Origin of the sequence: Brevundimonas sp. DS20, assembly GCF_001310255.1 — a bacterium.
GTDB classification, from domain to species: domain Bacteria; phylum Pseudomonadota; class Alphaproteobacteria; order Caulobacterales; family Caulobacteraceae; genus Brevundimonas; species Brevundimonas aurantiaca.
In genome coordinates, this window is sequence record NZ_CP012897.1 from 2,890,205 (window position 1) to 2,999,217 (window position 109,013).

The 109,013-nt window shown below is 67.8% G+C and carries 119 protein-coding genes, 1 pseudogene and 3 riboswitches (2 of these 123 running past the window's edge); of the genes and pseudogenes, 70 read left to right on the top strand and 50 right to left on the bottom strand.

The genetic code is table 11. The features are described from left to right. The 3 genes from gltX to JL11_RS14155 all read right to left on the bottom strand — a co-directional run. Window positions 1-517, bottom strand: the 5' end (the start) of a protein-coding gene (gene gltX, locus JL11_RS14145; protein WP_054766212.1) for a glutamate--tRNA ligase. It extends 818 nt beyond the left edge of the window; the window shows 517 of its 1,335 coding nt (coding positions 1-517); it begins with the start codon at window positions 515-517; its stop codon lies off the left edge, out of view. 77 nt (window positions 518-594) lie between these two features. Beyond that, on the bottom strand, window positions 595-1,029 hold the full coding sequence (gene dksA, locus JL11_RS14150; protein WP_054766213.1) for an RNA polymerase-binding protein DksA: 435 nt from the start codon (window positions 1,027-1,029) through the stop codon (window positions 595-597). A 174-nt stretch (window positions 1,030-1,203) separates the two neighbouring features. Continuing rightward, window positions 1,204-1,629 (bottom strand): flagellar assembly protein FliX, encoded by a 426-nt coding sequence (locus JL11_RS14155; RefSeq protein WP_054766214.1) that lies wholly within the window; start codon window positions 1,627-1,629, stop codon window positions 1,204-1,206. Window positions 1,630-1,812: 183 nt separating this feature from the next. On the opposite strand from JL11_RS14155, the gene JL11_RS14160 reads away from it, so the two are divergent. From JL11_RS14160 to JL11_RS14175, 4 genes are all read left to right on the top strand, one after another. Continuing rightward, window positions 1,813-2,925 (top strand): flagellar basal body P-ring protein FlgI, encoded by a 1,113-nt coding sequence (locus JL11_RS14160; RefSeq protein ID WP_054766215.1) that lies wholly within the window; start codon window positions 1,813-1,815, stop codon window positions 2,923-2,925. Window positions 2,926-2,927: 2 nt separating this feature from the next. After that, window positions 2,928-3,239, top strand: coding sequence for a rod-binding protein (locus tag JL11_RS14165; RefSeq protein ID WP_054766216.1), 312 nt, complete (start codon window positions 2,928-2,930; stop codon window positions 3,237-3,239). Further along, a complete protein-coding gene (locus tag JL11_RS14170) occupies window positions 3,236-3,673 on the top strand; it encodes a hypothetical protein (RefSeq protein WP_054766217.1) in 438 nt (145 codons plus the stop codon). Before JL11_RS14165 ends, JL11_RS14170 begins: the two co-directional genes overlap by 4 nt. A gap of 78 nt (window positions 3,674-3,751) precedes the next feature. Next, window positions 3,752-5,326, top strand: coding sequence for an EAL domain-containing protein (locus JL11_RS14175; RefSeq protein ID WP_054766218.1), 1,575 nt, complete (start codon window positions 3,752-3,754; stop codon window positions 5,324-5,326). A 4-nt stretch (window positions 5,327-5,330) separates the two neighbouring features. On the opposite strand, the gene JL11_RS14180 is transcribed toward JL11_RS14175, so the two are convergent. Then, window positions 5,331-6,575 carry a dipeptidase gene (locus tag JL11_RS14180; RefSeq protein ID WP_054766219.1) on the bottom strand — a complete coding sequence of 415 codons (1,245 nt, stop codon included), beginning with the start codon at window positions 6,573-6,575 and terminating at the stop codon, window positions 5,331-5,333. Between the two features lie 217 nt (window positions 6,576-6,792). On the opposite strand from JL11_RS14180, the gene hemF reads away from it, so the two are divergent. Together hemF and JL11_RS14190 are read left to right on the top strand one after the other, a co-directional pair. Beyond that, complete coding sequence (gene hemF / locus JL11_RS14185) at window positions 6,793-7,674, top strand: oxygen-dependent coproporphyrinogen oxidase (protein WP_054766220.1); 882 nt, start codon at window positions 6,793-6,795, stop codon at window positions 7,672-7,674. Continuing rightward, on the top strand, window positions 7,671-7,862 hold the full coding sequence (locus tag JL11_RS14190; protein WP_152950686.1) for a hypothetical protein: 192 nt from the start codon (window positions 7,671-7,673) through the stop codon (window positions 7,860-7,862). Before hemF ends, JL11_RS14190 begins: the two co-directional genes overlap by 4 nt. Before the next feature lie 174 nt (window positions 7,863-8,036). Here JL11_RS14190 and JL11_RS14195 read toward each other — a convergent pair whose 3' ends face one another. Then, complete coding sequence (locus JL11_RS14195; protein ID WP_054767000.1) at window positions 8,037-8,912, bottom strand: LysR family transcriptional regulator; 876 nt, start codon at window positions 8,910-8,912, stop codon at window positions 8,037-8,039. Window positions 8,913-8,991: 79 nt separating this feature from the next. Between JL11_RS14195 and JL11_RS14200 the strand changes: the two genes are divergently transcribed. Next, window positions 8,992-10,068 carry a YeiH family protein gene (locus JL11_RS14200; RefSeq protein WP_156314204.1) on the top strand — a complete coding sequence of 359 codons (1,077 nt, stop codon included), beginning with the start codon at window positions 8,992-8,994 and terminating at the stop codon, window positions 10,066-10,068. Between the two features lie 190 nt (window positions 10,069-10,258). On the opposite strand, the gene JL11_RS14205 is transcribed toward JL11_RS14200, so the two are convergent. After that, window positions 10,259-10,990: a type 1 glutamine amidotransferase gene (locus tag JL11_RS14205; RefSeq protein ID WP_054766222.1), complete on the bottom strand. Its 732-nt coding sequence runs from the start codon at window positions 10,988-10,990 to the stop codon at window positions 10,259-10,261. A 29-nt stretch (window positions 10,991-11,019) separates the two neighbouring features. Continuing rightward, on the bottom strand, window positions 11,020-11,835 hold the full coding sequence (rlmJ, locus tag JL11_RS14210) for a 23S rRNA (adenine(2030)-N(6))-methyltransferase RlmJ (protein ID WP_054766223.1): 816 nt from the start codon (window positions 11,833-11,835) through the stop codon (window positions 11,020-11,022). Window positions 11,836-11,950: 115 nt separating this feature from the next. Between rlmJ and JL11_RS14215 the strand changes: the two genes are divergently transcribed. Together JL11_RS14215 and JL11_RS14220 are read left to right on the top strand one after the other, a co-directional pair. Further along, on the top strand, window positions 11,951-12,973 hold the full coding sequence (locus JL11_RS14215; RefSeq protein WP_054766224.1) for a DNA topoisomerase IB: 1,023 nt from the start codon (window positions 11,951-11,953) through the stop codon (window positions 12,971-12,973). Window positions 12,974-13,073: 100 nt separating this feature from the next. Beyond that, complete coding sequence (locus JL11_RS14220) at window positions 13,074-15,464, top strand: TonB-dependent receptor (RefSeq protein ID WP_082382724.1); 2,391 nt, start codon at window positions 13,074-13,076, stop codon at window positions 15,462-15,464. A gap of 159 nt (window positions 15,465-15,623) precedes the next feature. On the opposite strand, the gene cysS is transcribed toward JL11_RS14220, so the two are convergent. Then, the gene (cysS, locus tag JL11_RS14225) at window positions 15,624-17,075 is read right to left on the bottom strand and encodes a cysteine--tRNA ligase (protein WP_054766225.1); all 1,452 of its coding nucleotides are present in this window, start codon (window positions 17,073-17,075) and stop codon (window positions 15,624-15,626) included. A gap of 105 nt (window positions 17,076-17,180) precedes the next feature. Between cysS and folE the strand changes: the two genes are divergently transcribed. The 14 genes from folE to JL11_RS14295 all read left to right on the top strand — a co-directional run bounded on the left by folE (window position 17,181) and on the right by JL11_RS14295 (window position 30,597). Continuing rightward, window positions 17,181-17,795, top strand: coding sequence for a GTP cyclohydrolase I FolE (gene folE / locus JL11_RS14230; RefSeq protein WP_054766226.1), 615 nt, complete (start codon window positions 17,181-17,183; stop codon window positions 17,793-17,795). A 172-nt stretch (window positions 17,796-17,967) separates the two neighbouring features. Continuing rightward, entirely contained in the window at window positions 17,968-18,402 is a 435-nt protein-coding gene (locus tag JL11_RS14235; protein WP_054766227.1) for a biopolymer transporter ExbD, read from the top strand. A gap of 125 nt (window positions 18,403-18,527) precedes the next feature. Then, complete coding sequence (locus JL11_RS14240) at window positions 18,528-20,354, top strand: gamma-glutamyltransferase family protein (protein ID WP_054766228.1); 1,827 nt, start codon at window positions 18,528-18,530, stop codon at window positions 20,352-20,354. 30 nt (window positions 20,355-20,384) lie between these two features. After that, window positions 20,385-20,726 (top strand): MmcQ/YjbR family DNA-binding protein, encoded by a 342-nt coding sequence (locus tag JL11_RS14245; protein ID WP_054766229.1) that lies wholly within the window; start codon window positions 20,385-20,387, stop codon window positions 20,724-20,726. A gap of 57 nt (window positions 20,727-20,783) precedes the next feature. Continuing rightward, window positions 20,784-21,668 carry an alpha/beta hydrolase family protein gene (locus JL11_RS14250; RefSeq protein ID WP_054766230.1) on the top strand — a complete coding sequence of 295 codons (885 nt, stop codon included), beginning with the start codon at window positions 20,784-20,786 and terminating at the stop codon, window positions 21,666-21,668. Between the two features lie 34 nt (window positions 21,669-21,702). Further along, entirely contained in the window at window positions 21,703-22,545 is an 843-nt protein-coding gene (locus JL11_RS14255; RefSeq protein ID WP_054766231.1) for an aldo/keto reductase, read from the top strand. Window positions 22,546-22,560: 15 nt separating this feature from the next. Next, entirely contained in the window at window positions 22,561-23,223 is a 663-nt protein-coding gene (locus tag JL11_RS14260) for a Pr6Pr family membrane protein (protein ID WP_054766232.1), read from the top strand. 8 nt (window positions 23,224-23,231) lie between these two features. Then, entirely contained in the window at window positions 23,232-24,761 is a 1,530-nt protein-coding gene (locus JL11_RS14265) for a UbiD family decarboxylase (RefSeq protein ID WP_054766233.1), read from the top strand. Window positions 24,762-24,794: 33 nt separating this feature from the next. Next, complete coding sequence (locus tag JL11_RS14270; RefSeq protein WP_054766234.1) at window positions 24,795-25,409, top strand: hypothetical protein; 615 nt, start codon at window positions 24,795-24,797, stop codon at window positions 25,407-25,409. Window positions 25,410-25,498: 89 nt separating this feature from the next. Then, window positions 25,499-26,107, top strand: a complete 609-nt coding sequence (locus JL11_RS14275) for a hypothetical protein (RefSeq protein ID WP_054766235.1) — start codon at window positions 25,499-25,501, stop codon at window positions 26,105-26,107. A 47-nt stretch (window positions 26,108-26,154) separates the two neighbouring features. Beyond that, entirely contained in the window at window positions 26,155-27,996 is a 1,842-nt protein-coding gene (locus JL11_RS14280) for a M14 family metallopeptidase (protein WP_054766236.1), read from the top strand. 3 nt (window positions 27,997-27,999) lie between these two features. Then, window positions 28,000-28,407, top strand: coding sequence for an MAPEG family protein (locus tag JL11_RS14285; protein ID WP_054766237.1), 408 nt, complete (start codon window positions 28,000-28,002; stop codon window positions 28,405-28,407). Window positions 28,408-28,450: 43 nt separating this feature from the next. Beyond that, the gene (locus JL11_RS14290; protein ID WP_054766238.1) at window positions 28,451-29,806 is read left to right on the top strand and encodes a TldD/PmbA family protein; all 1,356 of its coding nucleotides are present in this window, start codon (window positions 28,451-28,453) and stop codon (window positions 29,804-29,806) included. After that, the gene (locus tag JL11_RS14295; protein WP_054766239.1) at window positions 29,803-30,597 is read left to right on the top strand and encodes a 3'(2'),5'-bisphosphate nucleotidase CysQ; all 795 of its coding nucleotides are present in this window, start codon (window positions 29,803-29,805) and stop codon (window positions 30,595-30,597) included. The genes JL11_RS14290 and JL11_RS14295 overlap by 4 nt, the downstream gene beginning before the upstream one ends. Before the next feature lie 3 nt (window positions 30,598-30,600). On the opposite strand, the gene JL11_RS14300 is transcribed toward JL11_RS14295, so the two are convergent. Beyond that, the gene (locus JL11_RS14300) at window positions 30,601-30,855 is read right to left on the bottom strand and encodes a hypothetical protein (protein ID WP_054766240.1); all 255 of its coding nucleotides are present in this window, start codon (window positions 30,853-30,855) and stop codon (window positions 30,601-30,603) included. Between the two features lie 94 nt (window positions 30,856-30,949). Between JL11_RS14300 and JL11_RS14310 the strand changes: the two genes are divergently transcribed. The 3 genes from JL11_RS14310 to JL11_RS14320 all read left to right on the top strand — a co-directional run bounded on the left by JL11_RS14310 (window position 30,950) and on the right by JL11_RS14320 (window position 32,813). Beyond that, window positions 30,950-32,139 (top strand): IS3 family transposase gene (locus JL11_RS14310; protein WP_156314186.1). Its coding sequence is split into 2 segments (ribosomal slippage): window positions 30,950-31,202 and window positions 31,202-32,139, totalling 1,191 coding nucleotides; the frame shifts between segments, so codons are not numbered across the junction. Window positions 32,140-32,299: 160 nt separating this feature from the next. Next, window positions 32,300-32,545: a DUF4170 domain-containing protein gene (locus JL11_RS14315; RefSeq protein WP_054766241.1), complete on the top strand. Its 246-nt coding sequence runs from the start codon at window positions 32,300-32,302 to the stop codon at window positions 32,543-32,545. Between the two features lie 52 nt (window positions 32,546-32,597). Continuing rightward, entirely contained in the window at window positions 32,598-32,813 is a 216-nt protein-coding gene (locus tag JL11_RS14320) for a hypothetical protein (protein WP_054766242.1), read from the top strand. Window positions 32,814-32,825: 12 nt separating this feature from the next. On the opposite strand, the gene JL11_RS14325 is transcribed toward JL11_RS14320, so the two are convergent. Then, a complete protein-coding gene (locus tag JL11_RS14325) occupies window positions 32,826-33,491 on the bottom strand; it encodes a fused DSP-PTPase phosphatase/NAD kinase-like protein (protein ID WP_054767003.1) in 666 nt (221 codons plus the stop codon). A 31-nt stretch (window positions 33,492-33,522) separates the two neighbouring features. Beyond that, window positions 33,523-34,494, bottom strand: a complete 972-nt coding sequence (locus tag JL11_RS14330; protein ID WP_054766243.1) for a DMT family transporter — start codon at window positions 34,492-34,494, stop codon at window positions 33,523-33,525. Between the two features lie 98 nt (window positions 34,495-34,592). Beyond that, window positions 34,593-34,736, bottom strand: a riboswitch (FMN riboswitch). Window positions 34,737-34,839: 103 nt separating this feature from the next. Between JL11_RS14330 and JL11_RS14335 the strand changes: the two genes are divergently transcribed. Genes JL11_RS14335 through lpxK form a run of 5 tightly spaced genes read left to right on the top strand, consistent with a single transcriptional unit; the run spans window position 34,840 to window position 40,190 of the window. Then, a complete protein-coding gene (locus JL11_RS14335) occupies window positions 34,840-35,352 on the top strand; it encodes a hypothetical protein (protein ID WP_054766244.1) in 513 nt (170 codons plus the stop codon). 32 nt (window positions 35,353-35,384) lie between these two features. Next, complete coding sequence (locus tag JL11_RS14340; protein ID WP_054766245.1) at window positions 35,385-37,208, top strand: ABC transporter ATP-binding protein; 1,824 nt, start codon at window positions 35,385-35,387, stop codon at window positions 37,206-37,208. Continuing rightward, on the top strand, window positions 37,205-37,888 hold the full coding sequence (locus tag JL11_RS14345; RefSeq protein WP_054766246.1) for a lysophospholipid acyltransferase family protein: 684 nt from the start codon (window positions 37,205-37,207) through the stop codon (window positions 37,886-37,888). The genes JL11_RS14340 and JL11_RS14345 overlap by 4 nt, the downstream gene beginning before the upstream one ends. Then, the gene (locus tag JL11_RS14350) at window positions 37,885-39,177 is read left to right on the top strand and encodes a 3-deoxy-D-manno-octulosonic acid transferase (protein WP_054766247.1); all 1,293 of its coding nucleotides are present in this window, start codon (window positions 37,885-37,887) and stop codon (window positions 39,175-39,177) included. Before JL11_RS14345 ends, JL11_RS14350 begins: the two co-directional genes overlap by 4 nt. Further along, window positions 39,174-40,190, top strand: a complete 1,017-nt coding sequence (gene lpxK / locus JL11_RS14355) for a tetraacyldisaccharide 4'-kinase (protein ID WP_054766248.1) — start codon at window positions 39,174-39,176, stop codon at window positions 40,188-40,190. Before JL11_RS14350 ends, lpxK begins: the two co-directional genes overlap by 4 nt. On the opposite strand, the gene JL11_RS14360 is transcribed toward lpxK, so the two are convergent. Continuing rightward, a complete protein-coding gene (locus tag JL11_RS14360) occupies window positions 40,175-41,500 on the bottom strand; it encodes a metal-dependent hydrolase family protein (protein ID WP_054766249.1) in 1,326 nt (441 codons plus the stop codon). The two genes, lpxK and JL11_RS14360, sit on opposite strands and share 16 nt — an antisense overlap. A gap of 114 nt (window positions 41,501-41,614) precedes the next feature. Between JL11_RS14360 and JL11_RS14365 the strand changes: the two genes are divergently transcribed. Continuing rightward, window positions 41,615-42,301 (top strand): murein L,D-transpeptidase catalytic domain family protein, encoded by a 687-nt coding sequence (locus JL11_RS14365; protein WP_054766250.1) that lies wholly within the window; start codon window positions 41,615-41,617, stop codon window positions 42,299-42,301. Between the two features lie 3 nt (window positions 42,302-42,304). On the opposite strand, the gene JL11_RS14370 is transcribed toward JL11_RS14365, so the two are convergent. Genes JL11_RS14370 through purD form a run of 3 tightly spaced genes read right to left on the bottom strand, consistent with a single transcriptional unit; the run spans window position 42,305 to window position 44,074 of the window. Continuing rightward, the gene (locus JL11_RS14370) at window positions 42,305-42,580 is read right to left on the bottom strand and encodes a type II toxin-antitoxin system RelE/ParE family toxin (protein ID WP_007442402.1); all 276 of its coding nucleotides are present in this window, start codon (window positions 42,578-42,580) and stop codon (window positions 42,305-42,307) included. Next, window positions 42,568-42,768: a hypothetical protein gene (locus JL11_RS14375; RefSeq protein ID WP_054766251.1), complete on the bottom strand. Its 201-nt coding sequence runs from the start codon at window positions 42,766-42,768 to the stop codon at window positions 42,568-42,570. The genes JL11_RS14370 and JL11_RS14375 overlap by 13 nt, the downstream gene beginning before the upstream one ends. A gap of 31 nt (window positions 42,769-42,799) precedes the next feature. Next, the gene (purD, locus tag JL11_RS14380) at window positions 42,800-44,074 is read right to left on the bottom strand and encodes a phosphoribosylamine--glycine ligase (RefSeq protein WP_054766252.1); all 1,275 of its coding nucleotides are present in this window, start codon (window positions 44,072-44,074) and stop codon (window positions 42,800-42,802) included. A 112-nt stretch (window positions 44,075-44,186) separates the two neighbouring features. Between purD and xseA the strand changes: the two genes are divergently transcribed. From xseA to JL11_RS14425, 9 genes are all read left to right on the top strand, one after another. Then, window positions 44,187-45,824, top strand: coding sequence for an exodeoxyribonuclease VII large subunit (gene xseA / locus JL11_RS14385; protein WP_054766253.1), 1,638 nt, complete (start codon window positions 44,187-44,189; stop codon window positions 45,822-45,824). Between the two features lie 57 nt (window positions 45,825-45,881). Next, window positions 45,882-46,388 carry a signal peptidase II gene (gene lspA / locus JL11_RS14390; protein ID WP_054766254.1) on the top strand — a complete coding sequence of 169 codons (507 nt, stop codon included), beginning with the start codon at window positions 45,882-45,884 and terminating at the stop codon, window positions 46,386-46,388. 111 nt (window positions 46,389-46,499) lie between these two features. Continuing rightward, on the top strand, window positions 46,500-47,066 hold the full coding sequence (locus tag JL11_RS14395) for a DUF3035 domain-containing protein (protein ID WP_054767004.1): 567 nt from the start codon (window positions 46,500-46,502) through the stop codon (window positions 47,064-47,066). 64 nt (window positions 47,067-47,130) lie between these two features. Beyond that, window positions 47,131-47,799 carry a hypothetical protein gene (locus tag JL11_RS14400; RefSeq protein WP_054766255.1) on the top strand — a complete coding sequence of 223 codons (669 nt, stop codon included), beginning with the start codon at window positions 47,131-47,133 and terminating at the stop codon, window positions 47,797-47,799. Beyond that, window positions 47,799-49,601 (top strand): arginine--tRNA ligase, encoded by a 1,803-nt coding sequence (gene argS, locus JL11_RS14405; RefSeq protein ID WP_054766256.1) that lies wholly within the window; start codon window positions 47,799-47,801, stop codon window positions 49,599-49,601. The genes JL11_RS14400 and argS overlap by 1 nt, the downstream gene beginning before the upstream one ends. A gap of 145 nt (window positions 49,602-49,746) precedes the next feature. Continuing rightward, window positions 49,747-50,508, top strand: a complete 762-nt coding sequence (locus JL11_RS14410; RefSeq protein WP_054766257.1) for an NYN domain-containing protein — start codon at window positions 49,747-49,749, stop codon at window positions 50,506-50,508. Window positions 50,509-50,532: 24 nt separating this feature from the next. Further along, the gene (locus JL11_RS14415) at window positions 50,533-50,772 is read left to right on the top strand and encodes a FitA-like ribbon-helix-helix domain-containing protein (RefSeq protein ID WP_054766258.1); all 240 of its coding nucleotides are present in this window, start codon (window positions 50,533-50,535) and stop codon (window positions 50,770-50,772) included. After that, complete coding sequence (locus JL11_RS14420; protein ID WP_054766259.1) at window positions 50,769-51,200, top strand: type II toxin-antitoxin system VapC family toxin; 432 nt, start codon at window positions 50,769-50,771, stop codon at window positions 51,198-51,200. Before JL11_RS14415 ends, JL11_RS14420 begins: the two co-directional genes overlap by 4 nt. Further along, on the top strand, window positions 51,190-52,206 hold the full coding sequence (locus JL11_RS14425; RefSeq protein WP_054766260.1) for an adenosine deaminase: 1,017 nt from the start codon (window positions 51,190-51,192) through the stop codon (window positions 52,204-52,206). The genes JL11_RS14420 and JL11_RS14425 overlap by 11 nt, the downstream gene beginning before the upstream one ends. Before the next feature lie 190 nt (window positions 52,207-52,396). Here JL11_RS14425 and pncA read toward each other — a convergent pair whose 3' ends face one another. Next, a complete protein-coding gene (gene pncA / locus JL11_RS14430) occupies window positions 52,397-53,032 on the bottom strand; it encodes a bifunctional nicotinamidase/pyrazinamidase (RefSeq protein WP_231681313.1) in 636 nt (211 codons plus the stop codon). Further along, on the bottom strand, window positions 53,029-54,000 hold the full coding sequence (locus tag JL11_RS14435; protein ID WP_054766261.1) for a class 1 fructose-bisphosphatase: 972 nt from the start codon (window positions 53,998-54,000) through the stop codon (window positions 53,029-53,031). Before JL11_RS14435 ends, pncA begins: the two co-directional genes overlap by 4 nt. 157 nt (window positions 54,001-54,157) lie before the next feature. Next, window positions 54,158-54,253: riboswitch (glycine riboswitch) on the top strand. A gap of 3 nt (window positions 54,254-54,256) precedes the next feature. After that, window positions 54,257-54,342: riboswitch (glycine riboswitch) on the top strand. 55 nt (window positions 54,343-54,397) lie between these two features. On the opposite strand from JL11_RS14435, the gene gcvT reads away from it, so the two are divergent. The 4 genes from gcvT to gcvPB all read left to right on the top strand — a co-directional run bounded on the left by gcvT (window position 54,398) and on the right by gcvPB (window position 59,082). Further along, window positions 54,398-55,513, top strand: coding sequence for a glycine cleavage system aminomethyltransferase GcvT (gcvT, locus tag JL11_RS14440; RefSeq protein WP_054766262.1), 1,116 nt, complete (start codon window positions 54,398-54,400; stop codon window positions 55,511-55,513). A gap of 138 nt (window positions 55,514-55,651) precedes the next feature. Then, window positions 55,652-56,017, top strand: coding sequence for a glycine cleavage system protein GcvH (gene gcvH / locus JL11_RS14445; RefSeq protein ID WP_054766263.1), 366 nt, complete (start codon window positions 55,652-55,654; stop codon window positions 56,015-56,017). Between the two features lie 135 nt (window positions 56,018-56,152). Further along, the gene (gcvPA, locus tag JL11_RS14450) at window positions 56,153-57,499 is read left to right on the top strand and encodes an aminomethyl-transferring glycine dehydrogenase subunit GcvPA (RefSeq protein WP_054766264.1); all 1,347 of its coding nucleotides are present in this window, start codon (window positions 56,153-56,155) and stop codon (window positions 57,497-57,499) included. 14 nt (window positions 57,500-57,513) lie between these two features. Beyond that, window positions 57,514-59,082 (top strand): aminomethyl-transferring glycine dehydrogenase subunit GcvPB, encoded by a 1,569-nt coding sequence (gene gcvPB / locus JL11_RS14455; RefSeq protein WP_054766265.1) that lies wholly within the window; start codon window positions 57,514-57,516, stop codon window positions 59,080-59,082. Window positions 59,083-59,109: 27 nt separating this feature from the next. Here gcvPB and JL11_RS17760 read toward each other — a convergent pair whose 3' ends face one another. Together JL11_RS17760 and JL11_RS17765 are read right to left on the bottom strand one after the other, a co-directional pair. Continuing rightward, the gene (locus JL11_RS17760; RefSeq protein ID WP_054766266.1) at window positions 59,110-59,391 is read right to left on the bottom strand and encodes an acyl-CoA-like ligand-binding transcription factor; all 282 of its coding nucleotides are present in this window, start codon (window positions 59,389-59,391) and stop codon (window positions 59,110-59,112) included. Next, window positions 59,379-59,720, bottom strand: coding sequence for a TetR family transcriptional regulator (locus JL11_RS17765; protein ID WP_197273314.1), 342 nt, complete (start codon window positions 59,718-59,720; stop codon window positions 59,379-59,381). Before JL11_RS17765 ends, JL11_RS17760 begins: the two co-directional genes overlap by 13 nt. A 77-nt stretch (window positions 59,721-59,797) precedes the next feature. Between JL11_RS17765 and JL11_RS17770 the strand changes: the two genes are divergently transcribed. From JL11_RS17770 to JL11_RS17580, 6 genes are all read left to right on the top strand, one after another. Then, the gene (locus JL11_RS17770) at window positions 59,798-60,328 is read left to right on the top strand and encodes an SDR family NAD(P)-dependent oxidoreductase (RefSeq protein WP_197273315.1); all 531 of its coding nucleotides are present in this window, start codon (window positions 59,798-59,800) and stop codon (window positions 60,326-60,328) included. Window positions 60,329-60,340: 12 nt separating this feature from the next. Next, complete coding sequence (locus JL11_RS17775; RefSeq protein WP_197273316.1) at window positions 60,341-60,721, top strand: hypothetical protein; 381 nt, start codon at window positions 60,341-60,343, stop codon at window positions 60,719-60,721. Between the two features lie 216 nt (window positions 60,722-60,937). Then, on the top strand, window positions 60,938-61,342 hold the full coding sequence (locus JL11_RS14475; protein WP_224764434.1) for a hypothetical protein: 405 nt from the start codon (window positions 60,938-60,940) through the stop codon (window positions 61,340-61,342). Between the two features lie 142 nt (window positions 61,343-61,484). Continuing rightward, window positions 61,485-61,955 carry a DUF6789 family protein gene (locus JL11_RS14480; protein ID WP_054766268.1) on the top strand — a complete coding sequence of 157 codons (471 nt, stop codon included), beginning with the start codon at window positions 61,485-61,487 and terminating at the stop codon, window positions 61,953-61,955. Window positions 61,956-62,049: 94 nt separating this feature from the next. Then, complete coding sequence (locus JL11_RS14485; protein WP_054766269.1) at window positions 62,050-62,379, top strand: hypothetical protein; 330 nt, start codon at window positions 62,050-62,052, stop codon at window positions 62,377-62,379. Beyond that, the gene (locus JL11_RS17580) at window positions 62,372-62,515 is read left to right on the top strand and encodes a hypothetical protein (RefSeq protein ID WP_152950726.1); all 144 of its coding nucleotides are present in this window, start codon (window positions 62,372-62,374) and stop codon (window positions 62,513-62,515) included. Before JL11_RS14485 ends, JL11_RS17580 begins: the two co-directional genes overlap by 8 nt. An 88-nt stretch (window positions 62,516-62,603) precedes the next feature. On the opposite strand, the gene JL11_RS14490 is transcribed toward JL11_RS17580, so the two are convergent. From JL11_RS14490 to JL11_RS14510, 5 genes are all read right to left on the bottom strand, one after another. Then, entirely contained in the window at window positions 62,604-63,119 is a 516-nt protein-coding gene (locus JL11_RS14490; RefSeq protein ID WP_054766270.1) for a F0F1 ATP synthase subunit B, read from the bottom strand. Next, on the bottom strand, window positions 63,119-63,661 hold the full coding sequence (locus JL11_RS14495; RefSeq protein WP_054766271.1) for a F0F1 ATP synthase subunit B family protein: 543 nt from the start codon (window positions 63,659-63,661) through the stop codon (window positions 63,119-63,121). Before JL11_RS14495 ends, JL11_RS14490 begins: the two co-directional genes overlap by 1 nt. 78 nt (window positions 63,662-63,739) lie before the next feature. Next, window positions 63,740-63,964 (bottom strand): F0F1 ATP synthase subunit C, encoded by a 225-nt coding sequence (locus tag JL11_RS14500; RefSeq protein ID WP_054766272.1) that lies wholly within the window; start codon window positions 63,962-63,964, stop codon window positions 63,740-63,742. Between the two features lie 63 nt (window positions 63,965-64,027). Continuing rightward, complete coding sequence (locus tag JL11_RS14505; RefSeq protein ID WP_054766273.1) at window positions 64,028-64,816, bottom strand: F0F1 ATP synthase subunit A; 789 nt, start codon at window positions 64,814-64,816, stop codon at window positions 64,028-64,030. A 4-nt stretch (window positions 64,817-64,820) separates the two neighbouring features. After that, window positions 64,821-65,123, bottom strand: coding sequence for an AtpZ/AtpI family protein (locus JL11_RS14510; protein ID WP_231681315.1), 303 nt, complete (start codon window positions 65,121-65,123; stop codon window positions 64,821-64,823). Between the two features lie 292 nt (window positions 65,124-65,415). Between JL11_RS14510 and ispH the strand changes: the two genes are divergently transcribed. Beyond that, window positions 65,416-66,387: a 4-hydroxy-3-methylbut-2-enyl diphosphate reductase gene (gene ispH / locus JL11_RS14515; protein ID WP_054766275.1), complete on the top strand. Its 972-nt coding sequence runs from the start codon at window positions 65,416-65,418 to the stop codon at window positions 66,385-66,387. Between the two features lie 16 nt (window positions 66,388-66,403). Here ispH and scpB read toward each other — a convergent pair whose 3' ends face one another. From scpB to JL11_RS14540, 5 genes are all read right to left on the bottom strand, one after another. Then, window positions 66,404-67,072 carry an SMC-Scp complex subunit ScpB gene (scpB, locus tag JL11_RS14520; RefSeq protein WP_054766276.1) on the bottom strand — a complete coding sequence of 223 codons (669 nt, stop codon included), beginning with the start codon at window positions 67,070-67,072 and terminating at the stop codon, window positions 66,404-66,406. A gap of 180 nt (window positions 67,073-67,252) precedes the next feature. Continuing rightward, window positions 67,253-68,071: a segregation and condensation protein A gene (locus tag JL11_RS14525; RefSeq protein WP_054766277.1), complete on the bottom strand. Its 819-nt coding sequence runs from the start codon at window positions 68,069-68,071 to the stop codon at window positions 67,253-67,255. Continuing rightward, window positions 68,068-69,117: a beta-N-acetylhexosaminidase gene (gene nagZ, locus JL11_RS14530; RefSeq protein WP_054766278.1), complete on the bottom strand. Its 1,050-nt coding sequence runs from the start codon at window positions 69,115-69,117 to the stop codon at window positions 68,068-68,070. The genes JL11_RS14525 and nagZ overlap by 4 nt, the downstream gene beginning before the upstream one ends. Next, complete coding sequence (locus tag JL11_RS14535) at window positions 69,114-69,890, bottom strand: SPOR domain-containing protein (protein WP_054766279.1); 777 nt, start codon at window positions 69,888-69,890, stop codon at window positions 69,114-69,116. The genes nagZ and JL11_RS14535 overlap by 4 nt, the downstream gene beginning before the upstream one ends. Window positions 69,891-69,970: 80 nt before the next feature. After that, window positions 69,971-71,152 (bottom strand): deoxyguanosinetriphosphate triphosphohydrolase, encoded by a 1,182-nt coding sequence (locus tag JL11_RS14540; RefSeq protein WP_082382725.1) that lies wholly within the window; start codon window positions 71,150-71,152, stop codon window positions 69,971-69,973. Between the two features lie 151 nt (window positions 71,153-71,303). On the opposite strand from JL11_RS14540, the gene erpA reads away from it, so the two are divergent. Next, complete coding sequence (gene erpA, locus JL11_RS14545) at window positions 71,304-71,621, top strand: iron-sulfur cluster insertion protein ErpA (protein ID WP_054767007.1); 318 nt, start codon at window positions 71,304-71,306, stop codon at window positions 71,619-71,621. Between the two features lie 6 nt (window positions 71,622-71,627). Here the strand turns inward: erpA and JL11_RS14550 are convergent, their stop codons facing one another. The 3 genes and pseudogenes from JL11_RS14550 to JL11_RS14560 form a co-directional block, all read right to left on the bottom strand. After that, a complete protein-coding gene (locus JL11_RS14550; protein WP_054766281.1) occupies window positions 71,628-71,810 on the bottom strand; it encodes a hypothetical protein in 183 nt (60 codons plus the stop codon). Further along, window positions 71,807-72,993 (bottom strand): annotated as a pseudogene (locus JL11_RS14555) (PepSY-associated TM helix domain-containing protein). The gene JL11_RS14550 and the pseudogene JL11_RS14555 overlap by 4 nt, the downstream one beginning before the upstream one ends. After that, a complete protein-coding gene (locus JL11_RS14560; protein WP_054767008.1) occupies window positions 72,903-75,071 on the bottom strand; it encodes a TonB-dependent receptor in 2,169 nt (722 codons plus the stop codon). The pseudogene JL11_RS14555 and the gene JL11_RS14560 overlap by 91 nt, the downstream one beginning before the upstream one ends. Window positions 75,072-75,244: 173 nt before the next feature. On the opposite strand from JL11_RS14560, the gene JL11_RS14565 reads away from it, so the two are divergent. Next, entirely contained in the window at window positions 75,245-76,171 is a 927-nt protein-coding gene (locus JL11_RS14565; RefSeq protein WP_054766283.1) for an alpha/beta hydrolase, read from the top strand. Between the two features lie 53 nt (window positions 76,172-76,224). On the opposite strand, the gene JL11_RS14570 is transcribed toward JL11_RS14565, so the two are convergent. From JL11_RS14570 to JL11_RS14585, 4 genes are all read right to left on the bottom strand, one after another. Then, entirely contained in the window at window positions 76,225-77,490 is a 1,266-nt protein-coding gene (locus tag JL11_RS14570) for a DUF4238 domain-containing protein (protein ID WP_054766284.1), read from the bottom strand. A 305-nt stretch (window positions 77,491-77,795) separates the two neighbouring features. Further along, on the bottom strand, window positions 77,796-78,524 hold the full coding sequence (locus JL11_RS14575) for a prephenate dehydrogenase (RefSeq protein ID WP_054766285.1): 729 nt from the start codon (window positions 78,522-78,524) through the stop codon (window positions 77,796-77,798). Further along, complete coding sequence (locus JL11_RS14580) at window positions 78,521-79,852, bottom strand: dihydroorotase (RefSeq protein ID WP_054766286.1); 1,332 nt, start codon at window positions 79,850-79,852, stop codon at window positions 78,521-78,523. The genes JL11_RS14575 and JL11_RS14580 overlap by 4 nt, the downstream gene beginning before the upstream one ends. A 183-nt stretch (window positions 79,853-80,035) precedes the next feature. Next, window positions 80,036-81,001 (bottom strand): glycosyltransferase family 9 protein, encoded by a 966-nt coding sequence (locus JL11_RS14585; RefSeq protein WP_054766287.1) that lies wholly within the window; start codon window positions 80,999-81,001, stop codon window positions 80,036-80,038. Window positions 81,002-81,112: 111 nt separating this feature from the next. Between JL11_RS14585 and JL11_RS14590 the strand changes: the two genes are divergently transcribed. The 6 genes from JL11_RS14590 (at window position 81,113) to JL11_RS14615 (ending at window position 84,958) form a co-directional block, all read left to right on the top strand. Then, window positions 81,113-81,331 carry a hypothetical protein gene (locus tag JL11_RS14590; RefSeq protein WP_054766288.1) on the top strand — a complete coding sequence of 73 codons (219 nt, stop codon included), beginning with the start codon at window positions 81,113-81,115 and terminating at the stop codon, window positions 81,329-81,331. Continuing rightward, the gene (locus JL11_RS14595) at window positions 81,328-81,873 is read left to right on the top strand and encodes a hypothetical protein (RefSeq protein WP_054766289.1); all 546 of its coding nucleotides are present in this window, start codon (window positions 81,328-81,330) and stop codon (window positions 81,871-81,873) included. The genes JL11_RS14590 and JL11_RS14595 overlap by 4 nt, the downstream gene beginning before the upstream one ends. A 60-nt stretch (window positions 81,874-81,933) precedes the next feature. Continuing rightward, entirely contained in the window at window positions 81,934-82,737 is an 804-nt protein-coding gene (gene ygfZ / locus JL11_RS14600) for a CAF17-like 4Fe-4S cluster assembly/insertion protein YgfZ (protein ID WP_054766290.1), read from the top strand. Window positions 82,738-82,746: 9 nt separating this feature from the next. After that, window positions 82,747-83,505: a 3-oxoacyl-ACP reductase gene (locus JL11_RS14605; RefSeq protein ID WP_054766291.1), complete on the top strand. Its 759-nt coding sequence runs from the start codon at window positions 82,747-82,749 to the stop codon at window positions 83,503-83,505. A 219-nt stretch (window positions 83,506-83,724) separates the two neighbouring features. Continuing rightward, window positions 83,725-84,324, top strand: coding sequence for a DNA-3-methyladenine glycosylase I (locus tag JL11_RS14610; RefSeq protein ID WP_054766292.1), 600 nt, complete (start codon window positions 83,725-83,727; stop codon window positions 84,322-84,324). Further along, window positions 84,317-84,958 carry a ribonuclease HII gene (locus tag JL11_RS14615; RefSeq protein WP_054766293.1) on the top strand — a complete coding sequence of 214 codons (642 nt, stop codon included), beginning with the start codon at window positions 84,317-84,319 and terminating at the stop codon, window positions 84,956-84,958. The genes JL11_RS14610 and JL11_RS14615 overlap by 8 nt, the downstream gene beginning before the upstream one ends. Before the next feature lie 2 nt (window positions 84,959-84,960). On the opposite strand, the gene JL11_RS14620 is transcribed toward JL11_RS14615, so the two are convergent. The 10 genes from JL11_RS14620 to JL11_RS14665 form a co-directional block, all read right to left on the bottom strand. Then, window positions 84,961-85,269 carry a hypothetical protein gene (locus JL11_RS14620; protein WP_152950749.1) on the bottom strand — a complete coding sequence of 103 codons (309 nt, stop codon included), beginning with the start codon at window positions 85,267-85,269 and terminating at the stop codon, window positions 84,961-84,963. A 41-nt stretch (window positions 85,270-85,310) separates the two neighbouring features. Continuing rightward, entirely contained in the window at window positions 85,311-86,453 is a 1,143-nt protein-coding gene (locus tag JL11_RS14625) for a DNA adenine methylase (RefSeq protein ID WP_231681317.1), read from the bottom strand. Window positions 86,454-86,774: 321 nt separating this feature from the next. Then, a complete protein-coding gene (pyk, locus tag JL11_RS14630) occupies window positions 86,775-88,217 on the bottom strand; it encodes a pyruvate kinase (protein WP_054766295.1) in 1,443 nt (480 codons plus the stop codon). A 149-nt stretch (window positions 88,218-88,366) separates the two neighbouring features. Beyond that, complete coding sequence (locus JL11_RS14635) at window positions 88,367-90,067, bottom strand: alkaline phosphatase family protein (protein ID WP_054766296.1); 1,701 nt, start codon at window positions 90,065-90,067, stop codon at window positions 88,367-88,369. A gap of 67 nt (window positions 90,068-90,134) precedes the next feature. Next, on the bottom strand, window positions 90,135-91,079 hold the full coding sequence (locus JL11_RS14640; RefSeq protein WP_054766297.1) for a DUF808 domain-containing protein: 945 nt from the start codon (window positions 91,077-91,079) through the stop codon (window positions 90,135-90,137). Window positions 91,080-91,231: 152 nt separating this feature from the next. Continuing rightward, window positions 91,232-91,894 carry an OmpW/AlkL family protein gene (locus tag JL11_RS14645; protein ID WP_152950753.1) on the bottom strand — a complete coding sequence of 221 codons (663 nt, stop codon included), beginning with the start codon at window positions 91,892-91,894 and terminating at the stop codon, window positions 91,232-91,234. 123 nt (window positions 91,895-92,017) lie between these two features. Further along, a complete protein-coding gene (hemN, locus tag JL11_RS14650) occupies window positions 92,018-93,415 on the bottom strand; it encodes an oxygen-independent coproporphyrinogen III oxidase (RefSeq protein WP_054766298.1) in 1,398 nt (465 codons plus the stop codon). Further along, complete coding sequence (gene cydX / locus JL11_RS14655; RefSeq protein WP_054766299.1) at window positions 93,402-93,548, bottom strand: cytochrome bd-I oxidase subunit CydX; 147 nt, start codon at window positions 93,546-93,548, stop codon at window positions 93,402-93,404. Before cydX ends, hemN begins: the two co-directional genes overlap by 14 nt. Before the next feature lie 19 nt (window positions 93,549-93,567). Then, window positions 93,568-94,716 carry a cytochrome d ubiquinol oxidase subunit II gene (gene cydB, locus JL11_RS14660; RefSeq protein ID WP_054766300.1) on the bottom strand — a complete coding sequence of 383 codons (1,149 nt, stop codon included), beginning with the start codon at window positions 94,714-94,716 and terminating at the stop codon, window positions 93,568-93,570. A gap of 26 nt (window positions 94,717-94,742) precedes the next feature. Beyond that, window positions 94,743-96,323 (bottom strand): cytochrome ubiquinol oxidase subunit I, encoded by a 1,581-nt coding sequence (locus tag JL11_RS14665; RefSeq protein ID WP_054767011.1) that lies wholly within the window; start codon window positions 96,321-96,323, stop codon window positions 94,743-94,745. Window positions 96,324-96,521: 198 nt separating this feature from the next. On the opposite strand from JL11_RS14665, the gene cydD reads away from it, so the two are divergent. Together cydD and JL11_RS14675 are read left to right on the top strand one after the other, a co-directional pair. Next, window positions 96,522-98,138: a thiol reductant ABC exporter subunit CydD gene (gene cydD / locus JL11_RS14670; protein WP_054766301.1), complete on the top strand. Its 1,617-nt coding sequence runs from the start codon at window positions 96,522-96,524 to the stop codon at window positions 98,136-98,138. Next, complete coding sequence (locus JL11_RS14675; RefSeq protein ID WP_054766302.1) at window positions 98,138-99,790, top strand: amino acid ABC transporter ATP-binding/permease protein; 1,653 nt, start codon at window positions 98,138-98,140, stop codon at window positions 99,788-99,790. Before cydD ends, JL11_RS14675 begins: the two co-directional genes overlap by 1 nt. 25 nt (window positions 99,791-99,815) lie before the next feature. On the opposite strand, the gene JL11_RS14680 is transcribed toward JL11_RS14675, so the two are convergent. After that, window positions 99,816-100,553, bottom strand: a complete 738-nt coding sequence (locus JL11_RS14680) for a helix-turn-helix domain-containing protein (protein WP_231681319.1) — start codon at window positions 100,551-100,553, stop codon at window positions 99,816-99,818. Between the two features lie 91 nt (window positions 100,554-100,644). On the opposite strand from JL11_RS14680, the gene JL11_RS14685 reads away from it, so the two are divergent. Then, window positions 100,645-101,055, top strand: coding sequence for a hypothetical protein (locus JL11_RS14685; protein ID WP_054766303.1), 411 nt, complete (start codon window positions 100,645-100,647; stop codon window positions 101,053-101,055). Window positions 101,056-101,279: 224 nt separating this feature from the next. On the opposite strand, the gene JL11_RS14690 is transcribed toward JL11_RS14685, so the two are convergent. Together JL11_RS14690 and JL11_RS14695 are read right to left on the bottom strand one after the other, a co-directional pair. Continuing rightward, entirely contained in the window at window positions 101,280-101,828 is a 549-nt protein-coding gene (locus JL11_RS14690) for a hypothetical protein (protein ID WP_054766304.1), read from the bottom strand. Next, window positions 101,821-102,297 (bottom strand): hypothetical protein, encoded by a 477-nt coding sequence (locus tag JL11_RS14695; protein WP_156314206.1) that lies wholly within the window; start codon window positions 102,295-102,297, stop codon window positions 101,821-101,823. Before JL11_RS14695 ends, JL11_RS14690 begins: the two co-directional genes overlap by 8 nt. Window positions 102,298-102,550: 253 nt before the next feature. Between JL11_RS14695 and JL11_RS14700 the strand changes: the two genes are divergently transcribed. The 5 genes from JL11_RS14700 (at window position 102,551) to dmeF (ending at window position 106,566) form a co-directional block, all read left to right on the top strand. After that, the gene (locus JL11_RS14700) at window positions 102,551-103,525 is read left to right on the top strand and encodes a hypothetical protein (protein WP_197273318.1); all 975 of its coding nucleotides are present in this window, start codon (window positions 102,551-102,553) and stop codon (window positions 103,523-103,525) included. 77 nt (window positions 103,526-103,602) lie between these two features. Then, entirely contained in the window at window positions 103,603-104,967 is a 1,365-nt protein-coding gene (locus JL11_RS14705; protein WP_054766307.1) for a hypothetical protein, read from the top strand. Between the two features lie 163 nt (window positions 104,968-105,130). Beyond that, window positions 105,131-105,316, top strand: a complete 186-nt coding sequence (locus JL11_RS17300) for a DUF1289 domain-containing protein (protein WP_082382803.1) — start codon at window positions 105,131-105,133, stop codon at window positions 105,314-105,316. A 36-nt stretch (window positions 105,317-105,352) separates the two neighbouring features. After that, window positions 105,353-105,625 carry a metal/formaldehyde-sensitive transcriptional repressor gene (locus JL11_RS14710; protein WP_054766308.1) on the top strand — a complete coding sequence of 91 codons (273 nt, stop codon included), beginning with the start codon at window positions 105,353-105,355 and terminating at the stop codon, window positions 105,623-105,625. Beyond that, window positions 105,622-106,566: a CDF family Co(II)/Ni(II) efflux transporter DmeF gene (dmeF, locus tag JL11_RS14715; RefSeq protein ID WP_054766309.1), complete on the top strand. Its 945-nt coding sequence runs from the start codon at window positions 105,622-105,624 to the stop codon at window positions 106,564-106,566. Before JL11_RS14710 ends, dmeF begins: the two co-directional genes overlap by 4 nt. 27 nt (window positions 106,567-106,593) lie before the next feature. On the opposite strand, the gene JL11_RS14720 is transcribed toward dmeF, so the two are convergent. Continuing rightward, window positions 106,594-106,929, bottom strand: coding sequence for a hypothetical protein (locus tag JL11_RS14720; protein ID WP_054766310.1), 336 nt, complete (start codon window positions 106,927-106,929; stop codon window positions 106,594-106,596). 232 nt (window positions 106,930-107,161) lie between these two features. Here JL11_RS14720 and JL11_RS14725 point away from each other — a divergent pair, with 232 nt between their 5' ends. Further along, window positions 107,162-108,445, top strand: coding sequence for a TolC family protein (locus JL11_RS14725; protein WP_224760994.1), 1,284 nt, complete (start codon window positions 107,162-107,164; stop codon window positions 108,443-108,445). Beyond that, window positions 108,442-109,013: the beginning of an efflux RND transporter periplasmic adaptor subunit gene (locus tag JL11_RS14730; RefSeq protein WP_054766311.1), read on the top strand. It continues 694 nt past the right edge of the window; the window shows 572 of its 1,266 coding nt (coding positions 1-572); the start codon lies at window positions 108,442-108,444; the stop codon falls past the right edge of the window. Before JL11_RS14725 ends, JL11_RS14730 begins: the two co-directional genes overlap by 4 nt.

Genomic DNA, 109,013 nt, shown 5'->3' on the forward strand with positions numbered 1-109,013 from the left:
GGTCGGACATGGAGGAGGTATCGACCTCGGCGTGGCCGCGCGCCAGGTCTTCCCAGGCGACCCGCTTGCCCTCCAGCTTGAACCGCCAGTGAGGACGACGCCCCTCGGCCTCATAGGCCGCCTTCTGTGCGTCCGTAAGGTCCAGCGCGGCGCGGTCGTAGATGGGCGGCAGGCCGCGCGACAGCTGCACCTTGCGACGGCGGTCGAGTTCGTCGGCCGTCTCATAGGCGGGATAGAGCCGGCCCGACGCCTTGAGCCTGGCGGCGGCCTCCTCATAGCGGTCGAAGCGCTTGGATTGATTATAGCGCTCGTCCCAGGTCAGCCCCAGCCAGGTCAGATCGTCCTCGATCCCCTGCTCGAACTCCGGCGTGGAGCGCGCCAGGTCGGTGTCGTCGATCCGCAGCACGAAGGATCCGCCCTGCCCCTTCGCGAACAGCCAGTTCACCAGGGCGGTGCGGACATTGCCGACGTGCAGCTTACCCGTCGGCGACGGGGCGAAACGAACCTTGACGGACATGAAGACCTAGACCTCAAAAGCGAGGCGGCTAGGTCGCGCCGCAACCCCGCGAAGTCAAGGCTTGGGTCCCTCGAACTTCAGTCGTCCCGGTGAACCCGCTCGCGGCGTTCGTGGCGCTCCTGCGCCTCGACCGACAGGGTCGCGGTGGGGCGAGCCTCCAGACGACCCAAGCCAATGGGTTCGCCGGTGTCCTCGCAATAGCCGTAGGAGCCGTCCTCGATCCGCCGCAGGGCGTCGTCGATCTTGGAGATCAGCTTGCGCTGCCGATCGCGGGTCCGCAATTCCAGGGCGCGATCCGACTCCGAAGAGGCGCGATCGACCAGATCGGGATGGTTTTCCGTCTCCGCCTTCAGGTTGACGACCGTCCCCTTGGACTCGCGAAGGATTTCATCCTTCCAGTCCAGCAGCTTCTTTTTGAAGTAAGCCAGTTGCCGCTCATTCATGAACGGCTCGTCGTCCGACGGGCGGTAAGGACCGGTTTCGTCGGACACAACGGACGCCAAGGCGCTCATCCCACTCACGCTCTCTAATCACGCCCCCCTGTGGCGTAGGGGCCGTATAGTCAGCCCGACGAGTCGCGGCAACGGCGTTCGCGATTCCGTGATCATGATTCCGTGAGCGCCTTGATGAAATAGGAACCCAGCTAAGGCCCCGTCCTCGATCTTGAAAAGCCGAAGCTTTTACGATCAAGCCTCGCCGCGACGCAGTTCGGCCTTGGCCAGTTCCACAGCGGCGCGCAGGTCGATCTGATCCAGCACGGCGTTCAACCCCGCATCCCCGCCATCGGGGCGCTCTTCGCGCAGATTGCGGGCCAGCCGTTCCAACAAGGCGGGATCGCCCTCGCCGGACAACAGAGCCAGTTTCATCTCGTCGAGCCGGTCCAAAAGCCCTGCGCCCCGCTTGATGGCGCGCCGACGTTTTTCCAGCGGCCCCTCCACGCCTTGGAGAGCCATCAGGGCCGAGACGTCGGCGACGCTCGTCGGTGCGGCGGCGGCTGAAGCGGCGGTGGGCGCCGACGCCCCGCCGGCTTGACCGAGCGAAAAGCCGCTGGCCGAGCGAGCGGACTTGCCGCTGGTCGGGGCTTGGGGGCCCGTGGTCCCTGTGACCTTCATCCGCGCATGCTCCGGCTCATGATCATATCCTTGAGGAACGGAGTGACCGTTTGGTTAACAGCTGGGCAGAATTTGCCCTCACCATCCACCCACAAGCCGCCACACCACCATACTTTCAACAGCTTAGATCACGGCACGATCCTGGCATAAGGCATCAGAAGAAGCCTCAGAGACGTCCGACCCATGCAGAATCTGCTCGCCCGCCTCGTCACGCCCTTGGCCGTCCTGGCCCTGGGCGTCAGCGCGTCCGCGGCCGCAGCCCAGTCGCGGATCAAGGACATCGCCGCCGTCGAAGGCGTTCGCGGCAACCAACTGGTCGGCTACGGCATGGTCATGGGTTTGAACGGCACCGGCGATTCGCTGCGCAACTGTCCCTTCACCCGGCAGTCGCTGGAAGGCATGACCGAGCGGCTCGGGGTCAATATCCGCGGCGCAAACGCCAACACCAAGAATATGGCCGCAGTCATGGTCACGGCCGAACTGCCGGCCTTCGCCACGCCGGGTTCGCGCATTGACGTCAACGTCTCCTCCATGTGCGACGCCAAGAGCCTGCTGGGCGGATCTCTGGTCGTGACCAGCCTTCAGGGCGCGGACGGTCAGGTCTATGCGGTGGCCCAGGGCTCGGTCCAGACCGGCGCCGTCTCGGCCTCCGGAGGATCAGGTTCTTCGGTGACGCGGGGGGTGCCGACAGCCGGCCGCATCGCCTCGGGCGCCTCTGTCGAGCGCGAGACAGGCTTCGAAATGGCCAACATGAACGAGGTCCGGCTGAATCTGCGCAATCCGGATTTCACCACCGCCCAGCGCGTCGCCGCCGCCGTCAACGCCGCCTTCCCCGGAACCGCCCTGGCTGAGAACGGAACGGTCGTGGCCCTGCGGGCGCCCGGACAAATGGGTATGGCCGGCTTCATCAGCCGTGTGGAAAACCTGCCCGTCACCGTCGATTCACCCGCCAAGGTCATCATCGACGAGGTGAACGGCGTCATCGTCATGGGCGATGCGGTGCGGATCTCGCGGGTGGCCATCGCCCAGGGCAATCTGACCATCTCGGTCGATGAACAGCCCTTTGTCAGCCAGCCCGCCCCCTTCAGCCAGGGACAGACGGCGGTCGTGCCCAGCACCCAGGTCAATGTCGAAGAAGATCTGGGCACCCAGATGCGGCTCGTTGGCGGCGGAACCAGCCTGTCCACCCTGGTGAACGGCCTGAACGCCCTGGGGGTCAGCCCCAGGGACATGATCAGCATCCTGCAGGCGATCAAGGCGTCCGGCGCCTTGCAGGCCGAGATCGAGGTGATGTGAGCATGACGGACCTGTCCGCCCCCGCCGAACTGATCCGGCCCCTGCCCGCCGCTGCGACGGCCGCAGCCGGCGCGAGCCGTGAGAAGATCAAGGCCACGGCGGAAGCCTTCGAGGCCAGCTTCCTGTCTCAGATGCTGAAACCGATGTTCGAAGGCCTGTCGACCGACGGCCTGTTCGGCGGCGGTCAGGGCGAGGCGACCTGGCGCAGTTTTCTGCTGGACGAAATGGCCAAGAAGACCGTGGCAGCCGGCGGGATCGGCCTGGCCGGGCCGGTGATGAACGAAATGCTGAAGATGCAGGAGGCGCGGCCATGAGCGACGCTGAACTGGCCGGGGCGCGCGTGCGCCAACTGCTGGAACTGACGCGGCGCCTGACCGAGCGTTTGGCGGCCGAGACGCGCGCCTTCCAAGAGGGGCGCCCCCAGGAGGTCGCCAAGGGATTGGCCGAAACCCAGGAGATGGCCAACCTCTATCGCCGCGACTCCGCCCATGTGAAGGCCAACCCCGCCCTTCTGGCCGACGCGCCTTCGGCTGATCGGTCCGCTCTGATCGAGGCCACCCGCGCCTTCGACGCCGTCCTGGCCCGTCACGCCGGCGCTGTTGAGGCCGCCCGCCGTATTTCCGAGGGCCTGGTGCGGGCCATCGCCCATGAGGTCGCAGCCGCCCGAACGCCGGCCGCCGCCTATGCCGCCGATGGGCGGGCGGCCATGGGCGACGGACGCGCGGTGGCGTTCAACCGCAAGGCTTAAGCGACATTTTTTGATTTCTGCGGGCCTCGTTCCCGCCGTGTTGCGGGTTTTTTAAGCGACGGGGATCATAGTCGCCCCATGCCGATCACCACGCGCCTTTTGGGACTTGCCTTTGCGTCCGCCGACGCCCTGGTGGAAATCGACGCCCAAGGGCGCGTCGGCTTCGCCCTGGGCGCGGGCCCCGCTGCGGGACAGGACGTCGGAGCCCTGTGGACCGGCAAACCCCTGACCGAACTGCTTCATCAGGGCGATCATGTCGTTCAGACGCTGATGAACAGCAAGACGGGCGCCCGCAGCGCGCCCCTGCAGATCCTTCTGACCGTCGGCGCCGACCGAGTGCGACGCGCTTCGATCCGCGCCTTCGTCCTGCCCCAGCTGGCGCCCGCCATATCCTGCGCCATCGCCTATGAGGGTCCGGCCATCCCGCTGGGCGAACTGGACGTTCCGCCGCTGATCGACGCCGAACGCTTCCTGATCGACGCGCCCCGGATCATCGACAATTCGCGCGATCTGGCGTTCGGCTTCCTGGACGTTCACGGCCTGGAGCAGCTGCCGGAGGCGCTGGCGGACCGGGTTCAACGCCGGATCGAGGCCACGCTTCAGTCGGCCGCCGTTCACGGATCCTCCGCCGCCCAGATCACCCAGGAGCGTTTCGCCCTCTTGCGGCCGGAAACCGACAAACGCGACCTGGCGGCGGAAGTGGTCGAGGCCGGACGAGCGGAGGGCGCCGAACTGGCCGCCGAGAGTTTCACCGCCCCCGTTCCCCAGGGCGCGGACAGCCTGTGCGTGCTGCGCGCCATGCGTTTCGCCATTGAGGGATGTCTGAAGGACGGCGGCCTGGCCAATCCTCAGATCGCCTTCACCGAGTCCCTGAAGCGGACCTTCCGCGACGCCGAGGCGTTCCGCGGCGTGGTCAAGGCTCGAGACTTCCAGGTCCACTACCAACCGATCGTCCGACTGGACTCGCGGGCGGTGCACCATTTCGAGGCCCTGGCGCGGTTCAATACCCCCAACGGCCCGGCCGAAGCCATCCGCATGGCTGAAGAGCTGAAAATGATCGAGGCCTTCGACCTAGCCGTCGCCGAGAAGGTGCTGAAGCGGATGCGGGCGCCCGGCGCCGGCCTGCTCAAGATGGCGATCAATGTCTCCGGCGCGTCGCTTGGCGACGACACCTATGTCGAGAACCTGCTGAAGATGACCTCCGGTTCGACGGAAGAGCGCAAACGTCTGATCGTGGAAGTGACCGAAACCTCGGCCCTGGCCGATCTGGAGGCGGCGAACCGGCGGCTGACCGCCCTGCGTGAGACCGGCATCAAGGTCTGCATCGACGACTTCGGCGCCGGCGCCACCTCCTATGACTATGTCCGCAAACTGCCTGTGGATGCGGTCAAGATCGACGGGGATCTGGTGCGCGGTCTGAGCGATCCCCTGACCGAGGGTTTGATCCGGGGCGTGGTCGAACTGTGCCGGTCGATGAAGCTGGAAACCATCGCCGAGATGATCGAGACGGACCCGGTCGCCGATCAGTTGAAGAGCCTGGGGGTCGAATACGGCCAAGGCTGGCTGTTTGGCCGCGCCGAGGCCGAGCCGCGCACCCAACTGGCCAGCGCGGCGCCGATCCGACGCCGGGGCGCGGTCGAAGCCTGGGGCTGACCGCCTATCCGGCAGTCGGCTTGGCCAGCGACGGTCGCTCGCCGGCCTTGGCGGCGGCGGTCGCTTCGACGGCGCGCATGACGCGCAGCAGGTTCTCGCCGGCGATCTTGCGGATATCGGCCTCGGTCCAGCCGGCGTCCATCAGGGCGGCCAGGATGCGGGGATAGGCGTCCACCCCGGTCATGCCCTCGGGCAGGCTGCCGATGCCGTCGAAGTCGGCGCCCAGGCCGACGTGATCGATCCCGGCGACCTGACGCACATGCTGGATATGGGCGACGACGTCGGCCAGGGTCGCCTCCGGCGTCGGATGGGCGGCGGTCCAGGCGGCCAGTCCGGCCTCCACGGCGGCCGGATCGCCGGGGTTGAGAGTCTTCAGCCGCGCCTCCTCGCCCGCGCGGTCGGCGTTCCAGGCGCGGACCCGTTCGGAGACGAAGCCGGGCGCCAGGTTGATCATCACGATCCCGCCGTCCTCGGGCATCATCCGCAGCACCCGGTCGGGCACGTTGCGGGGATGGGCCGTGATGGCCCGGGCGGAAGAGTGGGAGAAGATGACCGGGGCGTCGGACACCCGCATGGCGTCCAGCATGGTGTCCTCGGACACGTGGCTGAGGTCCACCATCATGCCCAGGCGATTCATCTCGCGGACCACATCCTCGCCGAAGGGGCTGAGGCCGCCCCATTTGGGGGCGTCGGTCGCGCTGTCGGCCCAGGTGGTGGTCTTGGAATGGGTCAGGGTCATGTAGCGAGCGCCGGCGCGATAGAATTCGCGCAGCAGGGCCAGGGAATCGTCGATGGAATAGCCGCCCTCCATGCCGATCAGGCTGGCGATCCGACCCGAGGCGAAGACGGCGTCGACCTGGTCCGCCGTGGTCGCCAGACCGAAGACCTCGGGATGGGCGGCGATGATCCGCTTGGCCGTGTCGATCTGCTCGAAGGTCTCCTCGACCGCCTCGAGCGGGGTCAGGCTGGCGGGGACGTAGACCGACCAGAACTGGCCGCCGACGCCGCCGGCGCGCAGGCGGGCGATGTCGGTGTGGAGCCGGGTCGTCGCTTCGAGATCGGTCGTCAGATCAACGGCGTAGACGTCATTGCCGTACTGCTGGCGCAGGGCCCAGGGCAGGTCGTTGTGGCCGTCGATCAGGGGTGTGGTCTTCAGGATCTCCATCACCCTGGCCTCATTGGCCGAATGAGCGTGGGCGACGGTGGCGATGGCGGCGACGGCGACGCCGGCCAGAAGACGACGGATCATGATGCGACTCCCTTGTTGCGACGCACACTGACAGACCGACCTCGAGAAAAGAACCCTCTCCCGCTTGCGGGAGAGGTGTCGCGTCGATCGGCAAAGCCGATCCAGCGACGGAGAGGGAAGTCTCGCCCATAAGAAGACCTCCCCCATCGTCAGGCGTGTCGCTGCGCGCCACGACCTGACACTTCCCCCCCAAGCGGGGGAAGGTCTAAGAGACGGCATGAGCGACGCCGCCTTCTCCGATCCGCTCGACCTGAAGAAGGTCGAGACCCGCGCCTGGTTCGAGCATCTGCGCGACCGCATCCATGCGGCCTTCGAGGCGCTGGAGGATGCGGCGCCCGATGATCTGTTTCCGGGGAAGCCGGGGCGGTTCGTGCGGACCGCCTGGGACCGCAAGGACGGCGGCGGGGGCGTCATGGGGATGATGCACGGCCGGCTGTTCGAAAAGGTCGGGGTCCATGTCTCGACCGTCCACGGCTCCTTTCCGGCCGACTACGCCAAGACGGTGCCGGGCGCGGCGGAGGACCCCCGGTTCTTCGCCACCGGGATCAGCCTGATCTGCCATCCGGTCAGCCCCAGGATTCCGGCCGTGCATATGAACACCCGCTTCATCGCCACGACCCAGAGCTGGTTCGGCGGCGGGGGCGATCTGACGCCGGTGCTGGACGCGGATCGGCGCCAGGACCACCCGGACACCCTGGCCTTCCACGCCGCGATGAAGGCGGCCTGCGACGCGCACGATCCCGACTGGCACGCCAAGTACAAGGCCTGGTGCGACGAGTATTTCTTCCTGCCGCATCGGCAGGAGCCGCGCGGGACGGGGGGGATCTTCTATGACCACCACGACAGCGGCGACCACGACAGGGACTTCGCCTTCACCCGCGACGTGGGCCTGGCCTTCCTGGACGTCTATCCGAAGATCGTCGCCGGGCGGATGGGCGAGGCCTGGACGCCGGAGGAGCGCGAGGAGCAGCTGGTGCGGCGCGGGCGCTATGTGGAGTTCAACCTGCTGTATGACCGTGGCACCATGTTCGGCCTCAAGACCGGCGGCAACGTCGATTCGATCCTCAGCTCCATGCCCCCGGTGGTGAAATGGCCGTGAAATCCCCCCTCGCGAAGATCCTGCTGCGGCCCCTGGCCACCTCGGTGCTGTTCGCCGTGCTGTACGGGATCTATCTGGTCCTGGCGAAGCAGCCGGATATTCCGCTGACCCTGTTTGTGGTGATCGGCTTCTACTTCGCGGCCTCGCTGCTGCTGGAGCGGTTCGTGTTTCCCCGGTTCGGGCTGTAAGCCGCCGCACCCCACACTCCCGTCATCCTCGGGCTTGACCCGAGGACCGGATGCGGATCGGGCTGTGCGCCCGCCGCTGACGCAATGCGGCGGACAGCCCGGTCCTCGGGTCAAGCCCGAGGATGACGGGAGTGTGTGGCCCAGAGCGGAATGAGGAGCCCAGGGCCCGTCCGCTCACCCCATCGCCGCCGTGAAGGCGTCGCCCGCGCGGCTGCGGTAGCGTTCGGCGTGGCGCAGCAGGCGGAAGGGGCGTTCCGGCAGGGAAAAGGCGGCGGTGACCAGGCGGCCGGCGGCGACGGAGGCGTAGGCGACGCTTTCGGACAGGGCGGTGGCGCCGGCCCCGGCCTCGGCGGCGGCCAGGACGGCCTCGTTCGACGGCAGGGTCATGGCGACGGGCAGATCGGCGGGATCGATCCCGGCCTGGCGCACCGCCTCCTCCAGGGTCGAACGGGTGCCCGAGCCGGCTTCGCGCAGCACCCAGGGGGATGTGGTCAGATCCTGAGCCGACAGACGGCGCAGGCCCGCCCAGGGGTGGTCCGGCGCCACCACGACGGCCAGCCGGTCCGAGCCGATCCGGGTCTGTTCCAGCGCGGATTCGTCGACCGCGCCCTCGACCAGGCCGATCTCGGCCTCGCCTCCCAGAACGGCGGCGGCGGCCTGGCGCGTATTGCCGATCTGGACGTCCAGTTCGATGCCCGGATGGGCGGCGTGGAAGGCGACCAGGCGACGGGGCAGCCAGTAGGAGGCGATGGTCTGGCTGGCGAAGACGGTCAGGCGGCCGCGCCGCAGGGCGCTGAGATCCGCCAGCGCCGCTTCGGCCGCCGCCGCCCGGGCCAGAACGGCCTTGGCCTCGGGCAGGAAGGCCTGGCCGGTCTGGTTCAGCACCACGCCCCGCCCCACCCTGTCGAACAGGTGGACGTCGTGCTCGGCCTCGAGCGCCGCGATGGCGTTGGAGACGGCCGACTGGGTCAGGTTCAACGCCCGCGCCGCCGCCGTCACATGCTGACGCTCGGCCACGGCGACGAAGATGCGCAGGCGCTCCAAAGTCACAATCAATCTCCAAATCGGATTGAAACGACCATAACAATCCGTTGGACCGAGGTCGAGCGGGCGCGCATCAAGCGGAACCATGAAGTCCGCCGCCTCTGCCGCCGTCGCGACCCCGTCCCTGCCCCGCCCCGTCGGCCTGGCGGCGCGGCTCGGCGCGTTTGCCCGTTCGGTCTGGCCCGGCCTGATGATGAGCCTGGTGGTCGCCCTGGCGGCGGTGGGCCTGGGCGGCCTGGAACGCGAGGCGGTCGGCAAGGTCTGGCTGGAGCCGCTGGTCCTGGCCATTCTGCTGGGAGCCGGGGTGCGGGCGGCCTGGACGCCGGATGAGCGGTTCAGGGTCGGGATCGATTTCAGCGCCAAAATTCTGCTGGAGGTCGCCGTGGTCCTGCTGGGCGCCTCGGTCAGCGCGGCGACCCTGTCCTCGCTGGGCCTGGGGTTTGTGGCGGGGGTCTTCGCCCTGGTGGCCGCCGCCATCCTGGTCGGGTTCGGGATCGGCCGTCTGCTGGGACTGACGCCGCGCATGGCCCTGCTGGTGGCGTGCGGCAACGCCATCTGCGGCAACTCGGCCATCGCCGCCGTGGCCCCGGTGATCGACGCCGACGGCGAAGAGGTGGCCGCCTCCATCGCCTTTACCGCCGTGCTGGGGGTGGTTGTGGTTCTGACCCTGCCGCTGCTGGGCGGGCTGATGTCCATGAGCGGCCTGCAGTACGGCGCCCTGGCCGGGCTGACCGTCTACGCCGTGCCCCAGGTGCTGGCGGCGGCCGCCCCGTTCGGCGCGGTCGCGACCCAGACGGGGACGGTGGTCAAGCTGGCGCGGGTGCTGATGCTGGGGCCGGTGATCCTGGTGCTGTCGCTGATCTTCCGGGACCGGGCGGCGGGCAAGACGGGGCCGGGTCTGCACCGGCTGCTGCCGTGGTTCATCGTCGGTTTCCTGGCGATGATCGCGCTGCGGAACCTGGACCTGATCCCGCAGGCGGTGCTTGAGCCGATGGCGGCGGCGTCCGGCCTGCTGACCGTGGCGGCCATGGCGGCCCTGGGGCTGCAGACCAACATCCGGGCCGTGGCGCGGGCCGGCGGGCGAGTGGCGGCGGCCGTTGTGCTATCGCTGGCGGCGCTGGTGGGGCTGAGCCTGGGGTTGATTGCGGTGTTGGGAGTTTAGCGCCCTTACCTTCGTCATCCTCCGGCAAGCCGCGCCTTCGCGGCGCAGACCGGGGGACCCAGCGGCGCCGGCAGGCGAAATCCATCCGCCGCTCCTTGTTTGAAGCCAGTGTCCGCGACAGGTTCGCGCTCACGCGCGCCGCTGGGTCCCCCGGTCTCGCTGCGCTCGCCGGAGGATGACGAAGGAATGATCAGATCCCGCTGCCCTGGTCCTCCACCGGCGGCGGGGTCAGCAGCAGGAAGGCGCGGATCCAGGCGGTGAGCACGGCGCGGTCGTTGGGGCGTTTCAGGCTTTCGAGGGCGGCGTCGGCCAGGGGTTCGGGGATACGCGACCCACGCCGGGTCTCGACCAGGGCGGCGGCGTAGTCGGGCTGGAACTCCGGGTGGCACTGGAAGGAGATGGCGTCCTCCCCCCAGGCCAGGCCGGCGTAGGGGGTGAAGCCGCTGGAGGCGATGACGCGGGCGTCGGGCGAAATGGCCACGACCTGATCCTGGTGCGAGACCGGAATCGCGATGGTGCGGGCGCGGGGGTGCATCCAGGGCTCGTCGCTGAGGATGTCGTAACGGTGCAGGCCGACGCCCCAGCCCTTGTCCGATTTCACGACCTCGCCGCCGAAGGCGTGGGCCAGGACCTGGTGGCCGAAGCAGATGCCGACGATCCGGGTCCGCCCCCGCGCCGCGCGCAGCCAGTCGACCAGCTGAGGGATCCACGGCAGGTCGTCATAGACCCCGGCGGCCGAGCCGGTGACGATCACCCCCTGAAAGGCGGCGGGGTCGGACGGCAGATGCCCGGACTGGACGTCGAACCGGGTGGTGGGGACGTTTTCGCCCAGCAGGGCGCGAAACCGGGCCGGATAGTCGTCGAAACTGTCCTTCAGGGCGTCGGGCGGATGGCCGGTTTCCAGGATGGCGATGTGGGTCATGACCCGACCATAGACAAGGGGCGCGCCGATCAGAAGAACCAGATTTCAGCCCGGCCGCCCGCATCGCCCAGACGCTCGGCCGCCCAGCCGCAGACCTGGCGCGCCGCATCCTCGGCGCCCGGCGGCGGATTGACGATCACCAGGGCGCAGCCGTTCATCTTCATCGGATTGGTCAGGGGACGCAGGCGGGCCTCGGCCACCAGGGTCGGGCCGGCCTTGGTCTGGAGCCGGCGGATGAAGCCGTCGAAGGTCTCCAGATCCTTCAGCGGGGTCCAGATAGCCACGGTCGCGGTCGGGTCGCGGCGGATCACCGCCAGGGCGGTTTCGGCCGAACGGATATAGTCGTCGGGCTTTTCGAACGGCGGGTCGATCAGGATCAGGGGCGCCTTGGCCCGCGCCGCCTCGGCCGTGGCCAGGGTGTAGCCGTCGCCCTCGCGCACCCCGGCGTTGGGGCGCTCCGCCAGGGCCTGGTCCAGCAGGGCGAGGACGGGCGGGTTCAGTTCATAGCCGACATAACGGCCCTCGCTGCCGAGCGCGTCGGCGATCAGCACCGGCGAGCCGGGATAGAAGCGGGCGCCGCCGTCGGGGTTCAGCGCCGCCACCCGATCCGCCAGGGCCTGCATCAGGGGCGGCAGATCAGCGTCCGTCATCAGACGCGCGACCCCGACCTCGGCCTCCTTAGACCGGGCGGCGTCGCCGGACAGGTCATAGAGGCCGGCGCCGGCGTGGGTGTCGAGCACCGTCAGCGGTCCCGCCGCCGCGCGGGCCTTCACCAGCCACAGCACCAGGGCGTGTTTGACCAGGTCGGCGAAGTTTCCAGCGTGGAAGCTGTGGCGATAGTTCATGCCGCCTCGTGTCGCGCCGGGCGCGCAGGGTCAAGGGGAACTCGCCAAGGCGGCGCCGCGTTCGTCGCAGGTCTGAGGCAAGCCGCTGAAAGACCGCTGGAAAGGAAACGCCGGGATGGCGGACGGATCGCATGGCTTCGACCCGGTGGTCGAGGTTCCGCAGGGGCTGAGCTGGTGCAGCGACGACAACCCCGGCCTGACCCGCCGCCGCGCCGGCAAGGGCTGGTCCTATCGCGACGCCGAGGGGCGGCCGGTCAAGGACCCCAAGGTTCTGGACCGGATCCGCGCCCTGGCCATTCCGCCCGCCTGGACCGACGTCTGGATCTGCCCCAAGGCCAACGGCCATATCCAGGCCACGGGCCGGGACCTGAAGGGCCGCAAACAGTACCGTTATCACAACGATTGGAGCACGGCCCGGTCGGAGAACAAGTTCGACAAGCTGCCGGCCTTCTCACGCGCCCTGCCCCGGCTGCGCGCCCAGGTGGAGCATGATCTGGGGCTGCGGGGACCGGTGAAGGAGAAGGTGCTGGCGACCGCCGTGCGTCTGCTGGAGATCACCCTGATCCGGGTCGGCAATGCGACCTACGCCCGTCAGAACCGCAGCTATGGACTGACCACCCTGAACAAGCGGCATCTGGAGGTGGACGGCGCCGCCCTGACGTTCGAGTTCCGCGGCAAGAGCGGCAAGGACCACCGGGTCAGCGTCCGCGACCGGCGGCTGGCGCGGGTGGTCCGGACCCTGGAGGAGCTGCCGGGGCGCCAATTGTTCAAATACCGCGACGCCGAGGGCCATCTGTGCCCCGTCACCTCGGACGATGTGAACGCCTATATCCGCGCGGCCATGGGTGAGCAGTTCTCGGCCAAGGACTTCCGCACCTGGGCGGGCACGGTCTCGGCGGCGCGGGCCCTGCGCGAGATGGAGCCCCCGACATCGCCCACCGACGCGAAACGCAAGATCACCGTCTGCGTCAAGGCGGTGGCGGGCCTGTTGGGCAATACGCCGACGGTGTGCCGGACCGCCTATGTCCATCCGAAGGTGATGGCCCTGTTCGAGAGCGGCGCGTTGAAGACCGCCCTGCCGGGACCGGACGCCAAGGGGTTCGAGACCGCGCTGATCCGGCTGCTGAAGACGAGTTGAGGAGCGCGCCTCCAGCGGCGCTATACACCGGTGTTAGAAATTCCTAGTTGATTGGTAGATTTAATTAGGGCGCATTCCCTTCGGATCACAGGAGGGGAACATGTCTGTCGTCACCAGGGCGTCCGCCCGCACTCTGGCTTCGGTTGCGGCCTTGACGGCTTGCCTCAGCGTACCCGCCGTCGCCCTGGCGGAGGCGGAGGGCGCCGCTGCGGATTCGACGCAGGCGCGACAGTCCGCCACCCCGCCGACCGCCAGCCTGGGCGACATCGTCGTCACCGCACGTCGGCGGGACGAACGGGCGCAGGACGTGCCCATCGCCCTGACGGTGGTGAACGAGGAATTGCTGGACAGGACCGGCGCCTACAACGTCGGCCAGGTCACCCAGCTGGCCCCCAGCGTGCAGTTGCTGACCTCGAACCCGCGCAACACCGCCATCACCATCCGGGGCCTGGGGGCCAGCTACGGCCTGGCGAACGACGGGCTGGAACAGGGCGTCGGGATCTATGTGGACCAGGTCTATTACGGCCGCCCCGCCACGGCGACGCTGGACTTCGTCGATCTGGACCGGATCGAGATCCTGCGCGGACCGCAGGGGACGCTGTTCGGCAAGAACACCACCGCCGGCGCCCTGAACATCACCACCCGCGACCCGTCCTTCACGCCCGAGGGCCAGGCCGAGCTGAGCTTCGGCGACTATGGCTTCCTGCAGGCCAAGGCCAGCGTCTCAGGCCCCATCGTGGACGACAAGGTCGCCGGGCGGTTCTCGGTGGTCTCGACCCGGCGCGACGGGGTGCTGGACAATGTCACGACCGGAACCAAGCAGAATTCCCAGGACTCGATCAGCCTGCGCGGCCAGTTGCTGTTCCAGCCGACCGACCAACTGAGGGTGCGGCTGTTCGCCGACTACGCCGACCTGACGCCGGAATGCTGCACCCAGGTCTATGTGACGGCAGGCCAGACGCTGAAACCCGCCGCCCAGCAGTTCGCCGCCCTGGCGACCGGGCGCGGCTACGCCCCCGCGAGCACCAATCCCTATGACCGGTTGGCGGACGTCGACAGCGACATTCAGGCCGATCAGATCCATCGCGGCGTCTCGGCCATCGTCGATTACGACTTCGGCTGGGCCACCCTGACCTCGGTCTCGGCCTGGCGCGCCTGGGACTGGGGACCGAAGAACGACCGCGACTATACGGCGCTGGACATCGTTCGGCAGTCGGCCAACCCCTCCTGGCAGGATCAGTGGAGCCAGGAGCTGCGGCTGTCCTCGAACAGAAACAACCGCATCGACTGGACCGCCGGCCTGTACGCCTTCCACCAGGCTGTCGAGACCCACGGGGTCACCGAATACGGGGCTGACGCCACCTACTGGCTGCTGAGCCCCAGCCTGCCGAACGCCCTGCTGGACGGTTACACGGTCTATAATGACAGCCGAATCGAGACGGACTCCTACGCCGTCTTCGGCCAGCTGACCTGGGACATCACCGACCGGCTGCACCTGACCCCGGGCTTGCGCTACACCTACGAGGACAAGGCCGGCGCCTATACGGCCACCACCACCGGGGGGCTGGCGACGGCGGACGCCACACTGATTTCACGCCGCCTGGGCGTGGCTCGGCCACAGGCCTATGCCGCCGACCTGTCGGACGACGACCTGTCCGGTCAGCTGTCGCTGTCCTATGACGTCCGCACCGACGTTTTGGCCTACGGCAGCGCGGCGCGGGGCTACAAGTCGGCGGGCATCAACATGGCCGGCATTCCCAATCTGCCGAACGGCCAGCCCTCGCTGGCCAATGCGGTGGTCAAGCCCGAGGTGGTGACCACCTATGAGCTGGGGCTGAAGACGCAAGGCTTCGATCGACGGGCGACGGCCAATCTGGCCGCCTATCGCACCGATGTGGAGGACTATCAGGCCAATGTGGTCGACAGCGGTCCCGGCGCCCTGCGGGGCTATCTGGCCAATGCGGAGAAGGTGGTGATCCAGGGGATCGAACTGGACGCCGTGGCGCGGCCGAACCAGAACCTGGACCTTTACGCCAACGTCGCCTGGACCGATGCGAAGTACGATTCCTTCGCCAACGGCCCCTGCCCGCTGGAGCGGATCGGAACCTCGACCGTGGCCTGCGATCTGTCAGGCAAGGACCTGCCGGGTGTGTCGCCCTGGGCGGCGTCGGCGGGCGGCGAAGTGCACGGGAACGGGGGCTTCCTGGGCCTGCCGGGTCAGTTCTACGGCGGGGCGGACGCCAGCTTCCGCTCGACCTACAACTCCGACGCCTCGGTCTCTCGCTATACCGAGATCGAGGGCTATACGATCCTGAACCTGCGGGCGGGCTTCCGCGCCGATAACGGCTGGGAGGCGTCGCTTTGGGTCAAGAATGCGCTGGATGAGGACTATCTGCAGTTCGTCAGCGTCCAGTCCGGCAACTCGGGCCTGGTGATCGGCAACCCCGGCGATCCGCGCACGGTGGGGATCACGCTGCGGGCGCGGTATTGATCCAGCACTCCGCCACCCTCGGGCTTGTCCTGAGGGGCTACGGATCGAGCTGATTCAAAATGTATGAGGGGCGCACAGATCGTGCGACCCTCTTCTGTTTCGAACGGTATCGAGGTGGACCCTCGGGACAAGCCCGAGGGTGACGGGAGGGAGGACGGTTTACCCCTTCACGCGCCAGGTGGCGCCGTCGGGGCCGTCCATGACGACGACGTTGAGGGCGTTCAGGCGGTCGCGGATGCGGTCGGCCTCAGGCCAGTCCTTGGCGGCGCGGGCGGCGGCGCGTTGTTCGAGCAGGGCCTCGACCTCGGCCTTCAGGGCGGGATCGCCGCCCTCGAACCAGGCGTCCGGCGTCAGCGACAGCACGCCGAGCAGGCCGGCGGCTTCTTTCAGGCTCCAGCGAGCCATGGCGACGTCATTGATGTCGGTCTCGGCGTCATTGAGCAGATCGCGCAAGGCGTTCGCCAGCCCGAAGAGCTGAGCTATTGCGCCGGGCGTGTTGAGATCGTCCTCAAGCGCGTCCAGCACTGGATCGAGCGCGTTCTCGGCCAGTTCCAGCTCGGCCTCGTCCAGCGTGGCCTCATCGAAGTCAGCCAGGGCCGAGTCGGCGTCGCGCAGGACGCCGTAGAGTCGGTCCAGATTCTTGCGGCTCTGTTCCAACAGTCCCTGGTTCCAGTCCAGCGGCTGGCGATAGTGGGCTGACAGAAGGGCCCAGCGGACGACCTCGCCCGGCATGGACTGGACCAGGTCGTGCAGCAAGAGGACGTTGCCGATCGACTTGGACATCTTCTCGGCGTCCACGGTCAGGAAGCCGTTGTGCATCCAGTAGCGGGCGTAGTGGTCGTGGGCGTTCTCGGCGTGGGCGCAGCCGTGGGCGCAGACGCCCTGGGCGATTTCGTTCTCGTGGTGGGGGAAGGCCAGATCGACGCCGCCGCCGTGGATATCGATCGGCAGGCCCAGGGTCTGTTCGATCATGGCCGAGCATTCGATATGCCAGCCTGGACGCCCCTCGCCCCAGGGGGAGGGCCAGGCCGGTTCGTCCGGCTTGGACGGCTTCCACAGGACGAAGTCGTGCGGATTCTTCTTATAGGGCGCGACCTCGACCCGGGCGCCGGCGATCATGTCGTCCAGGTTCCGGCCCGACAGGGCGCCGTAGGACGGATAGGCCGAGACGTCGAACAGGACATGCCCCTCGGCCGCATAGGCGCAGCCGGCGTCGATGATGGCCTGAATCTGATCGACAATGGCCGGTATATAGTCGGTGACATGGGGGGCCAGGTCGGGCGGCGAGACGTTCAGCAGGGCCATGTCAGCGAGATAGGCGGCCTCGTACCGGGCCGTGACCTCGCCGATCGGCACGCCTTCACGGGCGGCCTTCTGGTTGATCTTGTCGTCCACGTCGGTGACGTTGCGGGCGTAGAGCACCTTGTCCGCCCCGTACTGCCTTCGCAGCAGCCTTGCCAGGACGTCGAACACCACCGGCGGGCGCGCATTGCCGATATGGGCGTAGTCATAGACCGTCGGGCCGCAGACATAGAGGGTCACCCGGTTCGGATCGCGCGGTTCGAACAGGCGCTTTTCACGGCGCAGGGTGTCGTGGATGTGCAGCGGCATGGAGCGGTCTTCGGCAGGTTTTCTTGCAGGACGGAGGGTCCGTCCCATATAGCGGCCTGAGATACAACCGGGCGCCCTCGCCCGCGCCGGCCGGAAATCCAGTCCATGAGCGTCACCCCCGCCAAACCCGTCCTCGTCAGCGATGCGGCTGTGCAGCGCCCCAGCCGCGAACAGGCGCTGGAGGCGGTGCGGACCCTGATCGCCTGGGCCGGCGACAATCCCGACCGGCCGGGCCTGATCGACACGCCCAAGCGGGTGGTTGACGCCTATGGGGAGTGGTTCGACGGCTATGAGGCCGACGCGGCCAAGGAGCTGAGCCGCACCTTCGAGGACGTGACCGGCTATGACGACATGGTCATCCTGCGCGAGATCGAGGTGGAGAGCCACTGCGAGCACCACCTGGCCCCCTTCCTGGGCAAGGCCTATGTCGCCTATCTGCCCGGCGAGAAGGTGGTGGGCATCTCCAAGCTGGCGCGGGTGGTCGAGATCTTCGCCCGGCGGCTGCAGAATCAGGAAACCCTGACCAACGACATCATCGAAGCGATCGAATCGCAGCTTCAGCCCAAGGGCGTCGCGGTCATGATCGACGCTGCCCACCAGTGCATGACCACCCGCGGCGTGCATCACCGGCACGTCTCGACCGTCACGACCCGCTTCACCGGCGCCTTCAAGTCCGATCCCGCCCTGGCGGAGCGTTTCCTGAAGCTGGCGAAGGGCTGAGCCGGCGACCCTGTCGCATATGGCTGTCGCATATAATTGACGTGCAGGAAGGCGCGATCGTTTAGAAGCGCTTTACAAGCGGCGATCGGAACGCCAAGAACCGATCAAGCTTTCGGGCGATCCATAGGGAATGTCGGCGCATATGACGGCCGGCGAGTAACGGAGACGGTGCATGGCTGCGAAGATCGGTGGTTCCGGCGGGGACAAGCACACCATCGAACAGACGGCGGATATCAACATCACGCCGTTCATCGACATTCTGCTGGTGCTGATGATCATCTTCATGGTCGCCGCGCCGATGGCGACGGTCTCGATCCGCCTGGACCTGCCGCCGGCGCAGCCGCCCACCAATCCGACCGAAGAGAAGGAACCGGTGTACATCACCATCCAGGAAAACGGTCAGCTGTTCATCGCCGACCAACAATCCTCGATCGACAATCTGGCCGCCGACGTCTGCACCGCCCTGGGCGGCGGCGCCTGCCAGGAAGAGCGCGTCTTCGTCCGCGCCCAGCCGGAAGTGAAATATTCGCAGTTCATGGAAGTCATGAACAAGATGCAGGAGAACGGCTTCTTCAAGGTCGGCCTGCTGAACGAAGACATCGAATAGGACCTGGGTCTATCCAGGATCAGGGCCGCGTTCCGAAAGGGGCGCGGCCTTTTTCTTTGCGGTGAAGCTTGTCGGACGCGCCAGAGGCAGACTTGATAAGCCCCGGCCGTTCGAGGAGTCCGCCCATGCGCCGTCGCACCTTCCTATCCGCCCTGCCCGCAGGAACCCTGGCCGCCGGCGCCCTGGCCGCGACCGGGACCGAGGCGAGACAGGCGGCGGGTGCTGCCCCCTCCCCCGCCCGTCCGGCTGATCCCTATGCGGGGATCGGCATCGGAGATCGGGTCACGGGACCCAGGTTCACGGGCCGCTCAACCGTCTGGGGCATGAACGGGGCGGCGGCGACGGCCCATCCGACCGCCAGCCTGATCGGAATCGACACCCTGAGACGCGGCGGATCGGCCATAGACGCCGCCATCGCCATCAATGCGGCCCTGGGCTTTCTGGAGCCGGTGGCCAACGGCATCGGCGGCGACGCCTATTGCATGCTGTGGGACCCGAAGCAGAAGAAGGTGATCGGGCTGAACGGGTCCGGCCCCAGCCCGCAGGGCCTGAGTCTGGAGACCGCGCGGTCCAGGGCCATCGACGGCTATCTGCCCCGCTACGGCGCGGTGACGGTGAACGTGCCGGGCACGGTGGACGCCTGGTGGAGCGCGCACCAGCGGTATGGGAAACTGCCGTGGAAGGAGGTCCTGCTGCCGGTCGCCGAACTGTGCGAACAGGGCGCGCCCGTGCCCCAGGTCATCGCCTACTACCTGGAACGCAATATGGCGGCCTTCGACCGGGGCCGGATCCCGATCGAGGAAAACGACAACAGGAAGCGCATCTGGGCCACGGGCGGGGCGACGCCCAAGGTGGGCGAGGTCTTCGCCAATCCCTTCCTGGGCAAGACGCTGCGGATGATCGCCGAGGGCGGACGCGACGCCTTCTATGACGGCCCCATCGCCGACCAGATCGAGGCCTATTTCAAGCGGATCGGCGGCTGGATGACCCGCGCCGACATGGCGGCCCACCACACCGAATGGGTCGAGCCGATCCAGACCAACTATCGCGGGGTGGACGTCTTCGGCCTGGGGCCGAACACCCAGGGCCTGTCGACCAACCAGATCCTGAACATCTGCGAACAGTTCGACCTGAAATCCATGGGCTTCCAGTCCGCCGCCTCTCTGCACGTCCAGGCCGAGGCCAAGCGGCTGGCGTTCGAGGACCGGGCGCGCTGGTTCGCCGACGACCGATTCTCCAAGACGCCGGTCGAATGGCTGAACTCCAAGGCCTATGCGGCCGAGCGGGCCAAGCTGATCCGGCCCGATCGGGTCATGGACCGCGTCATGCCGGGCGACGCCCCGCACCACGGCGACACCACCTATTTCAGCGTCGCCGACGCTGACGGGATGATGGTCAGCTGGATTCAGTCCAACTATCGCGGCATGGGTTCGGGCCTGGCGCCCGACAACGGCTCCGAACCGCTGGGCTTCATGTTCCAGGACCGGGGCGAACTGTTCGCCCTGACCGACGGCCACCCCAACATCTATGCGCCGGGCAAGCGGCCGTTCCAGACCATCATTCCCGGTTTCGCGGTCAAGGACGGAGAGCCCTGGATGGCGTTCGGCGTCATGGGCGGCGCCATGCAGCCTCAGGGCCAAGCCCAGATCATCATCAACATGGTCGACTATGGGCTGGAGCCCCAGGCGGCGGGGGATGCCCCGCGCTGGCAGCACTATGGCTCGTCGGAACCGACCGGCCAGCCGCAGGAAGGAACCGGAGTGTTGCACCTTGAGAGCGGCGTGCCCGAGGCGACCAAGGCGCAGCTGCGGGCCATGGGCTGGACCTTGGGCGAGCCGGACGGCGGCTTCGGCGGCTATCAGAACGTGATGAAGCAGATGAACCCGGGCGGGCGCTGGACCTATGGCGCGGCGACCGAAATGCGCAAGGACGGGATCGCCCTGGCCTATTGAGGTTGGGCCTATTGAGATTGGCGTTCGGAAATGACCCACGAAGAGGTGCGTGCTCTGCTGCTGTCCTTTCCCGGCGTCGAGGACGGCGTCTCCTATGGGGAACCGTCGTTCAAGGTGGCGGGGAAGTTCTTCACCTGGCTGCGTCCGAAGCTGGACGACAGTATCGTGGTGCACCTGGATAATCTGGACGAGCGGGATTTGCTGATCGAGATGGACCCCGACGCCTTTCATTTCACGGACCACTACCGCGACTATCCGATCGTGTTGGCCCGCATCGCCCATGTCGATCCCGTCTGGCTGAAGGCGGCGCTGTGGAAACGGTGGCGCAAGGTCGCGCCGAAGCGCTTGGTGAAGGCCCATGACGCGGCTTGACCTGACGTCGGGGAAATCAGTCAGGGTCCGTTGAAAATAGCAACGGACGGAAACGACATGGGGCTGACGGTCGAAGACCGGTCGATCAAGGCCGAGGACGGCTGGCCGCTGGAAGCGACCCTGTTTCGGGGCGACAGGCCGCGAATGGCGGTGCTGGTCTCGGCCGGAACGGGATTTCCGCGCGGCTTTTACGCCCGGTTCGCGCGGTGGATGGCCGAACGGGGCGGCGTGGTTCTGACCTATGACTATCGCGGCATCGGCGGGTCGCGGCCCCAGGATCTGGCGGCCATGGAGATGGACTATCCGGACTGGGGTCGGCTGGACATGCCGGCGGCGCTGAAGGCTCTGAAGAAGGCGGCGCCGGGCCTGCCGATCTTCCATATCGGACACAGCGTCGGGGGTCATTTCGTCGGCTTCATGCCCAACCAGAGCGAGATCGCCCGCCACGCCTTCGTCTCGGTCGGGACCGGATGGTGGGGCGGACACCACCGAACCTATAATCCGATGGAGCTGTTCTTCTGGTTCGGTTTCGGGCCGCACCAGCTGCGCCGCCACGGCTATATCCGCGCGGGCCGGCTGTGGCGGGGGACCGACCTGCCGCGCGGGGTGTTCGAGACGTGGAGGCGGTGGTGCCTGAAGCCCGCCTATTTCCTGGACGAGCTGAGGTCCGGCGCTCTTGAGCCCCAGGGGTTCGACAAGGTTCGGGCGCCGATCCGGTCCTGGATCTTTCCCGACGACCCCATCGCCACACCGGGCACAGGCGCGGCCCTGCTGAAGGCCTATCCCAACGCCTCGTCCCAGATCGTGGTGCGACGCTCCCAAGACTACGGCGCCCGACGGATCGGCCACGAGGGCGCCTTCCGCAAGGGACTGGAGCCGCTGTGGCAGGAAATTCTGGATTGGTTCAACGCAGGGGTTTCGAAGGCTGGACCCGGCGCCTAACTGTTCGGCTCCCCCAGTGAGAAGGTGTTCCCCCATGGCCTATGGCGATCAGCCCACCCTCAGCGTCGACGGCGTCGAGATTCCCCTGCTCGGCTTCGGCACATGGCAGCTGGAGCCGGCGGACGCGCGCCGGATGGTCGCCGAGGCCCTGCGGATCGGTTATCGCCACATCGACACGGCCTGGATCTACAAGAACGAGAAGGCGGTGGGCGAAGGCATCCGGGATTCGGGCGTGCCGCGTGAGGACATCTTCCTGACCACCAAGATCTGGGTCGAGCATTTCACCCATGACGCCCTGCTGAAACAGGCCGAGGAATCGGCCGAGAGCCTGGGGACCACGCCGGACCTGCTGCTGCTGCATTGGCCCAAGCCGACGCCGACCTTCGAAGAGACCCTTGGCGCGCTGAACCAAGCCAAGGACCGGGGACTGACGCGCAACATCGGCCTGTCCAACTTCCCGTCCAATGAATTCCGGCAGGCCCAGGCCCTGTCCAAGGCGCGGCTGATCACCAATCAGGTCGAACACCATCCCTATCTGGGCGTTGACGCCCTGGTCGCGACGGCTGCCGAGCTGGGGTCGTCGATCACGGCCTGGTCGCCCCTGGCCCAAGGCAAGATCGCAGACGACGCCACGATTTCCGAGATCGCCCAGGCCCATGGCAAGACCAATGGCCAGGCCACCCTGCGCTGGCTGATCCAGAACCGGATCATCGCCATTCCGCGCACGACGAAGGAAAGCCGGGCGCGCGAGAATTTCGACATCTTCGACTTTGAACTGTCGGGCGAGGAGATGCAGCGGATGGACGCCCTGGACCGGGGCGAACGGCTGGGCGACTGGCTGGACCCCGCCTACGACTGGGACAAGTCCGCCGCCTGATCAGAGGAGGCGCGCATGTTGCGGGAAAGAGATCGGCCCCGTCTGTGGCGCGCCGCCTTCGCCGTCATCGGCTGGGCGGCGCTGGCGTTGCAGTATCTGCTGATGGCGGGGCCGGCGGACGGCTGGGCGGTGGCGACGCGGACCGTCCAGTACTTCAGCTTCTTCACGATTCTGACCAATATACTGGTCGCCCTGGCCCTGACGGGGCCTTTGCTGAAACCGACATGGCCCCTGGCCCGCTGGACGGCGTCGCCGACCTTTCGCGCCGCCGTGACGACCTACATTCTGATCGTCGGGCTGGTGTATCATTTCATGATCGCCCCCTACTGGCGGCCGGAGGGGCTGACCTTGGCCGTCAATCTGGTGCTGCACTACGTCATGCCGGCCGCCTTCCTGCTGGACTGGCTGTGGTTCACGCCCAGGGGCGCGTTGCGGTGGATCGACCCGGTGAAGGCCCTCGGATTTCCGCTGATCTTCGGCGCATGGACCCTGGGTCATGGGCTCGCCACCCATTGGTGGCCCTATGGGTTCGTCAATGTTGATGCGCTGGGGCTCGGCCGGGTGCTGGCGACTTTCGGCGGACTGCTGGTCTTTTTCCTGCTGGTCGGATCGGCGCTGGTCGGGATGGACCGGGTCTTAAGCCGAACGAGGCGTGACAGTTCGGCCCCGGCGCTTTAGGCGGAGCCATGGCCTATAAATCCCTGCGTGACTTCATCGACCAGCTGGAAGCCGACGGCGAGCTGGTGCGGGTGTCCGAACCCGTCTCCACCGTGCTGGAGATGACCGAAATCCAGACCCGGCTGCTGCGCAACGGCGGCCCGGCGGTGCTGTTCGAAAAGCCGGTCATGCCGGACGGGACGATCAGCCCCATCCCCTGCCTGGCCAATCTGTTCGGCACGGTGAAACGGGTCGCCATGGGGGTGACGCTGGAGGGCAAGAACCGCACGACGGCGGGCGAGCTGCGCGAGGTCGGGGAACTGCTGGCCTTCCTGAGAAATCCGACGCCGCCGCGGGGCTTAAGCGACGCCATGGAGATGCTGCCCCTGGCGCAGACCGTCATGTCGATGCGACCCAAGACGGTGAAGAAGGCGCCGGTGCAGGAGGTGGTGCTGAAGGGCGACCAGATCGACCTGACCGCCCTGCCCGTCCAGACATGCTGGCCCGGCGAGCCGGCCCCCCTGATCACCTGGGGCCTGGTCGTGACCAAGGGGCCCAGCGAGGATCGCGAGGACGACTTCAACCTGGGCATCTATCGGATGCAGGTCCTGGGCAAGGACAGGGCCATCATGCGCTGGCTGGCCCATCGCGGCGGGGCGCAGCACTACGCCCGGCACAAGAAGGCGCGGCCCAAGGAGCCCCTGCCCTGCGCCGTCGTCCTGGGCGCCGATCCGGGGACCATCCTGGCGGCGGTGACGCCGGTGCCGGACACCCTGTCGGAATATCAGTTCGCGGGCCTGATGCGCGGCGCCAAGGCCGAGCTGGTCCCGTGCAAGACCGTGCCGCTGATGGTCCCCGCCCAGGCCGAAATCGTGCTGGAGGGCCACGTCCTGCTGGACGCGTTCGAGGACGAAGGCCCCTATGGCGACCATACCGGCTATTACAACTCGGTCGAGAAGTTCCCGGTCTTCCAGGTCAGCGCCGTCACCATGCGGCGTGACCCCATCTATCTGACCACCTTCACCGGACGGCCGCCGGACGAGCCCAGCGTGCTGGGCGAGGCGCTGAACGAGGTCTTCATCCCCCTGCTGCGCCAGCAGTTCCCCGAGATCGTCGACTTCTGGCTGCCGCCCGAGGGGTGCAGCTACCGGATCGCGGTGGTGTCGATGAAGAAGGCCTATCCGGGCCACGCCAAGCGAGTGATGCTGGGCGTCTGGAGCTATCTTCGCCAGTTCATGTACACCAAATGGGTCATCGTCGTGGACCACGACATCGACGCCCGCGACTGGAAGGACGTCATGTGGGCCATCTCGACCAAGATGGACCCGGCGCGCGACATCACCGTGATCGAGAACACCCCGATCGACTATCTGGATTTCGCCAGCCCCGAGAGCGGCCTGGGCTCCAAGATCGGCCTGGACGCGACGGACAAATGGCCGCCCGAGACCAAGCGCGAATGGGGCGAGGAGATCCGGATGGACCAGGCGGTGGTCGAAAGGATCGACGCCATCTGGGACACGCTCGGCCTGCCCGGCGACAAGACGTCGATCTGGAAATAGGGAGGAAGCCTTGATTCACGCCGAGGGGGCGATGTGAGCGCGTTCGAATTCTTCTTCAGCTTCTATGGGCTGATCCTGGGCCTGTCGGTGGCGGAACTACTGGGCGGGTTCGCGCGGACGCTGAACCGTAATCCAAGGCCGCGCTTCGGCCTGTTGACGCCGCTGCTGGTGGTGTTCGCCGCATTGGATGTGACCACCTTCTGGTTCCAGGCCTGGATCATCTTCCGCCCCGCCCCGTTCAATCTGGCCCTTCTGATGCTGGGCCTGGTGATCGCAGGCCTGTTCTACATCTCGGCCACCCTGGTCTTTCCGCGTGACGAAGATCAGGTCGAGGATCTGGACGCCCATTTCTGGCGCAACAAGCGCACCATCCTTCTGCTTCTGCTGAGCGCCAATGTCATTGTCGCCAGCCTGATCGTCGGCGTCGCGGCCGCCCAGGGCGAACTGCATCTGGTGGCCAAGAGCTGGTTCTTCTGGTTCGGCGTGAGTCTGTTCACCGGTCTGACCCTGATCTCCGCCCTGGCGCGCCGCCCCTGGATCGTGAAGGCGGCGCTGATCGCGCTCTTGGCCTATTACGGCCTGAACATCAGCCGGGCTGCGGCGCCCCTGGTTGAAAAGGGCGGCTGGTCCCTGGTGGCGAAGGAATAGTCCGTCGATCCGGATCGGCCGCCGAGGCGCGCTTGCCAAGACAAGCGCGATAACTCCATATCTGGGCGTGGCGTCAGATCGGGGGACAGGTGAGCGCGTTCGAATTCTATTTCAGTTTCTATGGCTTGGCGCTCGGGTTGTCGGTGGCGGTGATCGCCACGGGCCTGGCCACGGCGATACAGCATCGCAAGACCCTGCGCATCGGCTGGCTGACGTCCCTGTTGGCCCTGTTCGTCGGCCTGGACATCGCCACCTTCTGGGACGCCGCCTGGCACACCTTCCGCGACGCCCCGTTCAGCTACGGCATGCTGGTGATCGGCCTGGCGATCGCCATGGTCTATTTCATCGCGGCTTCCCTGGTCTTTCCGCACCAGATCGAAGACGGGATGGACCTGGACGACCATTTCTGGGGCAACAAGAGGATCGTGCTGATCCTGACCACCGTGGCCAATACGCTGATGGTGGCGGTCTCGATCTCTCAAATACTCGGCAAGCCGGGTGCGGCGATGCTGCTGATCAACTATGCGATCGCCTATCCCCTGTATCTGGTGCTGGTCGTTCCGGCGGCCCTGACCCGCAGCAGGCGGACCTTCGCCATCCTGCTGGGCCTGCACGTCGCCATCTATTTGATCTTGGCCTGCATGCCGGCGACCCTCGCCGTCCCCACCCCGGCCACGCCCGCCGCCGTCGCCGGCTGAGGCCCGCAGGCTTGCCATAAGGACCGGATCGGTCGAGGACTTCATCCATGCGTCACGCGCTTCTGTTCGCCGCCGTCGCGGCCCTAGTCTCGAGTCCCGCCATGTCCCAATCGCCGGGCCGTCCGCCCGTTCTTTCCAATATCGCGCCCTGGGACCAGCCCTTCCTGCCGCCCGCGCCGGCCTGGGACGGGGCGTCGAAGGCCCTGCTGCGCGATGCGAGCGATCCCTGGGTGACGCCGTTCGAGGCCGATCGGGGCCATGACTTTTCGCCGAACTATGTCGATACCCGCGCCTGGTTCGACCGACTGGACGCCGCCAGCGACCTGATCCGGATCGAACAGTTCGGCGTCTCGCCCGAGGGGCGGCCCATCTATGCGGTGATCGCCTCCAAGGACGGGGCGGCCTTCGATCCGGCCAAGCCGGTGCTGATGATCCAGGCGGGCATTCACCCCGGCGAGATCGACGGCAAGGACGCGGGCATGATGGTGCTGCGCGACATCGCCTTCTACGGCAAGGACGCCCTGCTGGACCGGGTCAATCTGATCCTGATCCCGATCCTGAGCGTGGACGGGCATGAGCGCGCCGGCCCCTATTCCCGCCCGAACCAGCGCGGGCCGCGCATCCAGGGCTGGCGCAATACGGCGACCAACCAGAACCTGAACCGCGACTATCTGAAACTGGACCAGGCAGAGATGCGGGCGGTGCGGGGCCTGATCCTGAAGTACCGGCCGGACCTCTATGTCGACGTCCACGTCACCGACGGCATGGATTATCAGTACGACGTCACCTACGGCTTCAACGGCGAGGACGGGACCTTCAGCCGCTCGCCCAACAGCTCGGCCTGGCTGGATACGGTGTTCAAACCGGCGATGAACGCGGCCCTGGAGCGCGAGGGCCATATCCCCGGCGAACTGGTGTTCGGCATCGACGACGACGAACCGAAGAAGGGCCTGTCGGACGGCGGCCTGGGCGAACGCTACTCCAACGGCTGGGGCGCGGCCGCCCATGTGCCGACCATTCTGATCGAAAACCACAGTCTGAAACCGCATGAGCAGCGGGTGCTGGGGACCTATGTCTTCATCGAGGAGGCGATGCGGCTGCTGGCCGATCAGGGCGCGGCGCTGAAGGCGGCGACCGATCAGGACCGGGCCCTGCGACCGGCGCAGATCCTGGCGAATTTCCAGGCGGAAGAGACCCCCTCCTCCACCCGTTCGTTCAAGGGGATGCTGTACGAGATGTATCACAGCCCCGCCTCGGGTCGCGACGAGGTCCGCTGGCTGGGCCGGCCCGATCCCGAGCTGTGGCAGATGCCCTTCTACGGATCCAAGCCGACGCTGACCCTGAACCGCCCCACCGCCTATTGGGTGCCGAGCTATCGCACCGACATCATCGAGCGGCTGAAAATCCACGGCGTCGAGATGGAGACGCTGGCGGCGCCGCGCACGGTGAACCTGTCGATGCTGCGCCTGGTCGAGCCGAAACTGGCGACGCGGGCCAACGAGGGCCACGTCCAGGCCTCGGTGAAGACGGTCGAGGTGGAACGCCGCGACTGGACCTTCCCCACCGGCTCGGTGCGCGTGCCCACTGACCAGCCGCTGGGCGACGTCGTCGTCCTGCTGCTGGAGCCGCAGTCCAGCGAGAGCTTCTTCGCCTGGGGCCTGTTCCCCGAAGTCATGAGCCGGGTCGAATATATCGAGGCCTACGCCATCGCGCCCCTGGCCGAGAAGATGATGGCGGCCGATCCGGCGCTGAAGGCCGAGTTCGAGGCCAAGCTGGCGGCCGAACCGGCGTTCGCGGCCGATCCCCAGGCGCGGCTGGCCTGGTTCTATGAGCGGACGCCCTTCTATGACGACCGCTATCTGCTCTATCCCGTCGGGCGCGAGGACTGATCCATGACCACCCCCATGATGTACGCCGTCCAGGCCGCCGCCCTGTGGAGCGGCCTGCTGATCCTGCTGCTCCTGGTTCTGTCGGGCATTGTGGTCAGCGGCCGCCGCAAACATATGGTGTCGCTGGGGGACGGCGGTATCGCGGACCTCGCGGCCGCCACCCGCGCCTTCGGCAATTGCGCCGAATACGCCGCGCCCGGCATGATCGCCATGCTGCTTCTGGCCGCCGTCGGAGCGCCCGCCTGGATGGTGCATGGCGTGGGGGCGACCCTGTTCGTGGGGCGCTCGGCCCATGCCCTGGGCCTTCTGTTCCAGACGGGGCCCTCGCTGGGTCGGGTGATCGGCATGCTGCTGACCTGGGTCGCCCTGCTGACGGCGGCGGTCGGATTGATCGCCTTCGCCGTGGTGTGAGGCGCGAGGTTGCGACGCAGCAAAGGGTCCGCCATATCGGGGCATGACTGAAGCCCGCGACGCCTCCGCCTCCACCGATCTTTTGCATGACATCGTCCAGGCCGCGCTGAAAGCCGGCGCGGACGCCGCCGAGGCGGTCAGCGCCGACCGAAGCGCCCTGTCGGTCGGCGTGCGTAACGGAAGGCTGGAGGACGTCGAACGCGAAGAGTCGCGCGATCTGGGCCTGCGGGTCTTCGTCGGACAGCGGCAGGCCTCGGTTTCCGCCTCGGACCTGTCGCCGGCGACTCGCACACGTTTGGTCGAACGCGCGGTCGCCATGGCGCGGCTGGCGCCGGAAGACCCCCACGCCGGTCTGGCGCCGCAGGATCGGCTGGCGCAGGCGCCCTTCGCCGAACTGGACCTGTTCGATCCCAGCGAACGCAGTGCGGAAGCGCTGGAGCAGGCCGCCGCCGAGGCAGAGGCCGCGGCTTTGGCCGTGAAGGGCGTCGCCCGGTCCGAGGGCGGGCATGCGTCCTGGTCGTCCAGCCGCTGGCGACTGGTGACCTCGCATGGATTCGACGGGGACTATCAGGGTTCGGCCTTCTCGCTGGGCGTCGGAGTGATCGCCGAGAAGGACGGAGCGATGGAGCGCGGCGGCGAGAGCCGCTCGACCCGGCATCTGTCGGACCTGCCGGGCGCCGAAATCATCGGGCGAACGGCCGGCGAACGCGCCGCAGCCCGGACCGGGGCGCGCAAGATCGCCTCGACCACCGCCCCCGTCATCTTCGACAACCGCATGGCCGGCCAGATCGTCTCGCCGGCGATCGGCGCGATTTCGGGGCCGTCGATCGCGCGCGGCACCTCCTTCCTGAAGGACCGGATGGGCCAGAGGGTGTTCGCCGAAGGCGTGACCCTGATCGACGATCCATTCCGGCCGCGCGGCCTGGGATCGACCCCGTTCGACGATGAAGGGGTCGTGGTCGAACGGCGCGCCCTGTTCGACGACGGTGTGCTGACCACCTGGCTGCTGAACAGCGCCTCGGCCCGGCAGTTGGGGCTGGAGTCCACCGGCCACGCCTCGCGCGGCCTGGCGGGATCGGCGGGGGTTTCGACCCACAATCTGCACATGGAGCCGGGCGAGCGCGATCTGGCCGGGCTGATGGCCGACGCCGGGACCGGGCTTCTGGTCACCTCCATGTTCGGGCCGTCGCTGAACGGAAACACCGGCGACTGGTCCGCCGGGGTGTCGGGCTTCTGGTTCGAGAACGGCGCGATCGTCTATCCGGTCAATGAGGTGACGGTGGCGGGCAAGCTGCCTGACCTCTATCTGCGGCTGGTTCGGGGCTCGGACCTGGAGTTCCGAGGCAGTTTCAACGTGCCGAGCCTGATGTTCGACGCGGTGGCCATTGCCGGAAAATGACGGACCTGGACGCCGACCTCGAACTGATCCGCCAGGCCGCGCTCGACGCCGGCGCCTTGGCGCTCGCCGAACGTGAGGCGGGGCTGAAGGTCGAGGCGAAGGTCGGCGGTTCGCCCGTGACCAGCGGCGACCTGGCGGTGGACGCCATGCTGAAGGACCGTCTGCTGGCCGCCCGCCCCGACTATGGCTGGCTGTCGGAGGAGACGGCGGATTCGTCCGAGCGCCTGTCCAAACGCCGGATTTTCGTGGTGGATCCGGTGGACGGCACGGTGGCCTATATGAAGCGCCAACCCTGGTGGTGCACCCCTATCGCCGTGGTCGAGGACGGCCAGGTGGTCGCCGCCGTCATCCATGCGCCGGAGGTTCAGGAAACCTATGCGGCGGTTCGGAACGGCGGGGCCTGGCGCAACGGCGCCCGGGTGCGGGCCTCGGACGTGGACACGCTGGACGACGCCTCGGTGCTGGGCGACGCGCGGATGATCGAGGGGCCGCACTGGGACGAGCCCTGGCCGCCCCTGCGGTTCTCAAAGCGCAACGCCCTGGCCTATCGGATGGCCCTGGTCGCCGCCGGCGCCTTCGACGCGGCCCTGGCCCTGACGCCGAAATGGGATTGGGACGTGGCGGCGGGCAGTCTGATCGCCGAAGAGGCTGGGGCCCGGGTCAGCGATCACCACGGCCGCCCCTGGCGGTTCAACCGGGCCGATCCACGCCAGGCCAGCCTGGTCTGCGCCGCCCCGGCCCTGCACCCGCTGATCATACGGCGCTGTAAAAACGTGCCGCTGTCGACCTGAAACCTAGGCAGCCGGCTCTTCATGCAGGTCGAGCCGACGCTGAATACGGCCCACATCGTCCCGCATTCGGTCCAGAGACACCTGGAGGCGAGCGTCAGTCTCCGCCAACCCGGCGATGTCGCGCCGCACGGACGTCAGCCCGATTTCGACGCCGGAGACCCGTTCCTTCAACTCACGCAGATCAAGCGCCAGCGTATCGATCTTGGCGTCGATCCGCCGCAGGAACACCAGCGTCAGATTTTCCGGATCACTGCTCATGACCGCATAATGCCCCAAGCTGCGATGACGGTGACGTGATCCCCTGAAACTCCGCCAGGAATAGCTAGAGTCCGCCCAACGAAGGACGGACAGAATGAAGCGATCAAGGTTCACAGAAGAGCAGATCATCGGGATCCTGCGGGAGCAGGAGGCCGGTGTGGCGACGGCGGAGGTGTGCCGGCGGCACGGGGTCAGCTCTGCGACCTTTTACAAGTGGAAGGCCAAGTTCGGCGGGCTCGACGTGTCGGAGGCTCGGCGGCTGAAGGCGCTCGAGGATGAGAATGCCCGGCTGAAGCGGATGCTGGCGGACGCGATGCTGGACAACGTGGCGCTGAAGGACCTGCTGGGAAAAAAGTGGTGACGCCCGCCGGTTGGCGCGAGGCGGCTGGTCATCTGCAGGCTGCCTACGAGATGAGCGAACGGCGGGCGTGCCGTGTCCTGGGCGTCGATCGGACGAGCGTGCGCTATCAGGCGACGCGCCCGGACGACGGCGCCCTGCGCGACCGGCTGAAGGCCCTCGCCCAGGAGCGTCGCCGGTTCGGCTATCGCCGCCTGCACGTCCTGCTGCGACGCGAAGGCCATGCGGTCAACAGGAAGAGGGTTCAGCGGATCTATCGCGAGGAGCGACTGACGGTGCGCCGGCGCGGCGGTCGGAAGCGAGCGATGGGCATGCGGCGACCACTGGACCTGCCGCTGGTGGCCAACCAGCGCTGGTCGCTGGACTTCGTCGCCGACCAGATGACGGACGGGCGGCGCTTCCGCATCCTGACGGTGATCGATAACTGCACCCGCGAATGCCTGGCGCTGGTGGCCGACACCTCGCTGTCGGGCGCGCGGGTCGTGCGGGAGTTGGACGCCGTCATTCGGCAGCGGGGCCGGCCCGACACCATCGTCAGCGACAACGGGACGGAATACACCTCGAACGCGGTCCTGGCCTGGGCCGACGACACCGGCGTCGGCTGGCATTACATCGCGCCCGGCAAGCCCCAGCAGAACGGCTTCAACGAGAGCTTCAACGGACGCCTGCGTGACGAGCTGCTGAACGAGACGCTGTTCCGATCCCTGCCGCACGCCCGCGCGGTGCTGGAAGCCTGGCGGCGCGACTACAACGAGCGGCGTCCGCACTCGAAGCTCGGGTGGCTGACGCCGCAGGCTTATGCAGAAGCGCTCAGTGGACAGATCGGCCGGTCCGCTGCGCTGGTTGGGGGCTGCGCTGACCGGCCTCTTGCAAACCCCGACAACCCCAGCTCAGATCAACCCAGGACTCTCGTTATGGCTGGATGAGAAACGGGGGTCACGTCAACGGGCAAACGGGAGCGCGGCTGTAAAAACGTGCCGCTTTCGACGTAAGGCAGGGTCTGAAAACCCCGTCATACATTGATCCTTAGCCGTTCTCGGCCTATGCCCCGGCCAGAGCCCCACCCGAGCCTTTCAAGGACATCCGATGGTCGACCAATCCTCCGTCCCCACGCAACTGCTGCACCTGGTCATCGGCGGCGAACTGCGCCACCCGAAGGAGCCCGTCTTCCGCGACCTGTCGCAGGTCGAGTTCGTCGGCGCCTACGGCAGCTATGACGAAGCCAAACAGGCCTGGAAGGCGCGCGCCCAGGCGACCGTGGACAACGCCCATATGCGCTATTTCATCCTGCACGCCCACAAGCTGATCGACCCGCGCGGCGACGCGGCCTGAGTGCGACGTCAGGGAGCGGGAACCCGTTCCCTGACACGGACGCTGAACGACCGTGATCAACCTGGAACCCCAACAGATCTTTCAACTGGTCAGCCTGCTGGCTGTCCTGGCCCTGTTCAGCTTTTCGCTGCGAGGCCACATCGGCTATGCGCGCTGGTTCAAGCGGTGGGAGGCCGAACGCAAGGCGCGACGGGACGCCGAACTGGCCGCCGAGGCGCGCCAGGCCGGCGAAGACGACGAAAGACCGAAGACCGGCCCCTGGGGCTGACGGTGTCGGCCCCTACTCCCGCCTCAGCAGCTTTTCGGTCAGCAGCGTGCCCCACCAGCCGGCCTTGAACTCCGCGCGGATGGCCTTGGGGTCGTAGTCGGGACTGTCGACCCAGTCGATGAAGCTGACGCCCTGCGGCTCGACCTCGTTCACGTACTTCTCCAGCGTATAGTCCAGGACGCCGGTCAGCCCTTCGCGCGAGTGAAGATATTTCTTCGACAACTGCTTCATGGCGACCGATATGGGCTCGCCCAGATGGAAGTGGCGATAGAAGACCGCCATCATCCCCGCACGATCGGCGCCGGACTTGCAGTGGATCAGGACCGGATAGTCGATGGTCTTGAACAGGTCGCGCGCCCGGTGAATGCGATCCCTCTGCGGCGGGTCGCGCGAGTCAAGCGGCGCGTCGATCAAGGTCAGACCCAACCGCCGGCAGGCCTCCTTCTCCAGCCAGTAATAGCCCTCGTCCCGCTCGCCCCGCAGATTGATGACGGTCTTGACCCCCTTGGACTTCCAATAGGCCAGTTGGCGCGGCGACGGCTGGTTGGTGCGGACAAGGTCCGGCCCCAGCCAGTGGGCGTTGGAGAAGACCAGGCGCAGAAAGGCGTGATCCGCCCAGAAATAATGCCAATGGGCCCGGAAACGGCCCATTGCGGTCGAAAGGTCAAAGCGCGCCATGGCCGCCAGATAGCGATCCGGGGCCGCCGCGTCATCCTCCGCTTGCAACCGGGGCCGTCGCCGCCCCGTCTTGCGGCGCCCGACCCTCGATCCAGAAGATGAAGATCGAGGCTCCGACGATCAGGGCGGCGCCCGGCCAGAACCAGATCGAGGGCGTCTGTCCCAGCAGAAGCCAGCCGACCAGGCCGGCCAGCGGCGCCTTCAGATCGGCGAAGGGCTGCAGATAGGCCGCGTCGGCCAGCCGGTAGGCGAAGGCCAGCAGATATTGCGCCGCCGCCGTCAGGCCGCCCAGGGCCAGCAACAGAAGCAGGCCCGCACCCTGAGGCAGGGCGAAGGGCAGGTCCGTCGCCACCCCGGCCGGCAAGGCGAAGGCGAAGGCGTTCGCCAGCAACAGAAGCGCCAGATGGTTGGGCGTGATCAGGACCAGCAGGGAGAGGGTCAGGGTCTCGGGCGTCTCCTCCCTCGCCAGCCAGCGGGTCATCACATCGGTGACGGCCCACAGGGCGGCGGCCAGGACCGGGGTCAGGGCGGCCCACCCCAGGCTTTCGGACCCGACCCCCGAAACGATCACGGCGCCGAGGAAGCCGACCATGGCCGCGACGATCCGGGGGCTCGACACCCGCTCGCCCAGACACAGGGTCGAGCCGATGATGACGAACAGGGGGCCGGTCGCCAGCAGGGTCACCATCTGCCAGATCGGCACGCCCGAGGCGAAGCCGTAGACGAAGACATGGACGCCCAGGGCCGAGGCGAAGGCGCGGATCAGATGGGCCAGAGGACGGCGCGTCCTCAGCCTGTTCAGGCCGATCCGCAGAACGATGGGCAGCATCAGGACCGAGGCGATCAGATACTGCCAGAAGGCCATTCCGGTCGAACTCATGCCGAACCGTTGGGGCAAAAGGGATTGCAGGATATTGCCGCAGGCGAAGACGAGACTGGCCGACAGCATCAACAGCGCCCCCAAGGCGGGGGCGCGAAGCGAAGACGAGGAAATCTGGTTCAATTGGTCGTCCTTTCCGTAACCAGTTTTCCAGGGTTACGGGCGACGACGCGCCGCGCCCGCCGCTCAAGCAAGAGCGACGCACGCCGCGAGGCGTTGGGTCCCGTTCTCTTTCATCCGGACTATACCGTCGGCCCCGGAATCGCACCGGATCTGCTGACCTCCCCAAGCGGGGGGAGCGCTCGCGGGCTTGGCGTCGCCGCCTTACCGCCGGTGGGGAATCGCACCCCGCCCTGAGAACACCGCAGGCGAACCTGCCCGCCCTACTTAGAAAGGGGCCGCTTGATCTTCAACCACCTGGGCGTTCAGGCGTTCAGACATCCAAGCTCCTCACCCCGAAAGGCCGCCATGAAGATCTTCGCCGCCGTCATCGCCGTCGCCTTGCCGGGCGGCGCCGTCGCCCAGAGCACGCCGCCTGAAGACCCGTCCCTGATCGCCTATCTGCAACAGCGCGCCGGCGAGGCGGCGGACACGACCCGCTACACCGCCGCCCTCACCCCCGACGGCAAGACGGCTTTGGTCTATCTGACCGGACCGGCCTGGTGCGGATCGGGCGGATGCCGCCTGCTGGTTCTGGACCGCGACGGGTCCTCCTATCGCTCGGTCGGCGAGATCAGCGTGGCCCGCGCGCCCATTCGTCTTCTGGAACGCGAGGATCACGGCCGGCGCGCTCTGGGCGTGCAGGTGGCGGGCGGCGGGATCATCCAGGGCTATGAGGCCGCCGTGCCGTTCGACGGGCGACGCTACGCCTCCAATCCGACCGTCCCCCCGGCGATGAGGATCGATGATGCCCCGGGCGAAACCCTGATCCGGGCCGACGAGGCGGGGCGTCCGCTGACGCCGGCGCCTGACAAGCCTTGACTTGAGGGGCGGCTCAGACGACCGAAGGGCCGATGAGCGAGCCCGCCCCCTCCATGCCCCTGCGCGCCCTGCTGGCGCGGATCTGGCGTGACTATCTGAGCAGCCGCAAGGGATCTTTGATCCTGTCGATCCTGTGCGCCGCCACGACAGGTCTGCTGACGGCGGCCCTGCTGAAGCTGCTGGAGCCGGCGGTGAACGGCCTGTTCCTCGGCGGCGACCAGCCGATCGTCCTGTTCGGCCGTTTCCGCTTCCCGGCGGACGAGGCCCTGATCGTCATCCCCGCCGCCATTCTGACGGTGGCGGTGGTGCGGACCCTGGCGGCCCTGGGGCAGGCCGCCCTGGTCAATCGACTGGGCCATACGATCGTCGGCGACATCCAGATCCGCCTGTTCGGCGCCATGATCCGCGCCGATCTGGCCCGACTGCGCAGCCAGCATTCGGGCGGCTTCGTCTCCTCGGTCCTGTTCGACGCCAATCTGGTGCGCGAGGCCTTCACCTCGGGCGTGGTCAACTACACCCAGAACCTGCTGACCCTGATCGCGGTGCTGATCTATATGGGGATCATTGATTGGCAGCTGACCATGGTGGTCCTGCTGGGCGTGCCCCTGGTGGCCCTGGTGCTGCGCCGGTTCGGGCGAAGGACGCGCAAGGCCGCCGTCGGCGCCATGGCCGAGACCGAGAACCTGTCCACCGCCCTGATGGAGAATCTGGACGGGGTTCGCCTGATCAAGATCGAGAACCGCGAGGCGGCCGAGCAGGATCGCGTGGCCGAGGTGGTGGCCCGTCGCCAGCGCCACGTCATCAAGGGCGCCAACGCCCGCGCCTTCGCCGGCCCGTCCAGCGATCTGGTCGCCTATGTCGTCGTCGCCGCCGTCATGGCCTATGCCGGATGGCGGGCCCAGTCGGGCGAGATGACGGTGGGCGGGTTCGCCGCCTTCATCGGCCTGTTGCTGGCGGCCGGCCAGTCGCTGCGCCAGGTCACGAACCTGGCCACGGTGATGAGCGAAGGCTTCACCGCCGCGCGTCGCCTGTTCGCCGCCCTGGACATCGAGCCGGAAATCCGTGAGGCGGCCGACGCCGAGACCCTGCCGTCCGGCCCGGTCGAGGTGGCGCTGGATCAGGTGTCCTTCGCCTATGCGGGGACGGACGCCCCGACCCTGGACGCCGTCTCCCTGCGGGTCGCGCCGGGCGAGACGGTCGCCCTGGTCGGCCCCTCCGGCGGGGGCAAGAGCACCATCCTCAGCCTGTTGCCGCGCTTCTATGACGTCACGGCCGGGGCGGTGCGGCTGAACGGGATCGACATCCGTCAGGTGCGGATCAGCGATCTGCGCGACCACATCGCCCTGGTGACCCAGGAGCCCTTCCTGTTCGACGACACCATCGCCGCCAACATCGCCTATGGCCGGCCGGGCGCGACGCAAGCCCAGATCGAGGACGCCGCGCGATCCGCCGCCGCCCATGACTTCATCACGGGCCTGCCGGACGGTTACGCCACCCGTGCGGGCGAGGCGGGCCTGCGTCTGTCCGGCGGTCAGCGCCAGCGGATCGCCATCGCCCGCGCCTTCCTGAAGGACGCGCCGATCCTGCTGCTGGACGAGGCGACCAGCGCCCTCGACACCGAGAGCGAGGCCCTGGTCCAGGCGGCGCTGGAGCGGTTGATGCAAGGCCGCGCCACCCTGATGATCGCCCACCGTCTGTCGACCGTCAGGAACGCCGACCGCATCTATGTGATCGAGGCCGGGCGGGTGGTCGAGGAAGGGACGCATGACGCCCTGGTGGCCCTAGGCGGACTCTACGCCCGTCTGGCCCGGCAACAGTCGCTGGACGGAACCCCGGCGGTCGAGGCCGTCGCGTGAGACCGCTGCGCAATCCGATCATCCAGTCCGCCCTGGCCTGGACCCTGGCCAAATGGATGCAGGTCTGTTTCGCCACCATCCGCTGGACCCATGAGAACCAGCAGGCGGCCGAGGCTGTCTGGGCGCAGGGCGGCGGGGTTCTGTGCGTCTTCTGGCATTCGCGCATTGGCCTGTCGCCCGCCTGCTGGCCGCTGGACCGAGCCCAGCCGGCCAAGGCCCTGATCTCTCTGTCGGCCGACGGGGAGTTCATCGCCAAGGCGGTGGCGCGCCAGGGCTTTCCCGCCGTGCGCGGCTCATCGGCCAATAAGGACAAGGCGCAGAAGGCCAAGGGCGGCGCCCAGGCCCTGCGCGACGGGCTGAAGCAGCTCAAGGTCGGCGCCCTGGCCATCACCCCGGACGGCCCGCGCGGCCCGGTCAACATCATGGCCGAGGGCCTGCCGCTGATGGCGAAACTGTCCGGCGCCCCGGTCCTGTTCATCGGCCTGTCCTGCAATCCGGCGATCCGACTGAACAGCTGGGATCGGGCGGTCCTGCCCCTGCCCTTCGGCAAGGGCGCCGTCGTCTGGGACCGGGCCGACTATCCCCAGGGCGCCGACATGGCCGAGGTGACGCGCGACTGGACCGCGCGGCTGAATGCGGTCGAGGCGCGGGCGGACGCGATCACAGGGCTGACGTCGTGACGCCACTGCCCCTGGTCGCCTATCGGCTCCTGACCCGCGCCCTGGAGCCCCTGGCGCCGCGCCTGCTGGACGCCCGCGCCGCTCGGGGCAAGGAAGACCCCGCCCGTGTCGATGAGCGGATGGGCTTCACCCGTGTCGAACGGCCTGAGGGCGACCTGGTCTGGCTGCACGGCGTCAGCGTGGGCGAGACCCTGTCCCTGCTGCCCCTGGTCGAACGGTTCGTAAAGGCGCGGCCGGACCTGACGGTTCTGGTGACGTCGGGCACGGTGACGTCCGCGCGTATTCTTGAGGACCGGCTGCCGAAGGGGGTGATCCACCAATATGCGCCGGTGGACGGACCGGGCGCGGTCGGCCGTTTCCTGGATCACTGGCGGCCTGGGCTGGCGGTCTTCGTCGAGAGCGAACTATGGCCCAATCTGCTGCTGGAGGCCCACCGGCGCGGGGTGAAGCTGGCCCTGGTCAGCGCCCGCATCACCGAAAAGACACTTGAGGGTTGGAGCCGGTTTCCGGCCTCGGCTCAGGCGGTGACGCGCGCCTTCGACCTGGTCCTGCCCCAGGACGCCGCCTCCGCCGAACGGCTGGAGCGGATGGGCGCCCGCATCGACGACCTGGTCAATCTGAAGCTGGCGGGCGAGCCCCTGCCCCATGATACGGCCGCCTTCAGCCGTCTGAGCGCCGCCATCGGCGACCGGCCGGTCATCGTCGCCGCCAGCACCCATGAGGGCGAAGAGATCGCCATCGTCCGCGCCCTGGACAAGCTGAGCGAGCGCGTCTGCCTGATCCTGCTGCCGCGCCACCCTGAGCGCGGTCCCTTGATCGCGGAGGCCCTGCAGCGGGAGGGCGCAGCCTTCGCCATGCGCTCGCGCGGCGAGACCATCGGGCGCGACACGGACGTCTATCTGGCCGACACCTTGAACGAGATGGGTCTGTTCCTGCGTCTGGCCGATGTGGTGGTGATGGGCGGCTCCTTCGCCCCCGCCCTGGGCCTGCCCGCGGTCGGCGGTCACAATCCGCTGGAGCCCGCGCGACTGGGCCGGCCCGTCGTGACGGGACCGGACGCCTCCAACTGGGCCAGCGTGACGGCGGCATTGGCCCAATCGGGCGGGCTGATCCCGGTCCAGGCGCCCTGGGACCTGCCCCAGGCGATCGGCCCCCTGTTGGCCGATCCGGCGGCGGCCAAGGCCATGGGCGAGCGCGCCCGCCGCGCGGCGGCCGAGGCGGGCGGGGATCTGGAGCGGCTATGGTCCTGGCTCTCTCCGCTCACGCCGCAGAAGAGACCCCGGCGATGAAGCTGAACACGCCCCGCTGGTGGTATGTGCGCGACCGCGATCACGCCCGCATGACGCGCACCCTGTTGAAGCCGCTGAGCTGGATCTGGGCTGGGGTCACGGCGCGGCGCATCGCGCGGACGGTTCCCCACGCCCCAGGCTGTGCGGTGATCTCGGTCGGCAACCTGACGGTCGGCGGCTCAGGCAAGACGCCGGTTGCGCGCGAGACGCTGCGGCTGCTGCGCGCGGCGGGCGTGCAGGCGCAGGGTCTGTCGCGCGGCTATGGCGGGCGGCTGGACGGGCCGGTCCGCGTCGATCCCGCGACCCACACGGCCGAGGACGTCGGCGACGAACCCCTGATGCTGGCCCAGGACGCGCCGGTCTGGATTTCCCGCGATCGGGTCGCCGGCGCCGAGGCGGCCGTCGCCGACGGGGCCGACGCCCTGGTGCTGGACGACGGACACCAGAACCCCGCCTTGAAGAAGACCGTCAGCCTGATCGTCGCGGATGGAGAGACCCGCGGCGATGAATGGCCGTTCGGGGACGGCTCGGTCTTTCCGTCCGGCCCGATGCGCGAGCCGTTGAAAGCGGGGCTGGCGCGCGCCGACGCCGTTGTGGTGATGCTGCCGACCGATCTGGAGACCGCCGATCCCGAACTGCTGGCGCTGTTCGACAGTCTGCCGGTGTTCGTGGCGCGGCTGACGCCCCAAGGCCCGCCGCCGGCCGGCCCACAGGTGGGCTTCGCCGGCATCGCCAAGCCGTGGAAGGTCGAACGATCGCTGAAGGCGGCGGGGTGCGACCTCGCCGACTTCGTCCCCTTCCCTGACCATGCGGCCTATAGCGACAAGGACATGGTGTTTCTGACGGAACGGGCGGCGGTTTACGGCGCCGGCCTGGTCACCACCGAAAAGGACTGGGTGCGGCTGACGCCCGATCAACGCGCACGCGTCGCCGCCTGGCCGGTCGTCGCTCGGTTTGAGGATGAGGCCGGCTTCGCCGCCTTCCTGACCCAGGCTGTTCAGTCGGCGCGGTAGACCACGCCGCCCTTCATCACGAACCTCATCCGCTCCAGCTCGGTGACGTCGCTCAGGGGATCGCCGGAGACGGCGACGATGTCGGCCGGCATGCCCGGCGCGATCCGCCCGGCCTCGCTGGAGATGCGCAGATGTTCGGCGGCGCCGACCGTGGCGGCCTGGACGGCCTCCAGCGGAGTCAGGCCGGCGCGGACCAAGAGGGCGAACTCCTTGGCGTTGTCGCCGTGGGCGGACACGCCGCTGTCGGTGCCGAAGGCGATTTTGACGCCGCCTTGGTGGGCGCGGCGCGCCATCTCCAGCATCTTCGGCCCCGCCTCCAGCGCCTTGGCGGTCTGGGCGGGAGTGAAGAAATTGTCGGGCCCGGAGGCGACGCGCGCGACGAAATCCCCCGCCAGCAGGGTCGGCACGAGCCAGGCGCCGTTCTGCTTGAACAGGCGGATCGACTGGTCGTCCAGATAGGTGCCGTGTTCGATGGAATCGCCGCCGGCGCGCAGGAAGGCGTTGATGCCGTCGACGCCGTGAGCGTGGGCCGTGACCTGACGGCCCATCCGGTGGGCGCTTTCGACGATGGCGGTCAGTTCGGGATCGCTGAACTGCTGGTTCAGACCGGCGGCGGTGTTGGACAGGACCCCGCCGGTGGCCGTGATCTTGATGATGTCGGCGCCGGCGCGGATCTGGGTGCGGACCGCGCGCATACAGTCTTCCGGTCCCGAACAGACGCTTTCCGGCGACAGCAGGTGCAGGACGTCGGCGCGGAAGCCGTTGGCGTCGCCATGGCCGCCGTGAACCGACACGGCCGAGCCCGCTGCAATGATGCGCGGCCCCGGCACGTCGCCCGCCTTCACCGCCTCGCGCAGGGCGAAGATCGCTTCGTTGTCGGCCCCGAGATCGGCGACGGTGGTGAAGCCCGCCATCAGGGTGCGGCGCGCATAGCGGGCGCCGACCATGGCCTGGGCGGCCTCTGACTGGGTCACCTCCTCCAGCCGCGAATTGGGGTTTTGCTGGCCGGTCAGGTGGACGTGGCTGTCGATCAGCCCCGGCAAAACGAAGGAGTCCCGCAGGTCGATGACCCGGCCCTGCGCCGGATCGCCGACGAAGCCGTCGCGAATATCGACGACTTGGTTCCCGCTGATCACGAGAGTTTTACTGCGCTGCACAACGCCGTTCGACGGATCCGCCAGCAGCCGCCCCGCCTCGACGAAGGTGACCACAGGGGGTCCGGAAAGTCCAACCCCTGCGGGGGTTTGCTGAGCCGCCGCCGCCGAAGCGGACGCCAGCAGCACCGACAAAGCCAGGATCAAACGCTTCATTGATCGCCCTCCCGCGACGCCTCGCCGCAAAATCGCCCCACAAGGCTCAGGTTGCCTCGGTCGTAACGGTTTGAAACAAACACCTCCGAAGACAAACCGCAACGAGGGCGTCGCATGCGGCTTTCGAGACGAGGACTCATTCTGGGCGGCTCGGCCATGCTGGCGGGGTGCGCCAGCGCCAGCGCCACGGCCCCCGTGACGACGGCGGCGCTCCAGCCCGTCGCGGCCCCGGTGGTCGTTCCCCCGGTTCAGACCGTCAGCGTGACCCCGCCGCCGCTGGATCCTCGCGGCGCCGTTCCGAAAGATCTGATGGACCGGGCCATGGCGGCCCTGGACATCCACCACCGCAAACTCCCCCTGCGTGACCGGATGTATCTGGTCGATTTCAAGAAGTTCTCGGGCGACGAGCGGCTGTACGAGGTCGATCTGATCGCAGGCGAGGTCAAGGTGCTGCGGACCTGCCACGGCCGGGGCTCCGACCCCGACCATTCCGGCTATGCGCGCCGCTTTTCCAACACGCCCGATTCCAACATGTCCTCGATCGGCGCCTACGCCACGGCCGGCGCCAGCTGGGGCAAGCAGCAGGGGCCGAACGTCCTGCTGGACGGGCTGGAATACACCAATGACAAGGCCCGCGAACGCGCCATCATCGTTCACGGCGCCGACTACGCCGACCCGGACTTCCTGGCGCGCGAAGGCAAGCTGGGCCGCAGCTACGGCTGTTTCTCGGTGGCCCATACCGACTTGCCGGAGCTGCGCGAGCGGATGGGCGAAGGCCGGCTGCTGTTCGCCTGGGCGTAAGGCTTATCCCTCGGGCCGTCGGGCCGAGTGGCGGATGGTGATTATGCGAATCTCGCTGGGCAGGATGGCGTAGCGGATCACATAGGGGCGGATCGAGACCGCCTCGCGAAGCCCATGGCGTATTTGCCTGCCGCGATCCGGAAAGGCGCTCAGACTTTCGGCCAGATCGATCAGGCGAACCGCCAGGCGGATCGCCGCCGGCGGGCTGAAACCTTGCACATAGGACTGTATGGCGATCAGGTCTTCCCGAGCTTGCTCGGTCCAGACTACTCGCCGCATTTCGGCGGCGGGAGCGGATTGTCCGTTCCCCAAGACAGAAGCCACCGCTTTACGGCTTCATGGCTCACGACCCGCCCGGCCTCGGCGTCGGCGAGACCACGCAGGGTCGCCGCCTCGTCCGCCGCGTCGTCGGCGATGTCGAAGACGCCCGGCTCGTCGTCATCTTCGTGGTACGCGGAATCAGCCATGGCGCGAGCCTACCACACCCAGCCGATACGGTCAGCCCCGCTCCAGCGCCCGCCAGCCGATGTCGGAGCGGTTGAAGCCGCCGGGCCAGTCGATCTTCTTGATGGCGTCGTAGGCGCGTTCGCGGGCCTGGGCGATGTCGTCGCCTTCGGCGCAGACGTTCAGGACGCGGCCGCCGGCGGCGCACAGCTGGCCGTCGTCGCGACGCTTGGTGCCGGCGTGGAAGACCTGGACATGGGGACCGAAGTCCTGATCGGCGCCGCGGATGATCGAGCCTTCCAGCGGACTGTCGGGATAGCCCTTGGCCGCCATGACGACGCAGATGACCGTCTGAGGCTTGAACGCCGGCGCCGGCAGGCCGGAGACGTCGCCACGCGCGCAAGCCAGCAGATAGGGAACGATGTCGCCGGCCATGCGCATCATCAGCACCTGGCATTCCGGGTCGCCGAAGCGGGCGTTGAACTCGACCACCTTGGGTCCGTCGGTCGTGGCCATCAGCCCGGCGTAGAGGACGCCGCGATAGGGGGCGCCCTCGACGGCCATCTTGCGGATCGTGGGCTGAACGATGCGTTCGTCAGCCTGCTGGACCAGGTCGGCGGTGAAGACAGGGGCCGGTGAATAGGCGCCCATGCCGCCGGTGTTGGGTCCGGTGTCGCCGTCGAAGGCGCGTTTGTGGTCCTGGGCGCCGCCGAACAGGACAGCCTGTTTGCCGTCGCACAGGGCGAAAAGGGAGCCTTCCTCGCCGTCCATGAACTCTTCGATCACCACGCGGGCGCCGGCGGCGCCGAACCGGCCCCCCAGCATCCGCTCGACCTCGGCCTCGGCGTCGGCGCGATCCGGGCTGATGGCCACGCCCTTGCCGGCGGCCAGGCCGTCGGCCTTGATGACATAGGGCGGCTGGAAGGCGTCGAGCGCGGCCTTGGCCTCCTGAACCGTCTCATAGACGCCGTAGCCGGCGGTGGGGATGGAATGACGCTCCAGGAAGGCCTTGGAAAAGGCCTTGGACGTCTCCAGCTGCGCGGCCTTGGCGGTGGGGCCGAAACAGGGGATGCCGGCGGCGGCCAGCCGGTCCGCCAGACCGGCCGCCAGGGCGACCTCCGGCCCGACCACCACCAGGTCCGCCTTGATCTCGCGCGCCAGGGCCGCCAGGCCCTCGGCGTCGTCAGCCTTGACTGGACGAAGCTCGCACACGGCCTCGATCCCGGGATTGCCGGGCGCGGCGACAAGGCGGGTGACCAACGGCGACTGGGCGATCTTCCAGGCCAGGGCGTGTTCACGCCCGCCCGATCCGACGAGGAGAATGTTCATAAGGTCGGCAATGACCGCACCGCGCGAGACGGTCAAGCGCGGGGTCGCCCTGATAGGCCCTCCCCCCTCTAAACGGGTGCGAAAACGATCCGCCTCGGGCTAGAGTGGCGTCATGAGCGACGAATCCTATGTGTTCGAAGGCCCGGCCGAGGCCGCCGCCCCGCGCGACAACAATCCGCCCCTGTCGATCTCGGAACTGTCCTTTGCCCTGAAGCGGACGCTGGAGGAGCGATTCGGCCACGTCCGGCTGAGGGGCGAGGTGTCCAAGGTCAATCGTCACGCCTCGGGCCATGTCTATCTGAGCCTGAAGGACGACAAGTCGGCCATCGACGGCGTGATCTGGAAGGGATCGGTGCGCGGCCTGGGCGTCCAGCCGGAGGCGGGGCTGGAGGTCATCGTCACCGGCAAGATCACCTCCTATCCCGCGCGGTCCTCGTACCAGATCGTGATCGAGAGCATGGAGGCGGCGGGGGCCGGCGCCCTCTTGGCCCAGTTGGAGCGGCTGAAGGTCCGCCTGCGCGAGGAGGGCCTGTTCGAGCCGGGGCGCAAGAAGCCCCTGCCCCAGTTCCCCCGCACCATAGGGGTGATCACCAGTCCGACCGGGGCGGTGATCCGCGACGTCCTGCACCGAATCGCCGAACGCTGGCCGTGCCGGGTGATCGTCTGGCCCGTGGTGGTCCAGGGCGAGGCGGCGTGCGGCCAGGTGTCGAACGCCATTCGCGGCTTTGATGCGATGACGCCCGACGGACCCATCCCCCGGCCGGATCTGCTGATCGTGGCGCGCGGCGGGGGGTCGGTTGAGGACCTGTGGTGCTTCAACGACGAGGGGCTGGCCCGCACGGTGGCGGCGGCGCGGATTCCGATCATCTCGGCCGTGGGACACGAGACGGACACCACCCTGATCGACTTCGTCTCGGATCGGCGCGCGCCGACGCCCACGGGGGCGGCCGAGATGGCCACGCCTGTGCTGGCCGACCTGAGATACGCCGTCGCCGACCTGGATCGACGGCTGGTGCTGGCGGGCGGGCGGCTGATCGAGGATCGGCGGACCCGGCTGCGCGCCGTGGCGCGCGGACTGCCCGCCCGGCCGGAGGACCTGACGGCCCTGGCGCAACAGAGGCTGGACCATGTGTCCAGCCGTCTGGGCTCGGGCCTGCAACGCAACATCGCCCTGCATGAACGCCATCTGGCCGTGACCGGCGGAAAGTTGAGCCCCGGGCTGCTGCGGACCCGGATCGAGCGGGGTCAGGATCGACTGCGCGGCGCGGGGGATCGGCTGGGGGCGGCGCTTCAGGCGGGCGTCGCGCGCGGCGAGCGACGGCTGTTGCAGATCGGCGGCCGCCTGTCGCCCGAACCGCTGCACCGCCGCCTGGACCAGCGCCAGGCCAGGCTGGACGCGGTCTCCGCGCGCCTGGACGGCGTCATCCCCCGCCGACTGGACGGCGACCGAGCCCGACTGGGCGCCCTGTCCCGCGCCCTGGCGACGCTTGATCCCAGCCGCCCCAAACCCGGCTTCGCCCGGGTCGAGCGCGCCGACGGCGGCTGGATCACCGCAGCGGCAGGGCTGGAATCGGGCCAGACTGTCCGACTGGTGTTCGGCGACGGCGCGCGCGAGGCCGTCATCGACGGCGCGGCGCAGAACCCGCCGCCTACGCCGCCCTCTGCGACGCCCCAGTCAAAGCCCCAGTCGACTCCACGAGCGACGCCTCGGCCCAAGCCCCCCGCGCCGGACCAGGGCGACCTCTTCTGACGTGCGCTCCCGCTTTTCCGCTTCGCGCCTGAGCCGCTTCCTGCTAACCGCCGCCGCATGAAGATCCCCCGCATCGCCTTCGCCGCCTATGGCTTCGCCCTTCTGATCATCGTCCTGGACCAGTTGACCAAGGCCTGGATCCTGAGTCTGCCGGACGTGGCCTCGATCGAGCAAATCCCCGTCGGCTACGTCTTCGCCGAGGTCTTCCCGCCCGTCCTGCGGTTCACCTTCGTCCAGAACACCGGCGTCAGCTTCGGCCTGTTCGGCGGGGGGGAGGCGCGCTGGGGTCTGACCATCTTCTCCGTCCTGGTCTCGGGCGGCCTGGCCTGGTGGGCGACGCGGGCGGATCGTCGCCTGCTGATCACCGCCATCGGACTGGTGATCGGCGGCGCCCTGGGCAATGTGATCGACCGGGTGCGGTTCGGCTATGTGGTCGACTTCATCGACGTTTCGGGCACAGGCGTCTTTCCCTGGGTGTTCAACGTCGCCGACAGCGCCATCACCATCGGCGTCGTCCTTCTGATCATCGACAGCTTCCTGTCCGACCGGGCCTCCAAGGCCTGAAAACGGCTGCAAGGTTGGCGCGGCCCCCGAAAAGTCGTAATCACCCCGTCTTCACTATGCCAACAGCGCCCGCAGAGGCGTTCCGTGCATCAGCCGATCGAGCCTGAACCCATGCGTATCCGCAGCGTCGCCGTCCTGACCCTCGCCGCCTCAGCCGCCCTCGCCGTTTCGGCCTGCGGCAGCCTCAAGCAAGGCATCGGCCTGACCAAGGTCGTGCCGGACGAGTTCGTGACCGTCTCCACCGCGCCGCTCAGCGTGCCGCCGGAATACGGCCTGCGTCCGCCTGCGCCCGGCCAGCCCCGCCCGCAGGAACTGGCGCCCGAAAGCGCCGCGCGTCAGATCCTGCTGGGTCAGCGTCAGGCCGTCACCCGCACCCCCGGCGAACAGGTCCTGGTGGCCCAGGCCGGCGCCGATCAGGCCGACCCCCTGGCCCGCTACGTCGTCGACGACGAGTTCGGCGACATCGCCCACAAGGACGAAAGCTTCGCCAACCGCGTGATGTTCTGGCGCAAGGACGACGCCTCGACCCAGGCGGCCACCACCCGCCAGACCGCCGAGGGCCAACAGACGATCGACGCCTCGACCGAGGCCGCCCGGCTTCAGGCCCTGACGGGCGGGCGCCAGGCCATCACCATCACCCCGCGTCGCAGCGGCGGTTTCAAACTGCCGGGTCTGTAAACCGGTCGAACCCTTGTCGGACGCCGGCTGCGGCGTTGGTCTTTTCGCTGTCGGAAATCATTTGATGCGTCGCCTGCTCACCGCCCTGGCCGCCGTTTCCATCGCGGCCTCCGTCCTGCCTGTCGCCGCCGAGGCGCAGCAACGTCAGCGTCAACGCGGTTCCAGCGGACAGCAGGCGGACGGGTCGGACAACGCCCCGAGCGAGCGCGCGCCGCGCATCGCCCCCTTGCGCCGCCGCGCCAACGCCGGCCCCTGCCCCTTCGTCAAGGTGCTGTACGACGCCGCCCGCTATGTGGAGCTGGAAGGCGGCCGCGCCGCCATCGCCAACGTCGGCTACACCGGCGAGATCGAAGGCGTCTCGGCCGATTGCGAATATCGCGAAGCCGATCCGATCCGACTGGACATGGACATCCTGTTCCAGCTGGGCCGCGGCGCCCAGGCCACCGAGGACCAGAAGACCTATCGTTACTGGGTCGCGGTGACGGAACGGAACAGCGCCGTCCTGGCCAAGGAATATTTCGACCTGCCGGTGAAGTTCGACGGCCAGCGCACCGCCTCGGTCAACGAACAGCGGACCATCATCATTCCCCGCGCCGAGGCCACCACCAGCGGCGGCAATTTCGAAGTTCTGATCGGTTTCGACGTCACGCCCGAAATGGCCGAGTTCAACCGGTCCGGCAGTCGCTTCCGCGTCAACGCCGGAGCCGCCCAAGCCTCTGCGCCGAGCCAGTAATGTCTGATCTGAAGACCGTCCTCAGCGAAGCGGTCGCCGCCGCCTTCGCCGCCGAAGGCGTGGAGCCGGCTCTCGCTCGCGTCACCCCGTCCGACCGGCCGGATCTGGCCGACTTTCAGTCGAACGGCGCCCTGGCCGCCGCCAAGGCGTTGAAGGCCAATCCGCGCGAACTGGCCGGCAAGATCGCCGAGCGGCTGGGCGCCGACGCCCGCTTCGCCTCGGTCGAGGTGGCGGGGCCGGGCTTCATCAATCTGAAGATCGCCGACGCCGTTCTGGCGGAACGCGCCGCCGAAGTCGCCGCCGACGCCGAGCACGCGGGCGCAGCCGTCGTGGCCGATCCGCGCAAGGTGGTGATCGACTACGGCGGTCCGAACGTGGCCAAGCCGATGCACGTCGGCCATCTGCGCAGCGCCATCATCGGCGAGAGCCTGAAGCGGCTGTTCCGCTTCCGCGGCGACCATGTCACCGGCGACGCCCATTTCGGCGACTGGGGCTTCCAGATGGGGCTGCTGATCACGGCCTGCGGCGACGAGGGTCTGGCCGACGCCTTCATGGCCGACGGCGACGGCCCCTTCCCCGCCGAAAGCCCGGTGACCCTGGCCGATCTGGACCGGCTGTATCCGCAGGCCGCCGGCAAGGCCAAGGAAGACCCGGCGTTCCGCGACCGGGCCCGCAAGGCGACGGCGGAGCTGCAGAACGGCCGCCCCGGCTATCGCGCCCTGTGGTCGCATTTCGTGGCGGTCAGCCGCGAGGCGCTGAAGCGCGAATACGGCGACCTGTCGGTCGATTTCGACCTGTGGAACGGCGAGAGCGACGCCGATCCCCTGATGGACGAGATGATCGCCCATCTGAAGGCGACGGGCCTGCTGGTCGAGGATGACGGCGCCCAGGTGGTGCATGTCGCCAAGCCCGGCGAGACCCGCAAGAAGAAGCTGGCCGACGGCTCGGTGATCGAGGCGCCCTCGCCCCCGCCCCTGCTGGTGATCAGCTCGGAAGGCTCGGCCATGTACGGCACGACCGACCTGGCGACGATCCTGGACCGCAAGAAGGCCCTGGCGCCGGACCTGGCCCTGTATGTCGTCGACGAACGCCAGGCAGAGCATTTCGAACAGGTGTTCCGCGCCGCCTATCTGGCCGGCTACGCTGCCGAAGGGTCGCTGGAGCATCTGGGCTTCGGCACCATGAACGGCGCCGACGGCAAGCCGTTCAAGACCCGCGCGGGCGGGGTGCTGAAGCTGCGCGACCTGATCGACCAGGCGACGGACAAGGCGCGCGAGCGTCTGCACGAGGCCAAGCTGGGCTACGACCTGTCGCCGGAAGAGTTCGAGGCCATCGCGCACAAGGTGGCCATCGCCGCCCTGAAGTTCGCCGACCTGTCGAACGCGCGCACCACCAGCTACGTCTTCGACCTGGACCGGTTCATGAGCTTCGAGGGCAAGACCGGCCCCTATCTGCTGTATCAGTCGGTCCGGATCAAATCCCTGCTGAGGAAGGCCGCCGAACAGGGCGCCGCGCCTGGCGCCATCGTCATCGCCGAACAGGCCGAGCGCGATCTGGCCCTGACGCTGGACGCCTTCTCGACCGCCGTGTCGGACGCCTATGACAAGCGGATGCCGCATCTGGCAGCCGAGCACGCCTATCGGGTGGCCCAGTCCTTCTCGAAATTCTACGCCGCCTGCCCGGTGCTGGTCGCGCCGGACGAGGCGACACGGGCTTCGCGCCTGGCCCTGTCGGCGGCGGCGCTGCTGCAGCTGGAAACGGCGTTGAATCTGCTGGGGATCGAGACTCCCGAACGGATGTGACCGCCGTTCTGTGACCTGAAAGACGCGGACTCTGCTCTTCAGCTCTGATTAACCTTCGCCGGGTTCAGGGAGCGGTCGACGGATGGGGACCGGCGGTCAGCAGTCTAAGGGGCGTCGCTGGGGTCAGCATCGGGGGCGCATCCGCATGGCGAACGGCGCCCTTCGGCCGTTCGGCCCCGGCGACCTGACGCCGCCGTTCCTGAAGCGCCGGGCGGTCCTCTATGTGGACGGCTACAACCTGTTCCACGCCCTGCTGAACCAGAAGCGACGCGAATGGCTGTGGCTGGACTTGCAGGCCTTGGGGCGGGGCCTGATCGATCCGACGGAGCGGCTGGCCGGCGTGGTCTGGGTCAGCGCCCACAAGCCCCAATCCCGATCGCGGATGGAGGCCCTGTTCCGCTATGAGGCGGCGCTGAGGGCGCGCAAGGTTCGTTGCCTGATGGGCCATTTCATCGTCCATGGCGAACACTGCCGCGCCTGCGGCAATGTCTGGAGCGCGTCCACGGAGAAGCAGAGCGACGTCAACCTGGCCCTGGCGGTGGCGGACGATGTGGCGGCGAACCGGGTCGATTCCGTCTATCTGCTGACCACCGACGGGGACCACGCCGCCACCGTGCGGTACGTGCGCGAGGCCTATCCGGAAAAGCGGATCGTCAGCGTCGCCCCGCCCGGCCGGGCGCACAATCGCCAGATCGCCGCCTGGACCGACGAACTGGTCGGGATCGGGCCCAATCTGCTGGCCGGGTCCATGCTGCCCGACCGGCTGAAGACGGCCAGGGGCTGGGTCGAACGGCCCGAGGCCTGGAGCGCCCGCCCCAGCCTGCCCCCGCCCCCCGATCCGCCGCCGACGAACGACGCGGGGAAGACCAAGGCTGGACATCTGCGGCTGGTGGTGTCGAACGCCTAGCCGAGATGATATGATCGCGTCGTCATGAACCTCCATGTCCGCAATCTTGATGAAGAAACGGTCCGCGCCCTGGAACAGAGGGCCGCGCGCAACGGCCGTTCGGCCGAAGCGGAAGTGCGAGCCATTCTGACGGCGGCTGCGGCGGTCGAGATGGCGGACAGGTCCGACTGGATCCAGGTGTCGGATGAGCTGCGAGCGCGTTCGGCCGGATTCAGCCACACGCCGTCCGAAATTCTGGTTCGGGAAAGCCGCGACGAAAGATGAAGGCGATCATCGACTCCAGCGTCGTGATCAAATGGTTCGTGAAGGAGGATGGTGCGGACGAATCGCTCGACCTCCGTTTTCAGCCTTTGGCTGCGCCGGACCTTCTGCTCGTGGAATGCGCCAATGTGTTCTGGAAGAAGGTTCGACGTCAGGAATACCAAGCCGACGACGCAGTCTTGGCCCTCGGGGCGATTGAGCGAGCGAACATAAGCCTGTCGCCCGCCTATGGATTGGCCTCGCGCGCGTTCGATATCGGTCGCGCGCTCGACCATGCCGTCTATGATTGTTTCTATCTGGCCCTTGCTGAACGCCTGAGCCTGCCTTTGATCACCGCCGACGCCAAACTGATGTCCAAAGCGACGCTCGAGCGCACATCTGTCCGCGTGCTCAATCTATCAAACTGGAAGACCGTCCTCGATGCCGACTGACCTCGACGCCTATATCGCCGGCCTGCCCAAGGCGGAGTTGCACCTTCACATCGAGGGCTCGCTGGAGCCGGAGCTGATGTTCGAGCTGGCGAAGCGCAATGGGGTCTCAATCCCCTACGACAGCGTCGAGGCGGTGCGGGCGGCCTATGATTTCTCGAATCTGCAGGACTTCCTGGACATCTATTACGCCGGGGCGGCGGTCCTTCTGACGCGCCAGGATTTCGAAGATCTGGCCTTCGCCTATTTCCAGCGGGCGGCCGCCGATAACGTGCGCCACGCCGAGATCTTCTTCGATCCCCAGACCCATACCGACCGGGGCGTGCCCTTCGGCGTGGTGGTGGAGGGGCTGATCGCGGGGATGGACCGGGCCAAGGCGGAACTGGGCGTCAGTTCGGGCCTGATCCTCAGCTTCCTGCGGCACCTCACCGAGGAAGAGGCGTTCGCGACCCTGGAGGCGGCCAAGCCCTATCTACATCATTTCATCGGGGTGGGGCTGGATTCGTCGGAGGTCGGCCATCCGCCGTCCAAGTTCCAGCGCGTCTTCGCCGCCGCCCGCGACCTGGGCCTGAAACTGTGCGCCCATGCCGGCGAGGAAGGCCCGCCGGCCTATGTGCACGAGGCGCTGGACCTGCTGCACATCGACCGAATGGACCACGGCAATCGCTCGATGGAGGACGAGGTTCTGGTGGAGCGGCTGGCGCGCGAGCAGATGACCCTGACCGTCTGCCCCCTGTCGAACCTGAAACTGTGCGTGGTGAACGACCTGAAGGACCACCCCGTGCCCGAGATGCTGCGCCGGGGCCTGCACGTCACCCTGAACTCGGACGATCCGTCCTATTTCGGCGGGTACGTGAACGACAACTACAGCCGGCTGGCGGCGGCGGTCGGGCTGACGAAGGAACAGGTGACGCTGCTGGCGAAGAACAGTTTCGAGGGGTCTTTCCTGGGCGAGGCGGAGAAGGCGGCGTTCGTCGCGGAGGTAGAGGCGTACGCGAAGGCGGTTTGACGCCTCTTCTTTCGTCATCCTCCGGCAAGCCGCGTCTTCGCGGCGCGGACCGGGGGATCCAGCGGCGCCGAAGGCGAAATCCATCCGCCGCACGATGCGGGAGCACCTGGCCCGCGACAGGTTCGCGCTCTCGCGCGCCGCTGGGTCCCCCGGTCTCGCTAAGCTCGCCGGAGGATGACGAAAGAGGGGTTTAGCCGAGGAGGGTTTCGGCCCCGACCTCCGCCACCCCCATCGCCCGGAAACTGTCCCGGGCCGTCGCCTCGGTCTGCGGCGCGATGGCGCGGCTGGCGTCGGAGATGACCACGGCTTGGAAACCCTCGCGCACCGCATCCTCGGCGGTGAAGCGGACGCAGTAGTCGAAGGCCAGCCCGCACAGGAAGACGCGGGTCACGCGCAGGTCGCGCAGCAGGCCGGCCAGGCCCGTCGGGGTGCGATGGTCGTTCTCGAAGAAGCCGGAATAGGAATCGACCGCCGGGTTGTAGCCCTTGCGGATCACGGCCAGGGCTTTTTGCACCGTAGGCGCCGCGTCGGGATGGAAGTCCGCGCCGGGCGAGCCCTGGATACAGTGGTCCGGCCACAGCATCTGGCGGCCGTAGGCGACCTCGATCTCGGTGAAGGGGGCCGCGCCGGGATGGTTGGAGGCGAACGAAATCTGGTCCGGCGTGTGCCAGTCCTGGGTCAGGACCACCCGGTCGAACCCTTCGGCCAGCCGGTTGATCAGCGGCATGATCCCCGCCCCGCCCGCGACCGCCAGAGAACCGCCCTCGCAGAAGTCGTTCTGTGGGTCGATGACCAGAAGGGCGTCCGTCGGACCGATCTTCATCATGCGCTCGCGTAGGCGTCGATCTCGTTGGCCGAGCCCAGGGCGACGGGGATGCGCTGGTGCAGATGCTCGGGCTGGATGTCGAGGATCGATTGAACCCCGTCCGTCGTCGCCTTGCCCCCGGCCTGTTCAACCAGGAAGGCCATGGGATTCCCCTCGTACATCAGGCGCAGCTTGCCGGGCTTGTTCGGCTCCCGCTTGTCCCAGGGGTACAGGAAGACACCGCCGCGCATCAGGATGCGGTGGACATCGGCGACCATGGCGGCGACCCAGCGCATGTTGAAATTCTTGCCCCGGGGGCCGTCCGCGCCCTTCAGCACGCCGTCGACATAACGCTGCACCGGCTCGGCCCAGTGGCGCAGGTTCGACATGTTGATGGCGAACTCCTTGGTGTCCGGCGAAATGGCGATGGCGTCGTGGGTCAGGATCCAGTCGCCGTCGTTCGACAGGGTGAAGCCCTTGACCCCGGCGCCCGTGGTCAGGACCAGCATGGTCTGGGGGCCGTACAGGGCGTAGAGGGCGGCGACCTGATTGCGGCCCGGCTGCATGAAGTCGGCCTCGGTCGGCGAAGGCGTCGCGGACTTCAGCACCGAGACGATGGTCCCCACCATGGCGTTGATGTCGATGTTGGACGAGCCGTCCAGCGGATCGAACAGGGCCAGATATTCGCCGGTCGAATGGGAGGCCGGCTGGACCTCGTCCATTTCCTCGGAGGCGACGCCCGCGACGGCGGGACAGGCCAGGAGGGCGTCGGTCAGCATGTCGTTGGTCATGACGTCGAGCTTCTTCTGCTCCTCGTCCTGAACATTGATCTGGCCCGAGGCGCCCAAGGCCCCGGCCAGGGCGCCGCCGGCGACCAGAGTGCTGATGTCGGCGCAGGTGGCGGCGGCGACCGTCAGGACCGTCTTCAGCCCTTCCGGAACCTCCAGGGCGGCGATGTGGGCGTCGAGGCGGGTGCGGTCGGCGGTCATGGGATCGGTCCGGAGCGGCGGAGAGGGACGCTCCGTTCTTGGCGGGCGGACGCAGGGAGAGCAAGGGCGAGCCGACGCCGGACGTCAGGAAGTGCGACAAGGCGGCGTCAAAACACGCCTGCGCTTGACTTGCGGCCGGAGTCGGTGGCTTAGGTCGATTGCTCTCGCGGGAGAGATCGGCGCGCCTCGGCGGGTCGACGCCGAAGGCGCAACCGCCCCGGAAACGCTCAGGCAAACGGACCGCGAAGCATACGGACGCTGGAAAGCCGCTCTTCACGGGCGCGCCGACGGAGCAAGGCGACATGATTTGGTCGCCGGAATCTCTCAGGCTTCAGGACAGCGGGGGCGCGAGGACGGCGGAGCTCCGCCACAACACGCGACCGTGAAAGCCTGAACCATGACCGATCAGACCCTGAAGACCACGCCCCTGAACGCCGCGCACCGCGCCCTGGGGGCCCGGATGGTGGGCTTCGGCGGCTATGACATGCCGGTCCAATATGAGGGCGTCCTGGCCGAGCACCGCTGGACCCGCGAACACGCCGGCCTGTTCGACGTGTCCCACATGGGCCAGTGCAAGATCACCGGCGCCGACGCCACCGCCCAGTTCGAGCGGTTCGTGCCCGGCGACTATGAAATCCTGAAGGCGGGCAAGCAGAAGTATTCGCTGCTTCTGAACAAGGACGGCGGGATCATCGACGACCTGATGGCCGGCCGCCCGGATCACGACGGCCTGTTCGTCGTCGTCAACGCCGGCAACAAGGACGAGGATTTCGCCTTCTGGCAGGCGAACCTGGAAGGCGACGCCAAGCTGACGGTGCTGGACGACCGCGCCCTGATCGCCATCCAGGGGCCGGAAGCCGCCGAGGTCATGGCCGCCCACGAACCGATCCTGGCGGAAATGGGCTTTATGGAATGCGCCCGGCTGATGCTGTTCGGCGTCGACTGCTATGTCTCGCGTTCGGGCTATACCGGCGAGGACGGCTATGAAATTTCGGTCCCGGCGGACCAGGCCGAGCGTGTCTGGAACACCATCCTGGAAGACGCCCGCGTCAAGCCGATCGGCCTTGGCGCCCGCGACAGCCTGCGCCTGGAGGCCGGCCTGCCGCTGCACGGCCACGACATCGACCCGACCACCAGCCCGGTCGAAGGCGCCCTGACCTTCGCCCTGTCCAAGTCGAGGAAGGAGCGCGCCGACTTCACCGGCGCCGACCGCATCTTGAAGGAACTGGCCGATGGCCCGTCTCGCGTCCGCATCGGCCTGATCGTCAAGGAAGGCGCCCCGGCCCGCGAAGGCGCCGAGATCGCCGACGCAGACGGCAATGTCATCGGCAAGGTCACCTCGGGCGGCCCCTCCCCCACCCTGGGCAAGAACATCGCCATGGGCTTCGTGCCGCCGGCCTTCGCCGCGCTGGGCACGGAGTTGAAGGTCATCGTGCGCGGCAAGCCCGCCGCCGCCGAGGTCGTCGCCATGCCGTTCGTGGCGCAACGCTATTACCGGAAGCCGAAGGCGTAACATTCACCCCGTCACCCTCGGGCTTGACCCGAGGGCCGGATTATCCGCCGCATTGCGTCGGGATCAACACAGAGAACGATCCGCCTCCGATCCTCGGGTCAAGCCCGAGGATGACGGGGTGGGAGATGGAGAAGAGAAATGAAATTCACCAAGGATCACGAGTGGGTCAGCCTGGACGGCGACATCGCCACCGTCGGCATCTCCAAACACGCCGCCGACGCCCTGGGCGACGTGGTGTTCGTGGAAGTGCCTGAGGTCGGCAAGACCGTCGCCAAGGGCGCCAGCTTCGCCGTGGTCGAGAGCGTCAAGGCCGCCTCCGACGTCTACGCCCCCGTCTCGGGCGAGGTGGTCGAGGCCAATGACGCCCTGTCGACCGCCCCGGAAACCGTCAACGCCGCTCCGGAAGGCGACGGCTGGTTCGCCAAGATCAAGGTGTCGGACGCTGCCGAACTGGACGCCCTGATGGACCAGGCCGCCTACGACGCCTTCCTCGCCACCCTCTAATTTCAAACTCCGTCACCCTCGGGCTTGACCCGAGGGCCGGAGGATCAACCACTCGTGCGAAGCCTTTGACGCACGAGCCGCACAACATCCGATCCTCGGGTCAAGCCCGAGGATGACGGGTGAAGGAAACCGGCAATGCGTTATCTCCCCCTGACGCCCGACGACCGCACGGCGATGCTCGCCGCCATCGGCGCCAAATCCATTGACGACCTGTTCGTGGACGTGCCCCAGGCCGCGCGTCTGGACGGCCCCGTGGACCTGCCCCGCGTGGCGGGCGAGCTGGAGGTCGAGCGCGCCCTGTCCGCCATGGCCGCCAAGAACGCCACGGCCGGCGCCGTCCCCTTCTTCTGCGGCGCAGGGGCCTACAAACACCATGTCCCGGCGACGGTGGATCACATCATCCAGCGGTCGGAATTCCTGACCAGCTACACCCCCTATCAGCCGGAAATCGCCCAGGGGACCCTGCAGTATCTGTACGAGTTCCAGACCCAGGTCGCGAACCTGACCGGCATGCCGGTGGCCAACGCCTCGCTTTATGACGGTTCGACCGCCATGGCCGAGGGCGTGCTGATGGCGACCCGCGTGACCCGCCGCAACAAGGCGGTGATCTCGGGCGGGGTGCACCCCCACTACGTCAAGGCGACCGAGACCGTGGTCCACGCCGTCGGCGTGGAGACGCAGGTCCTGGCCCCCGCCGTCGACGCCGAGGCCGCCGTGATCGACCAGATCGGTCCCGACACGGCCTGCGTCGTCGTTCAGACCCCCAACGTCTTCGGCGCCGCAACGGATGTCACCAAGATCGCCGAGGCCGCCCACGCCGCCGGCGCCCTGCTGATCGTCGTGGTCACGGAGGCGGTGTCGATGGGTCTGCTGAAGTCGCCCGGCGAAATGGGCGCCGACATCGTCGCCGCCGAGGGCCAGTCGATCGGCAACGCCCTGAACTTCGGCGGCCCCTATGTCGGCCTGTTCGCCACGCGCGAGAAGCTGATCCGCCAGATGCCCGGCCGCCTGACCGGCGAGACGGTGGACGCCGACGGCGAGCGCGGCTTCGTCCTGACCCTGTCGACGCGGGAACAGCACATCCGCCGCGACAAGGCGACGTCGAATATCTGCACCAATTCCGGCCTCTGCACCCTGGCCTTCACCATCCACATGAGCCTGCTGGGCGAGACGGGCCTGCGCAAACTGGCCCTGCTGAACCACGAGAAGGCCCTCGCCACGCGCGACGCCCTGGCCGCCGTTCCGGGCGTCGAAATCCTGACCGACCGCTTCTTCAACGAGTTCGCGGTGCGCCTGCCCAAGAACGCGGCCGAGGTCGTGGATCAGTTGGCCGCCCATCACGTCCTGGCCGGCGTGCCCTACAGCCGCCTGGCCCCCGACGCCGGCATGGACGACGTCCTGCTGGTCGCTGCGACCGAAACCACCCTTGACGCCGACATCAAGCTCCTGGCGACCGCCCTCGCCAAGGTGCTGGCGGCCTGAGCGGAGACAAGACCATGAGCACCATGAACACCGTCGGCCGCCCGACCGCCCCGAACCAGGTACAGACCAAGCCCGCCACCCTGACCGGCGGGCGCGGCCTGTTGCAGAACGAGCCGCTGATCTTCGAAGGCGAAGGCTGGGGCAAGACCGGGGTCGACCTGCTCGAACCGAAGACCGATGCGTCGGACCTGGGCGACCTGGTCCGCAAGGATCCGATCGGCCTGCCCGGCCTGTCGGAGCCCGAGGCCATGCGCCACTATGTGCGCCTGTCGCAGAAGAACCACGCCATCGACCTGGCCATCTATCCGCTGGGCTCGTGCACGATGAAGCACAACCCGCGCCTGAACGAGAAGATGGCGCGTCTGGCCGGTTTTTCGGACATCCACCCCCTGCAGCCGATGTCGACGGTTCAGGGCGCGCTGGAGCTGATGGATACGCTGGCCCATTGGCTGAAGACCCTGACCGGCATGCCCGCCGTCGCGCTATCTCCGAAAGCGGGAGCGCACGGCGAACTGTGCGGCCTGATGGCCATCCGCGCCGCGCACGAGGCCTCGGGCCAGCATGAGAAGCGCCGCAAGGTGCTGGTGCCCACCAGCGCCCACGGCACCAACCCGGCCACCGCCGCCTTCGTCGGCTATACCGTCGTCGAGGTCGCCCAGACCGAGGACGGCCGCGTGGACGTCGCCGACCTGGCCGCCAAGCTGGGCGACGACGTCGCCGCCATCATGGTGACCAACCCCAACACCTGCGGCCTGTTCGAGCGCGACATCCTGGAGATCAGCCGCCTGACGCACGAGGCGGGCGCCTATTTCTACTGCGACGGCGCCAACTTCAACGCCATCGTCGGCCGTGTCCGCCCCGGCGACCTGGGCGTCGATGCGATGCACATCAATCTGCACAAGACCTTCTCGACGCCGCACGGCGGCGGCGGGCCGGGCGCGGGTCCGGTGGTGCTGTCGCAGGCCCTGGCCCCCTTCGCGCCGGCCCCCTGGGTCGTGCATGACGATAACGGCTACGCGCTGATCGAACGGGAAGAAGGCGAGGCAGCCCAGGCCTTCGGCCGTCTGTGCGCCTTCCAGGGCCAGATGGGCATGTATGTGCGCGCCCTCTCCTACATGATGAGCCACGGCGCCGACGGCCTGCGTCAGGTGGCCGAGGATGCGGTGCTGAACGCCAACTACATCAAGGCCCGCCTGTCGGACCTGATGAGCGCGGCCTTCCCCGACGGCCCCTGCATGCACGAGGCCCTGTTCGACGACGAATGGCTGAAGGGCACGGACGTCACCACGCTCGACTTCGCCAAGGCGATGATCGACGAGGGCTTCCACCCGATGACCATGTATTTCCCCCTGGTCGTCCACGGGGCCATGCTGATCGAGCCGACCGAGACCGAGTCCAAGGCCGAGCTGGACCGCTTCATCGAGGCCATGCGCCTGCTGGCCCAGGCGGCCAAGGCCGGCGACGTCGACCGCTTCAAGGGCGCCCCCTTCCACGCCCCCCTGCGTCGTCTGGACGAAACCCGCGCCGCCCGCTCGCCGGTGCTGCGCTGGACCGCCCCTGCGGGCTCGAACCAGGCGGCTTAAGCCGCTCTCGGCGTCCGCCGTCCTGGATCAGGGCGGCGGACGCTGGCCCGCCATGCGTCTCAGGACGGCGAAGGCTTCGCGGCCGAACCGTTCAGGCCCTTCGTCCGGATGGGCCAGCCAGGCCTCGCCGGCCAGTTTCATGATGCTGACGCCGATCGCCGCCGCGACGCGACAGGCGACGTCGTCCGGGGCCAATCCCTTCCGCTCGGCCAGCGTCTGGGCCAGCAGCCGCTCCACCCCTTCATACTTTGCGTGATCACCGGCCTGAAGGGCGGGCGTCTGATGGATCAGCCGCGTCAGGTCCAGCATGTCGGGCGTCTGGAAGCGCGCGGCGACATCGGCCAGCCCCCCTCCACCATATCGAGCAGCGGTTCGTCGCACGGCCGGGCCGCCACCGCCTGGGCGATCATCTCAGGGATCTGGGCCTTGAGGGAAAAGACGATCTCTTCCTTGGAGCCGAAATAGTTCAGCAGGGTGCGGCGCGATACGCCCGCCGCCGCCGCCACCTCGTCCAGGGTGGCGCCGTCAAATCCCTTTTCGATGAACAGCCGCAGGCCTTCGGCCTGAATGCGGGCGTGGGTTTCCAGCCGCTTCCGCGCACGCAGACCCTGCTCGCCAGGAAAAACTTTTTCTTGCACTTCTTGCATATTTGCACCGGATGCAGATATGCAAGCCGGAGCCCTTCGGAAATTCAGTTCACCCCAGGATAGCCGCAATGACCCAATGGACGACAGCCGATATTCCCGACCAGAGCGGCAAGCTGGTCATCATCACCGGGGCGACCGGCGGCATCGGCTTGGAGGCGGCGCTCGTTCTGGCTGAAAAGGGCGCCGAGGTCGTTCTGGCCGCGCGCAATCCGGACAAGGGCGATCAGGCGGAACGGCTGATCCGCAGTCGCCACCCTGAGGCCCTCGTGCGGTTCGAACGGCTGGACCTGGCGGACCTCAGCTCTGTCGCCGCCTTCGCCGAGGCCCTCCTGGCGGCGGGTCGGCCGGTCGACATTTTGATCAACAATGCGGGCGTCATGGCCGTGCCCCGTCGCCGAACGACCATCGATGGTTTCGAGATGCAGTTCGGAACCAACTATCTATCCCACTTCGCCCTGACCGGCCGGCTCCTGCCACTGCTGACGGCGGCTCAGGCGCGAGTGGTGCAGTTGTCCAGCGTCGCCCATCGCGGCGGTCGGATTCAGCTCAGCGATCTGAACTATCGCTCCGGTTACCGGCCCTGGCCCGTCTATCAGTAGTCCAAACTGGCGATGCTGATGTTCGCCCTGGAGCTTCAGCGCCGCAGCGATCGCGAAGATTGGGGCCTGACCAGCGTGGCCGCCCATCCCGGTTTCGCCCGGACGGATCTGATCGCCAACGGCCACGCCGGCAGCCCGCCCGGACTTTTCGCCTTGGTCAGCCGCCTTCTGGCGCGCGTGGCCAGCCATTCGGCGGCCGACGGCGCCTTGCCGATCCTGATGGCGGCGACCCTGCCCCAGGCCGAACCCGGCGCCTATTACGGCCCTCAGGGCTGGCAGGAGATGCGGGGTGCGCCCGGCCGCGCCCTCATCAAGCCCCAGGCGCTGGATGTCGAAACCGCCCGCGCCCTGTGGTCCGAGTCCGAACGCCTGACCGGCGTCCACTACGGCTGACCAAGGCCCAGCCGCGTCCTGTGGGACACAGACTGCGACAATCCGGCTTCATGACCAAAGCTTCATAGGAAAGCCACGGATCGGCCATCGAACCGGATCTTAAGGGGTTATGTGACAACCTCGCCACGGTCGCTCTTTCCCTTCCCGGCTTGGGATCGGGTGGGCGTGGCGACCGTTGTCACACCTCAGTCAGTCCTCCTCCCTCCCGGCGCCCTCGTGATCTCCGCACCCGCTCTCGTCCTGTCCTCCGCCTCGCCTCGCAGCCGCAAGCTGCGGGTGCTGAAGCGTTGGGCCCTGATGGCGGGCGGGCTGTTCGTGGTCCTGCTTGGCATTCTGATCGCCCCCCTGCCCGGCCCCGGCGGCGTTCCGGTCATCGCTGTCGGCCTGATGCTGATCCTGAAGAGCTCCTTCTGGGCCAAGCGACAGTTCATCCGCGCCCAGTACGCCCGGCCGAAATGGGTCTATCCCTTCCGGCGGCTGATGCGGAAAAAGCCGGAGTTCGCGCCGGTCTTCTGGCAACAGGCCTTGCGCGCCGAAAAGGTGATCCTGACCCGGCGTCGGCGCGGCCTGATCCGTCTGCGCAAGGGCCTTCGCCGCTACATCCGCAAACTGTTCCGCTGACCGCGCGCGCATCAGCGATCATTTCGCGCTTGCGTTGCTGCGTTCGCTAACCACGGCAACGTGAACGCCGACCGTCCGAGTCAGGCGTATTCTGTCCCAGCGTTATCAGAGAACCAGAAAAGCGTTGGGAGGCGCTAAGGTCATGATGTCACGCTTACAAAAAGGTCTGATCGCCGGTTTCGCCGCCACGGTCGCCGTGTCCCTGCTGGAAATACCCAATCTGTTCCTGAACTGGTTCGACCCGTTCCAGAGCGTCATCGCCGCTCTGATCGGCATGCCCGACGCCCTGGCCGTGGGCTGGGTTCTTCATGCGGTGGCCGGGGTGCTGATCCTGGGCCCCCTGTTCGCCTACCTCTGCCCGCGACTGCCCACCGACACGCCCGAGACCAAGGGCATCGTCTTTGCGGTCGGCGCCTGGGTGGTGATGATGGCCGGCGTCTTCATCGTCGGCGACTACCGTACCTTCAACGCCGGCTCGGGCTTCGGCACCATCGCCTGGCTTCTGGTCACCCATGCCGTGTTCGGGATCGTCCTGGGCAATGTCTATGCCCGGCTGGTCGCGCGCGACAAGCGCCAGACGCCCCATGTGATCGGCGGCGCCACGGCCCACTGATCTCGGCGGGCCGGACGGCCTGGTCTCCAGGCCGTCCCTGCGTCCGGCTTCCTACACAGACGAACCGGACGGTGGGCCGACGGCTTCCCCTGCGATGAACCGCAAGGAAGATCCGACGCGCCGAGGGCGCATCCGCTGGGAGCCTCTGCTGGTCGGCGGCGTGGTCCTGGCCCTGATCGCCTATTACCTCGTCGCTGAGGTGATCTGGCGAAATCCTCAGGCCGCCAGCGACAGCGAGACGGCCGTGGTCCAACCGGCCGTCGTGCCGCCGCCCGGCGGCGCCGTCCCGCCCAGCGCGCCCGCCGTGGCGCCCGGCGACAATCCGGCCCTGCGCGGCCAGTCGGCCGTGCGCGGCGACGGCACGCCCCTGAACGGCTCCACCACCTCGACGCCGCCCCCGCAGCCGATGCAGACCGATGACTGAACCCGACCGCGATCCGGACGGCTTCAGCCGCCGCAGTGAAAGCGGCCCGCCCTTCCGCATCATGGGCGGGGTCATCGTCTTCATCCTGGTGATGATCGCTGTGGTTCTGACGGTCAGCGGCGTCATCGGGCGCTGAGGGGCCGCCCCAAAACGACTTCGGCCGAAACCGCCAGAGCGATTTCGGCCGAAGGACGGGCGTTGAGATCCGGTCAGACTTGAGGTCGTCAGTTCAGGCGGTCGCCGATCTGGGCGATGGCGGCGTCCAGCAGCGGATCCTTGGCGCCGCCGGCGAGGCGGGCGGCCAGGATCTGTTCCGCGGCCTTGGCGGCCAGGTCGGCGGCGGCGGCCTTGACCTCGGCGGACGCCTGGGCCTCGGCCTGGGCGATGCGGGCCTCGGCCATCTTCTGGCGACGCTCCAGCGTCTCTTCCAGCTTGGCCTTGGATTCGACTTCCAGACGACGGGCGTCGGCTTCCGCCTGGGCCATCATATCAGCGGCCTGGGCCTCTGCCTCGGCCTTCTCCTTGCGGATTTGGGCCAGCAGGGCTTCGGCCTCGGCGCGCAGACGGGCGGCCTCGTCCAGGTCGGCCTGGATCTTGGCGCCCTTGGCGTCCAGCTGGGCGGCGACCATCTTGGGCACGCCGACGGCGATCAGAATACCGAAGAAGATCAGCAGGCCGACGCCGACCCAGATCTCGGGATTCGACAGGTCCCAGATGCCCGGTTCAAAGATCAGGTTCATCAGACGGCTCCCTTGGCGAGGTCGAGTTCGGCCTTGGTCGCAGCCTGGCCGGTCAGGCGCTCCACCATGGCGCCGGCGGCGTCGGAGGCGATGGTCGAGACATTGCCCATGGCGGCGTCGCGGGTCTTGGCGATGGCGGCCTCGGCTTCGGCGATGCGGGCATTGACCACGGCTTCTTCAGCAGCCTGGCGGGCGTTGGCTTCTTCCGTGACGCGCGCCTTGGCGGCGGCGGCGGTGGCGCGGGCGTCGGCGCGGGCCTTGGCCAGGTCGGCCTGGGCCAGGGCGGCCTGCTCGGCGGCCTCGGCCTGGACCTGACGCGCGGTGGCGACGGCGCCGGAGATGGTCTCGCGACGTTCATCCATGACGCGGCGCAGGCGCGGCGCGAAGACCTTGGCGATCAGGAAATAGAGCAGGAAGAACAGGACCAGCAGATAGCCCATCTGCCCGGCCCAGTGCTGGGTCTCGAACTGGGGCAGTCCGCCGCCGCCGTGGCCTTCGGCCTCGGTGGTCGCGTGCGTGTCGTTAGAATTGGGTGCGGCCATGGTGTCCGTTCGTCCGAAAAGCAGAAAGGCGGCGACGGCCTCAGCGAGAAGCCGCCGCCGCCCTAAACCCCGGATAGATCAGGAGTTCAGGATCAGGATGCCCAGCACGAAGGCCAGGATGCCCAGGGCTTCGGCCAGAGCCGCGCCCACGAACAGGTTGCCGACTTGCGAGGCGGCGGCCGACGGGTTGCGCAGGGCGCCGTTCAGGAAGTTGGCGAAGATATTGCCCACGCCGATGGCCGAGCCGATCATGCCGAGGGTGGCCAGGCCGGCGCCGATGTACTTGGCGGCTTCAGCTTCCATGGTGAGTATCCTTGTTTCAGTCAGGTGGGTTGGAAGAAGGGAGTTCTCGAACTGGGCCGGGCCTTAATGGCCTTCACCCAGGTTGACCACATCATTGAGATAGATGCTGGCCAGAACGGCGAACACGAACGCCTGAAGGAAGGCGACGAGGAATTCGAGGGCGGTCAGGGCGACGACCATGGTCATCGACAGGGCGGCGATCGGCAGGCCCCACAGGCCCAGGCCCTCGCCGACGAAGGCGCCGGCGCCCAGGGCCACGACGAAGCCGGCGAAAATCTTCAGCGCGACGTGGCCGCCCAGCATGTTGCCGAACAGACGAAGAGCCAGGGTCACCGGACGCAGCAGGAAGGACAGGAACTCGATCGCGCCGACGACGGGGCGCAGCACCAGAGGCGCGCTGGCCGGCCAGAACAGTTTGAAGAAGCCCAGGCCGTTCTTCAGGAAGCCCACGCCGATGACCAGCAGGATGGTCAGGGCGGCGAAGGTGACCGTAACCGCCAGCTGCGACGTCGCGGTGAAACTGAGGAACATGCCCAACAGGTTCATCACCAGCACCAGGAGGAACAGGCTGAAGACGAACGGGAAATATTTGCGGCCGTCGTGGCCGATGATGGAATCGGTCACCCCGTCGATCATATCGAACAGGCTTTCGCCGGCCGTCTGCAACCGTCCCGGCACCACCTTGGCGCTCGAGGTGACCAGTTGCAGGAACAGGACGATGGCCACGAAGGCGACCGTCATGGCGACGTGCGAATTGGTGATCGCCAGCTGGGTGTGGCCGAAGACAGGCAGGTTCACCGCGCCGAAATCGACGAGCGGCTGGATCTTAAACTGGTGAAGCGGATCGGCCATCAGCCTATCGGTCCTCGTCTTCCTCGTCGTCGAAGGGGACCGATTTCGGTTCGATCCCGCTCGCCTTCGCCTGCGCCATCAGCCGGTTGGCTGTGCGGCGCGCCATGTAAATCGACAGGGCGAAGCCCAGAAGGACTCCGCCGATGATACCCCAGGGATTGGTCCCAAACAGTCGGTCCGCCCCAAAACCTAGCCCCAAGCCCAGGAAGACCCCGCCGAGCAGTTCGGCGACGATCTTGTAGGCCTGGCTCGTCACCGCCTGAGCCGCGAGGTGCTCCGACGCCTTCTGAACCGTCTTGTCCTCCAACGCGGATGCGCTGTCTTGGAGGCGTTTGATCGCCTCTTCGCGCGATTCCGACATAGGGGACATGGCCTGTGCGCTCAGCGCCCGAACAATGTGTTGAGGCAGGTCTGAATTCGGCGCGGAAACTAATCGTGAGCGGCCGGTTGGTCAAGGCGTCGTGAACTTAGTCTAAATCTTTGTTCCGAATGGATTTTCAATGAGAACCAGCCGACCGTGGCGATGCGTCGCTGCCTTGAGGTGCGGATTCGCTCGCCCCGCATGGCGATATGGTCCGCGAACGACTAGGTTGGCGGTCATGAATATGCACGTCCCCTCCCCCGCGCCCGAACGCCGCCCGATCGCCGTGCGGCTGGCGACGCCGCGCGGCTTCTGTGCGGGGGTGGACAGGGCGATCCAGATCGTCGAGCGCGCCATCGAGAAGTTCGGCGCCCCCGTCTATGTGCGCCACGAGATCGTCCATAACCGCCATGTGGTCGAGCGGCTGAAGGCCATGGGCGCCGTCTTCGTCAAGGAACTGGACGAATGCCCCGACGACCGACCGGTCGTCTTCTCGGCCCACGGGGTGCCCAAGTCCGTGCCGGCGGCGGCGCGGTCGCGCGAGCTGCTGTTCCTGGACGCCACCTGTCCCCTGGTGTCCAAGGTCCACGTCGAGGCCGAGCGTCATCATGCCGCAGGCCGCCACATCATCCTGATCGGCCACGCCGGCCACCCGGAGGTGATCGGCACCATGGGCCAGTTGCCGCCCGGCGCCATCAGCCTGGTCGAGACCGAGGCCGACGCCGAGGCCTTCGAACGCCCCGGCGACGCCCCCCTGGCCTATGCGACCCAGACCACCCTGTCGGTCGACGACACGGCGGGCATATTGAAGGTGCTGAAGCGGCGCTTCCCCGAACTGCCCGATCCGCACAAGGAAGACATCTGCTACGCCACCACCAATCGCCAGGAGGCGGTCAAGGTGCTGGGCGAGGGCTGCGAACTGGTGCTGGTGGTCGGATCGAAGAACTCGTCCAACTCGGCCCGGCTGGTCGAGGTGGCGATGCGCGCCGGCGCCCGCGACGCCCGCCTGGTCGACGACGCCTCACAGGTGGACTGGAGCTGGTTCGAGGGCGTTCAGACGGTCGGAGTCACCGCCGGCGCCTCGGCGCCCGAGCCTTTGATCGCCGCCCTGGTGGACGCCATCGCCGAACGGTTCGACGCCACCGTGACCGAGGACGCCGGCGCGCGTGAGACCGTGACCTTCAAACTGCCGCGCCAGCTGACCGCCTGAGCGCGGCGTCCGACGGCTATCGCTCCTCGCCGACGAAGTCCTGGGCGAACTCGGGGCTGTCTTCGTCCAGCAGGGGCGCCTCCTCCTCATCCGCCCCGGTCGCACGACTGGGGTCGGGCAGTTCGAACCCGACGGGGGCCGACAGGTCCAGAAGCCCGGCGGCCTTCATCTCCTGAACCCCCGGCAGGTCATACAGACTGGCCAGGCCGAAATGCTCCAGGAACCGGTCGGCGGTGCCGTAGGTTACGGGCCGACCCGCTGTCCGCCGCCGCCCTCGCAGACGCACGAACCCCATCTCCAGCAACAGGTCCAGCGTGCCCTTGGACAGGCTGACGCCGCGCACGCTCTCGATCTCGGCGCGGGTCACGGGCTGGTGGTAGGCGATGATGGCCAGGGTCTCCAGCGCCGCCTTGGACAGGCGGCGGGGCTCCTCCCGCTCTTGGCTCATCATGAAGGCCAAGTCCGCCGCCGTGCGGAACCGCCAGCGGTCGGCCACGCAGTCCAGCTCCACCCCCCGCCCCTCGTAACGGGCGCGCAGGCCCGACAGAGCCCGGCCGACGTCGGCGCCTTCGGGGAGGCGCGCCCCGATCTCGGCGGCGCTCAGCGGGCCGGCGGCGGCGAACAGCAGGGCCTCAACCCGGCGCTCGATCTCGGCCTCATCGGGCTGGAAGGACAGGTCAGACATGGGCCAACTCCCGACTTTCGGCGCCGACGCCCCTAGCCCAAAGTTCGTCATCCTCGCCCTTGTGGCGAGGATCCAGACTCCCGGTTTCTCCGAAGATGCGCCCATGCCCGGCGCCGGGATTCTGGATCCTAGGGACAAGCCCTAGGATGACGGCCTTGACGGTGCAAAAACCAACACGCATCACGGCGTCAGCTCCAGCGGCTGCCCCAGGCCCCGCCGCTTCAGATACAGGTCCGCAAACGGCGCCGTCTGGCGAATGTCCATGGCCCCCTCCTTCACCAGCTCCAGACTGGCCGACAGGGTCGAGGCGGTATAGCTGGCCTGGCTGGGGCCCTCAGGGTCTTCGGGACGGGGCGCGACCTGGTCCAGCGGGGTCCAGTCCGCGAGACGCGGCATGATCTCGCGCAGCCAGTCGCGCGCCGCCTCCAGCGGAAAGGCCTCGACCCGCTGGCCGGGCGAATAGCGCCGCGCCTCCTCGCGTCGGCGCTGGATCACATAGGCGCTCATCAACTCATACAGGCTGGCGTCGATCCGGTCTGACGGCACGATCACCGTGGCCTCGGGGTCGCCCCGGGTGAAGACGTCGCGCTTCAGCTGGGGACGGGCCATCAGCTGTTCGACCGCCTTGCGCATCGCCTCCAGCTTCTGCAGGCGAAAGGCCAGGGCGGCGGCCATGGCCTCGGCCGGCGGCTCCTCCCCCTTGCCCTTTTCGGTGCGCGGCAGCAGCAGCCGGGACTTCAGATAGGCCAGCCAGGAGGCCATCACGAGATAATCGGCCGCCAGGGCGAAGTTGCGCCGCCGCGCCTCGTGAACGAAGGCCAGATACTGTTCCGCCAGCTGGGTGATCGACAGTTTCAGCAGATCGACCTTCTGCGTCCGCGCCAGGGCCAAGAGGACGTGCAGCGGCCCTTCATAGCCGTCCAGATCGACGACGAAGGCTTCGCGCTCCTCGACCTCCTCGGCGTTGAAATCCAGATTGGGCTGAAAGGCGTCGCTCACGCCTGCGCCTCCCCCACGTCCGGTCCTTTAGCCGCGTCCGTCTTGCCCGCCATTGCGCGGAAGAAGCGTTCGTGCCCGGCGACGGGATCCAGCGGCTCCGGCGTCCGAACGATCCGGGCCAGGGCCGCCTCGGCGCGCCGTTTCGCACCGCCCTTCAGCGGACCGACGCCCTCGGCGACCTGGCGCATCTCGTCCATGTCGCCGTTCCAATGGATGACGATGTCGCATCCCGCCTTCAGCGCCTTGTGCGCCCTCTGGGTCAAGGATCCGGACAGGGCGTTCATCACCAGATCGTCCGACAGCAACAGACCGCCGAAACCCAGTCGTTCGCGGATCAGCTGGATCGCCTTCTTGGACTGGGTGGCCGGGCGTTTGGGGTCGATGGCGGTGAAGACGATATGGGCCGTCATGCCGATCGGCATGTCGGACAGGGCCTTGAACGGGGCGAAGTCCCAGGCGTCCAGCGCCTCCAGATCGGCATGGACCGTCGGCAGATCCTTGTGGGTGTCGGCGAAGGCGCGACCGTGGCCCGGCATGTGTTTGATGCAGGGCAGGACCCCGCCCGCCAGCAGACCCTCCGCCGCCGCGCGTCCCAGCAGGGCCACGGTCTGCGGGTCGCGGCCATAGGCGCGGTCGCCGATGATGTCGTGGGCGCCGGGCACGGGCACGTCCAGCACCGGCAGCAGATCAATATTGATTCCGACCTCGCGCAGATCGTGCGCCATCAGACGCGCACCCAGACGGACCAGGTCGCGCGCGTCCGCCGGGTCGTTCGTCGCCTTAAGATAGGCGTCGCCCGGCGGGTATTTGGGCCAGTGCGGCGGCCCCATCCGCTGGACCCGCCCGCCTTCCTGGTCGATCAGGATCGGCGCCTCGGGGTCGCCGATGGCCGCGCGCAACTCGTCCGTCAGGGCCCGCACCTGTTCCGGGCTGTCGATATTGCGCCGAAACAGGATGAAGCCCCACGGCCGCGTCTCGGCGAAGAAGGCGCGTTCACCCTCCGTCAGCCGGTGGCCCGCACAGCCGTAGATGGCGGCGGAAGTCACCGAACGATGCAATCCCGTCCGGCGGCCTTCAGGGCGTTGCAGAAGGCGACCGCCCGCTCACGCGACAGGCCGGTGAAGGTGGTGCGGTACAGGGTCGAGCCGCTGGATGACGTCACCTCGGTCACGCGCTTTTCGGCGCCCGAGGCATATTGGCTGAAGCGGCCGGCGACGGCGGCGTATTCCCGGTCGGCGATCTCCGTCGAGGAGAAGGCGCCGATCTGGACCGAGGCCGAACCGCCGGCGGCGGCGGGAGCCGTGGGCGCGGGAGCGGCGGGCGTCGGCGCCTCGGTCTTGGGCGCCGGGGCGGTCGGACGGGGCGCAGCGGCGGCGGGCGGCAAGCCCTGGCCGGTCGGCGCGGCGGTCGGCTGTGCGGCCGGGCGCGGCTGGGGCGTCTCCGGCGGCGGGGTGAAGGTCACGGGCGCGTCGGTGGTCTCGGCCTCGTCGCGATAGACCCGCACGCCCTCGGCCGGATCGACCGGCTGGGCGTCCAGGGGGGCGGCGGTCTTCATCTCGCCGACGGCCTGGCCCACGGCCGGCGGGGCGTCGGTCGAGGCCCGCATGCCCGAACGATAGAAGAAGATGACGGCGATGATCAGCACCAGCAGCACCACGCCGCTGACGATCAGGGTCACGGGCGGCGCCTTGCCTCCGCCCGAGCCGACGTTTCGGCCGCCGCCGCGCGGGTCATAGGTGTTCCGGCGGAACGGCAGGTCGTCGTCGGTCGGAGGCGTATAGGCGCCTCGGCCGGGTCGGTTCTCGTCATCGAAAGACATGGTGTCGCTCCGCCGTCTGTCCGACGCAGCGAATCGGCGCGTCGAACGGTTAGTTTAACGCCCCGCCGCCGTCTTTCGAATCACAGATCGAGCGCCAGGTCGAGGCTGAACAATTTCTGGTGGACTTCGATCGCATAGCGGTCGGTCATGCCGGCGATGTAATCACAGACGGCGCGCGCCCTGCGGGTCCGATCCTCGGTCTGGGCCGGCACGCCCCATTCCGGCGGCATGACCTCCGGCTCAGCCATGAACAGTTCGAACAGCTGCGACAGCACCCGCCGCGCCTGGCTGCGCGTCCGGTTGACGCGATAGTGGCGATACATCCGCTCGAACAGGAATTTGCGCAGGATCGCCAGGTCCGCGTGCATCGACCGGGAGAAGTCCACCAGGGTCCGCGAGGCGTTGCGCACATCCTCGGTCGAGCCGATCCGGTCCTCCTCCAGGCGTCGCGCCGTCTCGGCCAGCACGTCCTCGACCATGACCCCGATCATCCGCCGCACCGCCTCGATCCGCAGCATCCGGTCGTCGATGGCGGGCCAGTCGCGCCGCACCTCGGCCAGGGTCGGGCCGATCAGGGGCACCTGATCCAGATCCTGAAGCGTGATCAGCCCGGCCTGCACCCCGTCGTCCACATCGTGATTGTTATAGGCGATGTCATCGGCGATGGCGGCGCACTGGGCCTCCAGCGAGGCGAACCCGTCCAGCCGCAGGTCCCAGCCCGCCTCTCCGCCTGTCCGATAGGGACGCACCACCGACCAGGCCGCTTCGTCCAGCCGATGCGACACCGGGCCGTTGTGCTTGATGACGCCCTCGACCGTCTCCCAGCTCAGGTTCAGCCCGTCGAACTGGGGATAGCGGGTCTCCAGCTCGGTGATGACGCGGAAACTCTGAACATTGTGGTCGAAGCCCCCGTAGTCGGCCATCTGGATGACCAGCTCATCCTCGCCCGCATGGGCGAACGGCGGATGGCCCAGGTCGTGGGCCAGGGCGATGGTCTCGGCCAGGTCGTCGTCCAGCCGCAGGGCATGGGCCAGAGACCGGGCGATCTGGGCCACCTCCAGCGAATGGGTCAGGCGGGTGCGGTAGTGGTCGCCTTCATGGGCCACGAAGACCTGAGTCTTCTCCTTCAGACGGCGAAAGGCGGTGGCGTGGATGATCCGGTCGCGGTCGCGGGCGAAGGCGGTGCGGGTGCGGCTGGGCGGTTCGAAGAAGCGACGGCCCTTGGTCAGATCGGCGCGTTCGGCGTAGGGGGCGAGAGTCATCGGGCTCAAGTCGTCAACTTTGAAGCGGCTTTGATCGGACGGGCCCTTTGCGAACGCCCGCATGCGCCTCATATAGACAGCTGTGAGCACCGTCCAATCCACAGAACCGTCCACACCCGCCTTCAGCGTCGCCACGCGCGCGCCGGAAGGGATCGTCCTGGCCGCCAGCGCCGCCGATCGTCTGGCCCGGCTCAGCGCGGCCGAGGGCAAGGCCCTGATGCTGCGCGTCGCCGTGGACGGGGGCGGCTGTTCGGGCTTTCAATACCGGTTCGAACTGGTCGAGACGGCCGAGGACGACGATCTTCGGATCGAGGCTCAGGGCCAGACGGCCCTGATCGACCCCGTCTCGGTCCCCTTTCTGAAGAATTCCGAGATCGCCTATGTCGACGAACTGGCCGGCGCCCAGTTCGTGGTCCGCAATCCCAACGCCGCCTCGAGCTGCGGCTGCGGCGTCAGCTTCTCGATCTGACGCCGATCACCGTCGGCGCCGGATCAGGGCCCAGACGGCGACGATCACGGTCGAGGCCAAGAGGGCCGAAAAGACGGCGTCCCAGGCGCCGTCCTCCAGCAGGGCCCCGATCAGCCCCGTCAGGCTGAGCACGAACACCCAAAGCGGCGCGCCGAAGATGGCCCACAGGCTGCGATCCTTGCGGCTCATGACGGCGTCCGCCGTCCCTTGCCCAGCCACAGATAGAGGCCGGACCCCAGGATGACGATGGTCGCCAGGTCCAGCAGCGCCCACAGGATTTTCAGCCCCAGCCCCCCGTAGTCGCCGAAATGCAGCGGCTGGGACAGGGACAGGGCCTTCACATACCAGGGCGTCGGGGCCACGGCCGTCAGTTCGCCTGTCCGGGCGTCGATCAGGGCCGGCGTCGTCAGATGGGTCGTCAGCGGCGTGTCGCCGTGGAAGAAGACGGCATAGTGGTGATCGGTCGAATAGTCGGTTCCGGGAAAGGCGATGAACTGCAGGGTCTTGCCCGGCAGGGCCTGTTTCGCCCGCTCCACCGCCAGGTCCAGCGAGGCCCGCTCGCCGACGGAGGCCGGGGCCTCATGGGCCGCGGTCAGTTCCTTCAGCGCCGTATTCTTCCAATAGGTCAGGATCGGCGTCGCCAGGGTGTTGACCACCCCCGTCGCCCCGACCACCAGCACCCAGGCCACGGTGATGACGCCCAGCAGGTTGTGATAGTCCAGCCAGCGGGTCCGCGCCGACTTCGTCGCCCGCACCGTCCCGAACGGCAGCCGCCGCATGAAGGGGGCGTACAGCACCACCCCCGACACCACCGCCGTGATCAGCATCAGCCCCATCAGGCCCAGGAACAGCATGCCCGGCAGGCCCAGGAACATGTCGGTGTGCAGCTGAAGCAGGAACTCCATCACCGGATGGCCGGCGACCGGCGGGGCGACGGCGCCGCTGGTCTGGTCGATCGGCGCGAAACTGTAGCGACCGGCCGGGCCGTTCGGATCGACGCTGGTGACGTTCACCACCGGTCGATCCACGTCGAAGCTCATGAAGGCGGGAACCTCGCCCGGATGACGCGCCAGGGCCGCCGCCAGCACCTCGTCCAGGCTCAACAACGGCCCGTCGGGCGCGGCGGGCGTCCAGGCCTGCTCCAGCAGCACCTCTTCGATCTCATGGGTGAAGACCAGCGGCAGGCCGGTGACGCACAGCATCAGCAGGAACAGGGTCGAGACCAGGCTCGACCATTTGTGCGTCCACGACCAGGCGCGGATCGTCCGCGTCCTCATCCGATCAGAATTCCGCCGAGATCGACAGGGACAGGGTGCGCGGCGCCCCCAGCGTCAGATAGTTGGAGCCCGGATAGCCGCCGACGGCGACCCACTGGTCCTCGTCGGCCACATTCTCCACCCGCGCCCGCAGGGTCACAGGACGCTGGCCCGCCTCGAAGGCGTAGCGAACCCCGGCGTCGAACCGGGTCCAGGCGTCCAGCTCCAGCGTATTGGCTGCATTCGCCGCCTGGGCGCTGGTGTGGACCACCCGCCCCTCCAGCGTCAGGCCGCTGAGGCCCGGCACGTCCCATTCGACGTTCAGATTGGTCTGGACGTCCGGCACGCCGATGGCCGACTTGCCTTCATTCGCCGCCGTCAGCGACCGTTTGACCTCGGCGTCCAACCAGGTCGCGCCGCCGATCAGCCGCAGGCCGTCGATCGGTTCGCCATAGACGGTCAGTTCGACGCCCCGGTTCTCCTGTTCGCCGCCGTCGGAATAGACGCGGGTGGCGGGATCGAAGAAGGCGCTGGGCAGGGTCGTCCTGAAGACGCTCAGCGTCCCGCCGAAGGTTCCGGCGTCATATTTGGCCCCGACCTCGGCCTGTTCGGCGCGGAAGGGCGACAGCACCTCGCCGGCGTTCGCCACGGCTGCGCCGTTGACCACCGCAGGCGCGACCCGACCGGGCGTCAGGGCCTCGGCATAGTTGGCGTACAGCGAAACCCGGTCGCCGGGCTTGTAGACCAGGGCGAAGGCCGGGGTCGCAGCTTCGCTGGAATAGCCCGAGCCGAAGGCGCCGTCGGCATAGGCGTAGGACCTGGTCTCGATCTCCTGATACCGCACGCCGACGGTCGCCAGCAGGCGGCCGTCCAGGAAGGACAGCCTGTCCGCCACAGCGACGCTGGTGTTCTTGACGCGCTCGGTCACCTTCGGGTCACTCAGGTCGCCCGAGACGCTGGCGATGGCCGGCGCCGGCGACAGGATCGGATCGGTCAGGGTTCCAAAGCTGTAGCCTGCGAAGTTCGACCCTGCCCAGGCGTTCCTCGACTTGGACTGGATCTGAGAGGCGGAGGCGACCAGCCGGTGTCCGACCGGGCCGGTGGTCAAGTCCGCCCGCAGCCCGACGTCGCCGGACCAGACCGTGTCTTTGCGGATATTGTCGAAGCGATAGCCCCGGATGGCGCCCGCCGCGTCGGCTCGCGGATTGGCCAGGCTGTTGTCTTCCTCGCCTTGACGCCCGCCGAAGGCGGCCCAGGCGGTGACGCTGTCGGTGATGTCAAACTCACCCCGCACCGCGCCGAACAGCTGTTCCTCATCCGTATAGGTCCAGCGCTGGGCGAAATTCCGATCGGCGGAGGGGGCCTCGGGGATGGCGGCGCCGGGCGTCACACTGGGGCGCGGGGCGTCGATCCGGTGGTCCTGCCAGCCCAGATCGGCCGAAAAGCGCGCCCGCTCGCCCCGCCGGTCCAGGTTCAGGCCCACCACGCGCAGGGTGTTGGTCTGGTCCTCGACCGATGCTTCGCCGCCCCGGCCGGCGACGTTCAGGCGCGCGCCCCATTCATCCTGATCGCCGAACCGGCGCGCCAGATCGGCCGCGGCGTAGATTTCATCGGCGCCGGACACGCCCGCCGTCAGACGGGTCAGCGGTCCATTGGCCCGCTTGGGCGTCAGGTTGAAGGCGCCGCCCACCCCGGTTCCGCCCGGCGCCGCCCCGTTCAGAAAGGCGCTGGCCCCGCGAAACACCTCGACCCGCTCGATCAGCTCGGCCGCCACGAACTGGCGCGGCAGAACGCCGTACAGGCCGTTGTAGCTCATATCGTCCGAATAGACCGGGAAGCCCCGGATCACATACAGTTCCTGGAAGTTGCCGAAGCCCTTGGTCACCCGCACCGTCGGATCGTTCTGCAACACGTCGCCGATCCCGCGCGCCTGCTGATCCCGCGCCAGTTTTTCGGTGTAGCTGGTGGTGGAGAAGGGCGTGTCCATCATGTCCAGATTGCCCAACAGGCCGACCCGACCGCCCCGCGCCACCTGGCCGCCCGCCGCCGGCGCCGTCAGATTCACCTGCGACCCCGTCACCACGATCTCGCCCAGCTCGGTCGGCGCGGCCGGCCCCTGCTGCGCCAAGGCGGGGGCGGCGAGGCTCAGGGCCAGGAGGCTGACGGCGCAGGCGAGACGGATCGGGCGGGCCATGATCTGCAACATATTCTCAAGAACAGAAAGGCGGGCTCCATACGCGCTTCTGCAACTGGTTTGCAATGGCAAGGCGGTGTTCGGCGCCCGGCCATCTTGCCGCACCGGCTCAGGGGACTAGGGTCGAGAGCCGCCACCCTTCTGAACGCCCCCCCCTCTTCAAAGGAGACGCTATGCTCAGCCTCGCCCTCGCCCTGCTCGCCGGTCCCGTCTCCAGCGAGGTGACCCTGCCCGCACAGCCCGCGCCCCTGCACGGAACCCTGTTGGCGCCCGACAGCCCCGCCGCCGTCGCCGTGATCCTGCCGGGCTCAGGACCGACGGACCGCGACGGCAACAGCCCCATGGGCGTTTCCGCCTCCACCTATCGCCTGCTGGCCGAGGGACTGGCGGCGCAGGGGATCGCCACGGTGCGGATCGACAAGCGCGGCATAGCCGCCAGCGCTGCGGCCGGTCCGGCCGAGGCCGATCTGCGCTTTGACGCCTATGTGGCCGACGCCCGCGCCTGGGCCGCCGAGGCCGCCCGTCGCGCCGACAAGCCCTGCGCCTGGCTGATCGGCCACAGCGAGGGCGCCCTGGTCGCGCTGAAGGCGGTCGAGGGTGGAGACGATAAGGTCTGCGGCCTGGTCCTGCTGTCCGGCGCCGGCCGCCCCGCGGGCGTGGTCCTGCGCGAACAGCTGGAAAAGGGCCTGCCCGAGCCGCTGAAGGCCCCGGCCTTCGCCGCCCTGGCCGAGCTTGAGGCCGGCCGCACCGTCGCCGATCCGCCCCCGGCCCTGGCGGCCCTGTTCCGTCCCTCGGTCCAGCCCTATCTGATCTCCTGGCTGCCGCTGGACCCCGCCGCCCTGCTCGCCGCCTATGACGGCCCGGTCTTCATCGGCCAGGGGACCACGGACCTCCAGGTCGGGATCGCCGACGCCCAGGCCCTGGCCGCCGCCGACCCCAAGGCGACGCTGAAACTGTGGGACGGCGTCAACCACATCCTGAAAACCGCCCCCGCCGAGCGCGCCGCCAACCTGGCCACCTATGCCGACCCGGCGTTGCCGCTCGCGCCGGGCGTGGCGGAGGACGTGGGGGCGTTTATTCGGGCGAACGATGAACACTGAGTTCAACTTGGGAAGCGGACATACTCAGCGTCGCTCATGGGTGGGGAGCGGACTTAGGGACGCCTCAATAATCGCCGCCGCGCTCGCTCACCGGGCTTAGCTCGGTAGGCTTCGTCTTCTTTCAAATAGCTGGCATGTATGTTCGCAGGCACCGACGTGTTGTCCTTCTTCCTGCCAAACCCCTCCGTGAGCCCCCGATAGTCTGGTCCATACATCGCCGACCATTCCGCTTGAAATCGGCGCAACGCATCGCCTTCACGCTGCTCGCGGCGCGCATCCTTGTAACCTGGCTCCCACGGCTTATGCCCATACTCCGAGAAATGGTCGTACCCTCCACCGTCGTAGCCAACAGTGATTTCTCCACCCATGCGCACATGGCGAGGGTCGGGCATGAGCAAGTAGCCATCTCCCAGTCGACGCCAGTGATCACATCGCACCCGACGCTCTGGATACAGCCACTCTTTCTCTGCCGCGGCGATGTAACGATCCGCCCTGCGCTTGATAATAAAGTTTATTTCTAGAACCTCTTCCTCCGAGAGCTGACGACCTACCTGAATGTTCAAGTAATAGAACACGGTGTTTCGCAGCAGCTTTGGGTTTGGTCCCATCTTGGTGGCTGATTGGTATGGATTTCTTGCCCACGTCAGATTGGTGAAGATCAGCAATTTCTCCGGGCTAATGGGGAAGATCGTCTGCGTGCCCGCTTGGCGGACATCCGGATCGAATGGATACCGGCATGATTTGGCGTTGGGGAAGCAATCTCGATTGTAGAACGTTACTGGATTGTCGCTGATGATGAACTTTCTCGGCGATGCGGCGGCGTCTACGATCTGCCAGACGGCGTCGCTCCATGTGGCGCAGAAGAGCCGTTGGAGACGCTGTAGCTCAATCAACGTTCGGGAACGCGGCATAGAGCCGAGAATCCGCCTTAACCAAGCCAAACCGCGTGGGGTGCGGAGGCGCTGAAGACTTATGTAGGTCAGGAATATCGAGAAGGCTGCGTGGTCGAGATTAGAGTGGTCGTAGCGAGACCAAAAATCGAAAGCCTTGGGCGCGTTGTTGTCGATGTCTCCAAAGAAGAACTGCTCGATTTCCGTGTTGACAATGCCGTTGAACGTGGTGGTGTACAGATCGTCTTGCGCGAAGCAGTATTTAACCCCTCGTCTCCAGTATGAGGGCGGCTTGATCGTCCGACCATTGACCGAGAAAGGCTCAGGCTTCAGGTCGAGATAATGAAGTTCGTGTTGGTCCGGGGCAAGGAATCGCCGTTGGTACCATTCGGGAACGTAGTGATTATGCCGATAGCTTCGCTGGGTCATCTGCTCCCTCAGCGGGAGCTTATGAGCTTGATCGATGCGTGAACAGATCTTAGGCCTGTTTACCGTCCGCCGATCAGTTGACGAGCAGCGTCAACCACCTGATGTCTGCAACGGATCGGAGTGCGAAGTAGGCATCGCGTCAGAGAACGGACGTGGGGAGCAGAGCTTTCACCTACGACTACGGTTGTGACCGGTATGTTTGATTACACCATCCCCGACCAAAGTTTCTGCGACGTGCGCGGCCTGGTCAATGTCCGCAACGGATCGAAAGCGCCCGTCCAGCCTATTCCCCAAAAGAGACGCCCCTACCCCTCCCCTGACGCCCCCCGCGCCTGATCCGCCAGGGCGAAGAACCGCTCGCGCACCTCGGCCGCGAAGGGATTGTCGCGTTCGATGGCGCGGAAGACGGCGGGGCTGTCATGGCGCACCATGTCGACCGCCTCCATCAGCCGGTCGAAACTGGCGGTGGTCATACGGGTCGGCAGGGGCTCCATGGCCAGAAGCGCACGGGCGATCAGATGGGTCAGGCCTTGGACCACGGCCGCCTCCCGGTCATGATCTTCGGGCGTGACCAGAAAGACCCTCAGCTTCAGGGCTTTCCGGCAGAAGGCGGCGACGCGGCGGGCGTCACGGTCGCCGCGTACCACGCAGACGGCGATCCTGAGCCCGGCGATCCCGGCCTTGCCGCTCTGGGGGCCGAACAGGGGGTGGGTTCCGACGACGCGCACGCCGGGCGCCAGCCTATCGTCCATCAGTCGCGCGGGCTTCACCTTGACCGAACCGACGTCGAGGACCAGGGCGCCCGGCGCCAGATGGGGGCCCATGGCGGCCAGGGTCGCCTCCAGCGCCTCGACCGGCACGGCCAGGATCACCGTCGGACAGGCGGCGGCGGTCGCCAGATCGGTCAGGGTCGCATGGCCCTCGCCGTCCGTCGCCGCCGGATCATGGGCGTAGATGTCGAACCAGGGCGACAGATGCCGCGCCGTCAGCCGCCCGAAGGCGCCGAAGCCGATCAGGCCGAGTTTTTCCCTCACAGCGTCTCCATGAACCGCACCGGCCGTCCGTGGGCCGCGCCGATCAGTTCGCCGTCCTGCATTACCACCCGCCCGCGCACGATCGTCGCCATCGGCCAGCCGGTGGCCTCGACCCCGTCGAAGGGGGTCCAGCCGCAGCGCGAGGCCTGCTGGTCGTGGGTGATCGTCTTCTTGGCCTTCAGATCGACGATGGTCAGATCGGCGTCATAGCTGACGGCCATCCGCCCCTTGTTGGCCGTGCCGAACACCCGCTGCGCCCCCGCCGAGGTCAGGTCGATGAACCGCTCAAGACTCAACCGTCCGTTGGCGACGTGCGTCAGCATCAGGGGCACCAGGGTCTGCACCCCCGGCATGCCCGACGGCGAGGCCGGATAGGGTTTGGCCTTCTCCTCCTTCGTATGCGGCGCATGGTCGGAGCCCAGCACGTCCGCCACGCCCTGCTGCATGCCCCACAGCCACAGGGCGTCCACATGCGCCTGCGACCGGATGGGCGGATTCATCTGGGCATAGGCGCCCAGCCGCTCATAGGCTTCGGGCGCGGCCAGGGTCAGGTGTTGCGGCGTGATCTCGACGGTGGCGACATCCTTGTGGAAGCGCAGGAACTCCATCTCGTCCTTGGTCGTGACGTGCAGCACATGGATGCGGGCGCCCGTCTCCTGGGCCAGGCCGACCAGACGGCGGGTCGAGCGGATGGCGCTCGCGGCGTCGCGCACCTCGGGGTGGCTGGTCCAGTCGCCGGTGCGGGCCAGGCCGCGCCGCTCGACCAGCCGGTATTCATCCTCGGAGTGGAAGGTGGCGCGGCGGCGCACGTTGGACAGGACCTTCCTCACCCCCTCGTCGTCGGCGATCAGCAGGTCGCCGGTCGAGGCGCCCATGAAGACCTTGACCCCGCAACAGCCGGGCAACCGCTCCAGCTCGCCCAGATAGTCGGCGTTCTCATGCGTGCCGCCGACATAGAAGGCGTGGTCGGTCCACATCCGGTCCTTGGCCCGCGCCAGCTTGTCGGCCATGGTGTCCGGGTCGGTGGTGTTGGGATTGGTGTTCGGCATTTCGAACACGGCGACGACCCCGCCCAGGGCCGCCGCGCGCGAGCCGGTCTCCAGGTCTTCCTTCCACTCCAGGCCGGGTTCGCGGAAGTGGACCTGGGTGTCGATGACGCCGGGCAGGACGGTCAGGCCCGTGGCGTCGAAGGTCTCTCCGGCCGAGGCCTGGGACAGGTCGCCGATGAAGGCGATCTTGCCGTCGATCACCCCGACGTCGGCCATGCCCCGCCCCGCATGGTTGGCCACCTCGCCGCCGCGGACGATCAGGTCATAGGTCTGGGTCATGGGGCGGCGTCCTTCTATCCGATGCCGCGTTTCTACATTTCCGCTCATCCCCGCGAAAGCGGGGACCCAGTGCTTTGGGCGATCAGTGCCTGAAGGGACTTGCAGCAAGCAAACCCACTATTCGAGTCCTGGCGAAAGAACTGGGTCCCCGCTTTCGCGGGGATGAGCGGAGTGTGGGGGCTTTTAGCCCCGCTCCTTCAACACCCTTTGCGCCGCCTTCAGCACCCGCTCCCACGGCAGGTCCATCATATGCTGGATGGCCTGGTTCAGCCGGGGGTCCAGGGTCTTGAACTCCGCAAACGATCGGGGCCCGCGCACCGTCACCCCCTTCCAGGGGCCGCGCCGCGTCTCGTCCGACGGGCCGAAGACCGCCACCACGGGCGCGCCCGCCGCCGTCGCCAGATGGGTCCAGATCGAATCCGCCCCGATATAGAGCCGCGCCTTGGACAGGGCCGCGACCGTCTGCAGCCGCGTCAGCTTTCCTTGCAGCTCGATCACCCGCGCGCGCGGCACGGCGTAGCGGATGGTGTGGGCCGCTTCCCGGTCGATCTCTTCGCCCACGATCATCAGACGCCCGCCCGCCAGGGGGCCGTCGTCGGCCAGGAGCTTGGTCGCCACCTTGGCGTAGCGTTCGGCCGGCCAGCGCCGTCCCATCCACTCCACCCCCGGCCCGACCGCCAATATGGGGCCGTCGCCGCCGGTCGCGGGGATCAGGGCCTCGACCTGGGCCTGGGTGATGTCGGAGACATAGAGCCGCGGCGCCGGCGCCTCATGCGGCTCCAGCTTCAGCACGGCGGCGGCGGCCTCGACCGCATGAACGCCCTCCGGATCGCGCCCCCGCACCGCCCGCTTCTGGCGCCTCAGCTTGCCCGACAGGGTCGAGCCGCGCATGTCCACGACCAGGCCCCAGTTGGTCCCCCGCACCTGGTTCCACAGGGCGATCCAGTCGAACCGTCCCTCGCGCTCCAGCACCAGCAGCCGTTCCAGCCGGGGGGTGTCGGCGAACAGGGGCGCGCTGGCGGCCGATCCCACCACGGTGAAGACGGCGTTGGGCAGGCTCTCCACCAGATAGGCGAGCACGCCCGAAGACAGGACGGCGTCCTCGGCGTCCGCCTCGGCGATATAGAGGATGGGAAAGCGCCCGATCATCCGTGCACCGTATAAAGGGATTCTCGCCGGGATTCAGCGCCAATCCCCAACTGCGGGTCTGCGCCTCGTCCGACGGTTTCCCCGCAGGCCGCAATGGTTTAGAGCCCGGCCATGGTTCAAACCCCCGATCCGGCCGCCGTCGCCGCCCTCGAACGCTTCAAGGCTCAGCGGGTCACGGCCCTCTATCGGCTGGACCTGATCGACCAGGGCGCGGTCATCACCTATGAGGACGGGACGCCCGTGGACATGGCCTCTGAGAAGACGCGGCTTCAGGCCGTGGTCGCCGACATGGACCGCCGCATCGCCCGGCTGGAGCGGTCGGTCGGTTGAGCCTGCCCCTCCTGCCCGACCGAGCTTGCGGCGCCTGCGTCGAATGCTGTCGGGCCATTCCGCTGAACCTGCCCGAACTGGCCAAGCCCACCGGCGAACTGTGCGCCTATTGCGTCGAGGCGGCGGGCTGTTCGGTCCATGCCGTGCGGCCGAACACCTGCCGCATCTGGTTCTGCCTGTGGCGGGTCGTCGAACTGTCCGACGACTGGCGGCCGGACCGCAGCGGCGTCATCGTCCGCCCGGATGGGATCGAGGACGGGGTGATCACCCTGTACGTCCTGCGGCGCAGCGACTTCCTGGCCTCCGTCGACCTGTTCGCCACCATCGCCGGCTGGATCGCCGAAGGGGTGGAGGTGGCGCTCAGCGTCCCCGGCCCCGTGGGGACCTATCCCGCCCGCGCGGTCGTCACCGACTGGCTGCGCCCGGCTGTGGAGGAGGGCGATCCCGCCGACTTCCTGGACCGCCTGATGCGGTCGCTGGACCGGCTGGACCGCCATGATTTCCAGCCGGACGGGGTGGTCGCCCGCTACGCCGTGGTCTGAGGCCCAGATTTTCGGTCCCGCCGCCTTATGCCCAGGCTCCGGCCTGCCTATCTAGGCGCCATGCCCGTCGCCCGCCTGTCCAGCCGCGCCCTGATCGCCGTCACCGGCCCCGAGGCCCGGCCCTTCCTGCACAATCTGCTGACCCAGGACGTCGAGACCCTGTCCGAAGGCGAACTGCGGTTCGGCGCCCTGCTCTCCCCGCCCGGTCGGCTGCTGTTCGACCTGTTCATCCTGGGCCAGGCCGAGGGCGTCCTGCTGGACGTCGCCGCCGACCGCCGCGACGCCCTGATCCAGCGGCTGTCGATGTACAAACTGAGGGCCCGGGTCCAGGTGGCCGCCGACGACCGCCCCGTCTTCGCCGCCTGGCCCGACGCGCCCACAGGCTTCATTCCCGACCCCCGAACACCTCTGATGGGCGGCCGCCTCTATGGCCCGGCTACAGCCGACGCGACCGAGGCCGACTATGACGCCCATCGCCTGTCGGTCGGCGTGCCCGATCCGGCCGCCGACGCCCCCCAGGACAAGACCTATCCGATCGAGGCCGATTTCGACCTGCTGAACGGGATCGACTTCCACAAGGGCTGTTTCGTCGGCCAGGAGACCACCTCGCGGATGAAACGCCGGGGTTCGATCAAGAACCGGATGCTGGTCCTCGACTTCGACGGCCCCCCGCCCCCCTTCGGCGCCGAGGTGCTGAAGGGCGAGCTGCGCGCGGGCGAGGTGCTTTCGGGCCGAGACGGCTCGGCCATGGCCCTGTTGCGCATCGACCGTCTCGACGGCGACCTGACCGTCGAGGGTCGGCCGGTGCGCTTGCGCCGGCCCGCCTGGATGGGTCAGGACGTCCTCCCCTCCTCCACCGACTGAGACCCTTCCATGAAGATCGCCGACCAGATCGTCCTCGTCACCGGCGGCGCGCGCGGCGTCGGCGCCGCCGCCGTCCGCGCCTTCGCCCGCGAAGGCGCCCGCGTGATCATCAACTGGCGCGCCAGCGGCGAGGCCGCCGAGGCCCTGGCGGCCGAGATCGGCGACCGCGCCGTCGCCCTTCAGGCCGATGTGGCCGACCGCGCCGCCGTCGACGCCCTGGTCGCCGCCGCTCAAGGCCATTTCGGCGCCCCGGTCACCACCGTCGTCAACAACGCCCTGGACTACAGTTTCAACGGCGACGCCCGGTCGCAGATGACCGACATCGGCTGGGATGAACTGGCGGCCCAGTTCTCGACCGTGGTGCACGGCGCCCTGAACACCATCCAGGCGACGGCGCCGGGCATGGCCGCCGGCAAGTTCGGGCGGGTGATCAACATCGGCACCAACCTGTTCCAGAACCCGGTCGTGCCCTATCACGACTATACCGCCGCCAAGGCCGCACTCCTGTCCCTGACCCGCACGGCGGCCGGCGACCTGGGTCCGGACGGGATCACCGTCAACATGGTCTCCGGCGGCCTCTTGCGCACCACCGACGCCAGCGCCGCCACGCCGGACGCCGTCTTCGACCTGATCGCCGGCATGACCCCGCTGCGGTCGGTCACGACGCCGGAGGAATTCGCCGACGCCGCCCTGTTCTTCGCCTCCCCCTGGAGCCGCGCAGTGACGGGTCAGAACCTGGTGGTGGACGGGGGACTGGTCAGGGATTGAATGCCTTTCGTCATCCTCCGGCAAGCCGCCTCTTCGCGGCGCAGACCGGGGGACCCAGCGGCGCCGAAGGCGATGCGTCCGCCGCTGGCTGTTTGAAAATCGTGTCCGCGACAGGTTCGCGCTAGCGCGCGCCGCTGGGTCCCCCGGTTCCGCTGCGCGGCCCGGAGGATGACGAAAGTCACCCTTTCCTCACCTCGAACAAACCGGCAACATCGCCGTATGACCGACTCACACACATCGGGCCGCTGCGGCTGGTGCGGGACCACCGACCCGCTCTACATCGCCTATCACGACACCGAATGGGGCGTGCCCGAACGCGACCCCCGCGCCCTGTGGGAGAAGCTGGTCCTCGACGGCTTCCAGGCCGGCCTCGCCTGGATCACCATCCTGCGAAAGCGCGAGGGCATCCGCGACGCCTTCGACGGCTTCGACCCCGAAATCGTCGCCCGCTATGACGAGGCCGACATCCAACGCCTGCTGGGCGACCCCCGCATCATCCGCTCACGCGCCAAGATTAACTCGGCCATCCGCGGCGCCCACATCTGGCTGGAGATGCGCGACAACGGAGAGGATTTCTCAGAGTGGCTCTGGTCCTTCGTCGGCGGCGAACCGATCCACACTCCCTTCGCCGACTACCGCCAGGCCCCGACCCAGACCGAACGGTCCGTCGCCATGGCCAAGGCCCTGAAGAAACGCGGCTTCAACTTCTGCGGCCCGGTGATCGTCTACGCCTTCATGCAGGCGGTCGGCATGGTCAATGATCACCAGACGACCTGCTTCCGTCACGCCCAGGTTCGTGCGATGGCGGCCCATGGCTAAAGCCCCCGCGAATCCGAAGGCCTTCCCCACCCTCGCGCTCGAGACGGTGCTGACCCAGCGCGTCAACGGCCCCGTCTGCGGCGTGGACGAGGCGGGGCGCGGGCCGTGGGCGGGGCCGGTGTCGGCGGCGGCGGTGATCCTGAACCCCGACGACCTGCCGCCGGGCATCGACGATTCCAAGGCCCTGACCGAAAAGCGCCGCGCCGCGCTGGAGCCCGAGATCAAGGCCCGCGCCGTCGCTTGGGGCGTCGGCTTCGCCTCGGTGGAGGAGATCGAGGCGCTGAACATCCTGCACGCCACCGGCCTGGCCATGTGCCGCGCCATCGAGGCCCTGTCGGTCCAGCCGATCGCCGCCCTGGTGGACGGAAACTATCGGTTCAAACTGCCGTGCGAGATCCAGACCGTGGTCGGCGGCGACGGCCTGTCCCTGTCCATCGCGGCGGCCTCGATCCTGGCCAAGACGGCGCGGGACCGGCTGATGATCGAACTGGACGCCGAGTATCCCGGCTACGGCTTCGCCGGCCACAAGGGCTATAACGCCCCCGTCCATCAGGCCGCGCTGAAGACCCTCGGCCCCTGCCCCGCCCATCGCCGCAGTTGGGGACCGATCAAGGCCTTGCTCGAAGAGGCCTGACCTCAGATGTGCATGAAGCCGCCCAGGAGGGCGCCCATCAGGGCGGCCACCGCAGCGCCGGCGATCATCATCATCCAGTGCGGCGGCGGGTTCAGGGCCGGTTCCGCCTCCGGTTCGACGGTCTCGACCGGCTCGGGCTCGCGGCGGCCGAACCGCTCGGCGTTGTGGGTATAGAGGCGCGACGTCATGCGATCCGCTGGAAAATCGGAAATGGGCTGATCCGTCACCCACGACTTGGGCTCGGCGGCCGGGCGCAAGCGATAGTCGTCTTCGCGAGCGGGGGTTCCAGTGTGTGTGACGGGCGGTTGCATGGACCCTCAACGGCGTCCGCCCGAGTCGGGTTCCCGCCCCGTCAGGCCGCCAGCGACAGATCCACCGGCCGGTCGGTGACCACGAACAGGTGTTCGACGTTCCTCAGCCGCCCCACCTGCCCCACCTTCTCCCCCTTGGGATTGTGGATGCCGATCCGGGCGCCGACGTAGCGGGGGTGGGCGATCTCCACGACCTGGACCCGTCCCCGCGCCGACAGCATCTCGACCAGATCCTGACGGCTCAGATAGCCCTCGTCATTAAAGCTGACGATCAGGTTCGGCGCCCGGACGCGCTCGATCACCGACTTCAGGGCCGGGCCGATGCCGGGGCGGCTGTTGAAGGCGCTCTTGCGCGTCTTCACATCCACCCGCTTGTTGGCGATCCCATAGGTCTCGGGCCGGTCCCACAGCACCAGGCTTTCCCAGCAGTGATAGTTGGCCAGATAGGAATGCTGGTTATAGGGCGGGTCCAGATAGACCAGGTCCGCCTCCACCTGATCGGCCAACTCGACCGCATCGCCTTGGGTCGCCCGGCACGGCGCCCCGACGCCCGGCAGGATGTCGGGCAGGCGCAGCTCCAGCGGCTTCAGCGCGCGCGGCGCCCACTGTTTCATATAGGCCATCTGCACCCCGGCGGTGCTGTCGACCCGGTCCGCCGCCTCCATCAGACTGACCAGGACCACCGCCTTCAACTCGGGCTCCAGCTCCATCGCCTCGATCCGGTCGCGCACCGCGTCGATCCGGGCGCCGTTGTCGGGATGGAAGTAGCGGGCGTCCCGGCAGAAGGTCTGGGTGAACCAGCCCGCCTCGGGCTTCACGGCCCGCAGTTCCGCCAGCACCGCCTCGGCCCGGTCGATCCAGACATCCCGGTCGGCCTGGACATAGGCCGTCGCCAGGGCGTGGGCATAGGCGTTGTGGTCGTTCGACCAGAGCTGAAACCCCTTGGCCTTCAGGGCATGACCGACCCGCGCCGTCCCTGAAAACAGGTCGCACACCCGCCCGCCCTGCGGCAGGACGCTCGCCACGGCGGCGCTCACATGGCCCAAGAGGGCGCGTTTGGAGCCGATATATTTGATCATCCGGGCCGCCGACTCATGCCGCCACGGTAGCGCCCCGCCGACATCGCCGCCATCGCCGTCGCCGCCGATCCGCACGACGACCCGAAAATCAGACAGGGCCGCCAAGGCCTTGGACGGATCGACCCGCCTTCGACGCCCCTGGGTCCAACGGCGCCCTATAGGACGTCTCAGGTCTTTGACATCCTTCGCCCCCGTCCTGCGCCCGGCTCAATCGGACAGATCGGACACATCGGACACCTCTTTTTCGTGTCCGACCGGGCCGCCTTCTGCGCGTTCAGCGGCCCTCGCGGCCGTCCTGGCCCGGCTCAACCGGACAGATCGGACACATCGGACACTGTTTTTCGTGTCCGATCCCGCCGCTCTCACCCGTTCGCCGGACTGAATGGACTCATCGGACTGTTTTTTCCGTCCGACGGCGCCTGATCCTCAGCCCTTCTTGCGACCCTTGGTCTTGGCCGGCGCATGGGCCAGGCGCAGCAGATTGGCCGCCCCCGGCGCGCCGAACGGCGTGCCGGCCAGGATCAGAATGCGCTGGCCCGGCTCGGCCAGCCCATAGCGGACCGCGCTGTTGACCGCATCGTCGGTCACGGCCTCCAGCGAGTCCGGCTGATCCCCCAGCCGGGGCTCCAGACCCCAGACCAAGGCCAGCCGCCGCGCCGTGTTCGGATTGGGGGTCAGGACCAGGATCGGCTTCAGCGGCCGCTCGCGCGCCATCCGCCGCGCCGTGCCGCCCAGGGTGGTGAAGACCACCAGACAGCCGGTCGAGGGGGCGCTGGCCGCCATGCCCGCCGCCGCCACCAGGGCGTCCACGTCATGTTCGTCCATGCCGGCGTGTTCGGCGCCCATCAGCTTGGGCCACATCGGATCGCGTTCGACCCGCTCGATGATCCGGCTCATGATGCCGACCGATTCCAGCGGATAGTCGCCCGACGCCGTCTCGGCCGACAGCATCAGGGCGTCGGCGCCTTCGTAGACGGCGTTGGCGACGTCGGTCGCCTCGGCGCGGGTGGGGGCCGGGGCGCTGGTCATGGATTCCAGCATCTGGGTGGCCACGATCACCGGCACCCCGCGATTGCGCGCCGCCCGCACGATCTGCTTTTGCGCCACCGGCACGTCCTCGGGGTCCAGCTCGACGCCCAGGTCGCCGCGCGCCACCATCACCCCGTCGCAATAGTCCAGAATGGCCTCCAGATCGGCTACGGCGGCGGGCTTTTCGATCTTGGCCAGGCAGGCCGCCTGGCCGTTCACGATCCGCTTCAGCTCGGCCATGTCCTCGGGCTTCTGGACGAAGCTCAGCGCCACCCAGTCCACCCCCTGGCGCAGGGCGAAGGCCAGGTCCTCACGATCCTTGGGCGTCAGGGCCGAGACCGGGATCACCGCGTCCGGCACGGCCACCCCCTTTCGGTCCGACAGTTTCGTGCCGCTCTCGACCGTCACATCGGCCCATTCGTCGGTCCGGTCGCCGACCCGCAGCCGCACCCGGCCGTCATCCAGCAACAGCAGCATGCCGGGGCGCAGGGCCTTGAAGATTTCGGGGTGCGGCATCTGCACCCGGGTCTCGTCGCCCGGCGTCGGGTCCAGGTCGAACCGCATCTTGTGGCCCGGCTTGACCGCGACCTCGACGTCCTTGAACCGGCCCAGCCGCAGCTTGGGCCCTTGCAGATCGGCCAGAACCCCCAGCGGCCGTTGCAAGGCCATCTCGGCGCCCCGCACGGCCTTCAGGGCGGCGGCGTGGTCCTCGTGCGAGCCGTGGCTGAAGTTCAACCGAAAGACGTCCACCCCCGCCTGGGCCAGGGCCTTGACCGTGCCGGGCGCGCGGCTGGCGGGCCCCAGGGTCGCGACGATGCGGGCGCGGCGGGCTCTGTTCATGACGGCGTTTCCTGCTGGTTTCTGGGCCGCCCCGCAGCGCGCGGCGGCGCCGATCCGGGACGATTTGCCCTCTTCTGCCTAGGAAACGTCAAGGGCGTAAGCCCGGCTTCCCTTCGGGAAACACGAGTTTACGGCCCCGAAACAGGAGTTTATCGCGCCGGCGTCGTCTCCGTCGCTGGGCAGTCGGCCACCGCGAACCCGTTCAGGTCGATGCAGCGGCCCTCGACCTTGGGCGTCGCCACCCCGATGACATGGGCCAGGGTCGGGGCGATGTCGATGGTGCGGATCGGCAGGAACCGCTCCTCGCCCGTCGCGCCGGGCCACCAGAACAGGATCGGCACCCGGCGATCATATTCCCACGGCGTGCCGTGACCGGCCAGGGTCGAGCCGACCCGCCCGCCCGCCGTGACGTTCTGGGCCCAGGCGAATTGGATGTCGGGCGAGCGCTCGGCCACGGTCGACAGGCGCATCCGCTCGCGCAAGCTCATCATCTCGGGCTGGCGGCTGTCCGGCAGGGGCTCGGCCAGCAGCCGATCCCGCGTTTCGGCGAAGGCCACGTCCGGCAGGGCGCGCAGCAGCTCGACCGCCGCCTCGGCCACCTGGGTCCGCAGCGGATCGGGCAGAGACCGGTGCTGGGCGTCGGCGACCATCAGGCCGCTGCCCCCGACCTGAAGCGGATCGGCGCTGAGGTTGAAACGCGCCTTCAGCGCGTCGTTCACGCCCTGGATCGCGGCCATGTCGGCGCGGCGGGCGTGGGGATAGCCGTGGTCGTGCAGCCGCTCGACGAAGTCCGAACCGCCGTGGTCGGCCGTCAGCACCACCAGGACCCCGCCCGGAACCTGGGCCAGCCGATCCAGGAACTCGCCCAGGGCCGCGTCCAGCCGCAGCATCTGCTCGCACATCTCCGGTCCCTGGGTGCCGTACAAATGGCCGATCCGGTCCGTGGCCGACAGGCTGACGCCCAGCATGTCGGTCGCCGGCCCCTGCCCCAGCTTCTGGCTGTCCAGCAGATATTCGGCGGCCTCCAGCGTCGCCTCGTCCAGCAGGGGCGAGGTGTCGAACTTCAGGCCCGCCGGCGGCAGGGTCGAATGGAAGGTCTGGCCGCGAATGGTCCAGTCCCCGGCCAGGGCCCGGCACTGATCATGGGCGTAGTCCCAGGTCACCGGCGCCAGGCTCATCCCCTGGCGGAAGGCGCGGTTGTAATCCGCCACCGGCGCCAGCTTGGCCTCGGCCGTCTCGCCGGGCTCGACATAGGTGGTCAGGCCGAAGTCGCCGGTGAACCAGAAGGCCTGGCCCTGATGGCCCGCCAGATTGATCGCGCCCCGATCCTTGCCCGAGACGGCGACGACCTTGCTCTCAGGGCTCACCGCCTTCAGCCAGTCGCCCAGGGTCGTGGCGCGCAGCTGCTCGGGCCCCACCGGGCCGTTGTCGGTGTCGTCCCGTCCGTGGGCCAGGTGGTTCTGCGGCGCGGCCAGGCAATAGACCTCCTTGCCTGTCTTGGCGTCGATCCAGTCGTTGGCCGGGATGCCGGTCTCGGTCGGGTGCAGGCCGGTCAGAATGGTGGAGTGGCCGGGGCAGGTCTCGGTCAGGCCGTGGGTCTGATAGCCGTTGATCGACACCAGTCCCTGGTCCGCCATCCGCCGCAGGCCGCCGGTGTAGCGGCTGCGATACTGGTCGAACAGATTGGCGCTGAACTGATCCACCACGATGGTCACGATCAGCTTGGGCGGCGTCAGGGCCGCGCGGGCGGTCTGCGGCGCCGCCGTTTGGGCGGTCTGGGCCAGGACCGGACCGGCCGCCCCCAGCGACAGGGCGGCCAGGGCCGCCAGCGTGATGCGCGACAGGGACATGGGCTTACTCCGAAACAGTGTGGCTCGGCTTCTTAAAGGCCGCCGATGGCGATGGCGTGACAGCGGATCAGTGGGCCGGTCGGGACCGCAGCCGTCCCAGCTGATGCACAGCGACGGCGATCACCCCGCCGACCATCACCCCGATAATGGCCGAGCCCAGCGCCGTCACCGCCCAGCTGATCACGCCGTGCAGCGGACCCGTCGCGGCGCCGACCGCATGGGCCAGATGCTCCAGCGGCTCGGCCGGCCAGTGCAGGCCCAGCGTATGGGTTCCGTGCACCAGAATGCCGCCGCCGACCCACAGCATGGCGGCGGTCCCGATGATCGACAGGGCGCTCATCACCACCGGCATGCCCTTGACCAGGCCGCGCCCCAGGACGCGAACCCCGCCGTTGGGGCGCTCGGCCAGATGCAGGCCGATGTCGTCCATCTTCACGATCAGGCCCACGACCCCATAGACGGCGACCGTCATGGCGACGCCGACCACCGCCAGAATGGCCGCCTGGGTCAGGATCGGCTGGGCCGCCACATCGGCCAGGGCGATGGCCATGATCTCGCCCGACAGGATCAGGTCGGTCCGCACGGCCCCGGCCACGGTCGCCTTCTCCAGCGACGCGGGATCGTCCTCGGCGGCGACCTCTTCGTCAGGACCATGGCCGCCGAAGACCTCCATCAGCTTCTCGGCGCCCTCGAAACACAGATAGGCCCCGCCGCACATCAGGATCGGGGTTATGACCCAGGGGGCGAAGGCGCTCAGCAACAGCGCCGCAGGCAGGATCAGCAGCAGTTTGTTGCGAAACGACCCCAGGGCGATCTTGCCGATGATCGGCAGTTCGCGGCTGGGCGACAGGCCGGTGACATAGCGCGGCGTCACGGCCGCATCGTCCACCACCACCCCGGCGGCCTTGGTCGAGGCCTTGCCCGCCGCCGCCCCGACATCGTCGATCGAAGCCGCCGCCATCTTGGCGATGCCCGCCACGTCGTCGAGCAAGGCGATCAAACCGGAAGGCATGCCAGAATCCCCAAGTTGCGCCGCAATAGGCGGTCGCTCCCGGCCCTAGGGCGCGCCGCCGGATTTGTCGAGCGCATCCGCACGACGACGAAAGCCCCGCCGGCGAACCGGCGGGGCTTCCATTCGAACGCATTTCCGATGTCGGTTTTTTTTTAGAACTTACGGCCAACCCCCACAGAAACGACCCACGGGTCCAGATCCACATCGCTCTTCAGAGCGCCGTCGTTGACGTCGGCGTCGATATTGACCCACACCTTCTTGACGTCGACGTTCAGGCTCCACGGTCCCTGGATGCCGATGTCGGCGCCCGCCTGCAGGGCGTAGCCGAAGTTGTCGTCCAGATCGACTTTGAAGCCGTTCTTGTCCTCGCCGCTGTAGAACAGCATGTAGTTGACGCCCGCGCCGACATAGGGGCTGAACCGGCCCTCGGTCAGCGGGCGATACTGAAGGGTGACGACCGGCGGCAGGACCCAGGTCTCATGAACGGCGACGTCGGTCGTTCCGCCCTGGGCGCGGATCTCATGCTTGGTCGTGCCCAGGATCGCCTCGACCGCCAGATGGTCGGTCAGGAAATAGGTGAAGCCCAGGGTCGGCATCACGCTGTCGCCCACATCGACGTGCAGGCCGGAGTCGGCGCCGGCGGCGGTCGTGATGGCGTTGTCGGCTTCGGAAAAGACGTCCGTCACGCGGCCGGTGATGACCCAGTCGCCCTTCTTGGGCGCTTCCCAGACGGCGGTCTGGGCCATGGCCGGCGCGGCGAAGGCGGCGGCGGCGACGGCTGAGAGGATCAGGGTTTTCAGTTTCATCTTGCTCATCCCCGACGCCCGCTGCCGCCTCATGCGACCTGTTCCGAGCGTCTTGAGAGGGATGTGCGCCCCCTGCAAAGGTTCGGCCTTGATCCAGCGCAAACCCATGCAGGGGTTGGACAATCTGTCCATTCAGACCACCCGGGCGTGCCGCTTCTCGATGTCGACGGCGGCGGGATCAAAGGCGGCGCAGACCGCCCGCACGAACGGACGCCCCAGGTCCGTGACCGTAACCACAGACCCGCTGACCTCGGCCAGCCCGTCCAGCTGGAACGGCAGCAGCCGGGGCCAGGCGGCGTCCACCTCGGCCAGAGCGCGCCCGTGTCGGCGCGCCAGATCCGCCACATCGACGGCGAAGTCGCACATCAGCCGTTCGATGATCTCGCCCACGAAGGCGTCGCGCGGATTTAGGGCCACGCCTCGTGCGACCGGCAGGTCTCCGGCCTCTACCGCAGCGCGCCAGTCTCGCTCCTGGGTGTGGTTCTGAACAAAGCCCAGCGGCGTGCGGCTGATCGACGACGCCCCCAGGCCGATCAGCACCGGCGCCTCGTCGGTCGTATAGCCCTGGAAGTTGCGACGCAGCCGGCCGGCCCGCGCGGCGGCGGCCATCGAGTCATGCGGCAAGGCGAAATGATCCAGTCCGATCGCCTGCCAGCCCTTCTGCACCAGATAGCGGGCGGCCGCCTGGCTCTGGGCGAAGCGCGCCTCGGCCCCAGGCAGATCGGCGTCCTTGATCAGCTTCTGATGCGACTTCATCCACGGCACATGGGCGTAGCCGAACAGGGCGATCCGGTCCGGCCGCAGGGTCGCGACCTGGGCCACCGTATTGACGACGTTCTCGACCGCCTGAAGCGGCAGGCCGTACATCAGGTCGAGGTTCAGCGAGGTCACGCCCTGCGCCCTCAGCGCCTCGGCCGCCCAGCGGATGGTCTCGAAGGATTCCGGCCGGTTCACCGCCGCCTGAACCACGGGCGACAGATCCTGCACCCCCAGGCTGGCGCGGCTCAGGCCGATGCGGCCGGCGGCCTCGATCCAGTCCTGGGTCAGGACTTCGGGGTCCAGTTCGGCGGCGATCTCGAAACAGTCGCCCAGGTCGAACCGGGCGGCCAGGCCGGCGAACAGCCGCTCCAGCTCGTCCGGCGGCAGCATATTGGGCGTGCCTCCGCCCAGATGGATCGAGCCGACCCTCAGGCGTCGACCGTTCAGCCCGCCCATCCGGGCCAGGACCAGATCGGCCTCCTTCAGCAGCAGATCGACATAGCTGCTCATGGGGGCGACCCGGTTCATCGCCCGGGTGTTGCAGCCGCAGTACCAGCACAGCCGCTTGCAGAAGGGGATGTGCAGATACAGCGACACTGCGCGGTCGAGGGGCGCGGCCGACAGCCACGCCCCCCAATCGGCGGCCCCGACGGCGGGCGTGAACTGCGCCGCCGTCGGATAGGAGGTGTAGCGCGGCGCGTGGGCGTCGTAGCGGGCGATCAGCTCGCGCGTCGTCCGCACGTCGGCGCCGGCCGGGCTAGAGAGGGACATCGCCTTCTTTCGCCGCATCGACCGACAGGCCTTGATCGCCTTCGTCGAACAGGTGGAACTCGTGCCACAGGCCGTTCAGCACGCCGAAACCGACCGCCAGCCCGACACCCAGGATCCAGGAAAAATACCACATGGCTTGATGCTCCTCGGGTTCAGTACAGGTCGGGGTTGGTCTTGAGTGCGGCGGTCGAGGTCCGGCCCCACAGCACCTTGTAGACCCAGCTGGTGTAGGCCAGCACGATGGGCAGGAAGACCAGGGTGCAGATCAGCATGATGAACAGGGTCACGTGGCTGGACGAGGCGTTCCAGACCGTCAGGCTGGACTGCGGGTCGATCGAGCTGGGCAGGATGAAGGGGAACATCGACAGGCCGACGGTCGAGATGATGCCGACGGTCGAGATCGACGACCCGCCGAAGGCCAGGGGCGCGGACCGCAGCCACATGCCCGACAGGCCGACCACCGCCCCGACGAAGCCCAGGGTGGGCGCGATCATCATCCACGGATAGAGCTTGTAGTTGTCCAGCCAGGCGCCGGGCGCGGCCTCGACCGTGGTGCGCAGCGGGTTGGAGAAGCCCTGGATGTCCAGGTCGCCCACGATCCGGTAGCCGACGTTGCCGAAGGCCATATACAGGCCGCCCGCAGCGAACAGGACGAGGGCCAGAAGGCCGGCGATCGTGCCGTACAGACGGGCGCGTTCCAGCACCGGTCCCTGTTCGGCCTTGACCGAAAGCCAGGCCGCGCCGTGCAACACCAGCATGGCCACCGACAGCAGGCCGGCGATCAGGCTGAACGGGGTGAACAGGCCCAGCAGATTGCCGTCGTAGAAGGAGCGCAGGTCGCTATCCAGGCGGAAGGGGGCGCCCAAGAGGACGTTGCCGACGGCGACGCCGAACACCAGGGCCGGCACGAAACCGCCGATGAACAGGCACCAGTCCCAGAACGACCGCCACTTGGGCGAGGGCCGCTTGGAGCGGTACTTGAACGACACCGGCCGCAGGATCAGGGCCGACAGGACCAGGAACATGGCCAGGTAGAAGCCCGAGAAGCTGACGGCGTAGACGAAGGGCCAGGCGGCGAAGATGGCGCCGCCGCCCAGGATGAACCACACCTGGTTGCCTTCCCAGGTGGCGCCGACGGTGTTGATCACCATCCGGCGCTCCTCGTCCGTCTTGGCGACGAAGGGCAGCAGGGCCCCGACCCCCAGGTCGAAACCGTCGGTCAGGGAGAAGCCGATCAGCAGCACGCCCAAGAGGGCCCACCAGATCAGGCGAAGGGTTGCGAAGTCGATTGGAAGATCCATGGTCGGATGTCCTCAGTCTGTCTGGTTCAGGCCACGGCCGGGGCGGCGACGGGGGTCGCGGGCGCCTCGGGGGCGGGGGCGCTGAAGGTTTCCTGCTCGTGGAAGGGCCCCTTCTTGATGGCGTAGAGGATCAGCCTGACCTCGACGACGGCTAGGGCGCCGTACAGGGCGGTGAAGCCGATGATGGTGCCCCACAGCTGGGGCACGGTCAGGGACGAGGCGCCCAGGAAGGTCGGCAGCACGCCTTCGACCGCCCAGGGCTGACGCCCGAACTCGGCCAGGATCCAGCCGAACTCGATCGCGACCCACGGCAGCGGGATCATCAGCACAGCCAGGCGCAGGAACCAGCGGGTGTCATGCTTGCGCACGGTGCACAGGAAGAAGGCCGTGGCGAAGAACAGGATCATGAACATCCCGATGCCGGCCATGATGCGGAAGCTCCAGAACAGGGCCGGCACGTTCGGCACCGTCTCCCAGGCCGTCTGTTTGATCAGCTCGGGCGAAGCCATGCGCGGATCGGCGACGTGGCGCTTCAGCAGCAGGCCATAGCCCAGGTCGCGGCGATGGGTCTCGAACACGCCGCGGGCGACGGGATCGGCCGGATTGGCCTTGACCTTCTCCAGGGCGTCATAGGCGATCACGCCGGATTCGATGCGGTCCTCAGCGGTGGCGACCAGTTCGAAGATGCCCTCGACCGGCTTGTCGATGGTGCGGGTGGCGATCAGACCCATGATCCACGGCACGTGGACGCCGTAATGGGTCTCGCGATCCTTCATGCTGGGGATGCCGATCAGGGTCAGGCCGGCGGGCGCGGGCTCGGTGTGCCACATGGCTTCCAGGGCTGCGAGCTTCATCTTCTGGTTGTCGGTCAGATTGTAGCCCGACTGGTCGCCCAGGACGACGACGGACAGAGAGGCCGCCAGGCCGAAGGCCGAGGCCACGGTCATCGACCGCTTGGCGAAGCCGACATGCTTGCCGCGCAGCAGATAGAAGGCCGAGACCCCCAGCACGAACACCGAGGCGCAGACATAGCCGGCGCTGACGGTGTGGACGAACTTGGCCTGGGCCACCGGGTTGAAGATCACGGCCATGAAGTCCGTCACCTCCATCCGCATCGAGTCCGGATTGAAGGCGGCGCCGACCGGGTTCTGCATCCAGCCGTTGGCGATCAGGATCCACACGGCCGACAGGTTCGTACCCAGCGCCACCATGAAGGTGACCAGCAGGTGGGCCGACGGCTTCAGCTTGTCCCAGCCGAAGAACATCAGACCGACGAAGGTGGCCTCCAGGAAGAAGGCCATCAGGCCCTCAATGGCCAGAGGCGCCCCGAAGATGTCGCCGACATAGTGGCTGTAATAGCTCCAGTTCATGCCGAACTGAAACTCCATGGTGATACCGGTGGCGACGCCCAGCACGAAGTTGATGCCGAACAGCGTGCCCCAGAAGCGCGTGATCGTCCGCCAGATCGGCCGACGGGTCATCACATAGATGGACTCCATGATGACCAGCATGAACGACAGCCCCAGGGTCAGGGGCACGAACAGGAAATGGTAAAGGGCTGTCAGCGCGAACTGCAGCCTGGATAGGTCGACGACCGCGAGGTCGATCATGGCTCTAGGCTCCTTGTAGCCGGCCCCGACGACCGACGTTCGTCCCGCCCTAGAACCAAGGCGGGGCGGTCGCCTTGATTTCGATCAAAGCCCCCTTGCCCTCGGGATCGTAGTGGACTGATCGTCCTTGGACATTTCGCCCAACGACGGTTTGTCCAATGGCTTTCGGCCCTGTCCCGAGGCTGGAGTGTTCGAATGACCTCTGCGCCGATTTCGGCCTCCTCTCCCGCCGCCCCTCCCGCCGTCTGGCTGAAACGGTCCGCCGCGCCCTGGCGGCGTCTGACCGCCCTGGCGGGTCTTCTGGCGGTGGCGGACGTGGTTCCGGCGGTCGGTTTCGCCGGCGGTCTGGCCATGACGGTGGCCGCCTTCGGCGCCTCGCCCCTGGCCGCCCTGCCCTGGCTGCTGCTGGCGGTCGTCAGCCTGATCGCCCGCGGCCTGATCGGTCAGGCGACGGTGGTGGTGGGCGCGCGCCTGGGTCGGTCGGTCAAGACCAGCGTGCGCGACCGGCTGCTGGTCGACCTTTTCGGCCGGGGCGCCCGGTCCGGCGACCGTTTGACCGCCGTGGTCGAAGGGGTCGGCGCGCTGGACGGCTATATGTCCCGCTTCACCCCCCTGAAGACGGCCGCCGGCCTTTCGCCCCTGTTGATCATCGCCGTCGCCGCCGTCGCCAGCCCCTTTTCCGCCGGCATACTCCTGTTCACCCTCCTGCCCTTCGTCTTCGGCATGATCCTGGCCGGAACCGCCGCCGCCGGTGAAAGCCGCCGTCAATTCCAGGCGCTGGAACGGCTGTCGGGCCTGTTCGTCGATCGGGTGCGCGCCCTGCCCGCAGTCCTGGCCTTTGACGCCCGCGCCCGCACCACCGTCGAAATCGCCCGCGCCTCCGACGAACTGGAGCGGCGCACCAATCGGGTCATGCGCATCGCCTTCCTATCCTCCGGGGTGCTGGAGTTCTTCTCGGCCCTGTCGGTGGCGCTGATCGCCGTCTATTGCGGCTTCAACCTGTTGAAGCTCCTGCCCTTCCCCGCGCCCGAGCAGCTGGACCTGCCGCGCGCCTTCTTCGTGCTGGCCCTGGCACCCGAGGTGTATCAGCCCCTGCGTCGCCTTGCCGCCGCCTATCATGACCGCCAGGCGGCCGAGGCCGCCGTCCCCGCCCTGATCACGCCCGAGCCCGTCGCGCGCGACCGACATATCCTGCCGGAAGACGCCCCGGCGATCCGCTTTTCTAGCGTCTCTATCGCTTACGGAGACGCCGCCCCGGTGATTTCCGATTTCGACCTGGAGGTCCGCCCCGGCCAGATCGTCGCCCTGGTAGGCGCCAGCGGCTCGGGCAAGTCCAGCCTGCTGCACCTGTTCCTGGGCCTGTCGCCCCTGACCGCCGGAGAGGTCGAGGTGGGCGGCGCGCACCTCAGTCAGGCGGGCGACTTCGCCGGTCAGATCGCCTGGGCCAGCCAGAACCCCGTCGTCGTGCCGGGCAGTCTGGGCGACAACATCCGCATCGCCGATCCGTCCGCCTGCCCCGGCCGGATCCTGGTCGCCGCCGGAGAGGCGGGCCTGTTCGGCGATCTGGACCGGCCCATCGACGAACGCGGCGGCGGCCTTTCGGGCGGCGAACGGCGCCGCCTGGGCCTGGCCCGCGCCATTCTGAAGCGCGCCCCCATCCTGCTGCTGGACGAGCCCACGGCCAATCTGGACCCGGCTGCGGAAGAGGCCATGCTGGATCTGATCCGCCAGGCGACGCGCGGTCGCACGACCTTGATCGCCACCCATTCCGCCGCCGTCGCGGCCATGGCCGACCGCGTGGTGCGCCTGTGATGAACCGTCCCTCGGCCTCCCGCATCGGCGCCCTGATCGCCGCCCAGCGTCGCGCCCAGCGGCTGCGTCTCCGTATCGCCGCTACGACCGGCGCGATCGTCGCCGTGGCGGCGACCTGTCTTCTGGGGCTGTCGGGCTGGTTCATCACCAGCGCCGCCCTCGCGGGGATCGCCGGATCGGCGGCGGTCCAGGCCTTCAACTATATGGTGCCCAGCGCCACCATCCGTCTGCTGGCGATCCTGCGGACAGGCGCTCGCTATATCGAGCGGGTCTCCGGCCATGAGGCGGCGCTGAAGGCCCTGGCGCGGCTGCGTCCGCAACTGTTCGACGCCCTGGCTTCGGCGCCGCCCAGCCGCGCCCTGGCCCTGGCCTCGGGCGAAGCCTCGGCGCGGCTGGTCCAGGATGTGGACGCGGTTCAGACCCTGTTCGTGCGGTTGTCGGCGCCCTGGGCCCTGGGAGCCGGCGCCGCGTCCGCCGCCCTCCTCGCCGGCCTGGCCAGTCCATGGGCGGGCGCGCTCCTGCTGGCCTCAATGGCCCTCTGCGCAGCCGGCGCCCTGCTGATCGCACGACGTCTGGCCGCCCCCGCCGGGCGGGCGGTTCAGATCGCCGTTGGCCGACTGAAAGACCGGCTGGCCGCCCTGGAGGCCGTCTCCCCCGAATTGAAGGCCTATGGGCTGGACCGTTGGGCGGCGATCGAAGCAGCCGGGGCCGCCGCCGACCTGGACCAAGCCCAGGTCGCCCTGACCCAGGCCGGAGGCTGGATGGCCGCTTGGCAGGCTGCAGCGACGGGTTTGGCGGTCGCGACCGTGATCCCGGCCACCCTGGGCGCGCCCCTTGCCCTGACCGCCTTAGCCGCCCTGGCGGCGGTCATGGGCGTCGAATCGGTCGGCGGCCTGGTCGACGCCCTGCAACAGAACGGCGCCGCCGAGGAAGCCGCTCGCCGCCTGGAGGCCCTGCCCTCGGCTCTTCACCCGAATCGGGCGCCGGTTTCGGTCGCCCCGACCCTGGTGCTCCAGGCCGACGGCGCGGCCCTTCATCCGCCGGCGCGCCTGGGCCTGATCGGCCCCTCCGGTGCCGGCAAGACCACGCTGATCGAACGCCTGATCGGCCTGCGGGACGCCCAGCCGGGCGAAGCTCGCCTGGGCGACATCGACGTCGCCGACCTGACCCCCGAAGACCGACGGCCGCTGTTCGCCTATGCCGCCCAGGACGTGCGGCTGATCGACGGCACCGTCCGCGAGAACCTGCTGCTGGCCGGCCCGGCCGACGACGACGCCCTGTGGCGCGCCCTGGACGACGCGGCCCTGGCCGAACGTCTGCGCGCCGACCCGGCGGGTCTGGACGCCCGCATCGGCCCCAACGGCGAACGGCTGTCCGGGGGCGAACGGCGTCGGCTGGGTCTGGCGCGCGCCTATCTGCGGCCCGCCGCCTGGCTGGTGTTGGACGAACCGACCGAGGGGCTGGACCCGGCGACCGAGGCCCAAGTGCTGAAGGCCCTGGATCGACGGCTGAAACAGGCCGGTCAGGGCCTGATCCTGGTCAGCCACCGCTCCGCCCCAACTCAGTTGTGCGACCGGACGATCCGGGTCGAGGGCGTGGGGGAAGACGGCCGGGTCGGCCTGGCGCCCGCCCGCCGGCTCACGCCCGCCTAGAGCATGATCTGAAGCCGATCAGGCTCTAAGCCTCGCCCTCGGCGATGTCGCGCAGCCGCTCGGGTTCTTCGATCCGCAGTTCGCTGAGCGACAGCAGACGGATCACCCCTGTGGTCTTGAACTTGGTCAGGACCCGGCTCACCGTCTCTATGGTCAGGCCCAGATAGTCGGCGATCTCGGATCGGGTCATCGGCAGCCGCACCTGATCCTCGGCCTGCGGCCGCAAGGGATCGCGGCTGGGCAGCTCCAGCAGGAAGGAGGCGATTCGTTCCTGCGCCGTCTTGCGGCCCAGGAGCAGCATCTGGTTCTGGGCGGCGGCCAGTTCGTGGGTCGCCCGATCCAGCAGAGCCTCTTCCAGCCGGGGCCGCTCACGCACCAGAGCGCGGTATTCGCTCTTGCGGAACCGGCACAGGGTCGAATCCTCGATCGCCTCGCCTGAAAAGGCGTAGTCCTCGCCGGTCGCCAGGCCCACGAAGTCGCCGGCGAACAGGAAGCCCGTGATCTGGCGCCGCCCGTCGGGCAACAGCTTATAGATCCGCACCGATCCCGAGGTGATGTTGAACAGATGGACGGCCGGATCGCCCTCGCGGATCAGGGCCTCGCCCGCCTTCAGCGACACCCTTTCGGCGATGGCGTCCAGGCCGGCGAGGTCCGACGGGTCCAGGCTGCTGCAGACGCTGAAGGCGCGCGCGCCGCAGCCGACGCAGACCGATTCCTGTCGGCGCTGTGCGCAGTCGGTCGGCAGGGCGCGAAGTTCCAGCATGATGGCGCGATTATGCTCTTGTCCGCCTAAGACGCAATTCTTTTGACGCGGATCAAGGCGGTCCTTTCGTCTAAGCCCTAGACGTCCGACAATGAGCGCACTCCAATACCGACGCCTGAGCGGCGACGAGGCCGACCAGGCCTATGTCATCGCGCGCATGGCTGATTCGACCCTGACGATGGACGCCTGGCGCGCCCGCGTCGCGGCGGCGCCTGCGGCCGGCGGAGTGATGGCGGCCGTGGCGGGAGGGGTCGTGCGCGCGGTCCTGGCCTATACGATCGCCACCACGACGGAGGGCGAGCGTCAATTCATCGTCGACGCCCTGGTCGCCTTCGATCTCTTGAGGCCCGAGCGGCTCGTCCAGGGCCTGATCGACGCCGCATGCGACCTGGCCCGGCAGAACTGCAAGGCCATAGGCCTGTCGGCGGGCCTGGACGCGCCAGGACGCGACGCCGTGATACGCCATATCGCCGAAGGCGCCGTGCTGCATCGGGTCATCTGATCCAGCGGCGCGGACGGGGCGGCTGGTGCGGGCGGCCGGGATCGAACCGGCAAGGGCTTTCGCCCGGCAGATTTTAAGTCACACACGCCAGCATCAAACCACTGATACTTCGTGAGAATCTACCACAAGCCAGCCGACTGTGTAAGCATTTGTGTAAGGTCGCAGCCTCCGCAGGAAGGCTTGGCATCGCACTGTACGTCAGGACCCAAGACTTCGTGGTTAGGCTACGGACCGGAAAGACGCGCGCGCAGATCAAGCTCGGGTTCCTGAGAGCCGACCCGGAACCGATACTCCACCTGTCGCCCCATCAAGGCGTCGAGAACATTGACGGAGAGGCTCGCTGCCATCTCGAAACGCACGGGCTTATCAAGGACGCGCGGGAGAACTTCGGCGAACTCCTGCACATGGCTGATGTAGCTGTTGCGATGGTTGACCTTGAGATCGTTGATCGCCGCCCGGTACGCCTTGACGTGGGCCTTCAGTTCTTCTGCCTTCCTGGCCGCTAGTCCCTCGCGATTCATGGCAGCGAGAGCATTCGGGAACGACCGTGACCCGGAACCGTCGTCGTCCAGCGCTGTAAGTCGCGCGATGATATCCCTCGTCCCGCTTTCCAACAGGGCGAGCTCAAGCACGAGGTCTTCCCGAGACATCTTTCCCAGGTTCGGGAGGCGTTGCTTCTCGCGATGCGCCAGGATCGTGAGCAACAGGTAGAGGACATCCTGTTTGAGGCCGTCCAGTAGATCCTCGGAGGGCGTGTAGACCTTCTTAGCCATTGAGTGTGAGCTCGGTCAGCGTCTTCCCCTCCCCCTCAAGCCTCAGCACCCAGTTGCCGTAGATTCGGAGCATGCCCGCTGGTCCGTCCGTCTTTGCCTCGCCTGTCTCCATCGACAGGTACAGGCGTGGGAAGGGATCGGCTTGCTCGATGACGAGGAACGGCTTGTTCTCGCCGTCGAAGACGAGCGCGCCATGCGTCAGCGCTTCGCGACGCTCCGTCTTCGCGGTTCTGCCGATCACGAGCTCGGCGTCGACGGCGTAGCACTCGCCGGGGAGGTGCTGATTCTGCAGATAGCCAGGGGAAGCCGCCTGGCCCTTCACCTGACCCAGAAGGATGGCCGTCACCAGGTCACCCGCCTTCACCGTGATCCCATAGAGCGGCGGAACTGTATCACCGACCTGGAACGCTGACCCGGGCTTCAGGCCGGAGATATCTACGGGGGCAGGAAACCCGACAACCTTCACCATGATCTCACGCTCCATCGATTGGGGATGTTGAGTCGGGAAGTCCCCTCGCCCCATGCCAGTGCCACGCGGCGCCATCTCAAGTTTTGTTGCGCACAGCCAGGCTTCAATCAGGCATTGCGTCAATATGCGCCTGTCGATCAGATCAGCTCCGAGTCGGGAGGCATGCATGATCAAGTGGGGAGACAGTCGGAGGGATCATGATCCTATCCTCGCGATATGGCCGAGCTATCGCCCGTTGCATGAGCGCTGGTTCATGGTGGAGCTGGTCGAGACCGAGGACGGCGGCGTTCGCTGGCGAGACCGACGAATCCCGTCCGAGGAGGGATGGGTCAGAATGGACGTCCATCCGGATCGGGAGGCCGCAGTATCCGCAGCCGAGGCTTTGAATCCCTCGCTGGCGGCGGCGCTCGCGGCGAGGCAGATGGACGCAACAGAGAAGACCTCTCTCACCCTGAAGGTCCGCAAGGCGCTTCAGTCGCGGCAACGTCTGGCGGATGAGGAAGCCCTGATGCTTTCCGAGGCGATCCGACGCCACGCCGACACGCCCCGGATCCCGATCGATCAAATCAAGCTGCACACTGAGGCCGAGCCCTATCGGGAAGCGTTGGCGCAAGAGCTACAAACCTACCCCTATCTCTGGATGGCTCTTCTCGATGGCCGCGGACGGCAGGTCGTTCTGTATCGCAACGCTGACGACGTCTGGAGCAAACCCTATCCCGCCGGCGAGAAATCGGCGGAGAAAGCCATGCGCGCCCGGATCGCCAACGGCTTCAAGTTTCACCACGATCAGCACTGGGGTCAGGTGAAGGCCAAAATCCGTGCCGAACTGCTGCCGCGGGCCAATCAGCTTCTTCAGCTCGCCAGCGTTCAACGCCTCCTCGCCGAGGCTCTGGCCCGTGGCGAGCATGTTCTGGTCAGCAATGGGATCGTGTTCTGGTACGAGCCGGACGGTCAACTCGGCTGGACGGTCAAGGCGACCACCAGCGACAAGGGTGAGGATGGGTCGACGCTATGGCGCGAGGGCACGATCCTCTCGACCAACCACGGTAGGCTCGTTGTCCTTCCCTATGTCAAGGAAAGCGGCGAGCAGGTTCGCGGCCACACAAAGAACGGTCCTGGGGATGGCCGGGCCAAGCCCAGACACCCCGACCATTTTGTCGAGATTCCTTTCCGCGAGCTGAAGGGAGATCTCATGATAGGCCTCTTCGGAGAGCTCCCCTACGAGTAGACCCTCACGGTTGGATGGACGGGCCACGTCGCCTGCCCGACCTTCGCCCCCCCCCACTCATTTCCTCGGTACGCCCTGTGGACTCCAGCTTCGTAGATCTCGACATCCTGCTGACCAAGGTGCGCAACGCCCAGTCACGCATCTACTTCCTCGACGCGGTGAAGGCCTACAAAGCTGGCGCCCTTCGCGCATCGCTGACGGCGGCATGGGTCGCGCTCGCCTATGATCTGATCGCAAAGTACCGGGAGCTAGGCGCGATGGGCGATGCCGCCGCGACGACCTTCCTTCAATCCTGGGATAATGCGACCGCGATCAGTGACATTCGCCAGCTCCTCCAGCTGGAGGGCCGGATCATCGAGGACGCCGCGGACAACACCCAGGCTATCAGCCAGATCGCCCGGCGACAGCTGGAGAGACTGCGCGAGGACCGCCATCTGTGCGCCCATCCTGCCTTCTCGGCCGAAGCCCTGCTGTTCGAGCCCACGCCAGAACTGGTGCGAATGCATCTGGTCAACGCCGTCGATCTCGTGCTGGCCCAGGAACCTCTTCAGGGCCGAGCGATCTTCGAGGTCTTCGATGTCGATGTTCAGTCGCCCGGATTCCCGAGCGATCACGCCAGGATTCTCGACTACGTCGAGCAGCGCTACCTCGCCCGCGTCCGGTCCCAGAACATCCGCAACTTCGGCACTGTTCTCGCCAAGTCGTTGCTCAAAGGCATTCCCCCTCATCTCGACGGGGTGCGCGGCAAAATCGTTTCGGCCCTCGTGGCGGTCCGCGAGCGGACCCCTGCGGCGTGGCCCGAACTCGCACCTTCCATTGTGCAGCTCCTCGACAATCTGGCGCCCCTTGATCGGCCGCGGGCCATCGCCTTCATCGCCGCCTTCCCGAACTTCTGGCCGCTGATCCAGGAGGCGACGCAGACCGCCCTGCAGGAGACCGTCAACAACCTCGACCCCGCAAATGTCGCCGATGTCCGGATCATGATGGGGATCACATTCGAGCGGTTCCGGGCGCCCCTCCTTGCCGCGATACCGCGACTGGACCGCGAGACCTTCGCCCGCACGATCGCTGCCACTCCGCTTGCTGACCTGTGGCCGGCCGCTGTCGCGCGCTATGCGGGCTCGGGCAGCTTCAGGGGCTCGGAAGCCAACTTCAGTGACTTCATCGCTCCCTACACCGGTTCTCTGACGCAGGCCGAGCTCGATCAGGTGCTCGACGCCATAGTCGGCAACGGTCAGAATTATGCCGCCGCGGCGACAAGCGGGTTGCTACTCAGTCTTCTTCGAAACGCCGGGCGCCAACCGTCGATCGACGCCCGAAACCGTTTCGTTCACGGGCTGAACGAGGTCCGCCACCTGAACCACTTCGAGGGCGTTCTCGCGGCCTTCGGAGACGACGGATGGGTTCAGCCCGTCCTGGCGGTCGCGGGCGACGAGGATTGATGCGGCTCGAAACCCAGCCTTTCCCCCTCTGAAGGCACGACGCCGCCAGCGATGGCGGCACAGCGACATCACTCACGCAAACCTTGATGTTATACTGGTAGGGAGTATATCAGCCCAACCGGTTCGTGACGGCTTGCGCCACGGCTCGGTGACGGGCCGATCGGTGAAGACACCCTGCATAGACATCTGCATCTTCGATTCCGCGACCGGCTGGTGCGTGGGGTGCGGCCGAACGCGTCCGGAAGTGGCTCAATGGTGCAAGCTGTCGCCCTTCCGCCGCAAGGCCATCGAGCGGGAGCTCCCCCGGCGAATGACCGCCTTGGGTGCGAAGGCCGGGGCGAGTGACTAATGAGACCCAACACGTCGTCTCGAGAAGGATTCCACCATGGCCCATATCGCCGCTGACAAGCCCAAACTTATGGCCAGGGTCCGCCGCATCAATGGGCAGGTCAGCGCTCTCGAGCGCGCCATCAATGATGATGTCGATTGCATCGCCGTCCTCCAGCAGGCCGCCGCCGTGCGCGGCGCTCTTGGCGGCCTGGTCGAAGCGCTGATCCTTCAGCATCTCGAGCACCATGTCGCTGCGCCTCATCTTGATGAAGCCGCGCGTCGCAAGGGCGCCGACGAGCTCATATCCATTATCGGACGCTATAAATGACCATCCAGCCTGCCGCTTCACCGGCCCATGATCATGTCTTTCTGGCCGCCAATCATGACGAGAACGCCCGCCGCACATTGATCGTGGTCGTCCTGACCGCAGTGATGATGGTCGGAGAGATCGTCGCCGGCGTGCTGACGGGATCAATGGCCTTGCTGGCGGACGGCATACATATGCTCACCCACGCCGGAGCCCTTGGGGTCGCGGCCGCAGCCTACAGCTACGCACGCCGTCACGCGAACGACCCCCGATACAGCTTCGGCACCGGCAAGGTCGGCGATCTGGCAGGGTTTGCATCCGCGCTCGTTCTGGGCCTTTTCGCCATTGGCATCGGCGTGGAATCCATCCGACGTCTGTTCGAGCCGACTACGGTCTTGTTCGGCGAAGCGGCGATTGTCGCCGTCATCGGCCTTGTCGTGAATGTCGTGAGCGCTCTTCTGCTCTCGGGAGGGCATCACCACAGCCACCAGCATGATCATCACGATCATGGCCACCACGACCACGGGCACGGCGGCGACAACAATCTGCGTTCCGCGTATCTCCATGTCCTAGCCGATGCCCTGACATCGGTCCGTGCGATCGTCGCGCTCCTGTCAGGTCACTATCTCGGATGGACATGGCTGGACCCGATCATGGGCCTGGTCGGCGCAGCGGTAATCGCGAAATGGTCATGGGGTCTCCTGCGCGATACGGCTGCCGTCCTGCTGGACCGAACCGACACCCACGTCGCCGATGAAACCCGCGAGGCGATCGAGACGCCAGGCGATGCCCGTATCCGCGATCTGCACATCTGGCGGGTTGGGCCGGACGCTCACGCCGCCATCATCAGTGTCGCGACCTCCAGCGCGACCTTGGAGGCGCTTCGAGCGCGGCTGGTCCCGGTGCACGAGCTCAAGCATATCACTATCGAAATCGAACCCTCCGAGCCTCTCCCCGCCTGAACTGCGACACTTTTGATGTTGCTTGAATCAGGGGTGTCGAGATAGTCCGGGGGAGTACGGGGTACTCTCTTGTCGCGACTTGTCCGCCAGATCTGCATCGGCTTGGCCGTGACCCTTATGGTCACGCTGCAAGGCTTTGCGGTACGTGACGGTCAACATCGAATAGAACATGCTCTCCAGTTCCCCGGCGTCGCTTTCAGCGATTCCGCGGCTGACCATGATCATCACGACGACGGGCACGATCACGCCCACGAGGTCGACGCTGAAGCCTCTGCCGCCGCAGACACGGCGATCGACACCGCCGACCAAAGCGAAATGCCGGTGCTGCCGCACCATCACCATGGCGGCGGCGGTGACGTGCACATCGCGCTCGCAGGCCTGCCTCAGCCGAACTCCCCCTCCAGCGGACTTGCGCCCGCGCTCAACCCGGCCCGGACTCCGCCTTTGGCGGGAACGCGTCCGGAAAGCCCGCTCGACCCTCCTAAACAGAACGCCTGATCGCCTGAAAAGCTGATCCTGCGCGGCCTCCGGGCCGTGCGCGTCCTGTTGGAGAAATTCCTTGAAACTACCTGCATCCGGCGCTGCCGGATGGCGGGTGCGCGCCGCAGCCGTGTCTGCGCTCGCGCTCGCCCTTGGGGCGTCGCTCGCCCCTGCCCCGGTGTTCGCCCAAGCGGCGCCGGTCCCCGCCGACGTGAACGGCTACCCGCAACTCAGCTTGCGCGAAGCCCTCAGTCTTTCCGCCGCGTCAGACCCGGCGCTCGCCGGTGTCGAAGCTCGTCGTCGCGCCGCTGAAGCCGGCGTGCGGCAGGCCGATGTCCGACCCAATCCGAACGTCGGACTGATGGTCGAGAACCTGCCGACGCTCGGCGGCGGCGATATTCTCGGGCGAACCGAGACCACGCTGACGTACGAGCAACGTCTGGAACGGGGCGGCGATCGTCCGGCCCGCACGGCGCTCGCCCGGGCCGAGGGAGATCTGCTTCTCGCCGACGCCAGGGCCGCGCAGCTCGACCGGCTCGAGCTGGTCCAGACGGCGTGGGCCGAAGCGCTCGCTTCGGAGGCCTTGCTCGAAATCGCCAGGGAGCGGCTCAATCTGGCCGAGGCCTTCCAGAGTGAAGTCTCCCGACGGGTCAACGCCGCACGAGATCCCCTGTTCGCAGGGGCCCGGGCGGAGGCCGAGCTCGCCCAGGCGCAGATCGACTTCGACCAGGCCGAGGTCGGCGCGCGTATGGCGCGGGTCAACCTCGCCAAATTCTGGTTCGGCAGATCAGAGTTCACCCTCGGGGCTGATGCCTTCGAGGACACGAGCGCCTCTCGCCGGGAAGCCGGTCCGGTGGCGCAGATCGATCTCGCGGCTTTCGATGCCCGCCGTCTGATCGCCGACGCCCAGGTGCGGGTCGAACAGGCGCGCGCCGTGCCCGACCCGACGGTGAGCCTCGGCGTCCGCCACATCTGGGACAACGAAGTTGCCCTGGTGTTCGGCGGATCGATGCCGCTTCAACGCTACGACCGCAATGAAGGCGCAATCGCCCGCGCCCAGGCCGAGGGCGTAGCCGCCCAGGCCGATCGCCGCGCTTTCGAGATCGAGCGCGAGCGCGAAATCCTCAGGCTTCAGGTGCAGCTGGCCGCCAAGGCCAGCGAAGCGCGCCGCATCGCCGAGGAGACCCTGCCTCAGGCGGAGCGTGCCGTCACCCTTGTCCGCGAGGGCTTCGGGCGCGGCGGCTTCACCTACAACGACGTGATGTCCGCGCAGACAGCCTTGCTGCAGGCCCGGGCGAGGCGCGTGTCCATCCTGCAAGCCTTCCACACCGACCGCGCCAGACTGGACCGTCTGACAGGCGCGCATGCCGACCTGCTCGGCCTGGAGACCCAACCATGACCCGTACACATGCACTGCGCCTCGCCTCCGGCGCGGCGTTGACCAGCCTTGCTCTGGTGCTCGCCGCCTGCGGCGGCGGCGGTGAGCGCGCCGAGAAGGCCGAGGGCGCCGAAGCGGCGGCCGCCGGGGACTACGAGCGTGGCCCGAACAATGGCCGCCTCCTCCGCGACGGCGACTTCTCGCTGGAAGTCACCATCTACGAAGAAGGCCCTGAGCCCCTCTTCCGGATCTATCCGTATCTGAACGACAAGCCGCTCGATCCCCGGCAGGTTCAGCTCACCATGGCGCTGACGCGTCTGGGGCCACAGGTTGATCGGTTCACCTTCACCCCCGAGGGCGCCTACCTCGCCAGCCCCGGCGTCGTCACCGAGCCCCACTCGTTCGACGTCGCGGTGAACGCGGTGCGGGGCGGAAAGACCTCGAGGTGGACCTACCAGTCCTACGAGGGCCGTACGCAGATCACGGCGGAGGCCGCACGGGCGGGCGGGGTCACGACCGAACAGGTCGGGCCGGCCACGCTGGCGGAAGCCCTGCCCCTTACCGGCCGGGTGGAGCTGGCTCCGGAAGC

What these genes read in the sequence shown, in the direction of transcription:
- cysS (WP_054766225.1), bottom strand. Translation starts at nt 17,075, where the DNA reads ATGCCGCTGCACATCCACGACACCCTGCGCCGTGAAAAGCGCCTGTTC.
- hemN (WP_054766298.1), bottom strand. Translation starts at nt 93,415, where the DNA reads ATGTCCCTCTCTAGCCCGGCCGGCGCCGACGTGCGGACGACGCGCGAG.
- JL11_RS14425 (WP_054766260.1), top strand. Translation starts at nt 51,190, where the DNA reads ATGCCGACTGACCTCGACGCCTATATCGCCGGCCTGCCCAAGGCGGAG.
- JL11_RS14535 (WP_054766279.1), bottom strand. Translation starts at nt 69,890, where the DNA reads ATGTCTTTCGATGACGAGAACCGACCCGGCCGAGGCGCCTATACGCCT.
- JL11_RS14540 (WP_082382725.1), bottom strand. Translation starts at nt 71,152, where the DNA reads ATGACTCTCGCCCCCTACGCCGAACGCGCCGATCTGACCAAGGGCCGT.
- JL11_RS14490 (WP_054766270.1), bottom strand. Translation starts at nt 63,119, where the DNA reads ATGAACCTGATCTTTGAACCGGGCATCTGGGACCTGTCGAATCCCGAG.
- JL11_RS17770 (WP_197273315.1), top strand. Translation starts at nt 59,798, where the DNA reads ATGACCCAATGGACGACAGCCGATATTCCCGACCAGAGCGGCAAGCTG.
- JL11_RS14395 (WP_054767004.1), top strand. Translation starts at nt 46,500, where the DNA reads ATGCGTATCCGCAGCGTCGCCGTCCTGACCCTCGCCGCCTCAGCCGCC.
- JL11_RS14680 (WP_231681319.1), bottom strand. Translation starts at nt 100,553, where the DNA reads ATGCTGGAACTTCGCGCCCTGCCGACCGACTGCGCACAGCGCCGACAG.
- JL11_RS14700 (WP_197273318.1), top strand. Translation starts at nt 102,551, where the DNA reads ATGGTGGAGCTGGTCGAGACCGAGGACGGCGGCGTTCGCTGGCGAGAC.
- JL11_RS14615 (WP_054766293.1), top strand. Translation starts at nt 84,317, where the DNA reads ATGGCTAAAGCCCCCGCGAATCCGAAGGCCTTCCCCACCCTCGCGCTC.
- JL11_RS14375 (WP_054766251.1), bottom strand. Translation starts at nt 42,768, where the DNA reads ATGGCTGATTCCGCGTACCACGAAGATGACGACGAGCCGGGCGTCTTC.
- JL11_RS14645 (WP_152950753.1), bottom strand. Translation starts at nt 91,894, where the DNA reads ATGAGCAAGATGAAACTGAAAACCCTGATCCTCTCAGCCGTCGCCGCC.
- JL11_RS14695 (WP_156314206.1), bottom strand. Translation starts at nt 102,297, where the DNA reads ATGGTGAAGGTTGTCGGGTTTCCTGCCCCCGTAGATATCTCCGGCCTG.
- ispH (WP_054766275.1), top strand. Translation starts at nt 65,416, where the DNA reads ATGAATATGCACGTCCCCTCCCCCGCGCCCGAACGCCGCCCGATCGCC.
- JL11_RS14585 (WP_054766287.1), bottom strand. Translation starts at nt 81,001, where the DNA reads ATGATCGGGCGCTTTCCCATCCTCTATATCGCCGAGGCGGACGCCGAG.
- cydX (WP_054766299.1), bottom strand. Translation starts at nt 93,548, where the DNA reads ATGTGGTATTTTTCCTGGATCCTGGGTGTCGGGCTGGCGGTCGGTTTC.
- JL11_RS14500 (WP_054766272.1), bottom strand. Translation starts at nt 63,964, where the DNA reads ATGGAAGCTGAAGCCGCCAAGTACATCGGCGCCGGCCTGGCCACCCTC.
- scpB (WP_054766276.1), bottom strand. Translation starts at nt 67,072, where the DNA reads ATGTCTGACCTGTCCTTCCAGCCCGATGAGGCCGAGATCGAGCGCCGG.
- hemF (WP_054766220.1), top strand. Translation starts at nt 6,793, where the DNA reads ATGAGCGACGCCGCCTTCTCCGATCCGCTCGACCTGAAGAAGGTCGAG.
- JL11_RS14205 (WP_054766222.1), bottom strand. Translation starts at nt 10,990, where the DNA reads ATGACCCACATCGCCATCCTGGAAACCGGCCATCCGCCCGACGCCCTG.
- JL11_RS14170 (WP_054766217.1), top strand. Translation starts at nt 3,236, where the DNA reads ATGAGCGACGCTGAACTGGCCGGGGCGCGCGTGCGCCAACTGCTGGAA.
- purD (WP_054766252.1), bottom strand. Translation starts at nt 44,074, where the DNA reads ATGAACATTCTCCTCGTCGGATCGGGCGGGCGTGAACACGCCCTGGCC.
- JL11_RS14335 (WP_054766244.1), top strand. Translation starts at nt 34,840, where the DNA reads ATGAAGATCTTCGCCGCCGTCATCGCCGTCGCCTTGCCGGGCGGCGCC.
- dksA (WP_054766213.1), bottom strand. Translation starts at nt 1,029, where the DNA reads ATGAGCGCCTTGGCGTCCGTTGTGTCCGACGAAACCGGTCCTTACCGC.
- JL11_RS14685 (WP_054766303.1), top strand. Translation starts at nt 100,645, where the DNA reads ATGAGCGCACTCCAATACCGACGCCTGAGCGGCGACGAGGCCGACCAG.
- JL11_RS14200 (WP_156314204.1), top strand. Translation starts at nt 8,992, where the DNA reads ATGAAGTCCGCCGCCTCTGCCGCCGTCGCGACCCCGTCCCTGCCCCGC.
- JL11_RS17760 (WP_054766266.1), bottom strand. Translation starts at nt 59,391, where the DNA reads ATGCTGGACCTGACGCGGCTGATCCATCAGACGCCCGCCCTTCAGGCC.
- JL11_RS14290 (WP_054766238.1), top strand. Translation starts at nt 28,451, where the DNA reads ATGACTGAAGCCCGCGACGCCTCCGCCTCCACCGATCTTTTGCATGAC.
- argS (WP_054766256.1), top strand. Translation starts at nt 47,799, where the DNA reads ATGTCTGATCTGAAGACCGTCCTCAGCGAAGCGGTCGCCGCCGCCTTC.
- dmeF (WP_054766309.1), top strand. Translation starts at nt 105,622, where the DNA reads ATGACCATCCAGCCTGCCGCTTCACCGGCCCATGATCATGTCTTTCTG.
- JL11_RS14590 (WP_054766288.1), top strand. Translation starts at nt 81,113, where the DNA reads ATGGTTCAAACCCCCGATCCGGCCGCCGTCGCCGCCCTCGAACGCTTC.
- xseA (WP_054766253.1), top strand. Translation starts at nt 44,187, where the DNA reads ATGAGCGACGAATCCTATGTGTTCGAAGGCCCGGCCGAGGCCGCCGCC.
- cydB (WP_054766300.1), bottom strand. Translation starts at nt 94,716, where the DNA reads ATGGATCTTCCAATCGACTTCGCAACCCTTCGCCTGATCTGGTGGGCC.
- JL11_RS17580 (WP_152950726.1), top strand. Translation starts at nt 62,372, where the DNA reads ATGACTGAACCCGACCGCGATCCGGACGGCTTCAGCCGCCGCAGTGAA.
- JL11_RS14415 (WP_054766258.1), top strand. Translation starts at nt 50,533, where the DNA reads ATGAACCTCCATGTCCGCAATCTTGATGAAGAAACGGTCCGCGCCCTG.
- JL11_RS14370 (WP_007442402.1), bottom strand. Translation starts at nt 42,580, where the DNA reads ATGCGGCGAGTAGTCTGGACCGAGCAAGCTCGGGAAGACCTGATCGCC.
- JL11_RS14240 (WP_054766228.1), top strand. Translation starts at nt 18,528, where the DNA reads ATGCGCCGTCGCACCTTCCTATCCGCCCTGCCCGCAGGAACCCTGGCC.
- JL11_RS14340 (WP_054766245.1), top strand. Translation starts at nt 35,385, where the DNA reads ATGAGCGAGCCCGCCCCCTCCATGCCCCTGCGCGCCCTGCTGGCGCGG.
- JL11_RS14245 (WP_054766229.1), top strand. Translation starts at nt 20,385, where the DNA reads ATGACCCACGAAGAGGTGCGTGCTCTGCTGCTGTCCTTTCCCGGCGTC.
- JL11_RS14565 (WP_054766283.1), top strand. Translation starts at nt 75,245, where the DNA reads ATGCTCAGCCTCGCCCTCGCCCTGCTCGCCGGTCCCGTCTCCAGCGAG.
- JL11_RS14365 (WP_054766250.1), top strand. Translation starts at nt 41,615, where the DNA reads ATGCGGCTTTCGAGACGAGGACTCATTCTGGGCGGCTCGGCCATGCTG.
- JL11_RS14635 (WP_054766296.1), bottom strand. Translation starts at nt 90,067, where the DNA reads ATGTCCCTGTCGCGCATCACGCTGGCGGCCCTGGCCGCCCTGTCGCTG.
- JL11_RS14550 (WP_054766281.1), bottom strand. Translation starts at nt 71,810, where the DNA reads ATGAGCCGCAAGGATCGCAGCCTGTGGGCCATCTTCGGCGCGCCGCTT.
- JL11_RS14255 (WP_054766231.1), top strand. Translation starts at nt 21,703, where the DNA reads ATGGCCTATGGCGATCAGCCCACCCTCAGCGTCGACGGCGTCGAGATT.
- JL11_RS14560 (WP_054767008.1), bottom strand. Translation starts at nt 75,071, where the DNA reads ATGGCCCGCCCGATCCGTCTCGCCTGCGCCGTCAGCCTCCTGGCCCTG.
- JL11_RS14260 (WP_054766232.1), top strand. Translation starts at nt 22,561, where the DNA reads ATGTTGCGGGAAAGAGATCGGCCCCGTCTGTGGCGCGCCGCCTTCGCC.
- JL11_RS14165 (WP_054766216.1), top strand. Translation starts at nt 2,928, where the DNA reads ATGACGGACCTGTCCGCCCCCGCCGAACTGATCCGGCCCCTGCCCGCC.
- JL11_RS14220 (WP_082382724.1), top strand. Translation starts at nt 13,074, where the DNA reads ATGTCTGTCGTCACCAGGGCGTCCGCCCGCACTCTGGCTTCGGTTGCG.
- JL11_RS14605 (WP_054766291.1), top strand. Translation starts at nt 82,747, where the DNA reads ATGAAGATCGCCGACCAGATCGTCCTCGTCACCGGCGGCGCGCGCGGC.
- JL11_RS14160 (WP_054766215.1), top strand. Translation starts at nt 1,813, where the DNA reads ATGCAGAATCTGCTCGCCCGCCTCGTCACGCCCTTGGCCGTCCTGGCC.
- JL11_RS14485 (WP_054766269.1), top strand. Translation starts at nt 62,050, where the DNA reads ATGAACCGCAAGGAAGATCCGACGCGCCGAGGGCGCATCCGCTGGGAG.
- ygfZ (WP_054766290.1), top strand. Translation starts at nt 81,934, where the DNA reads ATGCCCGTCGCCCGCCTGTCCAGCCGCGCCCTGATCGCCGTCACCGGC.
- lspA (WP_054766254.1), top strand. Translation starts at nt 45,882, where the DNA reads ATGAAGATCCCCCGCATCGCCTTCGCCGCCTATGGCTTCGCCCTTCTG.
- JL11_RS14570 (WP_054766284.1), bottom strand. Translation starts at nt 77,490, where the DNA reads ATGACCCAGCGAAGCTATCGGCATAATCACTACGTTCCCGAATGGTAC.
- JL11_RS14690 (WP_054766304.1), bottom strand. Translation starts at nt 101,828, where the DNA reads ATGGCTAAGAAGGTCTACACGCCCTCCGAGGATCTACTGGACGGCCTC.
- folE (WP_054766226.1), top strand. Translation starts at nt 17,181, where the DNA reads ATGAGCGTCACCCCCGCCAAACCCGTCCTCGTCAGCGATGCGGCTGTG.
- JL11_RS14580 (WP_054766286.1), bottom strand. Translation starts at nt 79,852, where the DNA reads ATGACCCAGACCTATGACCTGATCGTCCGCGGCGGCGAGGTGGCCAAC.
- cydD (WP_054766301.1), top strand. Translation starts at nt 96,522, where the DNA reads ATGACCTCTGCGCCGATTTCGGCCTCCTCTCCCGCCGCCCCTCCCGCC.
- gcvH (WP_054766263.1), top strand. Translation starts at nt 55,652, where the DNA reads ATGAAATTCACCAAGGATCACGAGTGGGTCAGCCTGGACGGCGACATC.
- lpxK (WP_054766248.1), top strand. Translation starts at nt 39,174, where the DNA reads ATGAAGCTGAACACGCCCCGCTGGTGGTATGTGCGCGACCGCGATCAC.
- JL11_RS14250 (WP_054766230.1), top strand. Translation starts at nt 20,784, where the DNA reads ATGGGGCTGACGGTCGAAGACCGGTCGATCAAGGCCGAGGACGGCTGG.
- JL11_RS14620 (WP_152950749.1), bottom strand. Translation starts at nt 85,269, where the DNA reads ATGCAACCGCCCGTCACACACACTGGAACCCCCGCTCGCGAAGACGAC.
- JL11_RS14410 (WP_054766257.1), top strand. Translation starts at nt 49,747, where the DNA reads ATGGCGAACGGCGCCCTTCGGCCGTTCGGCCCCGGCGACCTGACGCCG.
- JL11_RS14295 (WP_054766239.1), top strand. Translation starts at nt 29,803, where the DNA reads ATGACGGACCTGGACGCCGACCTCGAACTGATCCGCCAGGCCGCGCTC.
- JL11_RS14215 (WP_054766224.1), top strand. Translation starts at nt 11,951, where the DNA reads ATGGCGGACGGATCGCATGGCTTCGACCCGGTGGTCGAGGTTCCGCAG.
- gcvT (WP_054766262.1), top strand. Translation starts at nt 54,398, where the DNA reads ATGACCGATCAGACCCTGAAGACCACGCCCCTGAACGCCGCGCACCGC.
- JL11_RS14435 (WP_054766261.1), bottom strand. Translation starts at nt 54,000, where the DNA reads ATGACCGCCGACCGCACCCGCCTCGACGCCCACATCGCCGCCCTGGAG.
- pncA (WP_231681313.1), bottom strand. Translation starts at nt 53,032, where the DNA reads ATGATGAAGATCGGTCCGACGGACGCCCTTCTGGTCATCGACCCACAG.
- JL11_RS14420 (WP_054766259.1), top strand. Translation starts at nt 50,769, where the DNA reads ATGAAGGCGATCATCGACTCCAGCGTCGTGATCAAATGGTTCGTGAAG.
- JL11_RS14610 (WP_054766292.1), top strand. Translation starts at nt 83,725, where the DNA reads ATGACCGACTCACACACATCGGGCCGCTGCGGCTGGTGCGGGACCACC.
- JL11_RS14280 (WP_054766236.1), top strand. Translation starts at nt 26,155, where the DNA reads ATGCGTCACGCGCTTCTGTTCGCCGCCGTCGCGGCCCTAGTCTCGAGT.
- JL11_RS14400 (WP_054766255.1), top strand. Translation starts at nt 47,131, where the DNA reads ATGCGTCGCCTGCTCACCGCCCTGGCCGCCGTTTCCATCGCGGCCTCC.
- pyk (WP_054766295.1), bottom strand. Translation starts at nt 88,217, where the DNA reads ATGAACAGAGCCCGCCGCGCCCGCATCGTCGCGACCCTGGGGCCCGCC.
- JL11_RS14640 (WP_054766297.1), bottom strand. Translation starts at nt 91,079, where the DNA reads ATGCCTTCCGGTTTGATCGCCTTGCTCGACGACGTGGCGGGCATCGCC.
- JL11_RS14285 (WP_054766237.1), top strand. Translation starts at nt 28,000, where the DNA reads ATGACCACCCCCATGATGTACGCCGTCCAGGCCGCCGCCCTGTGGAGC.
- JL11_RS14300 (WP_054766240.1), bottom strand. Translation starts at nt 30,855, where the DNA reads ATGAGCAGTGATCCGGAAAATCTGACGCTGGTGTTCCTGCGGCGGATC.
- rlmJ (WP_054766223.1), bottom strand. Translation starts at nt 11,835, where the DNA reads ATGAACTATCGCCACAGCTTCCACGCTGGAAACTTCGCCGACCTGGTC.
- JL11_RS14235 (WP_054766227.1), top strand. Translation starts at nt 17,968, where the DNA reads ATGGCTGCGAAGATCGGTGGTTCCGGCGGGGACAAGCACACCATCGAA.
- JL11_RS14315 (WP_054766241.1), top strand. Translation starts at nt 32,300, where the DNA reads ATGGTCGACCAATCCTCCGTCCCCACGCAACTGCTGCACCTGGTCATC.
- JL11_RS14495 (WP_054766271.1), bottom strand. Translation starts at nt 63,661, where the DNA reads ATGGCCGCACCCAATTCTAACGACACGCACGCGACCACCGAGGCCGAA.
- JL11_RS14710 (WP_054766308.1), top strand. Translation starts at nt 105,353, where the DNA reads ATGGCCCATATCGCCGCTGACAAGCCCAAACTTATGGCCAGGGTCCGC.
- gcvPA (WP_054766264.1), top strand. Translation starts at nt 56,153, where the DNA reads ATGCGTTATCTCCCCCTGACGCCCGACGACCGCACGGCGATGCTCGCC.
- gcvPB (WP_054766265.1), top strand. Translation starts at nt 57,514, where the DNA reads ATGAGCACCATGAACACCGTCGGCCGCCCGACCGCCCCGAACCAGGTA.
- JL11_RS14265 (WP_054766233.1), top strand. Translation starts at nt 23,232, where the DNA reads ATGGCCTATAAATCCCTGCGTGACTTCATCGACCAGCTGGAAGCCGAC.
- JL11_RS14505 (WP_054766273.1), bottom strand. Translation starts at nt 64,816, where the DNA reads ATGGCCGATCCGCTTCACCAGTTTAAGATCCAGCCGCTCGTCGATTTC.
- JL11_RS14480 (WP_054766268.1), top strand. Translation starts at nt 61,485, where the DNA reads ATGATGTCACGCTTACAAAAAGGTCTGATCGCCGGTTTCGCCGCCACG.
- JL11_RS14155 (WP_054766214.1), bottom strand. Translation starts at nt 1,629, where the DNA reads ATGAAGGTCACAGGGACCACGGGCCCCCAAGCCCCGACCAGCGGCAAG.
- JL11_RS17775 (WP_197273316.1), top strand. Translation starts at nt 60,341, where the DNA reads ATGCTGATGTTCGCCCTGGAGCTTCAGCGCCGCAGCGATCGCGAAGAT.
- JL11_RS14675 (WP_054766302.1), top strand. Translation starts at nt 98,138, where the DNA reads ATGAACCGTCCCTCGGCCTCCCGCATCGGCGCCCTGATCGCCGCCCAG.
- JL11_RS14360 (WP_054766249.1), bottom strand. Translation starts at nt 41,500, where the DNA reads ATGAAGCGTTTGATCCTGGCTTTGTCGGTGCTGCTGGCGTCCGCTTCG.
- JL11_RS14180 (WP_054766219.1), bottom strand. Translation starts at nt 6,575, where the DNA reads ATGATCCGTCGTCTTCTGGCCGGCGTCGCCGTCGCCGCCATCGCCACC.
- JL11_RS14325 (WP_054767003.1), bottom strand. Translation starts at nt 33,491, where the DNA reads ATGGCGCGCTTTGACCTTTCGACCGCAATGGGCCGTTTCCGGGCCCAT.
- JL11_RS14175 (WP_054766218.1), top strand. Translation starts at nt 3,752, where the DNA reads ATGCCGATCACCACGCGCCTTTTGGGACTTGCCTTTGCGTCCGCCGAC.